Raw genomic sequence first — 115,343 nt, 5'->3', positions numbered from 1 at the left:
TTAATAGTTCAAAGCCAGATATTACACGTTGGAATCAGTTTTTAAAACGTCATAAAAATCCAACTTCCGAGGTAACTATTGGTTTGGTTGGTAAATATGTAGAGTTACAAGATTCTTATAAATCTATTTTAGAAGCCTTTATTCATGCTGGAGCAGAAAATGAAGTAAAAGTTAATATCGAATCAATTCACAGCGAATATTTAAGTAGCGATAATATTAAATTAAAATTATCGCATTTAGATGGTGTTTTGGTAGCACCAGGATTTGGCGAGCGTGGTATAGAAGGAAAAATTGATGCAGTAAAGTATGTGCGTGAAAATAATATACCGTTTTTAGGTATTTGTTTAGGAATGCAAATGGCTGTTATTGAGTTTTGTAGAAATATGCTTAATATAAAAGATGCAAATTCTACCGAAATGGCTCCTGATTGTAATAATCCAGTAATCAACATAATGGAAGACCAAAAAAATATCACCGAAATGGGTGGTACTATGCGTTTAGGCGCTTGGGATTGCGATCTTAAAATGGGAAGTTTAGCTCGAGATATTTACAAAGCCGAAAGTATAAAAGAGCGTCACCGTCACCGTTACGAATTTAACAGTGCTTATCGTGAACAAATGGAAGCTGCTGGTTTAGTTGCATCTGGTTTAAATCCAGATACTGGTTTGGTTGAAATTGTAGAATTACCAGATCACCCATGGTTTGTAGGTGTACAGTATCATCCAGAATATAAGAGTACAGTTGCAAATCCGCACCCATTATTTGTGGCATTTATTAAAGCCGCTTGCAATTACAAAAAGAAACATAAAAATGCCACTTTGGCACAAAAATAAAACTGGTTAGTTTTTTGATAACCTAAGTTTATTCCTGTGGAGATACAGGAATTTTTTAATATTTACGAATATAATTTAGATGGAAGAAAAGAAGTTAGATATTAATTCGATTATTGGTTTCGTACTAATTTTTGGTATTTTAATGTATATGTTGTGGCAAAACCAGCCAACACAAGAAGAACTTGAAGCTGAAGAAAAAGCGAAACAAGAACAAGTTGAAGCCGAAAAGAAAGCTAACGACACTAAAGTAGCTGAAGCCGAGACTTATAATGTAGGTAGTGAAGTTGATTCGCTTCAGTTGGTACAACTAAAGAATAAATTAGGTGCTTTTGCTTATTCTGCCACACAATCTTCAAAAAACGAAACTATCGTAGAAAGCGATTTATTAGCATTAAAATTTAGTAATAAAGGTGGTTATTTAAGCGAAGTACGATTAAAAAACTTTGTCGATTACGATTCTGTTCCCATTTATTTAATTAAAGATAACAACTCAGGTTTCAATATTAATTTCGGTACAACCGATAGCCGTGTATTAAACACTAAAGATTTACCATTTGTACCAACAGTTACCAAAAATGGTAATAATACTGTTGTTTCAATGAAACTAAAGGTTTCCGAAAGTAAATTTCTAGAATACCGTTACGAAATCAAGGATAACGATTATATGATGGATTTTACTATTCGTTCTCAAGGATTAAGTGATGTTATAAACGGTTCTCAAGCTATCAACTTGAATTGGGATTTAAAAGGTTACCGTCATGCAAAAAGTATTTCTTACGAAAATAGATATACCGATATTCATTACGAATACGAAGATGGAAAAGCCGATTATACAGGTGCTCGCGATGCCGATGATGATTTAGAAGATGTAACCTGGATTGGTTACAAACAACACTTCTTTACTTCGGTGTTATTAACAGATAAAGCCTTTAAAACAGCCAATATTAAAGCTGAAAATTTAGTAGATGACGAAACTATCGATACGGTTTATACCAAGTATTTTGCAGCAAAAATGCCTTTAGAATTGCAAGGAGGTGAAATTAACCAGCCAATGGATTTATATTTTGGTCCGAGTGAATTTAAAACCTTAAATGCTTACGATAGAAATCTTGACGAAATTGTACCATTTGGTTGGGGTATTTTCGGTTGGATAAATCGCTATATTTTTATGCCATTATTTGGTTTCTTAGGTGGGTGGATGCCTTATGGTATTGCTATTGTTGTCATGACTATTTTGGTTAAAATATGTTTGTCTTTTGTACAGTACAAGCAATTCTTATCTCAGGCAAAAATGAAAATTTTAAAGCCAGAGTTAGATGCTATTCGCGAGAAGCACAAAAACAATAAAATGAAAGCGCAGCAAGAAACTATGGCGTTGCAAACCAAAGCAGGAGCAAGCCCAATGGCAGGATGTTTACCTGCTTTAATACAATTGCCAGTGTTTTATGCATTATTCCAATTTTTCCCTTCGGCGTTCGATTTAAGACAAAAAAGTTTCCTTTGGGCAGACGATTTATCATCGTACGATGTAATAGCAGAATTACCGTTTAATATTCCGTTTTATGGTAACCACGTGAGTTTGTTCCCAATTTTAGCATCGGTTGCCATTTTCTTTTACATGCGTTTAACTACAGGGCAAAATGTACAAACTGCACCACAGCAGGAAGGTATGCCAGATATGGCTAAAATGATGAAGTATATGATGTATTTCTCGCCAATTATGATGCTGTTTTTCTTTAACAATTATGCTTCAGGTTTAAGTTTATACTATTTTATTTCAAACTTAATTAGTATTGGAATTATCTTGGTAATTAAAAACTTTATTCTTGATGAGGATAAAATTCACGCTCAAATTCAAGAGAAGAAAAAACAACCTCGAAAGCAAAATCGTTTTCAGCGTAAAATGGCTGAAATGATGGAGCAAGCAGAGCAACAACAAAAAATGCAACAAAATAAGCGTAAGTAAAACTTACGTTAACCTTAAAAGAAAAAGCTGCTGTAATTTTTATGACAGCTTTTTTTGTTTATGCAATTTGGTATTAAATTTGTCGTTTACATTTATGGCTATTAAGAATGAGCATTCATTAAATTTTAAAAGAAATAAACATGACTGTTTTTAAATCTATTTTAATTTCAATTTTATTTATAAGTTTTTCAAGTTTTTCCCAGGAGATAAATCAATTAGATAGCAACGGAAAACGTCATGGTATTTATAAAAAATATTATGATAATACTAAAGTATTACGCTATGAAGGTGAGTTTTTTCATGGTAAAGAAGCGGGGCTTTTTAAGTTTTATAAAAAGGTAAATGGTAAGGCCGTTTTATCGGCAACTAAACAATTTAATAAAGATAATAACATTGCCGAAGTTAAGTTTTTAGCATCAACAGGAAAAGTGATTAGTGAAGGCCAAATGGAAGGCAAAAACTACATTGGAACTTGGAAATATTATCAAAAAAATAATGATGCACTTTTAACTTTAGAGCATTATAACGACAATGGTAAACTAGATGGTGAGCGAATTGTATACTATCCAAATGGAGCCGTAGCAGAGAAAAAGCTATATGTAAATGGTAAACGCCATGGTTTATCAACTTGGTTTACTGATGCCAATGTATTATTAAAAGCTGTTAATTATAAAGATGATTTGTTTCACGGAGAGGCTAAATATTATAATAATTCTGGCGAGTTAACCTCTGAAGGGTTTTATAAAAATGATAGAAAAGACGGTATTTGGAAATTTTATGAAAATGGCAAACTCGTTGAAGAAAAAGACCTCACAATTAAAACGCAAATCATAAAAAAAACTCCTTAAACTAATAAGGAGTTTTCTCTTCTTCATAGCAATTTTATATTTTACATAGCAGGTAAAATAACTCTATCAATAACGTGAACCACGCCGTTTATTCCTTGAATATCAACTAAGCTTGTTTCAATATTACTTACACGTCCGTTAGCATCCGTTAATGTAAAAGCCGAAGCGTCTGCAGTAATATCTCCACCTAAAGTAGAAACCGTTCCAGAAGCTAAAGCACTAGACTGTACGTTAGCGTTTACAATATGAGTGAGTAGCACAGCATCAACAGTTTCCGTTGAAATATCTGTTAAAGCACTAACTTCAAGTTCTGTTAATAAATCCGCAAAAGCGGTGTTTGTAGGAGCAAATACAGCAAATGGACCTGCTTCAGCATTAGAAACTGTTGTAATGTAAGGTACTGTTGGACTTCCCGTATCAGCATAAGCTAAAGCATCTACTAAAATAGATAAGGCGTCGTTGCTCGTAGCAAATGTGGCGATAGTTGGTAAATCAATTACTTCGTCTACAATATGTACTACACCATTAGATGTACTGACATCAGGAGTACTAACAGTGGCTACACCATTAAACATCACACCAGATGTTCCGTTGTAATAAATACTTAATTTAGAATTGTTAGGTCCATCTGCCATAGTGTTGGTATATCCTGTTGCTCCAGCTAAATCTGTAGATAAGATGTTCGCATCAGGAATCACATGGTTTAATAGGATTTGTGTTAAAACGTCGTTCGGTACTTCAGCCAACGAGCTAAACCCTTTAGCTTGTAAAAACGTATTAAAAGCAGCGTTTGTAGGAGCTAAAACAGTTCTGTTTCCTTCTGCCGATAGAGCATCAACAAGTCCAGCCTGTACAACAGCATCAACTAAAATACTTAATTCAGGTACAGATTGCGCTGTTTCTACTACGTTTAGTGATTGTTCCGTAGGAGGTTGTGTGTTGTCGTCATCATTACTACAAGCCGTAAAAGACAGAGAAGCAACAACAAATAATAATTGGATTAATGTTAACTTTTTCATATTCTTAGATTTAATTTTGTTTAACAAAACTACTGAAATTTTAAACAAAAATTATTTTTTGTTTATAAAATTTTGTTAAAAGTTAAACAAAACTGTAAAAATATGAGGTTTAAAGCTTCGTTAAATCATTTATAGAAAACGCATTATTATGCGTATCTTTGCACCCTAATTTTTGGTTAATGAAACGCGTAATTATAGGACTTTCTGGAGGTGTAGATTCTAGTGTTGCAGCTTATTTATTAAAGCAACAAGGCTATGAGGTTATAGGGTTATTTATGAAAAACTGGCATGACGATTCGGTTACTATTTCTAACGAATGCCCATGGTTAGACGATAGTAACGATGCGATGTTAGTTGCTGATAAATTAGGTATTCCATTTCAAACGGTCGATTTAAGCGAGCAATACAAAGAGCGTATTGTTGATTATATGTTTAACGAATACGAAAAAGGCCGTACACCAAATCCGGATGTGCTTTGTAATAGAGAAATTAAGTTTGATGTTTTCATGAAAATAGCTCTAGATTTAGGAGCAGATTATGTTGCAACAGGGCATTACTGCAGAAAAGGCACGATTGAAAAAGACGGAAAAGAAGTTTATCAATTACTTGCCGGAGTCGATGGTAATAAAGATCAATCGTATTTTCTTTGTCAGTTATCGCAAGAGCAATTAGCAAAATCACTGTTTCCTATTGGCGAATTAACAAAGCCAGAAGTTCGTGCTATTGCAGCCGAACAAGATTTAGTAACTGCCGATAAAAAAGATTCACAAGGACTTTGTTTTATAGGGAAAGTAAAATTACCCGATTTTCTTCAGCAACAGCTAAAACCAAAAGAGGGTGAGATTGTTGAGATACCGAAAGATGTGGCAATTTTTAGTGAAACTGAGCCAAATTTTGATTCGGAAGAAGAAAAGCTGAAATATTTATCGCGTAAAATTCAGTATAGCAAATCACAGGGTAAAGTTGTTGGTAAGCATCAAGGCGCGCATTATTTTACGAAAGGGCAACGTAAAGGTTTAGCCGTTGGAGGTACTGTAGAGCCGTTGTTTGTTATTGACACCGATGTTGAAGAAAACATTATTTATACCGGTCAAGGAAAGTCGCATCCTGGTTTATTAAAAAAAGCATTATTTGTTAGTAATGATGAATTGCATTGGGTTCGTGAAGATTTAGTTTTAAAAACCGACGAAACCATGACTGTTAAGGCTCGTATAAGATACCGACAACCCTTGGAAAGCGCAACTTTACATAAGGTAGAAGGTGGGATGTATGTAGCTTTTGAGAATTATCAATCGGCTATCACCGAAGGACAGTTTGTAGCTTGGTACTTAAATGATGAGTTAGTAGGTTCGGGTGTAATTTCTTAAATTGCAGTAACCTAAACTACTGCAAAATGATTAGAACACTATTAATACTACTTGTTTTTACTAGCTTCAATTTAGTAGTAGCTCAAGAAGATGCATGGCTTTATTTTTCCGATAAGGAAAATGTAGAAACTTCAATTGCAAACCCAATTTCTATTTTAACGCAAAAAGCTATCGATAGAAAACAGAAGTTTAACGTCCCTATTGATGCTCGCGATGTTCCCGTAAACGAAACTTACATTAATCAAATAAAAGCACAGAGCGGAATAACCGTTTTGGCCAAGTCTAAATGGTTTAATGCCGTTCATGTTCGTGGCAGCGAATCGGATATTCAGAGTTTATCAGGTTTAAGTTTTGTGGAAAGTATCGATTTTGCTAACAATAATTTAAATACTTCAAAAGCGCACCAAGAAAAAAGCGTTAATAAATTTCAAGGTGAGCAGGTTTCTTTTAATTATGGTTCAGCAACAAATCAGATTGAAATGATTAATGGCGACGATTTGCATCTTGATGATTTTACAGGTAATGGCATAACCATTGCGGTTTTAGATGCAGGTTTTTCTAATGTAAACACGATGGGCGGTTTCGAGCGTTTACGAAATGCAGGCAACTTACAAGGCGCTTACGATTTTGTAAACCGTAATGCTGATGTTTACAACAGTTCACATCACAGTCATGGTACGTTAGTTTTGAGTACAATGGCAGGTTATATAGAGAATGAATTTGTTGGTACAGCGCCAGATGCTTCATATTATTTGTTTATAACAGAAGATGTAAGTAGCGAAACTCCAGCAGAAGAAAGTTATTGGGTAGAAGCTGCCGAACGTGCCGATAGCTTAGGTGTCGATATTATAAACACATCGCTAGGCTATAAAGAATTCGATAATCCTAGTTATACTTATACCGATGCTGAAATGGATGGTTATACCACCTTTATTTCCAGAGGTACTAATATAGCTTTCGAAAAAGGTTTGCTTTTAGTTACTTCGGCAGGAAATGAAGGAGCAGATGGTATTACAGCACCTGCAGATTCACCAAGTACTTTAGCCGTGGGTGCTGTTAACGCGAACGGGAATTATGCTAGTTTTAGTTCGGTAGGAAGTAGTTTTCAACCCACACAAAAGCCCGATGTAGCAGCACAAGGACAATCAAGTGCCTTAATTACTCAAAATAATGTTTTAGCAACAGCTAACGGCACTTCGTTTAGTTCGCCTATTTTAGCTGGTGGTATTGCCTGTTTGTGGCAAGCATTACCTAATAAAACCAATGCTGAAATTATGCAATTGGTTCGTGAATCGGCATCACAATATACTGCACCAGATAATTATTTAGGGCATGGTATTCCTAACCTGTATTCAGCTTATAGTTCTGGATTATCGGTAGAAAGCGTCAATGAATTAGAAATACAATTTTTTCCAAACCCGTCAAGCGGAAAGGTTTACTTTTCAGCTTCAAATGGCGGTTTTCAATTGTCTATTTTTAATATTCTAGGAAAATTAATCAGAAATTATACATTTTCATCTGAAGCTTCAGAAGTTGATATTTCAACATTAGCATCAGGAATTTATCTTTTTAAAGTGAATCAAAATCAAACGTCAAAAGTTTTCAAATTCGTAAAGGAATAATGGAAAATAAAGTTACAAAGCTTTTCAATATTAAATATCCCATTATTCAAGCAGGAATGGTTTGGAATAGTGGTTGGCGATTAGCTTCGGCAGCCAGTAATTCTGGAATTTTGGGCGTTTTAGGAGCAGGAAGTATGTATCCCGAAGTATTGCGAGAGCACATAATAAAATGTAAAAAAGCAACCAATAAACCTTTTGCTGTTAATGTACCTATGTTGTATCCAGACATTGATAAACTCATGGATATTATAGTGGAAGAAGGCGTTAAAATTATATTTACCTCGGCAGGAAACCCCAAAACATGGACCAAATGGTTACAAGATCAAGGTATTGTTGTAGTTCATGTTGTGAGTAGTGTAAAGTTTGCTTTAAAAGCCCAAGATGCAGGTGTTGATGCTATTGTAGTCGAAGGTTTTGAAGCTGGTGGCCATAACGGACGCGATGAAACTACAACGCTTGCTCTTATTCCTATGGTAAAAGAGAAAATAAACATTCCGCTAATAGCTGCAGGCGGCATTGCCACCGGAAAAGCGATGTTAGCGACTATGGTTCTTGGAGCCGATGGTGTGCAAATAGGAAGTCGTTTCGTGGCAAGCCAAGAAAGTTCGGCTCACCAAAAATTCAAGCAATTGGTAGTTGATGCTAAAGAAGGCGATACCCAACTTACTTTAAAAGAATTAGCTCCAGTTCGATTGATGAAAAATAAGTTTTATGATGAGGTGCAGGAGCTTTATAAAACTTCGCCATCTGTAGATGATTTGAGAACGCTATTGGGAAGAGGCAGAGCAAAAAAAGGCATGTTTGAGGGCGATTTAGATGAAGGCGAACTCGAAATAGGGCAAATTGCAGGTTTAATACATGAAATAAAACCAGTTTCCGAAATTGTTAAAGAAATTATTTCGGATTTTGAAGAAACTAAACGATTGGCAATGAGTTTATAAAAAAAAAGGAGAAAATTTATTTTTCTCCTTTTTTAATGAAAAACTTTACAGCTTAATTTTTAATCCCTTTAAAATACTTGCTTTTGGTTTTTCGTAATATCGTTGTAGGTAAATTAGTTGGCAATCAATGTGTTAACACAAATTTAGTGAAAAAAATATGAATAATATCATTTTTTCAAAAAAAAATCAACAAATGTTAAGAATATAATACTGCCCTGAATAGGTTTTAAATTGGCTTAGACTTACTTTTGCCGAATGAATTTAAGCGATTACACCAAAGAATTTAAGTACAACTGGCAACTGGCGTCTCCAGTAATGTTGGGGATGTTGGGGCATACTTTTGTTAGCTTTATCGATAATATTATGGTGGGCCAATTGGGGACAGCCGAACTCGCAGCAGTGTCGCTTGGTAATAGTTTTATGTTTATTGCCATGTCGTTAGGCATTGGGTTTTCTACCGCAATAACACCATTAATTGCCGAGGCCGATGCAGCAAAGGATTTTATTAATGGTAAAGCCTCTTTTAAAAATGGTTTGTTTTTGTGTACCGTTTTAGGTATTCTTTTATTCTTGCTCGTTTTCTTTGCTAAACCACTCATGTATTTAATGAAACAGCCTGTTGAGGTGGTAGAGTTGGCTATTCCGTATCTGGATTTAGTGGCTTTTTCGTTAATTCCTTTAGTTGTTTTTCAGGCGTTTAAACAATTTAGCGATGGTTTATCTTTAACGCGTTACCCAATGTACGCCACATTAGTGGGGAATGTGGTTAATGTAATTTTAAATTATTTACTCATTTTTGGAAAATTTGGTTTCCCAGAAATGGGTATTGTTGGTGCCGCTTATGGTACTTTGGCTTCGCGATTTATTATGGTATTTTATTTATGGTTTGTACTTTTTAAACGCGAAAAGTCGAAACCCTATGTTACAAAAATTAAGTTTTTTGTATTAGATAAGTTAATGATTAAAAAGATACTAAGTTTAGGTGCGCCAAGTGCCATGCAAATGTTTTTTGAAGTCGCTATTTTTACTGCTGCCATTTGGTTAAGCGGTTTATTAGGTAAAAATCCGCAAGCGGCAAATCAAATTGCTTTAAATTTGGCTTCTATGACATTTATGGTGGCTATGGGATTGAGTGTAGCATCAATGATTCGCGTTGGTAACCAAAAAGGATTAAAAAATTATGTGGATTTGCGCCGTATTGCATTTTCCATATTTTTATTAGGAGCACTTTTTGCCTGTTGTTTTGCGCTTTTGTTTTTTGCCTTTCACGAACATTTACCTAAACTATATGTGGATTTTGATGATGCTAAAAATCTTGCCGATAATACCGAGGTGGTTGGTATTGCCTCAAAATTATTAATTGCAGCAGCTATTTTTCAGTTAAGTGATAGTTTGCAAATACTTGTTTTAGGTGCTTTACGTGGCATGCAAGATGTTAAAATACCCACATTAATTACCTTTATATCGTATTGGGTGGTTGGGTTTCCTATTAGTTGGTATTTTGGGAAAGCCGATGCTTACGGTAGTTTTGGTATTTGGTTAGGATTACTTGCAGGCTTAAGTACCGCCGCAATTTTATTATTTATTAGGTTTAATTATTTAACGAAACGTTTAATTTTGTTACACAGTAAAAATTAAAAAATGACACTTCCAAAATTTATATTAGGCGACAATAGCGAATTTCCAAACGCGATTTACATTATACATACCGAATTTCCTAGATTTATAATTAATTTAGAAGATGATGAGGTAGAATGGTTTGAAGATTTTGATGCCGAAGACCAAAAGGAATTAGAAACCGAAACCCAAAATGCTATTAAAGAAGCGACTGCTTTTTATGATGCCGAAATAGCTAAATACGAAGACTAAACTGCGTTAGGGATTGTAGCGGTATCCCCAGAAATTTTTTCTGGGATTTAGCGAAAAGCCCGACCCTTGTGGTAACGCCCAAATTATTTGTAATGATAGAGCAACTTATTGAATACGACTGGGAGGTATTTTTATTTTTAAACAATTTAGGTTCGGAAACTTGGGATGGTTTGTGGTTGGTAATTACTAACAAGCTTACATTTATACCCTTATATGCGGTGCTTTTGTTTTTGCTTTATAAGAAATTTGGTTTAAAAAGTTTGCTAATTTTTGTTGTGGTTATTGCACTTATGATAACGTTTACCGACCAAATTACCAATGTTTTTAAGCGCGGGTTCGAGCGGTTAAGACCGTGCAGAACCGAAGGCGTTATGGAATATATGCGCATGGTTGCGGGCTATTGTGGAAAATATGGGTTTTTCTCGGGGCATTCATCAAACTCGATGGCTGTGGCTGTTTTTACAGGATTACTGCTTAAGCCTTATTTTAAGAATTTAATTTTCTATTTGCTATTTTGGTCGGCCATGGTGGCGTATAGCCGTATTTATGTTGGCGTACATTTTCCGCTAGATATTTTATGTGGTATGACTTTTGGCGCGATTTCTGGGTTTTTGTTTTATAAAATAGCGTTGTTTTTAGTGCAGAAATACGGTACAAAAACCGAGGCGGTTTAACTACTTTCTTTTATACGCTGATTAATTATAAATGCTTCGCCACAACTTAGCTTTTTTCCAATTTAGAGTTGGGGTTTACAATACGCCAAAACGGCGTTATTTGCTCGATGGGTGTGTTTTGTTCGAGTTCTTCGTAAGCGGCTTCTGCAACAATTCTTAAAAATATGCCAGCAGTTACTGGGCAGGTTTTATCGGCGTTATAAGTCGCTGCTAAATCGGTTCGCATGGTGATTAATTCACAGGTTTCGCCAAAGGGAATGTTGCTTACATAATCGTCAATAATTTGTGGTGTTGCAATAAGCATACGGTTACCTTCGGGAATATCAGCAAACTTTTTATCAATGGTTTTTACTACGTATTCTTTTTTTGCATCTCTTTTTTCTATCCAAGTTTTTTTTGCCATAGTTTACTAGAGGTTTAAAATATAGTTGGCTGCTGCAAAAGCAGTGGTACGATGTTGCGCCATTAAAGTGAGTTGTTCTTGTAAGGCTGCTTTTATTTTGGGTGAATTAAAAAAATTGGCTTTTAATTGATTTTCGATGGTTTGCATGAGCCAATATTTGTCTTGCTCGTTGCGTTTTTCGTTAAAATATTGATTAGCTTTTGTGATTTCAAAGTAGTTTAAAATGGCTTCCCAAATTTCTTCGATTCCTTCGTTTTGTAAGGCGCTACAAGTAAGTACTTGTGGTTGCCACTGCGATACTTTTTGGGGTAGGTAGTGCAGTGCACGGTTAAATTCTACCTTTGCTAGTTTTGCAGGTTTAATATTGTTTCCGTCGGCTTTATTTATGGCAATGACATCAGCCATTTCAATAATACCGCGTTTTATTCCTTGTAATTCATCGCCAGCACCTGCTAATTTTAAAAGTAAAAAGAAATCCACCATACAGGCAACAGTGGTTTCGCTTTGGCCAACGCCTACGGTTTCAATTATAATAACATCAAAACCTGCGGCCTCGCATAAAATAATGGTTTCACGTGTTTTTTTTGCAACGCCACCAAGCATGTTACCCGATGCTGAAGGCCGAATAAAGGCATTCGGGTTTTTTGCCAAACTTTCCATACGAGTTTTATCGCCTAAAATGCTGCCTTTTGTAACAGTGCTACTTGGATCGACCGCCAATACAGCCACCTTTTTACCTTGTTTAGTAAGGTTGTTACCCAAAGTTTCAATAAAGGTACTTTTACCAACTCCAGGAACACCAGTAATGCCAATTCTAACCGATTTATTGGCATGCGGCAAGCAGCCATTTATAATGTAATTGGATTTATTTTGATGTTTTGGGTTGCTGCTTTCAATAAGCGTTATAGCTCTGCTTAAAGCCGAAATACTTTTGTTTAATATCGATTTTAATAGGGCATCGGCATCTATTTCAACCTTTCTTTTTTGTTTAATAGATTGAATAGACATACTATTTATTATGTTGGACGTTGAAACGTGTTTTGTTTCGTTTAAAGCCGATTTATTTTCTTTTGATGCCACAAATACAGTATTGTTTGTAGAAAGTTACAAATTTTTACAAAGCTATTAGCTAAGAATCTAAGTTGTAGAATTGAAAATGTAGAATCAATAAAAAATTAAAGTGAAGTTTAAAATGTTTTTATTAAATGCAGGAAAATTGGATGTTTTTGAGTTGTTTAAATATGCTTTTGATTAATTGAGAAGAAACAACAACGTTTTTGTTTAATTGCTGGTTAAGGATTTTAATTTGCTAATTTGAGGTTAAGAAATGGTGTTAACAATTCCGAGTGGATATGTTTAAGCCTGTCCTAAGCGTAGTCGTGGGTAGTTGAATCCGCCGTAATTGCGGTTATATATTGTTGTTAGCAGTAGTTTTTCACCCATTAAATTTTGATTTTATTTTGTTCCAGAATGAGCTTTTTTTAACATAAAGTTTATTAATCGATTCAGCTATTTTCTCTACTTGTCTTGTTTCGTGATTCCAGAAATGTAGTTCGTCAGTTAAATTTCCATTTCCATTGTGAATGAGAATAAGTTGATTACCAAATCCATCCGTTCCAATTGCAATTCCATTGTCAGGAAATCCATTCCATTCACGGGCATTTTTTGTTTCAAGTCCAATATGGTTACAAGTTCGATTTATTCTTTTTCGGTCAGTCTTATCAAAAAATGGATACAGTTCAAATTCAAACTTGTCCGAAATCAATAATTCTCCGCCATTTGATTTTATCATTCGGTTTTTAAGTTCAGATGGGAATTTCACATTCAATTCCAATTCCGTTTCTGTTATATATTTTTCTTCTAAAGGGAATGGCATTTTTTTAATCAGATATTAAAAATGAAACTATTAACATTGAATAACCAGTCCAATAAAATGATCGAAATCCTTTTATGATTATACTTTGTTTATCGGCTAACCAATTATTGTTTGGGTTCTTACGAACCACCTCTTTCACTAATTTGGTAACAGCATATTTATTCTAAACAAAAATGATTACTCCTACAAATAAAATGAATGTAATTTTTTCTAAAACTCCCATTTTCTCAAATTACACACAACTACAGGGTACTACAACTTCAAACAGATACAACTCACCAAATCTACTTCAAAGGCACCGAAATTTTAACATCATCCCAAGCCATGGTTAAAAACAAGTTGTCGGTAGAGTTATCGAAAGCAATGGTAAATTGTTCTACATCGTTGTTAAGTTTTTGCACAGGCACATCAATATTTAACACGTCGTAATTAGGATCCCACATCGGTTGCATTTGCGCGTTTACACCCCAAGAATATTGCTTTGAGTTAAAAATAACGGTCCAAACCGAATCGCGTGGAACCGTCCAAAGTGTATATTTACCTTCAGCTAATGGCATGCCTTTAACTTCAAGATTTTTGTTCGTTTCAAAAGTAGTAGCTTCGTTGGCTCCCGTACGCCAAACCTGATCAAAAGGCACTAAAGCGCCAAAAATATCTCTGTTTTTTTTGTATGGTCGGTTGTAAAAAACTTTTAATTTTAAATCGTTTAACTCGAATTTTACAGTGTCTTTTGGGCTTAAGCGTTGCGCAAAAATATTTTCAACAAATACAGAATACAATAATAAACCAAGGGCAACAATAGATAAAAAAACTAAAATTCGTTTTAAGGCTGTGTTCATGCAGAGCAATTTTTTAAGCTGTAAATATACTTTAAAAAGTAGTAAATATTGAAATACAAACGTGTATTTAACGAGCTTTGTTATAAATTTTTAAAAAATATTTAATTTTTTTGCAACACTACATTTTTTATGTCGTCTTTAAGATGAACTAATACCAAACCAAAAGAAAAAAGCATGTTTCAAGTAGACATTATTGAACAATGCAAACAAAACAATCGTAAAGCGCAAATGCAGTTATACAACCAGTACTGCGATGGGATGTATATTGTTGCTAAACGATTTTTAAAAGATGCTGCCGATGCAGAAGATGTAGTGCAAGAAGCCTTTATTAAGGCCTTTACTAAACTGCATCAATACAAAGCGGAGGTTACTTTTGGAGCTTGGTTAAAACGTATTGTCGTTAATAAAAGTATCGACTTTTTAAAATCTAAAAAACAACAACTTGTTGAGTTAGATGAGGTGCACCTAAAAGTAGTTGATACACCAAAAGACGACAAATGGTTGGTAGAAGATACAATAACATTAAGCGATGTAAAAGAAGCTATAAACGAATTGCCAAGTAAATATCAATATGTTGTGATGCTGTATTTAATTGAAGGATACGATCATCAAGAAATATCTGAAATTTTAAGCATTAGCGAAGTCGCTTCACGCACACAATTATCGAGAGGCAAAGCCAAATTACAAGACCTTTTAACACTTAAAAACAATGGCACAAGATATTAGAGAGTTATTTAAAAATGAGAAAGCAAGCCATGAAAAAATGCCTAACAAGCATCAAGAACGTTTTCTTGAAAAGTTAGATGCAGCTTTACCACAACAGAAGAAACGTAGTTTTAGTTGGATGCAAATTGCAGCCAGTATTGTGGTAATTTTAGGTTTAAGTTTTGGCGCTTTTAAGTTTTTGCAACCCAATAGTGGTATTGAAACACCAAATATTGAAGTGGCAGAAACAAAACCAGAATCCATTAAAACTTTAGGCGATTTTTCGCCAGGTTTAAAAAAGGTAGAAGATTACTATATGGCGAGTATAAATTTGGAGTTGAGTAAAATTAAATACACACCCGAAACCAAAGAAATGTTCGACGATTATTTAGAGCAACTTGAAGCGCTCGATAAAGAATATAAAAGACTTTCTGCCGATTTAACCGAAACAGGCTTAAACGAGCTAACGGTTAATGCGTTAATCGATAATTTAAAATTACGATTAAACTTATTGTATCGTTTAAGAACTCAATTACAAGAATTAAATCCGTCTGCATCAACAGACGTAAAACAATCTATTTAAATCAATCAAAAAATGAACAAATCCATTATAAAAACGTTACTTTTTTCACTTTGCTTTACCATTACGGCTAGTATTGTGGGGCAACAAAAGTTAACAAAAGTTTCTCAATCAATCAAAGTCGATAACGATGTTGTGGTAGACTTAAATACAAGTAATACTAATATTGTTATAGACACTTGGAACAAACGAACAGTAGAGATAGAAGCCTTTATTGAAGGCGAAAAAGTAAGTAAAGACGAGCTAGAATCTGTTTTAGATGCTTGGGGTGTCGATGTAAATGCTTCTAGTAAAAAGGTTGCCATTACCACGCGTGGCGGTAAAGGATCGCACGTAGTTTATATGCCTAAAAATAATGATGAAGGCGATATGGTAAACGCTTTATTACATGAGTTACAATTTGAATTGGCCGATTTACCTGAAATGCTTTTAAGTATGCCAGTAATTCCTGAAATTCCTCCAGTGCCGCCAATGCCTGTAATGCCAGAGTTACCTGAACTACCAGAAAATAGTGATGCTTTTGTGTTCGATTATGAAACCTATAAAAAGGAAGGTGATAAATATTTAGAAAAGTATAATAAACGCTTCGAGAAAGTGTATGGAGATGATTATGCCAAAAAAATGGAAGCTTGGGGCGAAAAATTTGGTAAAGAATGGGGCGAAAAGTATGGTAAAGAGATGGAAGAATGGGGTAAAGCTCTTGAAGAAAAATTAAAAAGTTCAGACTTTGAAAAGAATATGGAAGAATGGGGCGAGAAATTTGGAGAACAATTTGGGAAGCAAATGGAAGCTTGGGGCGAGCGTTTTGCGGCAAGAATGGAAGCAGAGGCATCACGATTGGAAGCTAGTAAATCTAGAGCAGAAGCCGCTAAAGTCAGAGCTGAAGCTAACAAGGCTAGATTAGAAGCTCAAAGAATTCGTGCCAAAGAGCGCGCAAAATTGGCAGAAAAGCGTCGTTTATTAATTGAAGAAACGGTTGAGCATAAAACCAACTCGAAGGTTAAAAAAACAATTATTATTAAAATACCTAAAGACGCTAAATTAAAGGTGAATGTAAAACATGGCGAAATACAATTTGCTTCAAACATCGATAATTTAGAAGCCGATTTAGCCTACACAAAATTAACAGCAAATAGCATTAATGGAACTCATACTTCCATTAATGCTTCATATTCGCCTGTAATTGTAAATAATTGGAATTTAGGTGAGCTTAATTTAAATTATACCGAAGAAGTGCATTTAAAAAATGTAAATAATTTGGTTTTAAATGCGGTATCATCGAATGTGAATATTGAAAATTTAACGGGCGTCGCTATGGTTGATGGTAACATTGGAAATTTAAATATTTTAAATATAGCCGATACATTTACCAACTTAAACATTATTATTCAAAATACCGATGCTATAATTGCACTACCAAAAGCGGCTTGTAATTTTCAGTTTAAAGGGACACGCTCTAAATTTTCACATCCCGAAAAAGTTACTAAAGAAAATACGTCTAGTTTTTCTAAAGGAAGTTTAGCCAGTGGCAAAAATATTATGATTAATGCCAAATATTGTAATGTAATTATGGAGTAAAATTACTTGTTCTATTCGTATTTACACAAGTACGACGAATCTTCTAGCGCATACACCTTAAACGCAATACCCGACGGAATTTCGCAAGTTTCGTTAATAGCAAATACTTTCTTCTCGCTATTTGGTAATTCTATTTCCCATTTTCCTGCTGTTAAAGTCATCCATTCTTTGGTTGAGGTATTAAACTCGTAAGTGCCTTTAGTTAAAACGCCAATAGTAAAATTACCTTGTGTGTTTTTTAAACCTAAAGATTTTACTTTTCCATCAAAATATTCGTTTACAGGTATCATTTTTTTATGTTTTTGTTTACTGATTTTATAATAGTTTCAATTGGTGTTTGGTAATCGAACCAAAGCGTGTTTTCGTTGCGTTTAAACCAAGTAAGCTGGCGTTTTGCAAAGCGTCTGGAGTTCTTTTTTATTTCAGATATGGCGAAATCGAGTTCCCAAGTACCGTCAAAATAATTAAAGAGTTCTTTATAGCCAACCGTATTTAGGGCGTTTAGGTGTTTAAACGGGATGAGGTTTTTAACTTCATCAAGCAACCCTTCGTTAACCATAATATCAACACGCTGATTGATGCGATTGTAAATGATGTCTCTGTCGGCAGTTAAGCCAACGGTTATGGTTTTAAAATTTCGGTTGTTTTTTTCTTTATTTAGGAATGATGAATAAGGCTTACTTGTGCCAATACAAATTTCTAATGCGCGAATAACGCGATGTGGATTATCAATGGCAATGGTGTTATATGAAACCTCGTCGTGTTGTTTTAATTGGTTTTGAAGATGTGTTAAACCCAAGGTTTCTAATTCTTGGTTTAATTTTTCTCGAATGCTTTTATCTACATCGGGAAAATAATCTAAGCCTTTTGTAACGGCATCAACGTATAAGCCAGAGCCGCCAACCATAATAGCGATGTCGTATTTTTTATAAAGTTCATTTAATCGCTCGATGGCATCTCTCTCAAAACTACCAACACTATAATCGTCGTTAATGGATTTATGGTGAATAAAATGATGCGGTGCTGCGGCCAATTCATTTGGTGTAGGTGCAGCAGTACCAATTTGCATGTCTTTAAAAAATTGGCGCGAATCGGCCGAAATTATTTCGGTGTTGAAGTGATTTGCCAATTTTATGCTTAATGCGGTTTTTCCAATGGCTGTTGGGCCAACGACTGCGATTAAATATTTTGGGTTTGAATTGATAGTTTTAAGTTTTTGGCAAAGTTAATTTGAAATAATGATTTTACAAATTACAAAGTTTACGTCATTACGAGGAGGCACGACGAAGTAAATCTTATTAATTTGAAATTAGGATTAAACAGATAGCTTCGTAACTCGCCGTGACACTACAATTCAACCTATGTTGAAGTAATTATACCTAAAATATGATTTGTACCCAATCTTCGCATTAGGGATAGCAGTGAAAAGCCCACAGCGACGTAGGAGCGAGGACTTGTAACGAATAGCCCGACCCTTGTGGTAATGCCCCAATATTAATGTAACGGATGCCCGCATTTGTGGCAGAACTTTGCGCCATCTTGATGCTTATCGGCTAAACAATTTGCGCAAGATTGTGAGTTTAAATGTGGAGTTTGTGGTTTATTGGTATTGGTTTGGCTGGTGTATTCGGCCGATACAATTCCTGTTGGTACGGCAATTATACCGTAACCTAAAATCATAACTAAGGAGGCTAAAAATTGTCCCAGTGGTGTTTGAGGTGCTATATCGCCAAACCCAACGGTAGTAAGCGTTACGATACACCAGTATACGCTGCGCGGAATGTTGGTAAAGCCATTTTCTTCGCCTTCAACTAAATACATTATGGTTCCTAAAATTATGGCTACAATTAACACGGCAAATAGAAATACCGATATTTTGGCTCTACTGGCTTTTATGGCGCGTACCAAATTGTTTGATGCGCCTAAATAGCGTGCCAATTTTAATATACGAAATACGCGAAGCAGTCGTAATGCACGTAAAGCTGCCAAAGCATGAATGCCACCAAAAAATAATGAGATGTATTTTGGAATGGTTGATAGTAAATCGATAATTCCATAAAAACTGGTAACGTATTTAATAGGCTTGTTTACGGTAATTATTCTGGCAATATATTCGATGGTGAATAATATGGTAATTACCCATTCTGAAATGTTTAAAAAGTTGTGATATTTATTATCGATACTTTTTACACTTTCTAACATAACCAACAGAATACTTGCCAGAATAACTATTAATAATACAACATCAAATAGTTTTCCGGCAGGAGTATCTGCTTCATAAATAATTTCATGAAGTCTTTTTTTCCATTGTTTTTGGTTTTCTCTCATTAATTCAAAAATAAGAAAAAGTAAATCTATTTGCTAGTAAGTACAATGACTGAATTTTTTTGGATATCGACCGCTTTACTCATAAATTCTTTTAGATATGGGTAATAGTCTGGGGGATAAATATCGGTTTTTAAACTAAGTTTAAAGGTTAAATTTATAACATTTCCAATTTGATTGACATCAAAATAAAGCTCTCCAGCGTTATTGGGTATGGCTAGCCGAACAGATTCAGGAAGTTGCTTTACGGTATGATTTTCGTTTAAGTTTAAAACGGTTGTGTATAAATAATTGTATTTAAAGCCCAAATCGACAGGGTATGAACGTTCTTGTAGTTTAAACGGGTTTTCTTTAAAAAACTTAATTACAAACGGATTTATATATAAGTTTCCTTCTATTTCGTCTTGCGTATATTCTAGGTCATAAGATTCTGAAAAGGAATTACTGGTTTTTTCGGTATGAACGGTATGGTTGCTAACTTCTATGAATGGTGAATAGTTGGTAAGCTCATCGATATAAGCATCATTATCAGAGAAATAATCATGTTTTGCAAAATATGCATTGTAACCTGTTAACTTGTTTTTTACGGTACCACTTACATTCTGGTTTTTGTTGAAACTTAAATTTACGTTGTACAATTTAGACGATCTTGTTGATGGAAAAACATCTATCCATGAACTACCGTTTTCAAAATCTAAAAGTCTGGCGTATTGGTTTAAACATCTAAAAGGTAATTCTCCAAAAGTTAAATAACTGTCGGTAGCATCGAGTAAATAATCTTTTCCGTTTATTGTTGTTTTTACAATTAAATAATTAAAATCGGTTAAAACAGGGAATACTTTTGTGGCAAAACCATTTTCTCTTGTTGATAATAAAACAGGATATGATGTTAAACCCGATTGTTTAAGAAAAATATTGAGCAAAATATTTATGGCTGTGGCGTTACTCGATTTTTCTTTAATTAAATCTTTTACCGATACATCTTTAAACATTGCGTATTCTTCATTCCATGTATAGTTGTCTTGAACAAATTTGTAAATAGCTTGTGCTCTTTTTAAATCATCGGGTTCGTTTATGATGTTTTGAGGTAAAATTTTTTCAACTTGAATTGATTTTTTAAGCTGCTTCCCTATGTTTTTATCGGTTTTAAGTTCTTTGTCAACATCTTTCCAGGTTTTGGTATAATTTATTTTTCTGCCAAAAGCAGATAAAGATTCAAGCTCGTATTCAATTCTTGAAAGGTAATTGTATTTGGTTGTCATGAAGTCTTCTTCAATAAAAGCCGGCATATCCTTCATAACATATTTTGAAATCCAACAGTTAGCAGACAGTCCTTTGCTTGCTCTACGACAATCTGTTTTTAGTGTGTCTTCATAAACCGCTAATTTTTTGTCTCCCATTAACTTTGTGTGATAACAGTAATTTGTAGGAATATTTGTGTTGTATTCACTATAAACTTTTGGTATATCACTTTGAAAATACCAAGGATGATATTTAAATTTAAATGGACTTTCAATTTTATAGCTATAAGAAATTACCGAACCTTCTTTGACGTTGGGTAATGTGAATTTGGTAAAACTATGATTATCGTCGTATTGCTCGGTAAAAATTTGATCTTTTTCAAGTTTTGTGATTATTACTTCACCGTTTTCTAGGTTATAGGTGTTTGCTACTATATCATAAACATATTCTAGCATAGAATTATCCTTTTTGAACAGATGAATAATAACATTGGCATGTTCAAAACCATTATTGTTTAATAATTTAATTTTAAATTTTTTTTCAGTAATTAGTTTATAATCATGTGGTTCTATGTAGCTCTTGCCATATTCGTAAAGCACAACGGCATTAGCAGTAGTGTCTTTTTCAAAAGAGCTCATTTTTAAATCTTTAAGAGAAACTCTAAAGCTTGGTTCAGTTTTAATTGATTGGGAAAATGTAAATAACGAGAAGATAAAAAACAGAGCGAAGTAATAACTTTTTTTCATGTGTTGTTTAGTATGAGCATTTATAATTTTCTTAATATACTTTAAATAGCATGCTTGTTATTTATTTTTCTAAAAAATTGAAGCAGTTATACCGCTCCGTATACTTTTATAATACCGATTAAAGTCAAAAGAGCGGTTTATTATATTACTATTAATTAGTACTTATGAAATTTTATGTATTTTTTTCTAAGTTTTTCATTTCCTTCATTACAATTAAAAATAAGAAAAAGTAAATCTATTTGCTAGTAAGCACAATGATTGAATTTTTTTGAATATCCACCGCTTTACTCATAAATTCCTTAAGGTATGGGTAATAATAAGCAGGATAAATTTCGCTGTTTAAACTAAGTTTAAAGGTTAAACTTAAAACGTTACCTAATTGTGTTACATTAAAATTAATCTCGCCAGTATTATTTGGTAAACCTAATCGAACTGATTCGGGGAGTTCCTTTACGGTATGGTTATCGTTAATGTTTAAAGTGGTTGTGTATAAATAGTTGCGTTTAAATCCTAAATCGATAGGGTAGGAACGCTCTTGTAATTTAAAAGGGTTTTCTTTAAAAAACTTTATTACAAACGGATTAATATAAATGTTTTCTCCGGTTTCGTCTTGTATGTATTCTATATCGTACGACTCGGAAAACATTTTACTGTCTTGTTCTGTGCTAACACTATGGTTACTAATCTCTATAAAAGGGGAGTTGTTTGTAAGTTCTTCCACATAGGCTTCGTCGTTGGGGAAATAATCTTGTTTTGCAAAATACGCATTGTAACCCGTTAGCCTGTTTTTTACGGTGCCAGTTAGATTTTGGTTTTCATCGAAACTTAAAGACACAGTGTACATTTTAGAAGATCTTGATGCTGGTTGAATATCTATCCAAGAACTTTCGCTTTCAAAATCTAGAAGACGTGCGTATTGGTTTAAACATCTAAAAGGGAGTTCTCCAAAGGTTAAATAACCATCGGTAGCATCGAGAAGATAATCTTTTCCGTCAATAGAGATTTTTGCAATTAAATAATTAAAATCGGTTAATACAGGGAAAATTTTTGTTGCAAAACCATTTCCTCTAGTAGAAAGTAAAACAGGATATGAGGTTATACCCGATTCTTCAAGCAAGATATTAAGCAAAATATTTATGGCCGTGGCGTTACTCGATTTTTCTTTAATTAAATCTTTTACCGATACATCTTTAAACATTGCGAATTCTTCATTCCATGTATAATTGTCTTGAACAAATTTGTAAATAGCCTGTGCCCTTTTTAAAGCATCTGGCTCATTTATGATGTTTTGAGGTAAAATTTCTTCAATTTTAACAGATTTTCTAAGTTGTTTACCAATGTTTTTATCGGTTCTAAGTTCTTTGTCAACATCTTTCCAACTTTTGGTAAAGTCTTGTTTTGTGCCATCAAAACCCGAGAAGGTTTCAAGTTCGTATTCAATTCTTGAGAGGTAATTGTATTTTGTGGTCATGTAGCTTTCTTCAATAAAAGCGGGCATATCTTTCATAGCATATCGAGATACAAAACAACTAGCTACACCGCCGTTACCACCTCTAAGACAATCTTTTTCTAATTTATTTTCGTTGATAGCAAGTTTTTTACCTCCAATTAATTTAATATGGTAGCGGTAGTTTGCAGGAATACTTGTATTATATTCGCTATACACTTTTGGAATGTCGCTTTGAAAATACCAAGGATGATATTTAAATTTAAACGGACTTTCAATTTTGTAGCTATACGAAATAACGGAGCCTTCTTTTATATTAGGAAGTGTGAATTTTTTAATTGTATGATTATCATCGTATTTTTCAGTGAAAATCTGATTTTTTTTAAGTTTTGTAGTCACTACCTCTCCGTTTTCTAAATTATAGGTGGTGGCCACAATATCATCAACAAATTCTAGCATAAAATTATCTTTTTTATACAAATGAATATTTACGCTGGCATGTTTAAATCCGTCTTTATTTAATAGTTTAATTTTAAACTTTTTTTCGGTAATTAACTTATAATGATGAGGTTCTATGTAGCTTTTTCCGTATTCGTAAAGCACAACAGCATTAGCCGTGGTGTCTTTTTCGAAGGAATTCATTTTTAAGTCTTTAAGCGAAACTCTAAAGCTGGGTTCCACCTCAATAGCTTGAGAAAATGATAAAATAGAGTAGGTTAAAAACAGAGCGAAGATGTAACTTTTTTTCATGTAGTTTTTATTGTGATGATTTTTAGTCTTTTATTTTTTCTGAGATAACTTTGAATAATATGCTGTGTATCTCGGTTGTTTTGCATTGGAGTTATAATAGATTCTAAAACCTCAATAGTATTAATTTGATAGTTTAAATTGAAGAAGCCTAAACCTTTAAAAACGCCATTTTCTATTAAAATAGCACTGCGTTCATCCACATCGCGACCTTTATCGATAATAACCATGTTTTTGTTGGCATAACTGTTTTTATCAATTAATGCTAAAACACGTTTGTTATAATCTTCGGGTGTTTCTTTCTCAATACACGCGCCATTACAGGCCTTTATTTCGTAATTAAAACAGCTGGTTTTGGTATTGTACAATCCACTTAGTTTTTGGCAAAGGGTATAATCTTCAACTGCTTTAGTAATAAAACTTTTTCCACTTTGGCGATTGCTAAAGGTTGTAATTGGTTTTTTTCGGCCATCGGCAGCATCAATCTTTAAATTAATATAGCCTTTATCATCTTTAAAACTATATAAGGCATGCGTGAAAATATTACGTCTTAGCGCGCGATTGTAAATGGGTTTAACTCGCTTAATTTCTTCACTTTCTTTTAGAAGAGCTACTAATTCGCTACCCGTAGCTTCGTAAGTTACCGCATAAACTTTAGCTTGGATTTTTTTTGATTTCGGATTTGTGCCCGTAAAATGCTGATTTATGCGCTTTTTTATGTTGTTACTTTTTCCAATATAAATGATATCGCCATCACTATTATGAATATAGTAAACACCAGTAATCGAAGGTAGCTCGCTTAAAATATCTAAATGTCGAGGCTCCAATTGGTGCTTCGGATTTTGCCTGATGGATTCTTGTATTATCTTTTTTTCTGAATCTTTACTCAGCAATAATTTAAACAATTTTACCGTAGCTAGAGCATCGCCAGAAGCGCGATGTCTGTCGGTTACAGGAATACCAAGCGAACGTACCAATTTACCTAAACTATACGAAGGTTGATCGGGAATTAAATATTTCGACAGTTCTACCGTGCACAACGATTTGCGTTCGTAATCGAAGCCTAAGCGACGAAATTCGGTTTGTAAAATTCGGTAATCGAATTTGGCATTATGAGCCACAAGAATACAATCGTTTGTAATTTCAACAATGCGTTTAGCTACTTCGTAAAATTTAGGTGCGTTGCGAAGCATGTTACTGTTTATGCCCGTTAAATTAACCACAAAAGGTTGAATTTCGCGCTCTGGATTTACAAGACTAATAAATTGATCTACCACCTCATGACCATCATATTTATAAATGGCAATCTCGGTAATACCTTCTTCGTTGTATTTACCGCCCGTGGTTTCTATGTCGACTATTGCGTAGATTTGTTAAAAGTTAAAAGTTAATACTGGTTGTTGGCTATCGTCTATAAATAATTGCGATGACCAAATATACTACTTCCTACACGAATCATGGTACTCCCGCAATGTATTGCTAATTGGTAGTCGCCACTCATGCCCATGCTAACAATTTTGAATTCTGAATGCTGACTTTTTAATGTATCAAAAATTGATTTTAGACGCGTAAATTCGTTTTTAATTTGTTGTTCATCATCGGTAAATGTAGCCATTCCCATAACGCCAACAATATTTATATTTTTTAATTCTGAAAAGTCTTCCGATTGTAAAATCTCTGAAGCTTCAGCGGCTGTCATTCCAAATTTGCTATCTTCTTCAGCAATTTTTATTTGAAGTAAGCAGTCAATGATGCGGTTGTGTTTTAAGGCTTGTTTGTTAATTTCAGCGAGTAATTTAAAATTATCTACCCCATGAATCAGGCTCACAAATTGTGCCATATATTTTACCTTGTTGCGTTGCACGTGACCAATCATGTGCCATTCAATATCTTTAGGTAACTCCTCATATTTCTCTGCCATTTCTTGGATTTTATTTTCACCAAAAATGCGTTGTCCGGCATTGTAGGCTTCCATAATATCACTTACAGGTTTGGTTTTAGAAACGGCTACCAAAGTAACGTGTTCGGGTAAAGTTGATTTTATATTGTTTAAATTTTCTTTTACAGACATGTGTTGAGCTATTTTTTAGCTGAATTGTTTCGATACGGTTTCGGCTTTTTTACTTGTAGTATAATCGTAAAAACCTTCACCAGATTTTACACCAAGTTTTCCTGCGCGAACCATGTTTACTAATAACGGACAAGGCGCGTACTTAGGGTTTTTAAAGCCGTCGTACAGTACGTTTAAAATGGATAAGCAAACATCGAGACCTATAAAATCTGCCAATTGTAGTGGTCCCATGGGGTGTGCCATACCTAATTTCATAACCGTGTCAATTTCTTGCACACCGGCAACGCCATTATAAAGTGTTTCCATGGCTTCGTTAAGCATTGGCATTAAAATACGGTTGGCCACAAAACCTGGGTAATCGTTAACTTCTACAGGTGTTTTTCTTAAAGTTTTCGATAGTTGCATAATGGTTTCGCATACCAAATCACTGGTGTTATACCCGCGAATTACTTCAACCAATTGCATAATAGGAACCGGATTCATAAAATGCATACCAATAACTTTATCAGCTCTTTTTGTCGCTGCAGCTATCTGGGTAATGGAAATAGATGAAGTGTTTGTCGCTAAAATGATTTCAGGAGGGCAAACGGCGTCTAGTTGTTTAAAAATGCTAAGTTTTAAATCGAGGTTTTCTGTAGCAGCTTCAACCACTAAATCGGTTTGTTTAACACCAGCTTTTAAGTTTGTGAAACTAGAAATATTAGCTAAAGTATTTGTTTTATCTGCTTCCGAGATTTTTTCTTTAGCCAATAGCCTATCCAAATTTTTAGAAATTGTAGCTAAACCGTTTTGTAAAGCAGTTTCATTTACATCGATTAGGTTAACTTGAAATCCGCATTGCGCAAAAGTATGAGCAATACCATTGCCCATGGTGCCCGCGCCAATTACAGCAATGTTTTTCATGTTAGAAATTATTAATTATTTGGTTGGCAACACGTAAAGCCTCAGTACCATCGTGTAGTGTAACCACTGGCGTGGTATCGTTATTTATGGCATCAGCAAAGGTTTCAAGCTCGTCTAAAATGGCGTTGTTGTCTGCTATTTCAGGGTTATCGAAATAAATTTGTTTTTTAACGCCTTCAGCATTTTGTAAAATCATATCAAAATCACCTGGTTTTTCTGGTGCATCCTTCATTTTAACCACTTCACATTTTTTAGTTAAAAAATCGACAGAGATGTAAGCATCTTTTTGAAAAAATCGAGCTTTACGCATTTTCTTTAGTGAAATTCTGCTCGCCGTTAGGTTAGCAACACAGCCATTTTCGAATTCTAAACGCGCATTGGCAATATCTGGTGTGTCGCTAATTACTGCAACACCACTCGCCGAAACATGCTTCACTTTCGATTTTACTATGCTTAAAATAATATCGATATCGTGAATCATTAAATCTAAAACCACAGGTACATCGGTTCCTCTAGGATTAAATTCTGCAAGTCGATGCGTTTCAATAAACATAGGAGCTTTTATATCGTCTTTTACAGCTAAAAATGCAGGGTTAAAACGCTCTACGTGACCTACTTGTCCGCGTAATTTGTGTTCTGCAAGAAGTTCGCGAATATGTTCGGCTTCTTCAACCGTATTGGTAATAGGTTTTTCAATAAAAATATGTTTACCTTTTGCGATGGCTTGTTTAGCGCAGTCGTAATGCGAAAGGGTTGGGGTTACAATATCCACAACATCAACAGCATCAATTAGTGCGTCAATAGTTGGGAAAAATTTGTACCCAAATTCGGCTTCTACTTTTTTTCCGTTTTCCTCGTCGGCGTCATAAAAACCAACAAGATTGTATTTATTTGATTGATTTAATAGCCTTAAATGAATTTTTCCTAGGTGGCCAGCACCAAGTACTCCAGCGTTTAGCATAATTTTTTACGTTTTAAACAAAAATAACATAATTAAAGGTTGAATTTAGGGATTTAAATTGACTTTTTAGCTGAAGCTTTGCTAAAAATAAAATCTTTGTAAATAGTTTTTAGCTTTAAAATGTTTATTTAATTTTAGCCAACTAAACCCACCCAAAAATTGAAAGATACTTTTAAACACCAAGGCTTACGCCAACAGCTTGTTAATGTGTTAAAAAACAAAGGTATTACCAACGAAAAAGTGCTACAAGCTATTGGTAAAATACCACGCCATTTGTTCATGGATTCTAGTTTTTTAGACCACGCTTACCAAGATAAAGCGTTTCCTATTGCTGCCGACCAAACCATTTCGCAACCTTACACTGTAGCTTTTCAAAGTGAATTGTTGCAAATTGAACCTGGGCACAAAGTGTTAGAAATAGGTACGGGTAGTGGTTACCAAACTGCCGTATTGTGTTTGCTTGGGGCTCGTGTTTTTAGTATTGAACGCCAACAAGAATTGTTTAAAAAAACAAGCAGGTTTTTACCAAAATTAGGTTATCGTGCTAAAAAGCTCATTTTTGGCGATGGCTATAAAGGTTTACCGGAAGAAGCTCCATTTGATAGTATTATTGTTACTGCAGGAGCGCCGTTTGTACCAAAACCATTATTGGGGCAACTTAAAATAGGCGGCAGACTTGTAATTCCTGTAGGGGATGAGGTTCAAATAATGACGCTTTTTATTAGAAAAGGTCAAAAGGAATTCGAGCAACATGAGTTTGGTGAATTTAGGTTTGTCCCGCTGTTAGAGGATAAGAATTAGGTTTGATAGTTGATAGTTGATAGTTGTTAGTTGTGATGTCATGCTGAGCGCAGTCGAAGCATCTTTAGAGCTATAGATTCTTCAGTGTGCCTCCTTCTGAATGACAGTGTTGTTTTTTTTGACGGGAGACGGATGACAGCAGACGGAACTATTAAAAAAAATAGTGCTTAAACATAGCGCCTTTGCGCCTTCGCGAGAAACTTTTTTGTCATACATAGTGCAGTCGAAGCATCTTTTGTTATGGAAGATTCTTCAGTCGTACCTTCTTTTGAATGATAGTTGTGGTTTTTTGACGGTAGACAGATAACAGCAGACAGAACCATCAAAAAAAAGTGTTTAAACTTAGCGCCTTTGCTCCTTAGCGAGAAACTTTTTTGTCACGCTGAGCGCAGTCGAAGTATCTTTTATCCACTCCAAAATCCCAGTTTCAAAACCATCAATACTTTTGGTATTTTTTTCTTCCCAATAGGCTTCAATGCGTTCTTTTCCTTGTTTTTGAGACCAAGAATTTAGCTGTCCGCGTTCTTCCTTGAAATCCATAAACGGAATGGAATAGCCACACGAGGTTTGTACTAAATCAACATTTAAAACCACGATTTGTCGGGAACCTACATTCGCTTCAAATAGGCCAATGTGTTTTTTAAATTCATCATCGCGCTCGTGATATATTTTTGCATGACCATAAAGTCTTAAGATAAGCGGTTTGCCTTCAAAAGCACAAAACATAATGGTCATTCTATTATTTTGTAACAAATGGGCAGCCGTTTCGTTGCCACTTCCAGTAAGGTTAAGCCATACCACTTCATTTGGTGATAACACACGAAGTGTATCGTGACCTTTAGGTGAAACGTTTACACGGCCTTCGGCGGCAGCTGTACCAACAAAAAATATTTTTTGAGCTTCTATAAACTCCTTAATTTCTGGTGTTATTTCTTGAAACTGTTTGCCCATTTGTTATTAGTTTTTTAATTAAAATTCTGGATTTACGATAGGTAAAGTTAAGCTTGTGCCATCTAAATCTATGGTTAATTCCGTTCCAGGTTTTGGGTGCAAGGTGAAATCTTTATCGCTAGAGAAAATCATTAATCCTATTTGTTGTCCCGCTTCAATAATTTGATCATCCGGTTGTAAATCAAAAGTTACCTCGTAAAATTTACCCGGTTTAAGTGGTTTACTTTCTGTTAAAGATTTGTAGTTCTGCGGATCTGCCCAACCTCTTGTAATAATATTATCGGTTATTTTCGACCTACGGCCATCATTCCACGGAAGTGAAACTAACCACACCGATAAATTTGCAGCAGGTTTGCTACTGGCTACTTTTACTGTAAAAGATGGTACGCCCGAAATATGAACTGCCTTGGTTAATTTTGGAGTTACATAAATTAAACGATGCTCTGTAATCTCCGCTTTAGCTAAAGCCTCACCGTTAAATGAGTAATTGTCAATTAATGTTTCTGAGCCCTGTTTAGCAGGTGTTTTAGTTACTAGACCACCTGTATTTGGAGCACCTTTTGTTAAATGAAATGTAACAGGTTTAGCATCTGGGTTTGGATAATCTTTGTAAGCGGTTGGATCTTCCATTTTATCGCTTTCGCGGACTATAAATGCTTTGTTTGTTTCGTTTTCAATATCATTATCAACATCGAATAAATAATGTGTAAACCATTTGTTCATCATGCTTAATGGTGGCGGACCGCCATGACCAAACTGATGGTAATAAATAGCTGTTTCTAAGCCCATTTCTTTGGCTTTTTTATAAATACGATAGCTGTGTTCTGGCATGACATTCCAATCGTTAAAACCATGCGACATTAATAACGCCGCTTTCATATCATCCATCTGGTTTAAATAATCGCGACCTGCCCAGAAATCGTTGTAATCGCCAGTAATTCTGTCCATACCATTTTTCATTTCGGTATCTCTAACACGAGCGTTATTGCTGGCACGTTTTGATTCGTCGCCACTGTGGATAAAATCGTATAATACATCAATATCTTCACCTAAATAACCTCCAGGAGAACGTACTAATCCGTTAGAACGGTAATAGTGGTAATATGATGTGTTTGGAGCCACAGGAATAATTACTTCAAGACCTTTTACTCCCGTTGTAGCTGCAGCAAGTGGTAATGTACCATTATATGAAGTTCCCGTCATACCTACTTTTCCAGTAGTCCAGTACGCTTTTACTTCTTCGCCACCAACGGCTTCGGTGTAACCTTTGGCACGACCGTTTAGCCAATCGATAACTGCTTTTGGAGCTAACGATTCGTTTTTACCACCAACAGTTGGAGAACCTTGAGATAAACCAGTGCCTGGAGATGACGAGTGTACCACAATATAACCACGAGGTACCCAAGTTTTAATTTGCGAATTAGAAATTATTGGGCGTTCGCCAATTCTTGTTACAGGAGCGTGTACGCGCTCTTCGGCCATTTCACCTAATTCTATATTTACGTTCCAAAAGCCGCCTTCAACATCGGGAGCAACACCCGCATAATAAGGACTAGATTCATAAATAACAGGAAGTTTTAAACCATCGGTTTCGGTTTGGTAAGGGCGTGTTACATCAACATGAACACGGTCTAGATTGCCATCTTTGTCAGAATCGAAAGTGGTTTCAACAAATAAATCGTGACGAATCCATTTTGAAGGCTCGCTAAAAGCTTCAACCACTTGGGCTTCGCCATCAACGAAATAAGGTTGTGATTTTGTGGTTTGTTGTGCAAGCAATATGCTTGTACTTAGTAATAAAATAAAAAAAGTTAATTTTTGCATGTTTGGAAAATCGTATGTTTATCGTAAATATTTACTCGGAATTTGGTATTTAGCCGATTCTTGACTCCATTGTATATTGGTAATCCACCAGCGTTCATCATCATTAAATAATTGAATGCTATTAATCCCCCTCATAAACGGCTTTTCATCACTTAAACTTTCATAACATTCGTAGGTACTAAAAACTTGAGCAATATGTCCAAAAACATGAACTTCTCGGTGTATTTCACGTTCAATAAAACCGTTTCGAACCATCCAATCACCAGAAGATTTTATATAGTCTGAAGGCGACATATAGCGCACCGTTAATTTATCATCTTTATCTTTTAACGTAGGTATTAATTTAGCGTCCGGTTTAAACAAAAATTTAAAAAGTTTCCAATCGCGTTCTTGATCTTTTTCTCCTGAAATTACACGGTAAAGCGTTTGTATGGTAGATTCAACCGTGGTTACTTTTTCTGGATAAGTTAATGAGATGTCTTCGGGTTCTTCTTGTGCAAAACTAGTGGTGCTAAAAATGCCTAAAAAAAGTATAAATAGTAGCTTTTTCATAATTAAAAATGAAGATGATTTAAGTGTACAAAGTACAGTTTTGGCCTAAATTGAAGCGTTAAGGTTTTCTTAAAAAATTAACACTTTGTTGACTGTACTCACAGATTTTATGCCAAAAATGGAATTTACTTGTAAATCTTTTTAATTCGGTCGAGATTACGTTTGTTGTCGCGATCTTTTATAGTGTCGCGCTTATCGTAAAGCTTTTTACCTTTGGCAAGTGCAATTTCTATTTTGGCTAAGCCTTTTTCGTTAATAAATAAACGCAGCGGTACAATGGTTAAACCTGTATTTTGTACTTCTTTATTAAGCTTTTTTAGTTCACGTTTATTTAAAAGTAGTTTACGTTCGGCTTTGGGTTTGTGGTTGTAGTAGGTGCCGTATAAATATTCTTCAATAGTCATATTTATAACAAAAAGTTCCCCACGGTCGTTAAACTCGCAAAAACTTTCGGCAATGGAGGCTTTTCCGCTTCTAATTGATTTTATTTCGGTTCCAGTTAAAACAATTCCAGCGGTATATTTATCTAAAATCTCGTAGTTAAAACGAGCTTTACGATTTAGTATGTTAATTTTCTTTTGCATAAAGTACAAAACTACATAAATTTATGATTTGTATATACTTTTGGTATTGAGTTAATTTTATTTACATCTCAAGTTTTAAATTGTTATGAAATATTCGGTAGTTTTTATTGTTATTGGTTTAGTTTTTAGTTCATGCACAAGTGTTAAAAAATACAATGATCAAATAGCTCAATTTCATACTGTTGAAGCTTTAAAATTGGATGTAGATAAATTGTATAATCAACTAAAAAAGCATCATCCTAATTTATATCAATATACATCAAAAGAGGTTTTAGATTTTAAATTCGATAGTTTAAAAAGCACCATTACGAAACCATTAAATACCAATGCATTTTATAAAAAAATAGCTCCAGTTTTAGCTCAAGTAAAGCAAGGTCATGTTGGTTTGGGATATACGGTTAGGCGATTTACAAAAAAGGAACGCAAAGCTTTAAAAAAGCAAAAGTTAGATTTTTATGATTTAGAATTTGAGTTTTTAGATGATAGACTTTGGGTGAAAAATAACTTCGGAAAAGATTCTACTTTAATTGGAACAGAAGTAATTAAAATTGAAGACGATTCGGTTTTAAAACTTATAGAGAATTATAAAACTTTATTTGCGTCTGATGGTTTTAACACGACGCTCTATAATCGTTTTGTGGCAAAAGGGTTTCCTGTGTATTACACACGCGATAAAGGTTTTTTAGATAGTTTATCGGTAACCTTTAAGCAGCATGATTCTGTATTTGTAAAGCAATTTAAACGAATTAAAAAAGATAAAGATGAAGATGAAGAAATTGCGACAGCCGATAGCCTTTCGGCAAAAAATGAAAAACCTAAAAAATTAAGTAAAGCCGAGAAACAAAAACAGCGCTTAGCTAAAAAGCGAACTAAAAAGTACAATAAAAAGCACGGTTTTATAGCCAAACGTAAGCAATACACTCGAAATTTCAATTTTATTGGTAAAGACACTAGCGTTGCTTACATGAAAATAAGAAGTTTTACCAACGGCAATTATAAAAAGTTTTATAACGAGGTGTTTACTAAATTAGATTCTGCAAAAACAAAAAACTTAGTGATTGATTTACGCGATAATGGTGGTGGACGCATTGCTGAAATAGATTATTTATACGGATTTTTAACCAAAACCAATTATCAATTTTTAAACCCAAGTGAAGTAAATAGCAGAATACCGTTTTTAAAATCGTTTATGACGAATGCAACGCCCAACTCAGCAAAACTAATTGGTGGTATTTTATCGCCTTTTGTAGTGCTTCATAATGTGTTTAAAATTAAAAAAGAAAATGGAAAATTATACTACAACTTTAACAAGCAAACAAAAATAAAACCTCCAAAGCTATTGCACTTTAAGGGCGAAATTTATGTACTTATAAATGGCAATTCTTTTTCTGCGTCCTCATTACTTTCTACACATTTAAAGGCTACAAAGCGAGCGATGTTTGTTGGCGAAGAAACGGGAGGTGCTTATAATGGCTGTGTGGCAGGTATTTATAAAATTTATAGTTTGCCAACAAGTAAAGTAAGGGTGCGCATGGGGATGATGCAAATAGAGGCGCCACAAAAGCAAAATCCAGATGGTTATGGTGTAAAACCCGATGTTGAAGTTTTACCCACCGTTGAAGACTTTCAAGAAAATTGCGATCCGGAATTAGAATGGGTTTTAAATCATATAAATAGCTCGAAAAAACCTTAGTTTTAGCTTCATTTTTTCATTGTCTAAAAACAAAACATTTGTACTTTTGTATATAGTCCCACGACAGTGGGATTTTTTTAAATAGAAAATTAAATTATTTATGAATTCATATGATGTAGCCGTAATAGGCTCTGGACCTGGAGGGTATGTTGCAGCCATTCGTTGTGCACAATTGGGTATGAAAACTGCCTTAATAGAAAAATATTCAACGCTTGGTGGTACTTGTTTAAACGTTGGTTGTATACCAAGTAAAGCGCTTTTAGATTCGTCACACCATTACGAAGATGCGGTAAAGCATTTTGAGGAGCATGGTATTGAATTACCTGGCGATGTAAAAGTTAATTTAGAAAAAATGATAGCGCGCAAACAAGCTGTTGTAGATCAAACAACAGGTGGTATCTATTTTTTAATGAAGAAGAACAACATTGATGTTTACCAAGGTTTAGGAAGCTTTAAAGACGCTACACATATTACAATTGCAGGTGAAGAAACCACCGAAATTGAAGCTAAAAATACCATTATTGCTACAGGTAGTAAGCCATCAACTTTACCTTTTATTGAAATAGATAAAGAACGTGTAATTACATCAACCGAAGCTTTAAAATTAAAAGAAATACCAAAACATTTAATCGTTATTGGTGGTGGTGTTATTGGTTTAGAGCTTGGTCAGGTTTACAAACGTTTAGGAGCAGAGGTTTCTGTGGTTGAGTACGCCGATAGAATTGTACCAACAATGGATGCAGGTGTTTCAAAAGAATTAAATAAAGTTTTAAAGAAACAAAAATTCAAAATTAACGCTTCTCACAAAGTAAAATCTGTGGAGCGTGTAGGCAATGAGGTTATTGTGAAAGCCGATAATAAGAAAGGTGAAGAGGTTGAATTTAAAGGGGATTACTGTTTAGTATCTGTTGGTCGTCGTCCGTATACCGATGGTTTAAACGCTGAAGCTGCTGGTGTTAAAATTGATGAAAGAGGTAGAGTAGAAGTAAACGATCATTTACAAACTTCGGCAAGTAATATTTATGCGATTGGAGATGTTGTAAAAGGCGCCATGTTAGCTCATAAAGCTGAAGAAGAAGGTGTTTTTGTAGCTGAAACGTTAGCTGGACAAAAGCCACACATCGATTATAATTTAATTCCAGGTGTGGTTTACACATGGCCAGAAGTGGCTGCTGTTGGTAAAACAGAAGAACAATTAAAAGAAGCTGGAGTAGCTTACAAAGCAGGATCTTTCCCAATGCGTGCTTTAGGAAGAGCTAGAGCTAGTATGGATATTGATGGGTTTGTAAAAGTTTTAGCTGATAAAACTACCGATGAAATTTTAGGTGTACACATGGTTGGCGCACGTGCTGCCGATATGATTGCTGAAGCTGTTGTAGCGATGGAATACCGTGCTAGTGCCGAAGATATTTCGCGTATGAGTCATGCACACCCAACATTTACCGAAGCTATCAAAGAAGCGGCCTTAGCTGCGACTGATGATAGAGCGTTGCATGCGTAAGTCATATTAGTCATTGCGTTTGTCGCACTGAGCGCAGTCGGAGTGTCTTGTTGTGATTTCGAAAACCCATAAACATAAAAGCAAACCATATTGGTTTGCTTTTTTTGTTGTTAAAAACTCATAACAACTTTGTTGTAAAAGATTACTTTTTAGATTTATTTTTAGAAAAGATAAAGAAAGTAAATTTTATAAATTACATCTTAAACGGATGAGTAAAGCCTTAAAATTAAGTTGACAAAGATAACTAAAGGAGATATTAATAGATTAGGAGATAAAATCAGAAATGAATATGGTAATATCTCAGACGGTACAATCCAAGAATTAGAAAATTATAGGACTTCTCATAAAGACTCATTGGCCAAAATTTTCAGAGAATTATGCCGAATAAAATACAAGGTTGGAAGAAATACTATTGTAACTTATCGAATAAAAAGATTTGAATCCATTATTACTAAACTTCATAGATTTCCAAAAATGGAGTTAGCAAGAATGTGGGATATTGGAGGATGCAGATGTATAGTCAATAGTGATAGTGAAGTTTATAAGTTGAAAGATGAAATAAGTAAAATTTTAAACATAAAAAAAACAAATGATTGGATTGAAAAACCACAAAATGATGGTTATAAAAGTTTACATTTATATGTATCTCTCCCAAATGATGATAAGACTTTAGAAATTCAAATAAGAAATCAAAATGATCATAATTGGGCAACTTTAGTCGAAATTTCTGATTTGCTTTTTGATTCAGGGTTGAAGGAATATGGAAGAAATGAAGAATTATTTACATTTCATAAACTTTTGTCAAAGAGAAGAAATTTAAATTTAAAGGAGAAAAAAATTATTGCTAAGATTAGTAAAAAATATAAATATATTGATAAACTTTCTGAAGTTTTTGTTAGAAATCATTTGCGAGTAAGAGAGCAATGGCTATATATTGAAACAAAAGCGAGATACAAATATTTTTTAATTGAGGCTTCTAAAGTAGAAGTGCCTAAAATTGCTGCATATGATAATTTTGAAGATGCTGAAAGGGACTATTTTAATAGATTTAAGAATAATCAGAAAGCAAATATTGTTCTTACTCATCTCCCAAAGCCAAATTATAATCAAATAAGTATTGCATATTCTAATTATATCTTAACCTATCACAGTTTTGAAGATGAAAGTTCTTTGATATTTGAGTCATTAATTATAGAATCATTGAAGAATGGTAAATATTTAGATTTTTTCTCATTTTTTGATTACTATCAAAATATAGTCATTAGTAGAATCAATAACTCTGTTAAAGAATTAATTTATTCTAAAAGTTTAACAGAAAATAAATCTCGCCATTTAAAGAAGGAAATGACAAAGAAAGAAAGAGAATGGCAAGGAGATATTAGTAAAGAGTTACGATATCACAGTAATAAAATTAATTCCTTCCAAGAAATATTTCGAGAATATTTACCAAAGAAAGGGCTTAATAGATTTGTTGTTAAGAGAATGGTGAAGTATGTTTTTTGGAAACAAAAAAGGAGGATGAAAAAGCTAAATGCGATTTAAGATATACAAAAATGTTTTCTTTACTTTTTTATAATTGTCATGGCTTCAAAACTTCAATTTAAAATATTTCGCCTTCAAGGAAATGACTTTAATATTTTTCCAACTCTTGCAACACTTCTTTTTTATAACTTCGGCTAATAGGTAATGCCTGTTTTAAAATGGTAATTTGCTCGTTTGTAAACGAGGAAATATGTGCTAAAGCGATAATGTATGAGCGGTGAATTCTTATAAATTTGGTGTTGGGTAGTTTACCTTCAATAGCGCTAATGGTTTCACGAGTTACTATGATTTTCTCTGTGGTGTGAATTTTTAAATAATCGCTATAACTTTCCACATAAATAATACTATCAAAGTCTATTTTAATCATTTTTCTATCAGAGCGCACAAAAATAAAATCGTGAGTTTCTGTGGTAGAAATACTTTGTTTCTCTGTGTTTTGGTGAGTTTCAAAATAGCGATTTACAGCATCTAGCAATCGGTTAAAAGCGATAGGTTTTAAAAGATAGTCAACCGCTTTAAGCTCAAAACCCTCAACCGCATAATCGCGATATGCTGTGGTAAAAATTACTTTAATATTTTTGTTGATGGATTTAGCAAACGAAATTCCTGAAATTTCAGGCATGTTTATATCCAAAAAAACAAGGTCGATATTTTGGTTACTTATGTGTTTAAAAGCTTCAATAGCACTATTGCAACTCGCCACGATTGTAATATTTTCAATGTTCGATAAATGTGTTGCAATTACCTCACGAGCAATAGCTTCATCATCTACAATTAAACAATTTATGTTGGCGTTGTGCATTATTGATGTAATGTAAGTTCTACTTTAAAAATATGGTTTGTATTGCTAATATGCAATTGATGCTTGTTTGGATACACCAATTCTAAACGCTTCTTGATGTTATCTAATCCAATGCCATGTGGTTTTTTTACTTCGTTTTTAAAGGAATTTGTGATACTAAATACAATGTTGTTTGCGTAGCTTTCTAAATTCATAGCAATAGTTAAAGCGCCGTTTTGCAAAGCACCGTGTTTAAAACTATTTTCAACAAAAGGGAGCAGCAGCATGGGTGCAATAGTTTTGTTATCATCATTTAAAACAGATTTAAAACTCACATTTAAGGTGTCGTTAAAGCGCATTTTTTCAAGCGTAATGTAATCTTTAATATGTTCTATTTCTTCTGATAGTGCAACGAAAGGTTTATCGGCTTGATACAACAAGTAATCTAATAAATTAGATAGTTTTAGTATCATTTCTGGGGTTTCATCGGCTTTTTTTAATGCAAAACCATACAACGTATTTAAGGTGTTAAATAGAAAATGCGGATGAATTTGCATTTTTAAGTAGTGTAATTCTTGTTCTTTTAACTTTAGTTGGGTATCTAAAATTTTGGTTTTTAAAGCATTGTTTTGCTCGGTGTTTTTTAGGTTTAATTTTAGCAACTTAAAAGCACTCACAATAAATGTTACTAAATACACCGCGGTAACAATAAATAAGGTGTTTTTGGTAGCAGGAGCCATTTGCGAATACTCGAAATTCGATAAATAAATCAAACTAAAAAAAATGGAAACCATGATTAAATACAACGAAATAATAAATGCATAAACACTATAAAGCACAAATAGAGCGTAGCGTTTTTTTATTAAATAATCGGGGATTAATTTATAAATGGAAACATAAGTAACGGCAATAGTAACGGGCATTAAAAAGTAAGAGAACAGTAAGGTGTCGTTAAAATTTTTAATATCTGTCCCGAACAAATAGGTGTAAAAAAACAGCACACCAATCCAAAAAGCAATGTGTAAACCAGCCTGCGCTATTTTGTTTAGAATAAACTTTTTTGTGAGCATGTTTGCCTAATTTGTACAATTATACCATATTTTTAATCAGAAAATAACTTTTGTAGACGAATAACCGAATTAATTCCCGATTTTACATTTAAGTTAATTTAGGGGCTAAACAGGTTACTCGTCGCATTTTAATTTTTAAACCAAACTGGGATGCTAAGTTTGAGCATGTTTAATTAAAATCATCACATTATGAAATTACTTTTAGTAGCTCTGTTTTTAGAAAAATTAGTACTTCCGCTTCAAATTTTACAACGTTTTTACGAAGGAGGACCGTTGTTTATGTCCTTAATTTTAATCTGTTTATTATTGTCTATTTTATTTATTGTACTCGGATTTATAAACTTGAAGAAGAATAAAGACGCATCAAAAAAGTACTTGCGCCTTACGATCGATTCTAGTTTGTTAGGGTTGGTTTTAGGGTTTTTAGGTTCAGTAATAGGTTTAATAATGGCTTTCGATTCGGTTGAAGCTATGGGAAGCCCAAGTCCTGAAGTTTTTGCTGGCGGACTCAAAATATCCTTATTAACCGCAACATTTGGGTTATTCTCGTTTGTAGTCTCTCGATTTGGAATATTGATTTTGAGATGGTTTATAAAAGAAGAATAAGCAATCAAAAAAATAACGAACAGTTATTAAGGTGAATCTCGTTAGGTTCACTTTTTTTGTTGATTTTAAGATGAAAGCAGATAAAAAAATTAACTTAGCTATCCTAATTTGTAAATCAACAAAAACTCATGAAAAAAATATATGTACTTGCGCTAACGGCAATTCTTTTTGTATCCTGTAAAACCAAATCGGAGACTGAAATAGTAGTTAAAGATGTTTTAGCCGAGGCTTCACCAAAAAGTGCAGGTATGTCTAGTGAGCGCCTTGCGAGAATAGACACCTTGTTAACACACGCTATTGCGGATAATATGATTCCAGGAGCAGTAGCCTTAGTGGCCAGAAAAGGTAAAATCGTGTATTTTAAATCTTTTGGAATGGCCGATAATGCTGAAAATAAACCGTTAGAAAACGATGCTATTTTCCGAATTGCATCGCAAACAAAAGCTATAACTTCTACAGCGGTAATGATGCTTTGGGAAGAGGGCAAGTTCAATTTAAATGATCCTATTTCAAAATACATTCCCGAATTTGGTAAAGCGCAACTGTTGGATACTTTTAATGAAGCCGATTCGTCATACACCACAAAACCTGCCGAAAACCAAATCACTATAAAACATTTGTTAACCCATACTTCTGGTTTGGGCTACGGACAAATAGATGGCGACGCAAAATTCAAAAAAATATATGCTAAAGCAGGTGTAACCGATTTGTTTACTACCAAACCCGTAACCATTGAAGAAAGTGTGAAAATTTTAGCCAAATTACCCTTACATCATAACCCAGGTGAACGTTTTACTTACAGCGAAGGTCTAGATGTGTTAGGTTATTTTGTTGAAGTGATTTCTGGAATGCCTTTCGATGCATTTTTAAAATCACGAATTTTTGAGCCGTTAGGTATGGAAGACACCCAGTTTTATTTACCAGAAAGCAAGTACAGTCGTTTAGTAACGGTGCAAACCAAAAATGATGGTGCTTGGGAAAAATTTCCAGTAACGTTTTACGATACCGATTATCCTAAAAAAGGCGCAAAAACATTCTTTTCGGGAGGTGCAGGTTTAACGAGTACCGCAGAAGATTACGCTAAATTTTTGCAAATGTATTTAAATGGCGGTGTTTATAATGGCAAGCGTTTACTTAGCAGAACAACGGTAAACACTATTTTGACCAATCAAATTCCGTACATAAACAGAGAAATTGGTACGTCACATGGTTTAGCTTTTGGTTTAATTGATAAAAAAGCAGCAGATTTAGGAGGTCATGGGAGTGAAGGGACTTTCCAATGGGGTGGTTATTTTAACACCACTTATTTTGCCGACCCTAATGAAGAATTTTTAGGAATCTTATTAAAGCAAACCCAACGTATTGGCGATAATACATCAGATATTTTTAAACGCTTAGTTGTGCAATCTATTGAGGACTAAATTTATTACATCGTCATTTAAACACTGTTTTTTTAATTAAAAACACAAATAACATCGTCAGTTTAAAATAAAAAAGTAATACTTACGCAAAGTGGAAAAATCAATTAAAAATTCCTTAATTTTAGTTGAGTGAAGCGCAGTATTATTAATAGAAACAAACAAACTTTCTCGAAAACTAAACTATTCAAAAAATGATTCAAAACGGACCAGAAGTAGAGCGATTATCAGGTGAAGATACTTATAGACACTGGAAAATGTGGGGGCCATATTTGGCCGACAGACAATGGGGAACCGTACGCGAAGATTACAGCGAGCATGGGACTTCTTGGGAGTTTATAGATCATGATAAAGCCCGAAGTAATGCCTTTCGTTGGGGTGAAGAAGGTATTGCTGGATTTTGCGATTCTAGAGAAATTTTATGTTTAGCTACCGCGTTTTGGAATGGTAAAGATCGCATTTTAAAAGAACGTTTATTTGGGTTAACCAACAATCAAGGTAATCATGGGGAAGATGTAAAAGAACTCTATTTTCATTTAGCCTCAACACCCACACATTCTTATTGCAAATACTTATACAAGTACACCCAAAACGCCTATCCTTACAACGATTTAGTTTCAGGAAATCGCAGGAGTCGTGACGAATTTGAATACGAATTATTAGATACAGGAATTTTTAAAAACAACGAATATTTCGATTGTTATATTGAATATGCTAAGGCCGATGTAAATGATATTCTCATGAAGGTTACCGTGGTAAATCGTGGTGATAAAACGGCTGATATTCATGTGTTACCCCATTTATGGTTTCGTAATTTTTGGAAACATAACAAACGCCATACACGACCAAGTATTAAGTCTATAAATGATTCTAGCGTGTATTCGCGTAGTACCAGAAATGGCCGTTATTATTTTTATCACGAAGGGGGTGAGCAATTATTTTGCGAAAACGAAACCAATAATAAACGTATTTATAATATTCCAAACGATGTTAGCTATGTAAAAGATGGCATTAACGAGCATGTTGTAAACGGAAAAGATACCGTAAATCCAGAGAAAACTGGTTCGAAATTCGCAGCATGGTTTAAACTAAATTTACAACCTGGAGAAGCTAAAACGATTAGGGTAAGATTAAGTAAAAATAAACACGAAAACCCTTGGGCAGATTACGATCATATTTTTTATGAAAGAATAAACGAATATGAAGATTTTTATTGGCAAACCTTAAATGATGATCTGCCAGCAACTCATAAAGAAATTGCCAAAAGTGCTTTTGCTGGTTTATTCTGGACAAAGCAATTTTACTATTACGATGTACATAAATGGTTGTTTGGCGGTCCTGGTGAAATAAAGCCAAATAGGACGAATTTACGAAATTTAGGTTGGCAACACCTTACCAATAGGCATGTAATTTCTATGCCCGATAAATGGGAATATCCTTGGTATGCCGCTTGGGATTTAGCCTTCCATATGGCTTCGTTTGTTGAGGTCGATCCGTTTTTTGCTAAAGAGCAATTACTACTTGTTTTAAAGGAAAATTATATGCATCCAAATGGTCAAATTCCTGCTTACGAATGGAATTTTAGCGATGTAAATCCACCCGTACATTCATGGGCTGTTTGGCATGTTTACGAAAAAGATAAAGCTTATAATGGTAAAGGTGATATTGAGTTTTTAGAACGTGCCTTTCAAAAATTACTACTCAATTTTACCTGGTGGGTAAATCAAAAAGATAAAAATGGCACCGATTTATTTGAAGGTGGGTTTTTAGGGTTGGATAACATTGGCGTTTTCGATCGCAACCACATGCCTCCAGGTATCACGCGAATGCAACAAGCCGATGCTACCAGTTGGATGGCGATGTTTACATTAAATATGTTACGCATGTCCTTCGAGCTTGCCGACCAAAACCGATCGTACGAAGATGCAGCAGCTAAATTCTTTAGGCACTTTTTAAATATTGCTTGGGCAATGCATCACATTGGCGAACGCGATATTTCGCTTTGGGACGACGATGATAATTTTTATTACGATGTGGTCGAGATGAATAGCGGCGTTTCCGATCGTTTAAAAGTACGCTCTTTAGTGGGGGTAATTCCTATGTTTGCTGTTGAGGTGATGCACAAAGATTTATTTGAAGAATTGAAAGATTTTAGGTTTCGAGCTAACGAAATTATTAGAACACGCCCCGATTTAGCATCGTTAATTTCAAATATTGATGCGCCAAATGATGATGGCAACTATCTGTTCTCTATTATGAGAGGTTTTAGGTTAGAACACCTTTTGAAGCGTTTATTGGACGAAGATGAATTTTTATCAGATTTTGGTATTCGATCCTTATCTAAATACCATGAGAAACACCCTTTTGTATTCCAGTATCATGGGTATCATCAAATACAATACGAACCAGGTGAAAGTCGCTCGAATATGTTTGGCGGTAATTCCAATTGGCGCGGACCAATTTGGATGCCAATAAATTATATGATTATTCAATCGTTGCGAAAATACTACAAGTTTTATGGCGACGAATATCAATACGAATTCCCAACAGGCTCTGGTAATAAACTCAATTTAAAGCAAATTGCGAACCAACTTACAAAACGTTTAATAAAGCTTTTTGAGGTGAATTCTAACGGTAAATTTCAATATCATGCCAATGATGCCGAAAATAAATTTACCAACGACGAACATTTTAAAAACTTACACCTGTTTTACGAGTTTTTCGATGGTGATACAGGTAAAGGTTTAGGCGCTTCGCATCAAACCGGTTGGACAGCTTTAATTGCGAATTTAATTATGGAAATGGATGAGTAGGTGGTTGTTTTTTGAAATTTCGGTTTATGTAGGGAATTGAAGTTTGTTAGTAGTTTAAAATAATAAAAAAAAATGATTTGAATAAATACCAAGACATAAATAAAATATCGAAGTTACTTAGTGAGGTTAATACTTTATCCGCTCACCAAAGAGAAATAGAAAAAATTAAAGGCGAAACTTTTAATATCTTTTCAATTTTAGGAGTCGAAACTAAAGAGAACAAAACGCATTCAAATTTCATAGCCGAATTACTAAGCCCTAAAGGAAGTCATTTGCAGGGAAGTGTCTTCTTAGAGTTATTCTTAGAAACCATAGAATATAAAGAGCCTTTAAACTTTTTAAATACTAATGTTATAAAAGAGCATCATATAGGAGCAAAAACTAATTCGGATGGTGGACGAATTGATATTCTAATTACTGATAATAATAATTGTATATCAATAGAAAATAAAATCTATGCTGGTGACCAAGAAAATCAATTAATTAGATATTGTAATTTTAGTAAGGGACAAAATAAGGTGTATTATTTGACTTTATTTGGGGAAGATGCCTCAGAGATGTCAATAAAAGATAGTGACTTATTGGTAGAAAAAGATGAAAACAAGTTAAAAAATGGAGAGGATTACTATACTTTAAGTTATTCTTACGATATCTTAAATTGGTTAAAATTATGCTATGAAAAATCAGTAAATGTACCTCAACTTAGAGAGTCGATAAAACAATATATATTATTAATTCAAAAATTAACAAATCAAAATATGAATGACCGTCAAAAAATGATTGACTTGTTATTTGACAATCACGAAGCAGCAGATACGATTAGCACGGAATTCCAAAATTTACGAGATCACATTAGATATCAGTTCAGAGAGGATGTTGTAAAAATTTTAAAACAAAAATTTTCAGATAAAAAATTTGATATAAAGACTCCTAATGCCATACATAAAAAAGGTATTGCACAAATATTTGTTTTTAACAAGTCTCTCGGTATAAATGAATTTGAATTAGAAATTTCAATTGAAAGTTTTAATGATAGTGGTCATCACGCTGGCAATGTTTTTATTGGTATTTTAGATTTTAATTCTAAATACAAAAATTATCCTATTTATGAAATTTCACCTGATTTTGACAATAGATATTGGAAAACTGTCAAGTATTTAGACTACAACGGAAATCATATAAATTTTAGAGATAATTCATTTTTGGATAAGATTAAAAATCCAAATAGTGATATTTATCAAACAATATTGAACCACTTTGTTGATCAATGTATAGAATTTATTAATGAATTTAATCCGAAAATAGAAGAGTATTTTATATCCGTTAAAAATAAAGTTATCGAAGAAAATTAACTATTCCTATTAAAAAATTGGAGGAGAATTGTTGTTGTTTTCTTTTTGTAAAATACTTGGATGTTTTCAATTAGAATAGTAAATGTTACAAATTACATGATTGCTGATAGCTTAATCAAAAGCTTTTGATATGCGTTGACAAAACAATCCTAAAACAAATCATTTAGCACTTTAGCTAAACGAATTCCTCCTTTTTGTAATTGTTCGCGTACGGTACCAAAAAACAAATACGAATAACGATAACGTAAATTTTCATTAGGTTTTACGTTGTCGTAAATTTTGCGAGTAATCGTGTGTGTTTCGTTTACCCAATCAATGACAGAGCCTTCTTGAAGCGCTTTAATTTCTTGTTTTGTTAAGTATTCGGTGTTATTGGCAAGTTCGGTGTAGGTCATGCCGTAATTATCAATGAGTTTACTATCCCAAACACTATGTAAATTGGTGTCGTTGTAAAACCATTGCACATGAAAATCGTTTCCGCCACGGTCTTCAGCTAAACCAATATGCATAGGTTGATGTAAATCTCCAATTAAATGAATAAGAAGTTTTAGATAGAAAGCTTTATCGTCGTCGCTACTATTTTTGTTTGTAATTACAGCTTTACACTTTGCAATGCCAGTAACCAAATCACCTTCAGGGTTACTCTTAGCTGCATCATAATCGGCATCCATAGGGATGTTTACATAGTGCCAAGTAGAAAACGCTTTGTAACGGTCGTCCGATTTTATTTCATCAGCAAAAGTAGAAGCAAAAGCCAACGATTCTCTATTCAAAATCTTTTTAATAGCACGTTTGGCTTTACCAGATAAGTGCTTGTTCGCAATTTCACCAACAACGCGATGTCCTGTGGCACCCCATTTTGGTTCGTTTTTTGCCGAAATTACTAACGAAGACAGCATTACAGCTATTAAAATAAATTTAGTTTTCATGTTGTACGGTTGAATATTTAATTTTTGGCTAAATTAAATAAGTAAGACTTCTAAAAATTTAAAGAAGTGTTAATTTTTTAGATCAAAAACTTAAGTGAAATAAAAGCAATTTATTTCCGTTTATTTCGGCGGTTTGCATTTTTATCACCACGCGTTTTTGGCTTTTTATACTTTTTCGCCATGTCACGTCGGTACGATCCACCTAAATTAACCTTTTGGTTTTTAGCTTTTTTCTCATGAAAAGCAGGACCAGGAGCATCTTCTTCTTTTTGCCTATGCGGATTATTACGTTCCTTAATTTCAGGGCGTTCTTCGGGCGTTAACTCGTTTGAAATTTCAACAGTTTCAGGAAAATCTACTACTGGAATTTCCATTTGCATTAACGTTTCAATATTTTCTAAGGCCTCTTGTTCTTTTTCGGTGTAAAAAAGTACCGATTCACCTTTGCGTTCTGCACGACCTGTTCTACCAATACGGTGCATGTAATTTTCAGGATATTCTGGCGTGTCGAAATTAATAACGTGACTCACATTATCAATATCTAATCCGCGAGCCATAACATCGGTAGCAATTAAAATCCTGTTTACACCTTCGCGAAACTGCTCAATACTGCGCAAACGATAATTTTGGGTTTTGTTTGAGTGAATAACGCAAAGCTCTTCTTTAAAAAATTCATCTAACTTTTCAAAAAGACGATCTGCCATACGTTTATAGGCAACAAACACGATAACTTTATTAAAGTTTTCACGGTCTTTTAATAAATGCACCAGTAAATTGACTTTGGTGTAAAAGTTAAGGACTTGATATTTGGTTTGCGAAATATTTTCAAGCGGTGTCCCAGAAACGGCAATTGAAATTTGCTCCGGATTAATAAAAAAGTCATTAATTAAAAGCTCTACGTCATGTGTCATTGTTGCCGAAAACATAATGTTTTGGCGACGTTGAGGTAAAATATCAAAAATATTAATGAGCTGATGTCTAAACCCTAAATCGAGCATCACATCTACCTCGTCTATAACCAATTTCTGAATAGATTTTAATTGCAACGCTCTACTTAACGCTAAATCGTAAAGTCTACCTGGAGTAGCAACAATAATATCTAAACCTTGTGCTACGGCCTGTTTTTGAGTGTTAATATTGGTGCCACCATACACTCCCAATACACGGTTATTAATGTATTTAGAGAGTTTTTCTATTTCATCAACCACTTGCACCACCAGCTCTCGAGTAGGTACAAGCACTAAAATTCTTGGGTTATCTTGCTTAGAAAATTTTAAATTTTTTAAAATAGGTAACATGTAGGCAAAGGTTTTTCCTGTACCAGTTTGTGCAATACCAACCATGTCTTTTCCCGATGCCACCACATTAAAAGCTTCAGCTTGAATAGGTGTAGGTGTTGTAAAGCCTAAATCGTTTAAGGCGTTGTGTAAAGGCGTGTTTAAATTTAAATCTTCAAAAGTCAAAACCACAATATTTTGTAGCAAAGGTAAGGTTATTATTTTGGGATTTTTACAAAAGTTGGAGGTTTGTATTTTAATGTTAAGTGTGTTGTAATCCAACTTCAATAATGAACATTATCTAATTTTTAATGTTTTGGGGTTTCTACTGCGGTGTCTTAAGGTTAGTATATAAAGCGTGTTATCAATAAATTCAAAGTAGAGTAGATAGTTCTGAATAACTTTAACATATACATTTGGAATATCTGTTGGCCGCCCAATTTCAGGAAAGTCCAAAATTAACTGAAGCTGTTCTTCAATTAATTCATATAATTTTAAGCTAAAGAGGTTCGATTTGTTTCTGTTTTTCCAGTAGTTGAGAATATCAAATAGTTCTTCTTTAGCTTTTTTTGTCCAAATTATTTTTTTATCCATTTTAAAACTTCCTCTTGAACTTGAGAGTTAGTATAGGTGTCACCTTTTTCAATTTGTATTTTAGCTTCGGAAATCGCCTGTTTTTCATCATTGCTTGTAATGAATTCAGAAGCGTCTGACTGAAAGTTAATGAGCTGCAACAGTTCGGTTAACTTTTTTTTATCCGATATACTGGTGATTTTTGTAATGAGATTTAATTTCAATTCTGCGGCATTCATAATTCCAAAATGTTAATCCTTTTATAAATTTAAAAATTATTTAGCTAAAAGTGCCAATTAAAGCAGTTTTTCACTGATTGCTATACTATAACTCGCTTCAAATTCGCCACCAACTTCCAAACTTAAAATACCTTCTTTGTCTTTTAAATTCCCGTTTGTATCTACGCTATCGGCAATTCCAAGCCAAGGCTCTATACACACGTAGTCGCCGTTAGGTTTTGCCCAAATACCCATATAATTAAATTTAGGATAGCTAACCTTTAAAATTTCGCCATGATTTTTGCTGTTTAAACTAATCCATTTAGATTTTAAATCTTTAAAAACAAGGGCGTCAACCTCAAAAAGTTCGTGTTTTAAAGGTAGGGTGTTCGTGTTGTTAAAAACAGGTTCGGTTTCGTTTAAAATAAGTCCGCTACCCATTTCAATTAAATGGCGTTTTGAGTTTTCATTATGTTCAAATTCTAGAAAATAATCATCGTAAGCTTCATCTTCAAAAACAGGACATTTAAAAGCCGGATGCCCACCAAGTGAGAAATACATGGTTTTTGTATCGGTATTTTTCACGGTATGCGAAACTGTAACCATATTTTCGTTTAAAGTAAATGTGATAAAAAACTCAAACTTAAACGGGTAAATTTTTAGTAATTCGGCATTGCTTCCTAGTTTAAAAGTAAGGCTGTTATCGGTTTCGCTATGTAACGAAATATCTTTGTTGTGCCTAATAAAACCGTGTCTTGGCGTGTTATAAGTTTCACCTTCAAACGTTACAGAATTATCTTTTAAAGCACCAATTACAGGAAATAAATTAGGCGCGTAACTACCCCAAACATCAGGATTGGCGTCCCACATAAATTGGGTGTTATTTTTTACTGAAGAAATTTCGCAAAGTTCGGCGCCAATTTTTTTTATGGCAATTTTAAGTTTATCGTTTTTTAAAGTGTACATGCTTTTTTATAGTTTGAAACAGTACTACAAATTTGAAAAAAATTTAAGGATTCTAACTAACTTTGTGGCATAATTACAGATTATTGAGAACGACTTTAATAAAAAACATTGAAGATTTAGCAACCTTAAAAACGCAATTGTTGCAATGGGCACAACAGTTTGACGATGTTGTTTGGCTAGATTCTAACCCCGAAAAGAACAAAGCTACCCAAAAATATAGCAGTTACGATGCTATTTTGGCTGTAGATGCATTTACTAGTATTAAAACCGATTATTTCGAGGCGTTTGATAAGTTGAACGATTACCAAAAAACAACCAACGATTGGATTTTTGGCTATTTAACCTACGATTTAAAAAACGATGTAGAGCCTTTAAAATCTGAAAATCATGATGGCTTACACTTTCCTGATTTGTACTTTTTCCAGCCAAAAAAGCTATTTTTAATTAAAGAGAATACGCTTGAAATTCAATATTTAAAAGCGGTTGATGATGAGATAGATGTTGATTTTCAGGCTATTTGTTGTGGCGATAACGAAAGTTATAATGACTCGAGTAAAAGTATTTCCAACAATATCAAAATTCATTTACGCATACATAAAGACGCTTATTTTAGCAAGGTCAATAAAATGCTAGAGCACATCCATCATGGCAGTATTTATGAAGCTAATTTTTGTCAGGAGTTTTATGCCGAAGACACTGTAATAAACCCTTTAGAAACTTACAAAAAGCTCAACGCGATTTCCAATCCGCCTTTTGCCACTTTTTTTAACAGTTTCGATAATTATTTACTCTCGGCATCACCTGAGCGTTACATAAAAAAAGAGGGCGATAAAATCATTTCGCAACCCATAAAGGGAACTGCAAAACGTTCAGAAAATAAAATAGAAGACGAGAAATTAAAAAATGATCTGTCCAAAGACGAAAAGGAGCGTAGTGAAAACATCATGATTGTCGATTTAGTGCGTAACGATTTATCGAAGACAGCATTAAAAAACTCGGTAAAGGTGGAAGAATTGTGTAAAGTTTATACTTTCGATCAAGTGCATCAGATGATTTCGACGGTAACTTCAAAAGTTGATGAGTCCATAAATCCTGTTGAAGTTTTAAGAACCACTTTTCCTATGGGAAGCATGACGGGCGCGCCAAAATTTTCGGCAATGCAAATTATTGAAGATTTAGAAGAAACGAAACGCGGACTCTACTCTGGCGCGGTGGGCTATTTTACGCCAAATGGCGATTTCGATTTTAATGTGGTTATCCGAAGTATTTTGTACAACGAAACAAAAAAATATCTGTCCTATTCCGTTGGAAGTGCCATAACAGCAAAAAGCAACCCGTTAAACGAATACGAAGAATGCTTGGTTAAAGCAAAAGCGATGCGCGAAGTATTAGAAAATTAGATTTTTACGTAAAACACATAAATTAACTATTCAAGTTGGTATATTTGAATGCATCCTGTCATTCAGAAGGAGGCACGACTGAAGAATCTCAATAAAGTCACACTGAGCGCAGTCGAAGTGTAAATCTAACTATGTTAAATTAGTTGTATTTAGAATCAAAACGTAAACTAAACCCCTGAACCCATGGCAACATGACTCAAGAAGCCTTCAAAAAACATATCACCCAAAACCTTAATTTCTTAACAGAAAGCAAGCTAATTATAGCCATTTCTGGCGGCATTGATAGTGTTGTGTTAACATATTTATGCCACAAAATAGGTTTAAATATTGCACTTGCGCATTGTAATTTTAATTTACGTGCAGATGAAAGTGATGGCGACGAAGCCTTTGTAGAACAGCTAGCCGAAAGTTTGGGTTTAGAGGTGTTTGTTCAAAATTTTGACACCGAATTGTATTCCAAAGAACATAAACGTTCTGTACAAATGGCGGCTCGGGAGTTGCGCTACAATTGGTTTGAAGAATTGTCATCACAATTACAATTCGATTATATTTTAACGGCACATCATGCCGACGATAACTTAGAAACTTTTCTAATCAATTTTACACGAGGTACAGGGCTAGAAGGCTTAACCGGAATTCCAGAAGTTAACGGCAAATTTGTACGTCCGTTATTACCGTTTTCAAGTGAAGACATTGTAAATTATGCCAGCTCAAACCGTGTTAAGTGGCGTGACGATAGCAGTAACAAATCGGTGAAATATTTGCGCAATAAACTGCGCCACGAAGTGATTCCTATTTTAAAGGATATCAACCCGAGCTTGCTGCAAAGTTTTCAATCCACTTTAAATAATTTGCAAGATTCATCGCAAATCGTTAATGATAAAATGGATGAATTTCTGAATAAAACCATCGAAAATATAAGCGACAACGAGGTGCGTTTTAAAATTTCGGAGTTTAAAAAAATGAGCAACCCGAAAGCTTATTTGTTTGAAGCCTTAAAGGAATTCGGATTTACAGAATGGCATGATGTTGAAAACTTACTCGATGCACAACCGGGAAAGCAAGTGTTTTCAAATGAATTTAGATTAATCAAAGACCGTGATTATTTATTGTTGACTAAAAATGAAGTTGAAACCTTTTCAGAGGTAGTTATTTCAGATATTCAAGATCCAGTTGAAACACCCTTTGGAGTTTTAAATTTTGAAGAAGTTCAATCGAATCCATCAGATTTAAAATCGGAAAACCATTTCATTTTCGTTGATAAAGATCAACTTGAATTTCCGCTAAGTATCAGAAAAAAAGCAGAAGGTGATGTGTTTTATCCAATCGGCATGCAAGGTAAAAAGAAGTTAAGCAAGTATTTTAAAGACGAAAAATTTTCACTTCTAGAAAAAGAAAATACTTGGTTATTATGTTCTGGTGAAGCTATCGTTTGGATAATCAATCGAAGAGCAGATAACAGGTTTAAAGTCACTGAAAACACTAAAAACATCCTAAAAATAGAACTAATGTCACGCTGAGCGTAGTCAAAGCGTCCCACAATTATATGAAAGTAAAAGGCCAAATAGTAGACATACTAAACAAACGCATTTTTAAAGGAGAAGTAACCATTGATAATGGAAAAATAAAATCCATTCAACCTAAAGAACATCATGTAGAACAATACATTCTTCCTGGGTTTATCGATGCGCACATTCACATAGAAAGTTCGATGTTGGTACCAAGCGAATTTGCAAAATTAGCGGTTAAACATGGTACGGTGGCCACAGTTTCCGATCCGCATGAAATTGCTAATGTTTTAGGTGTAAAAGGCGTAGAATTTATGATTGAAAACGGTAAGCAAGTACCGTTTAAATTCAATTTTGGTGCACCATCTTGCGTTCCGGCAACATCTTTTGAATCGGCGGGAGCAGTTATAAATTCCAATGACATAAAAAAGCTGTTAGAAAATCCCGACATAAAATATCTCGCTGAAATGATGAATTACCCAGGCGTTATTTTTGAAGACGACGAAGTTTTAAAAAAAATAGCTTGGGCAAAATACTATAATAAACCTGTTGATGGTCATGCACCTGGAGTTGTTGGCGACGATATTTCAAAATACATAGCAGCGGGAATTTATACCGATCATGAATGTTTTACCTACGATGAAGCTCTAGAAAAACTTCAAAAGGGCATGAGAATTTTAATTCGTGAGGGTAGTGCTGCTAAAAATTTTGAAGCTTTAATCGATTTGTTACCAGATCATTTCGAGAATATGATGTTTTGTAGCGACGATAAGCATCCAGACGATTTGTTGTTACATCATATTAACAATCTTTGTGCGCGTGCAGTAGCTAAAGGGACTGATGTTTTTAAAGTATTGCAAGTGGCTTGTATAAATCCTGTAAAACATTACAATTTAGATGTCGGATTACTTAGAGAAGGCGATTTTGCAGATTTTATTGTAGTTGAAGATTTAAAAGATTTTAAAACGCTTCAAACCTATGTAAATGGTGAATTGGTGTTTAATCAAGGAGAATCTTTAATAGCTTCAGTTGATTTTGAAAATTTGAATAATTTCAATTGTAGTGAAAAAGACGTTTCAGCATTTAAAATTAAATCCGAAGCGAAACAAATCCGTGTTATCGAAGCTCTTGAAGGGCAACTCGTAACTAATGAAATTATTGAAGACGCTACTGTAAATAATGGTTATTTAGAATCAAATACCGAAAAAGATATTTTAAAAATGGCGGTGGTTAATCGTTATAACGATACGGAACCTGCTTTGGCATTTATTAAAAATTTCGGTCTAAAAAAAGGTGCTATAGCCAGTTCTGTAGGTCACGATTCACACAATATTATTGCCGTTGGAACTACCGATGAAGCCTTATGTAAAGCCGTAAATTTAATAATTGAAAATAAAGGTGGTATTTGTGCAGTAACTGCTTCCGAAGAAAAAATTGTACCGCTACCTGTTGCAGGAATTATTAGCGATCAAAATGGTGAAACTATTGGTAAACAATACGCCGAACTTGATGCTATGGCAAAACAATTAGGTTCTCCTTTAAATGCACCATATATGACTTTGTCGTTTATGGCATTACTTGTTATTCCAGCTTTAAAATTAAGCGATAAAGGCTTGTTTAATGGTAAAGATTTTAAGTTTACTTCGTTGCAGGCATAAACCTAGCTTTTAAAATTTAAAGTTTTATAATGTCGTGCTGTTTTCGCTTTTTTATTGAATTATTACGTTTATAACTTAAAACCTAACGGATATTTATTAGCTGTGTTTAAGAAAGATTTAGTCATGTAAATTAGATTTTATAAACCTTTAAATCTATTTAACATGAAAAAATCATTACTTTTTTTAGTTGCAATTTTGTACGCCTTTTTAGGGCAATCGCAAACCTTTACAGACAATTTTATTACTTATGAAGTGACCTCTTCTAACACAGTACGAACAACGACTTATAATACGGCAGGAGGGGCAGATGTAATTATTCCAGAATCGGTAACTTATCTTGGGGCGGTTTATGTCGTTACAAATATTGGTCCGAGTTGTTTTTCGTCAAAACAATTAAATAGTGTAGAAATTCCTAGCACCGTTACAGAAATTAGAAGTTCTGCATTTCAGCATAATAATTTAACATCGGTTGTAATTCCAGAACATGTTAGTAATGTGCAAAGTTGGTCTTTTATGAACAATCCATTAACTAGCGTAACCTGTTTAAATACTACACCTCCTTTTATTCCTAATGCGGGAACTGGAGATGCGTTTGACAATCGATCAACAATTAACTTAACCATTCCATTTGGTACATCGGGCGTTTATGTTACGGATGCTAATGCAAAATGGACAGGTTTTAATTCGGTTTCGGATACGCCAACTTTTGTCATCGATTTTATAACTTACGAAGTAACGTCGGTTTCAACGGTAAGAACTATTGGCTATAATACAGCAGGAGGTGCCAATGTTGTTATACCAAGCAGTGTTACTTATGGAGGTGTTACTTATAGTGTAACTAATATTGGCCCAAGTTCTTTTTCGGCAAAACAATTAAATAGTGTAGAAATTCCTAGTACCGTTACAGAAATTAGAAGTTCTGCATTTCAGCATAATAATTTAACATCGGTTGTAATTCCAGAACATGTTAGCAATGTGCAAAGTTGGTCTTTTATGAATAATCCGTTAACAAGTGTTACTAGTTTAAATACTACACCACCCTTTATTCCTAATGCGGGAACTGGAGATGTGTTTGATGATCGATCGACAATTAACTTAATCATTCCATTTGGTACATCGGGCGTTTATGTTACCGATGCTAATGCAAAATGGACAGGTTTTAATTCGGTTTCAGATGCGGCAATTTTCGAATTAGATTATATATCATACGAAGTCACATCGGCTTCAACCGTAAGAACAATTGGGTATAATACAGCAGGAGGCGCCGATGTTGTTATACCAAGCAATGTTGCTTATGGAGGCGTTACTTATAGTGTTACCAATATTGGTCCTAGTAGTTTTTCTGCAAAGCAATTAAATAGTGTAGAAATTCCTAATACCGTTACCGAAATTAGAAGTTCTGCATTTCAGCATAATAATTTAACTTCGGTTAGTATACCAGCAAGTGTTAGCAATGTACAAAGTTGGTCTTTTATGAACAATCCTTTAACTAGTGTAACAAGTTTAAATACAACACCTCCTAATATTCCTAATGCGGGAACTGGTGATGCTTTTGATGATCGATCTGTTATAGATTTAGTAATTCCCAATGGCACTACTGGAGTTTATGTTACGGATACCAATGCAAAATGGACAGGATTTAATTCGGTTTCTGAATCTTTACTACTTAATGAAACCTTTATATCAAATGATGCCACCTTTATGGTGATTTCAACGACTACTAATTCCATCGAATTAATTGATTATGATATTGCAGGAGGAACCAATTTAAACATACCTACAACCGTTGAAGAAAATGGCGTAACTTATAGGGTTAAATCTATTGGGAATTCGGCATTTGAAAATAAGGGTATTACTTCTGTTACAATTCCAGAGGGTGTAACAAGTATAGGTATTAAGGCTTTTAACACCAATAATTTAACAAACCTTACCATACCAGAAAGTGTTGTTACTATAAGTTCGCAGGCCTTTGCCAACAATAATTTAAGTAGTTTAACTTTAGGAGAGAACATAAACACTATAGCTTTGGCAGCATTTGCAGGCAATAACTTAACACAAATTACTTTACCAAAAAATGTTGCAAATATTGAAGCTTTAGCTTTTGCAGCTAACCCTTTGGTATCGGTTAAATCTCTTGCAACAACCCCGCCAACAGTTGTAACTGGAAATAACGATTCTTTTGACGTTAATGGAGATCGAAGTGGTATAGATTTAATGGTACCAAAGCACACAAAAAATAGTTATTTAGCCAATAGTTGGACTGGGTTTAATACAATTACAGAAATAAATACCTTAAGTAAAGTTAATTTTGAAATTGCAAATTATGTTAAGGTAATTTCAACTTATAATGGGTTAACTGTTGTTACCTCAAATAATGTTACATTACAAAACTATACCATTTATAATTTATCTGGAGTTAAAGTAAAATCGGGGCAAGAAAATAAGATAAACACCAATTACTTAGCAAGCGGTGTATATATTTTAAGGCTTAAATTTAATAAAGGCCAAATGGTAAAAAAGTTTGCGAAATAAAAAATGCTATTAATTATCCTTTTGGAGTTTAACCAAACCGCAAGCAGTTTTAACTAATGGCTTGCGGTTTATTGTTAAATAAATTGTTTCTTAGTATTTATACCTTATTTTATTTATGAGATTTAATAGAAGATTAATAATTTTATGCTTATTTGGTTTATTCCTTGTTTTTAAAGTATCGGCGCAAAATGCTAGAATAGATAGTTTAAAAACAGAATTATTGCAACACAAAAAACAAGATTCTATAAAAGTAAATCTTTTAAATGCCCTTGCATTTTCTTTTTTTAGTAGAGATGTTAAAACCTCTTTAAACTACTTAGAAGCGGCAAATACTTTAGCTAAATCCATTAACTTTAAAAAGGGAATAGCAAGAAGTGTGTATATAAAAGGTATTACCGAAGCCACACAATCTAACTTCAGTCAAGCTCTTAATTATTACAGCGAAGCTTTAAATTTGTATGTAACTATTCAATATAAAAAAGGAATAGCTAATTGCTACAACGCCATGGGTATTACTTTAAGGAATAAAGGCGAACTGCGAAAATCTATTGAGCATTTTAAAGAAGCGATAACCATAGAAGAGGAAATAGGAAGCAACAATCTTTCGGCGAGTTTATTAAATTTAGGTACTGCTTACGAACAATTAGGCGATTTAGGCGAAGCTATTTTTTATTTAAAGAAAGCTATTTCAATTGCCGAATCTGAAAACAATCAAGAACGTATTGCGTACAGTTTAAATAATTTAGGTATTGTTTATAATATTATGGGCAATTACCCGCTTGCACTCAATCATCAAAGCAAATCCTTATACATTAACGAAAAATTAGGCGATAGTATAAGTATGGCTCATAACCTTGTTTCCATAGGTGCGATTTATAAAATTCAAAAATATTACGATAAAGCAATGGTTGCTTACAAAAGGTCTTTGGGCATTTATGAGCGTATTAATAGCAAATTAGGTGTTGCTATAACCCTAAATGTTATGGGAGCAATTTATAATGAAAGTGGCAATTATAGCGAGGCGTTAAACCATTATTTAAAAGCTTTAAAATTAGCTAAAGATATTGGCGCTAACAGTGAGACGCCATATATACTCAATAATATTGGAAAGGCATATTTAACGCTTAAAGATTATAAAAAAGCTCATATTTACTTTACAGAATCAATGGAAATAAGTTTAGATACAGAAAGTAGAGAAAATTTATGTGGGGCATATTTAGGTTTGGCCGAAACCTATTTTAAACAAAAAGCATTTAATTTGGCTAAAACGTATGCCACAAAAGCTAAAAATATTGCCGAAAATGTAAATTTATTGGAATTTCATAAACAAGCTTATAGTATTCTTGCCGATGTTTATAAGGCAAAAGGTGCATACAAACAGGCTTTAGCTAGTCACGAAAATTTTAAAATTTTAAATGATAGCATTTTCAATAAAGAAAATATTCAAAAAATAACACAATTAGAATACGAATATAAGTATCAAAAGCAGTTAGATTCTGCAAGTATAAGAGAATTAGAATTAACCAAAACAGTAAACGAAACCAATAAAGATTTAGCAAAAACACAACGTAATTATCTATGGGCTGTTATTGGAGTGCTTTTAATTTCTATGATATTGGGCTCCGTAATATTTTTTCAAAAGTTGAAAAACGCCGAAGCAGAAACCAAGAATGCCATGATAGAACAAAAGTTGTTGCGTTCGCAAATGACACCACATTTTATTTTCAATTCCTTATCCGTATTACAAGGCATGATTTTAAATAAGGAAAATAAAAAATCGGTTAAATATTTATCGAAATTTTCAAAATTAATGCGATTAACACTCGAAAATTCAAGAGATAAAACAGTATTATTATCAAACGAACTTAGTGCGGTTGAAAACTATTTGGCACTTCAAAATTTAGAAAATCAAGCCTACCAATATACTATTAAGGTTAACGACTCTGTAAATAGTGAGGCTTTACTTGTGCCTCCAATGCTTATTCAGCCATTTGTTGAAAATGCCGTAGAACATGCATTTGTAGATACTATTAGTCCTAAGAAAATAGATGTTATATTAAATTTTTCAAACCATAAATTAATTTGTACCATTACCGATAATGGTGTAGGGATAAACGCCAACCAAAACCTTAAAAATTCGAAAAAAACATCATTATCAACAAAAATAACATCCGAACGTTTAAAAATGTTATCAACCGATTTTAATATGAAAGGTTGGGTAACCATTGAAGATTTACAAAACTATAATAAACAAGGTACTATGGTTACTCTATTGTTGCCTTATAAATTAGTAAAAGTAGTATGAAAGCTTTAATTGTTGAAGATAAGGACTATATACGCAAAGGCCTGCTAAATTTATTACAACTTATTGAAACCAATGTTGAGGTATTAGGCGAATGCGAATCGGTTAAAAATGCTGTGGTTGTTGCCAATGCATGTAAACCCGAACTTATTTTTTTAGATATTAATTTAATTGATGGCAATGCGTTCGATTTTTTAGAGCAAACCGAACATTTAAATTTTAAAGTTATTTTTATTACGGCTTACGAAGAATACGCGCTAAAAGCATTAAAAATTGGCGCCGTTGATTATATTTTGAAACCTGTTGATATTGAAGAACTCGAACAAGCCATAAACAAGGTAAAAACGCTTGCTGTAACACAACAAAAAGAGCAAATAAAAACCGTAAAAGCCGTTTGGAGTAACGATACTTCTAAAATTATTTTATCGCTTCATGATAGTTTTCAGGTTATCGATTTAAAGGAATTAATGTATTGCGAATCCGATAAAGGTTATACCACCTTTTATACCAATTTGGGTAAAAAATATTTAGTATCTAAAACTCTCAAAGAGTTTGAAAAGCAGTTAACCTTAAATGGGTTTGTGCGTCCGCATCAGTCGTATATTGTTAATTTACAGTTTATTGACAAATATGAAAAAGTCGGCGTTATTTATCTTAAAAATGGTAAAAAAATACCTGTTTCGTCGCGCAAAAAAGATCATTTTGTAAAAGCCTTTTTAAGCTCAAATAGCTAGTAGCAGTATGTTTTATTTCTTATTTAATTTTCTATCTTAGAGTTTAAATTCTATTTCGATTGAAAATTTAAACGATGCCTCTAATTCAGCATACTTATAAACCACCATTTTATTTTAAAAACGGATTTGTTGCTACGGTGTATTCCGGACTCGTGCGCAGCGTAAATTTAATCCAGGAACGCGAACGTTTAGTATTAAGCGATAACGATTTTTTAGATTTAGATTGGAGTTTTTCAAGCCAAAAAACAAATAAACTTATTATTTTACTTCATGGCTTAGAAGGGCATGCTAAAAGGCCGTATATTACAGGAACTGCCAAATTATTTAATGAGCATGGTTTTGATGCTTTAGCAGTTAATTTTAGAGGTTGTAGCGGGGAACCAAATTTAAATTACTACACCTATCATTCTGGTTTTACGCCCGATTTAAAAGAAGTTGTACAATATGCTATTCGCCTAAATAAATACAGTGAAATTTATATTAAAGGTATAAGTCTTGGCGCAAATATTTTGTTGAAATATTTGGGCGAAGAAACCGTTCTTCCCAAAGAATTAAAAAAAGCTGTGGCTGTTTCGGTGCCTTGTCATTTGCACGGGTCGTGCCAGGAGCTAAGCAAAATAAAAAACAAGCCATATCATGATATGTTTTTAAAAGATTTGCTTAAAGCTTTAAAAGCAAAACAAGAGCGCTACCCCAATTATATCTCGATGGATACCTTAAATAGCATAAAAACCTTATTCGATTTCGATACCGTTTATACTGCTAAAGCTCATGGTTACAAAGATGCCGTCGATTATTACACGCAAAATAGTTCTTTACAATTTTTGCCAAATATCAATATCCCAACCTTAATTATAAATGCACTTAACGACTCGTTTTTATCTCCTGAGTGTTTTCCTGTAAAGGAGGCTAAAGGCAATAAAAATCTATTTTTAGAAATGCCAGAATATGGTGGACATGTTGGTTTTATTGATAAAAATAATGTGTATTATAACGAAAAACGAGCTTTGGAGTTTATCACAGAATGATTTAAAACTTTAGCGTAATATTAAAACTTATTTTTTGGCTCGTTTTTGTTTAAGCTATAATTTTACATAAAAAGAAGAAAAATGAGCGATTCCCATAGTAACAAAGCTTTAACACCCGAAAAGTTTACCAAAATAAAACTTAAAACCCCACCAACAAATAGTGTTGGTTTTGGCGCTTTAAAATCTTCTATAAGTCAGGTTACAAAATACATGAATGTAAAGGATGGTGTAAAATTATCGCTTAAAATTAACCAAAAGGGCGAATTTGACTGTCCGGGTTGCGCATGGCCCGACCCAGATGATGAACGTTCAAGCATTGGTGAATACTGTGAGAATGGTATAAAAGCCATTGCTGAAGAAGCTCAAAAAAATACCATCGATTATCGTTTTTTCGAAAATCATTCGGTAGAAGAATTAGCCGGTTGGTCGGATTTTGAAATTGGTAAGTCGGGACGTTTAGCAGAACCTCTTTTTTTAGCCGAAGGCGCAACACATTATCAACCCATTTCTTGGGAAGAAGCCTTTAACAAAGTGGGTGCGCATTTAAATGCTTTGGAAAGTCCAGATGAAGCTATTTTTTATACTTCAGGAAGAACCACAAACGAAGCTGCTTTTTTGTATCAATTATTTGTGCGCGAATACGGTACTACCAATTTGCCAGATTGCTCAAATATGTGTCATGAAGCTAGTGGTAGCGCACTTTCTGAAACTTTAGGAATTGGTAAAGGCTCGGTAACATTAGACGATTTATACAAAGCCGAGGTGGTTATGGTTATTGGACAAAACCCCGCAACCAACCACCCAAGAATGTTATCGGCATTAGAAAAATGTAAACAAAATGGCGGTAAAATAATAGCTGTGAATCCGTTGCCCGAAGCAGGATTATTAAAATTCACCAATCCGCAAGATCCTATAAAATTATTAACAGGCGGCACACAAATAGCCGATGTGTTTGCTCAGGTCACTATAAACGGTGATGTGGCTTTGTTTAAGGCGATTCTTTTAAAATTATTAGAAAAGGAAGAAGCCACAGGAACAGTTTTCGATAAGGCATTTATAAATGAATTTACTGCTGGTTACGATGCGTTTATAGCAGATTTGAAAACTTACAATTTCGATGCTTGTTTAGAAGCATCAGGTATCGATATAGATACGTTTGAAGCTATTTTCGAACTGATTTTAAACAACGACAAAATCATTATTTGTTGGGCTATGGGCTTAACGCAACACCAAAATGCGGTGGATAATATTCGTGAGGTGGTTAACTTATTATTGTTAAAAGGTAGTATTGGTAAAGAAGGCGCAGGTACTTGTCCTGTGCGCGGACATTCCAATGTTCAAGGCGATAGAACGGTTGGTATTTGGGAAGCAGCACCACAAGCGTTTCTCGATAAAATTGAAGCGAAATATGGTTTTAAACCCAAAGCTAAACATGGTTATGCCGTTATAGATGCCATAAAAGCCATGTATGAAAACAAAGCTAAAGTGTTTTTTGGTTTGGGTGGTAATTTTATTTCGGCAGTGCCAGATACCAGTTACGCATCACAAGCATTAGCAAACTGTAATTTAACGGTTCATGTGAGTACAAAATTAAACCGTTCGCATTTGGTTACAGGTAAAGAAGCTTTGATTTTACCATGCTTAGGCAGAACGGAAAAAGATATTCAAAAATCAGGTTTACAAATACAAAGTGTAGAAAATTCTATGGGTGTTGTATCTTCAACAAAAGGTGTTTTAGAACCTTGTTCTAAGGATTTAATGAGTGAAGTTGCAGTGGTTTGTGGTATTGCTAATGCTACTTTAAAGCATAGAAGTAATATTGATTGGTTGGCTTATAAAGATGATTATACTTTGGTAAGAAACGATATTGCTGAGGTTGTTTCTGGGTTTGAAAACTTCAATACCAAGCTTCAAAAACCAGCAGGTTTCTATTTGCCAAATGGTGCTCGTGAAAGACAATTTAATACCAAAACAGGTAAGGCAAATTTCACTAAAAATAAGATGCCTAATTGGAAGTTGAAAAATGATGAATTGATAATGATGACGATAAGAAGTCACGATCAATTCAATACAACAATTTATGGTTTAGATGATAGATATCGCGGTGTTTACAACGAAAGGCGCATCATTTTTATGAATAAAGCAGATATGGAAGCGCGTGGATTAAAAGAGCTTCAAGTTGTTAATTTAAAATCAGAATTTAATGGTGTTACGCGTCGTGCCAACAAATTTAAGGTTGTAGCTTACAATATTCCAAAGCATTGTTGTGCTACGTATTTTCCTGAGACTAACGTGTTAGTACCAATCGATAATTTTGCGCATACAGCTAAAACACCTGCATCAAAGAGCGTTGTAATTACTATCGAAGCTTAATTGTTTTAAATGTTCGGGGAAACCTTCAATGGCGATTACCCAAGCTTCAGGGAGAATAAAATAGATAAAAATGGTAATGATGATAATGGAAATGACGTTCAAAATAAATCCTTTTTTTACCATATCTGGAATTTTTAAATAACCCGAACCAAAAACCACGGCATTCGGAGGTGTAGCAACGGGAAGCATAAAAGCACATGAAGCTGCAACCGTTGCACTTACCATTAAGATAAACGGATGTAGATCTATACTTAAAGCCATTGGAGCTAGCACAGGAAGTAACATGGCCGTAGTGGCCAAATTTGAAGTTATTTCGGTTAAAAAATTTACGGCAGCAACTATTACTAAAATTAAAATAAAGGTATTTAAACCAATAAAACCAGTTATGGTGTTACCAAGCCATTGTGCCAAACCCGAAGTTTCAAAACCTTTAGCCAAAGCCATTCCACCGCCAAAAAGTAAAATAATGCCCCAAGGTAAATTTTTAGCGTCTTTCCAACTTAGCAGCTTTTGGTTTTTTGATTTTGTAGGCATTAAAAATAATATTAAAGCAAAGGATATGGCAATAATGGTATCGTCTAGCTTTGGTAATATTTGTTGAAGTAAGAACGAGCGGGTTATCCAACAAAAAGCAGTTGCTGCAAAAACTAAGCTAACTAATTTCTCTTCAAAAGTCATTTTCCCTAACTTTTTTAATTGACTTTTTATTTCGGTTTTACCTCCAGGAAATTCATTTTGTGTAAACTTAAAGGCAACCGTTGTTAAATATTTAAAGCAGATAAAAAGCAGTACCATAGCAATTGGAAACCCAAAAATAAACCATTGGCTAAACGTAATTTCGTAATTGTAGGTTTCGGCAACAACTCCTGCTAACACTAAGTTTGGTGGTGTGCCAATTAGTGTAGCAATACCGCCTATAGAAGCACTATAAGCAATAGCAAGCATAAGAGCTTTACCAAAATTGGTATGTTCGTTTTTAATGGTTTTTGGGTTGTCTTTTAACTGATTAACAATAGCCATACCAATAGGAAGCATCATTACGGAAGTAGCTGTGTTAGAAATCCACATCGATAAAAACGCTGTAGCAATCATAAACCCAAGAATAATTTTTTTAATGTTCGATCCAATAAGGTTTATAATGTTTAAGGCAATGCGTTTATGAAGCTGCCATTTTTCAATTGCAATTGCAATAATAAAACCACCCAAATAAAGAAACACAAATTTATGGCCAAAAGCACTTGTGGTTTCGGCAATAGTTAAACTTCCAGAAAGCGGAAACAAAATAATAGGCAATAAAGCTGTTGCAGCAATTGGGATGGCTTCGGTAATCCACCAAATGGCAATCCAGACGGTTGATGCTAAAATTCCATTAGCAGCAGGCGATAAACCTTCCGGATAAAAAAAGGATCTAATAAAAAAGTAGAGTAGAGGCCCTAAAAATAGACCGATTCGTTTAGCTTGCATATGGTGGTTTAAACCTTAAAAATACCATTTTTTATGGCATAAAGTACTAGACCTATGCGGTTTTTAATTTGTAGTTTGGTAAATAAGTTATCGCGATAACCATCAATAGTTTTAGGGCTTAAAAACATTTTTTCGGCAATTTCTTTATAAGTCATTTCCGAGCAAGTGTATTTTATAAATTCAATTTCGCGTTCTTTTAGTTTTATACCTCCCGAAGTATCTTCAGTTAGGGAATTAATTAAAATATTCGATACATCTTTGGTGTGATAATAACCGTGTATCATCGTTTCAATTAAGGCTGTTTCTAACACATCTTTTTCAACATCTTTTAGCAAATAGCCTTTTGCGCCAGCTTTAAGCATTTTTATAATTGTGGTTTCGTTTTCTTCAACCGAAAGGGCTAATACTTTTATATTTGGGTGTTCAATTTTTAGTATTTCGGTGGTTTCAATACCGTTTAAAATGGGCATATTAACATCCATTAAAATAATATCAGGAACGTTGCTAGGTGTTTTTAGTTTTGTTAAAAGGTCTTTTCCATTTTTACACGTGTATAACACATTAAAATTTTCGAATGAGTTTACTAATCCAGCGATAGCTTGAGACAGTAAATTGTGGTCTTCTACAATGACAACGTTATGAGTTTCCATTTTGGTAAGGGTATGTTATAGTTAGTTGCGTACCTTCGTTAATTTTCGAGCATATTTCGGCTTCGGCCTTAACCAATTTAGCTCTTGTTTTTATGTTTATAAGTCCAATACCTGCATTTTCAGTATTGGTAATATCGAATCCTAAGCCATTATCTTTTGCTATAACCATTAACATATTAGGTAAATATTTTAGTGTTACACATAAATTTGATGCTTTGGCGTGTTTTATGGTATTAGAAAAAAACTCTTGCAGCATTCTAAAAAAAACAATTTCGGTTTTATGATCCAATGCTTTGGTTTCGCCTTCAATAACCAGGTTTGCTTTAATAAAATTTAAACGGTTAAATCTATCAATTTCATCTTGTATAGCCTGTTTTAATTCAATGTTTTTTAAGGCTTCTGGGTTTATTAATTTTGATAAGGTTCTAAGTTCCTTAATACTTTTACTTATGGTGTCTTTTACCTCGTCCGTCGATAAATTATTAACCAATTGTATTTTGGCTAGAGTGAGTAGTTGTCCAATATTATCGTGTAATTCCCAGCTTATATTTCTAAAAATTTCTTCCCGAATTTCAATTTGTGTTTTGGCAATTTCTTGTTCAAATTTTTGTTCGGCTAATTTTTTTTCAAGCAATAAGTCGTTCTTCTTTTTTCGAAATAATAAAAAAAGTGAAATCATGGTAAAAATGATAACCAATAATACTACCGACGATATTACTAAAAATGATTGTATTTCTTTTTCGTCCATATAAACCCAATTATATAGCAGGTGTACAACACCAAGTTAAGTAAAAATAAAATATTGGTAAACACGAGGTTATCCATACGTACTTTAAAATAATCGGACATGAGAATTAACGGAAACATGCCAATATTAAAAAGTACTAAAGCTGTACTTATCCAAAAACTAAGTTTGTGCTTAATTTTTAAGGTATAGCTTGAGTTTGAAAGTTGTAAAAGGTGAAACCCGGTTAAAATAAGTACAAAAAAAGCGCCAATTATAAATATAAATTTTTGCGATCCATTTGTTTGAAATCCTAATAAAAAAACACATAAAAATATTGCCCCTAGTACTATACTTATGCTTTTGTGCCATTTCTTTTGTAAAACTCGATAATACCACCAAAAGTAAAAACAAAAGCTAAAACCCGTGTAAATGTAATACACTAAGGTTCGGTTAATTTCGTAAAAAGATAAAATAAATAGCCCAATAAAGGTATCAACAAAAACGGTAAACCATAAAAAATGCAAAAAGTAGCGCTCGGTAGATTGAGCGTACTTTTTGTAGTTAACCAATGCAACAATTGCGGCAATTAGTTCAAGTAGATTAACGGCATAAGATAAAATTTCGGGAAGCGCCATGTATTCTTAAATTATTCTAATTCTTCTGGTGGACGTCCTGCTTGACCATAATTGTACGAAGGAATATCACTAATATTTTCGCTAGCAAGAACCATTGGAAATACAGTAGGTGCAACCGAACCTTGAGATCTTATTTTGTTTCCAGTTGGCACAAAAAATACAGTTGCTCGCCCTGGATCTGGAAATTTTTTACTTTCAGGATATGCGCCTAAATAAACTCGAAGCCCCAAATTATTATAGCCTTTTTTTTGTGCTTCGCGTTCAAAATAGGCGATATAACGTTTTAATGAATCTAACGAAAATAAAAACTCGCGGGAATCTTCAAACCCTAAATTTTTATTAAGTATTTCTGCTCGGGTTGTTTTAAATTCTTCCTCAAGCTCGTTGGCGTATTCATAACTAATAGATTGCGACGGCGCTTTATTGTTGTCTTTTTGGTCCGATGTTTTTGTGCCACAGGAAAAGAACAAAAGCGATATACCAAACGCTGCTGTTAAGGTTAAAAAATTACATTTAGTTTTCATAATAATGATTGTTTAGAGGTTTTTATAAAAATACAGATTAATATTAAAAATCTCACATCCTCGTTTTTTTGTTTTTAGTAAGATTTGTTTAAAGTTCTGAAAATTAATTGTGTATCAAGGCTCGTTTTTTAATAAACGGCCTTTTTCCTTTAAAAAAGGGGAAAAACACCCTAAGAAACCATGGTAAAATGAAGCGATTATATGGTTTTAAAATGACGAATTAATCCAAATATTAAAAATACTTTTCTTACATTTAAAATTGAATAAACCAATTATATGCTAAAAAAAGTTTTTGGAAGTGCCGTTTTTGGCGTTGAAGCCACCACCATAACTGTTGAAGTAAATGTAGACAAAGGTATTGGCTATCACTTAGTAGGATTACCCGATAATGCCATAAAAGAAAGCAACTACCGTATTGCAGCGGCACTACAAAATAACGGTTATAGAATACCAGGAAAAAAAATAATAATTAATATGTCGCCTGCCGATTTACGAAAAGAAGGTAGCGCCTACGATTTAACTTTAGCCATTGGTATTTTGGCTTCAACAAGCCAAATTAAAGCCGATAATTTAGAACGCTATTTAATTATGGGAGAGCTCTCGCTCGATGGCACATTGCAACCCATAAAAGGCGCATTACCAATTGCAGTAAAAGCTAGAGAAGAAGGGTTTAAAGGTTTTATTTTACCTAAACAAAACGCTAAAGAAGCTGCCATTGTAAATGATTTAGAGGTTTATGGTGTTGAAAACATTAAACAAGTTATAAACTATTTCGATAAAGGTGAAGCCTTAGAGCAAACCATTATTGATACCAGAAAAGAATTTGAAAAAAGTCTCGATTTTCCAGAGTTCGATTTTGCTGATGTAAAAGGACAAGAAGGCATAAAACGTTGTATGGAAATTGCTGCAGCTGGCGGACATAATATTATTTTAATAGGGCCACCAGGTGCAGGAAAAACTATGTTAGCCAAACGTTTACCAAGCATTTTACCTCCTATGACGCTTCACGAAGCACTCGAAACCACCAAAATACACTCGGTTGTTGGGCGTGTAAAAGATAGCGGACTTATGGCACAACGCCCGTTTAGGAGTCCGCATCATACCATATCAAATGTGGCTTTGGTTGGCGGTGGTAGTTATCCGCAACCGGGAGAAATCTCCTTATCGCACAATGGCGTGTTGTTTTTAGACGAGTTACCAGAATTTAAACGGGAAGTTTTAGAAGTTATGCGTCAGCCTCTCGAAGATCGAGAAGTGACCATTTCACGTGCTAAGTTTACGGTAACTTATCCGTCGTCGTTTATGTTGGTTGCCAGTATGAACCCGAGTCCTGGAGGTTATTTTAACGATCCGGATGCTCCTGTAACATCAAGTCCTGCCGAAATGCAGCGCTATTTGAGTAAAATTTCAGGTCCGTTGTTAGATAGAATCGATATTCACATTGAAGTAACACCCGTGCCTTTCGATAAATTAAGCGATGATAGAAAAGGCGAAACTTCAGTTGAAATTCGTAAACGTGTTACCAAAGCCAGAGAAGTGCAAACCAAACGCTTTGCCGAAAGCGATACCGTGCATTACAACGCCCAAATGAATACCAAGCAAATACGTAAATATTGTGTGTTAGATGATGCTTCAAAAGAACTTTTAAAAACGGCTATGGAACGTTTAAATTTATCAGCTAGAGCTTACGATCGTATTCTAAAAGTATCTCGAACCATTGCCGATTTAGAAGGTTCCGAAAAAGTTAACGGTAGCCATATCAGTGAAGCTATTCAATACAGAAGTTTAGATAGAGATGGGTGGTTGGGGTAAATTTCTGCGCGAACCGGATTTTTTTTATTGATGGAACTCGTTAAAAACGAGCGTTAGAGTGGTTACGTGCTTTTAAAGTTTTTGTGTTTTTCAAATACATCTTTATTATGATTTGACTTTTGATACTGTATTTAACTTTGTAATACTAAAAAATATTGCGAAAAGATAAAAATTGATAATACAAAGCAAATCGATTGAAGTTAATAGTTATGATAAAGTTTAATTTAGAAATATCGCTTCCTAAAGTACAGCCCTTAAAGTGGTGTCAATTAATGACCATAATTCTAGTCTTATTTGGTTTTATATTTAGATATATAAGTTTTGATGATATAATGATACTTTAAAATCAAAATTTAATAACTCACCATAAACTATATGTTTAGTTAATCTTTTCATATTCATTTGCTTATGTGAAAATAATGTTAACTTTTACCTACATGTAATTTCGGTATTTACAAAAGATTTATCAATTTATTTCAATAATCATAAAAAACATATTTTGTAAGTGATTTATTGTTAAAATTTATTATATTTAGATTCCCTTAGATAATTAATAGTGATTTGATAGCCTTGGAAAATCCAATGCGTTAATAATTTCTACTAACCAAAAACTATTAATTATGAAAAAATCAATCACATTATTTTTTTTACTCATTTGTGTAAATCTCATTATCGGTCAAAATAAATCAAAAAATGAAGAAGGAAATACTCAAAAACAAACAGATCTAACTAAACAAAATGTTATAGATACAACAAAGGTGGGTGGCGTTATTAAGGGTGACCAAAAAATATCATTTATTGCGGGAATAGGAGGTAGTTATATTCTAAAAGATTTATACCAAAATCCAGTTGTTGATTTAGCTACAAAAAATGTTTTAATAGAAAAGGCTCAAAACTTCAAAAGTAATTTTAGTTTAGGTATAGCTTATACAGGAAAGACATTAAAAATAAATGATAGCATTCGAGTACCTTATGGTTTAACATTCATAACTTTTGTAAACCCTATATCTATTAATCAATCAAGTGACAATCAAGATTTTTTTAATATGCTTGATTTTGGTTTTGGTATTGGTCATAAATTTGCTGGAAGTATGATGATTGTAGCAACCATTGAGTTTTTCAATGTACGTCAACCAAGAGATTGGTTTGTACAAGAATATGGTTCAAATAATAAGCAATTTTTAGTAGATGAATCCCCACAAGTAGCATTCGATGTTAGTGATAATAATATTTTTAAAAATAAAATGGCTACCACCTTTGGTATAAAAGCTTGTTATACTTTTGACATAATAAAAAGTTATAAAGACAAAACAACTAAGGAATAATAAGGTTAATTTAAATTTTTCTGTCGTTCTATTCTGTTAGTTGTTTTAGAGTCGATTTTAAGACAAATATTGGCAATCTTTTAATAGATTTACACTATGAAAAAACGAATAATAGCCATTATTTTTTTCGCTATTTTCAGTTGTAACAACTCAAAACAGCAAACTTCAACTGAACAAAGCACAAATCAAAAGGTAGAAATAGCCGAAAAGCCAACTCTAAATTTAGAGCAAGCCCATAAGCTTGCAGGTTTACCATTACATTGTATAAACAACGAGTACCCAAATAAGTTGTCTCAAACCTTAGGTAGTGATTCCGATTTAAAAGCACCAAGCACATTGCATCCTGCATTTTATGGTTGTTTCGATTGGCATTCTTCGGTGCACGGACATTGGAGTTTAGTGAGTTTGTTAAAACAGTTTCCTAATATTGATGATGCTGAAGGCATAAAAGCGAGACTTCTAAATAATATTTCAAAAGAAAATATAGCCAAAGAAATTGAATATTTTCAAGGGGAACATAACAAATCATTCGAGCGCACTTATGGATGGGCGTGGTTGTTAAAATTAGCCGAAGAGCTACATACTTGGGATAGCGAAACCGCAAGAACTTTGGAAAGTAACTTACAACCACTAACCGATTTAATTGCAGAAAAATACATTGCCTTTTTACCTAAATTAAATTATCCACAACGTGTAGGAACGCATACAAATACTGCTTTCGGACTCAATTTCGCTTACGATTATGCCGAAACGGTAAATCATGAAGCCTTAAAAATGACCATTACAGAGCGCGCCAAATATTTCTTTTTAAATGATATTAATTGTCCGATGAGTTGGGAACCAAGTGGGAGCGACTTTTTATCACCGTGTTTGGAAGAAGCCGCTTTAATGAAACGCTTATTACCAAAAAATGAATTTAAAACATGGTTAAATGCGTTTTTACCAGAACTTAAAAACAAAAACTACAAGCTAGAAGTTGGTTTAGTTTCCGATAGATCCGATGGTCATTTAGTGCATTTAGATGGTGTAAACTTTTCACGCGCATGGAATTTCTACAAAATATCAAAAGGCTTACCAGAATACCAACATTTACAAAATGTAGCAAATTATCACATCAATCATTCCTTACCAAGTATTTTTGGCGATAACTACGAAGGCGGACATTGGTTGGGTAGTTTTGCTATTTATGCGTTAAACGGAATGCCACAATAATGAAAAACTGGTTTAAAAATATAGGTCCGGGGCCATTAATTGCAGCAGCATTTATTGGCCCCGGTACAGTTACGGTTTGTACGCTTGCAGGTGTAAATTTTGGTTTTGCACTGCTGTGGGCCATGGTGCTATCTATTATTGCAACTGTTGTGTTACAGGAAATGTCGGCTAGAATAGGTATTGTAACTCAAAAAGGCTTATCGGAAATTATTAGAACCGAAATTAAACATCCTATATTCAAAATCTTAGTGGTGTTACTCATGTTTTCTGCTATTGTAATAGGGAATGCAGCTTACGAAGCAGGAAATATTACGGGTGGCGTTTTGGGGCTAGAAACCCTTTTTGGTACTGCAAATACACAAGTTAGTGGCGTTACATTCAATTGGTTTAGTTTGGTTTTGGGCGTTTTAGCTTTTGTATTGCTTTATTTTGGTAATTATAAAGTTTTAGAGCGGGTGTTGTTGGGTTTAGTTATAGTGATGAGTTTAGCTTTTCTATTTTCGGCAATTTTAACGAAACCAGATTTGTCATTAATCTTAAAAAGTGCATTTATACCCAGTTTTCCAGATGACAGTCTACTTTTAATAATTGCATTAATTGGTACTACCGTGGTACCTTACAATTTGTTTTTGCACGCATCATTGGTAAAGGAAAAATGGCAAACCACTGAAGATTTAAAACTAGCCAGAAAAGATACTATGATTTCGGTTATTTTAGGCGGATTGGTGTCCATGGCTGTTATTATTTCAGCGGCGTCTATTCAAGGTGATACGATAACTAGCGCTACCGATTTAGCAAAAGGCTTAGAGCCATTATTCGGTAGGTTCGCAAAATATTTTTTGTCGGTTGGGTTGTTTGCAGCAGGTTTAACCAGTGCTATTACCGCGCCATTAGCTGCAGCTTACGTAGCCAGTGGATGTTTTGGGTGGACTTCCAATCTTAAAAATTCAAAATTCAGAGCCGTTTGGATGCTTGTTTTAGGGTTAGGCGTTGTGCTGTATTCGGTAGGGTTAAAACCTATCGATATTATTAAATTTGCCCAAGTGTCCAATGGTATTTTGTTACCTTTTATTGCAGCCTTTTTATTGTGGATAGTCAATAAATCTTCCGTTTTAGGAAGACATAAAAACGCAATCAAACAAAATATTTTTGGGTTTTTAATCTTATTAATTAGTATCTTACTTTCACTAGCAACACTTAATAAAGTATTCAGTTTAAATCTGTTTTAGTGGAAAAACAATATATCGATATCAATGTAGATGTAGGCGAGGGCACAGGTAATGAAGCGCAGTTGTTACCTTTAGTGTCGTCTTGTAACATTGCTTGTGGTGGTCACGCAGGAGACGAAGCTACTATGCGAACTGTTGTAAAATTAGCGCAACAACATCATGTTAAAATAGGTGCACATCCTTCGTTTCCAGATAAAGTTAATTTTGGGCGGAAGGTGTTGAATATCTCTTACGAGGATTTAATTAGGTCGTTATTGAATCAAATTCGAGATTTACTTCGAGTTTTAAATGAAGCGAATGCGACACTTCACCACATAAAGCCTCATGGTGCTTTATATAATCTCGCAGCAATTGATGCGGAAGCTGCAAGAGCCGTAATTGAAACTATAAACCAACTACCATTTAAGGTGAAATTATATGCGCCTTATAAATCGGTATTAGCATATTTAGCCCTTAAAAATAATATCGAAGTTGTTTTTGAAGGATTTGCCGATAGAAATTATAATGAGGATTTAACATTAGTTTCAAGAATACATGAAAATGCTGTGATAAAAGATCCCGAAGAAGTCTTTAAGCATGTTTACACCATGGTAACTGAACAGAAAGTTTTAACTGTAAATAATGCCAAAATAGATATTAAAGCAGAAACCTTTTGCGTTCATGGAGATAATCCGAATGCCGAAACATTATTATACTATTTGACGGAGCAGTTAAAGTTGAAAAACCTCTTTGTAAGTTAGTTTATGAATCATAAATTAACATACAAACCCTATAACGAAAAATCTATTTTAGTAGAATGGCCTAAAGTAATTGATGAAGCTATTTTAAATGACATCCTTCAGTTTAAAGCTAAAATAGAAGCTTCTGAAGGTTTTAAAATTATGAGTTTAACGCATGCTTATCAATCGCTTTTAATTCATTTTAAAAAAGAAATTGATGATTTTGACGCAATCATTAATCAATTAAAAGATATCTATTCGAGCAAAGCCGAAGTTATTCAGCTAAGGCAAAAATTGTGGAAAATACCAGTGTGCTACGACAGTAGTTTTGGAATTGATTTAGAGTTTATTTCAAAAGAAAAAAATATATCTATTGAAGAAATAATCGAACGACATTCAAAAGCCATTTACAAAGTTTATTTTATTGGTTTTTTACCCGGATTTCTATATTTAGGCGGATTAGACGATATGCTTGCAACAGCTCGAAAAGCCACACCAAGACAGCAAATAGATAAAGGTTCGGTGGCCATTGGTGGTAATCAAACAGGTGTTTATCCTAGTGATAGCCCGGGTGGGTGGAATATAATTGGTAAAACGCCAATCAATTTTTTTAATGTAAATAAAAGTGAGCCTTGTTTTGCTAAAGCTGGTGATTGTATTCAGTTTTATCAAATTTCAAAAGAGGAATTTAACGACATCAACACCTTAGTGGCACATGATGTATATTTAATAGAAAGCGAGGTGATTAATGCTTAAAGTTTTACATGCCGGATTTTATACGAGCGTTCAAGATTTTGGGCGAAACAATCACCAATACATCGGAGTGCCTTTTTCTGGTGCAATGGATAAAAAGGCAGCGACTTTTGCTAATGCGATTTTAGGAAATAATCCCAATGAAGCTGTTTTAGAAATGACCATGTTAGGTGCTAAAGTTCAGTTTAATCAACCTACGGTTGTTGCTATTTCTGGAGCCGATATGGATACTAAAATCAACAATACAAAAATATTAAGATATAAGGCTATTGTTGTCAATTCTGGAGATGTATTATCCTTTGGGAAATTAAAACAAGGTTTTAGAGCTTATTTGGCGGTTTTGGGTGGATTTAAAACACCAACCGTTTTAGGAAGTAAATCGATGTATGCAACAATAACTGAAAACCAAATCATTAAAAAAGGCGATGCGTTAAGTTATAATACCATACCATCGAATTATAGGCCTTCATTTGCTTCAATTAAATTTAATGATGATTATTTAAAATCCTCAACTATTGAAGTTTTTAAAGGTGCGGAATTCGATTTACTTTCTAAAGAACAACAAGAACAGTTGTTGTCTCAACCGTTTACCATTTCAAAAGACAATAATAGAATGGCGTATCAGTTAGCTGAGACCTTAGAAAATACTTTAGAGCCCATTATAACTTCGGCTGTTTTACCCGGTACAGTGCAATTAACACCTTCTGGAAAATTAATTGTGTTAATGCGCGATTGCCAAACCACGGGAGGTTATCCACGTGTACTTCAATTAACCGAGGAAGCCTTAAATATTTTGGCTCAAAAGTTTACAGGAGCGAGTGTGAGTTTTAAATTGAAGGCAAAAAAAAAGAAATGAATTAATCCATTTCTTTTAATATTTTGGCGTGGTTTTCGGTATTCTGCTTATGCTCCAAGTTATCAATATATTGTTTGAAAATCTTCGAGTTTCTTGCTTGTTGCGTTTTATTTACTTGCATCACGTTTGTTGAAGTTCCAACTAAATCGGCACCACTTTCAATATATTTTAAAATAGATTCGTAATCGTCTATACCGCTAGAAGCAATAATTTTTATTTTATTTTTTACCGTTTTCTTAATGATTTTAACGGCGGTTAAAGTCGCACCACTTTTCGAGAATCCAGTTGAAGTTTTTATGTAATCTACTCGTGCATCTAAACAAATTTCACAGGCTTTAATAATTTCGTTTTTAGTTAATTCCGAAATTTCTATGGTAACTTTAAGCGGTATGTTACCAATAGCTTGTTTTACCTCAAAAATATCTTTTAAAACCGAAACGTAATTTCTGCTTTTTAAGTAGCCTAAATTAATAACCATTTCAATTTCGTCGGCTCCAACATTTATGGCTTGGGTAGCCTCGAAAACTTTAGCTTTTGTGTCAGCAAAACCAAATGGATATCCAATAGTGGCACAGGTTTTAATAACACTATCGGCCAATAATTGTTTGGCTAACGGCACATAACAACTGTTTATTGTTACCGCGTAGTTCCCGTTTTTTCTGGCACTATAACAATGATCTATAATTTCATGTTCGGTAGTTGAGGGCGCTACAAGTGTATAATCAATAAAGTGTGATATGTTCATTAGTTGTTGTATAGGGTGTTAATTTTTAACGAAAAAAAGCAACGCATTAGTATAGAATTACTAATAAGTGTTTTGCAATTGTGATGCTAAATTAAAGATAAAAAGCAACCGTTTATCGAAGATTTGCTCATTTTTATTAACACCAAATTGTTGATTTTTTTTAGAACCAACTTAAAATTAAGCTTACAGCTAGTAATTTATTGAAAATCAATATGAGATTTATAAGAATTGAAAAAGTAACCGAATTCTTATGAGTTAAAAATCCGATTACTTTTAGGTGCGTTTTATCGAAAAGTTTAAGCTTTATTCATCTCTTATATGGGTTTTAAGCGTTTTGAGCTACTAAATCGCCTTGATTTCTAAAAACTAGTTTATCATCAAAAGCATCGAGTAAAATGATACTATCTGTTGTTACTTTACCTGCTAAAATTTCTTTACTTAAAGCATTTAATACTTCCTTTTGAATAACACGTTTTACAGGACGTGCGCCATACTCGGGATTGTAGCCTTTTATTGCTAGGTAATTAACAGCTTCTTCGGTAGCGTCAAACGTAATGCCTTGATTTGCAATCATTTTTGTAAGGCTTTTTAATTGTAAGCCAACAATATCTTTAATGTTTTTTGCACTTAGCGGCGTGAACATTATGGTATCGTCTATACGGTTTAAAAACTCAGGGCGTACGCTTTGTTTTAGTAAACCTAAAACATCAACTTTTGCAGCTTCAATGGCCGAATCGATATCTTTTGTTGCTTCAAAACGCTCTTGTATAATATGGCTTCCTATGTTTGAAGTCATGATGATAATGGTGTTTTTAAAATCGGCTACACGACCTTTGTTATCGGTTAAATGGCCTTCGTCAAGCACTTGTAACAGGATATTAAACGTATCTGGATGTGCTTTTTCAATTTCATCTAGCAACACTACAGAATATGGTTTTCTACGAACAGCTTCCGTTAATTGTCCGCCTTCATCATAACCAACGTATCCCGGAGGTGCACCCACTAATCGGCTTACCGCATGACGTTCTTGATATTCGCTCATATCAATTCTGGTCATGGCATTTTCATCATCAAATAAGTATTCAGCTAAAGCTTTTGCTAACTCCGTTTTACCAACACCAGTGGTTCCTAAAAATAAGAAGGTTCCAATTGGTTTTTGCGGATTTTGTAAACCAGCACGACTACGGCGCACCGCATCGCTTACGGCTTCAATAGCTTCCTCTTGCCCCACAACGCGCTTGTGTAATTCCTTTTCAAGATTTAATAGCTTTTCGCGTTCACTTTGCAGCATTTTAGTAACAGGAATACCGGTCCATTTTGCAACCACTTCGGCGATATCATCATAAGTCACTTCTTCCTTAATTAACGAATTTTCGGCCTGTGCTTGCAATTGTTTTTGGTAGACTTCAAGTTGTTCTTGAGCTTCTTTTATTTTTCCGTAGCGTAATTCAGCTACTTTACCATAATCACCATCGCGTTCTGCTTTTTCGGCTTCCAGTTTGTAGTTTTCAATATCTTGTTTTGTGTTTTGTATGTTGTCAACGACTTCTTTTTCACTTTTCCATTTGGCATTAATTTCATTGCGTTGCTCTTTTAAATTAGCTAAATCACTTCGTAACGATTTTAATTTCGCTTCATCTTTTTCACGCTTTATAGCTTCAATTTCAATTTCAAGCTGCATTATTTTGCGGTCTAGAACATCTAATTCTTCAGGTTTCGAATTGATTTCCATGCGTAATTTAGAGGCAGCTTCATCCATTAAATCGATGGCCTTATCTGGTAAATAACGGTTGGTAATATATCGGGTTGATAACTCTACCGCACCAATAATGGCTTCATCTTTAATGCGTACTTTATGGTGTGTTTCGTATTTTTCTTTAATACCACGAAGTATCGAAATGGCGCTTTCGGTATCGGGTTCGTCAACCGTTACTTTTTGAAAACGACGCTCTAGAGCTTTGTCTTTTTCAAAATACTTTTGGTATTCATCTAAAGTAGTTGCACCAATGGCTCTAAGTTCGCCACGCGCTAAAGGAGGTTTTAAAATGTTGGCCGCATCCATAGCGCCTTGTCCGCCACCAGCGCCAACAAGCGTGTGTATTTCATCAATAAACAACACGATGTCGCCGTTGCTTGTGGTCACTTCTTTTATAACCGATTTTAAACGCTCCTCAAACTCACCTTTATATTTAGCGCCCGCAATAAGTGCACCCATATCTAAGGCAAAAATTTGTTTTTCCTTAAGGTTTTCAGGGACGTCGCCATCAATAATTCGGTGTGCTAAACCTTCGGCAATAGCGGTTTTACCAGTACCAGGTTCGCCAACTAAAATGGGGTTATTTTTGGTTCTACGAGATAAAATTTGAAGTATGCGTCGAATTTCTTCATCGCGACCAATTACCGGATCTAATTTGCCGTCTTTGGCTAACTGATTTAAATTTTTTGCGTATTTAGCTAACGAATTATAAGTGTTTTCTTGACTTTGCGACGTTACGTTTTCACCTTTACGAAGTTCTTCAATAGCTAATTTTAAATGATTTTCGGTTACACCTTGATCCTTTAGCATTTGCGAAATTTTACTTTTCGATTTAAAAATGGCTAGAATGAGGTGCTCGATAGATACGAAATCATCTTTCATCTTTTTAGCGATTACCGATGCTTCAGTTAAGCTTTTTCCAGCTTCTCGCGATAACATAAGCTCTCCACCTGCAACTTTAGAATAACTTTCCAATTGTTTATCTAAAGCTTGCTGTAAAATGGAAATATTTACGTTCAGTTTTTTCAATATAAATGGTAGGACATTTTCGTCCACCTCTAAAACACCTTTAAACAGGTGTTCGTTTTCTATTTGCTGATGCCCAAAACCCTGCGCAATTTGCTGCCCCTGCTGTATGGCTTCTTGCGATTTTATGGTATAATTATTAAAGTTCATAGGTTTTAAATTTTTAATGTCGCTTTACGCGGATTATAATTTTCTTTTTCATAGCTATAAGTCAATTATCTTACCAATATATTTAGGAAGACAAAATGACGGTTTTTTCTTTGTTTTTAATGTCAATTTGTCTGATTGGTTTTGAGAAATTAAATTATGTTAATAATAAAATATTGATTAATTTTAAGGGAAACAACTACAAACCACACTAATTATGAAGACAAAACTTAACAAATTCTTATTTATTATTACGTTTCTAAGTACAATAGTTTCATTTTCTCAAGATGGATTTATTGGAGAAGTACGCCTGTTTGCAGGTAATTTTGCTCCAAGAAACTGGGCATTTTGTAACGGACAAGCATTGCCAATAAATGGTAACGAAGCGTTGTTCTCTATTTTAGGAACCATTTATGGTGGTAATGGAACAACAAATTTTATGTTACCCGATTTGCGTGGAAGAGTGCCTGTAGGTGTAGGTCAAGGTGCTGGTTTATCTTCAAGGGCTCAGGGGCAAACTTTTGGCACCGAAACAGCATCGCTTACTGTAAGTAATCTACCTGCTCATAGCCATACTGTAAATGCATCAACAAGTGCAGGTACAAGCCCAGATCCTACAGGTAATGTTTTGGGGCATACTAATAGTTTTGATAACGAATATTCTACTTCGGCAAACACTACTATGAATAATTCCATGATTGGAACTACAGGAAATAGTGAAGCCTTTAATGTTACTCAACCTTCATTAGGGATGCACTATATAATTTGTACGGCTGGTACTTTTCCTACCCGACCTTAATTGTAAAAACATAATATTATGAAAAAAAAATACCTCATTTTTTTTATGGCATTGTTGGGTTTTACTTGCGGAGCGTTTGCCCAAATTACCTTTTTTGGTTGTTCAGACTCCTTTACAACCAGTGCGCCAAACGAGTATAATTTAACATTAGAAGGTACCGATGCTTCGGGCAGAAATTTTTATCAATCCAATCCTATTTCTGGCGATCAATCTTGTGCTGCTGGTGTTTGTGAATTTAGAATGGCTTGGAATGATACACAAACACGCTGGGAAATTTTATTATTTCAAAATAATATTGATTTTTCTGATGCCGTGGTGGTTTATTATAATAACACGGCTGCTTCACCAAATCCGCCCAGTTTAAATTTAGGAAATTGGGTTGATGCTACGGGTAATTGCGGTGGGCAACTAGCAGAAGGTAATGGCATATTAACTGGCAGTGTACAAGATGATGTTACATTAAGCAACGAAGATGTAAATGATTTAAATACTGCTATTCAAATTTACCCTAATCCGGCTCAAAAAATAGTTTATGTGAGGTCCAATAGTGTTAGTATTAAACAAATTGCATTGTATTCTGTACTTGGTAAATTGGTAAAAGTCGATATAAAAAATCAAGATATTAATGTCTCGAATTTAGCAAAAGGAATTTATTTACTTAAAGTAGAAACTACTAATAACAAAGCATTTATAAGAAAAGTAGTGGTGAATTAATAAAAAGTTACTTCGTATATTATTTAAGGTAGAAATTTCGGTTTCTACCTTATTTTTTTGATTTTTGTAAGGAATTTTAGTTTTTATGACTGATATAATTAAAAGCATACGATGGGATTATTTAATAAAATATTTGGCGGAAATAATGAAGAAAAAGAGGAAAGCGTATTACCATGGATTCCTTTAAGTGACTTGCAACAACTGGATTTAATTGCAGAAAAATCGAAAACTAAAACGCAAATCATTTTTAAGCATTCTACCCGATGTGGTATTAGTAGAATGGTATTAAAAGGATTTACAAATACTTACAGTTTCACCGAAACCGAAGCCGACCTGTATTATTTAGATTTACTGAAGTTTAGAGAGGTTTCAAACGAAGTAGGGTACAAGTTCCAGGTTATGCACGAATCGCCACAATTACTGGTCATTAAAAATGGTATCGCTGTTGCTCATGAAAGTCATGGCGCTATAAACGATTTAAACTTATCTCAATTTATTTAAAGGAAACAAATTGGATTCTAATTTTTTGTTTGTTTATGGCACGTTATTACAAAATGCTAATAATACCATGTCTAAATTTTTAATTGCAAATTCAACACCTCTTGGTAAAGCGTATTGCAATGGAAAACTTTACAAAATTTCATGGTTTCCTGGAGCTGTTTTAAGTGATAAAGCATCAGATAAAATTTACGGAACGTTAGTGAAACTTGAAGACGCAGAACGTGTTTTTAAGCAGTTAGATGATTATGAAGGCTATGATAGTAATAACGTAGCAGATAGTTTGTTTATTAGGTAAAAAACGAGAATATTATTAGAAAACGGTAGCCATTATACTGCTTGGGTGTATCTTTACAACCAAAAAATAGACGAAGCCACACGCACTTTGTCTGGCGACTTTTTAAACCATGCAGCATTTTAATTTTACCGACTCCTATTTTCATTCGTTACCACAAGGAAATTTAACCGAACTACCAGAAAAATTCACTTTTCCGTTTTATTATACGCCACACGAATTAAGTGTTTTAGCTGCTGAAAATTTACAGCGCTATTTAGAACATGCGGGTTTAAATCATAATTTCGGACTTAACCCAAATGTTGAAGGTTTAGTTATTGGTAAAATGTTTGGGGTTATGGTGGTGAAAAATGAAGCTGGAGAACTAGGCTATTTAGCTGCTTTTTCAGGGAAACTTGCCGAAACAAATAATTTACAAGGATTTGTGCCTACGGTTTTCGATACGCTCGATCCTAACGGATTTTATAAAATAGGGGAGCAGGAGCTAAATGAAATAAACCGCGAGATAGAACATATTGAAACTTCGCAAGAATTTACAGCGTTAAAAGAACAGCTAAAGCAGTTTATAGAAGCTTATGAAGCTGAAAAAGAGCAGCTAAAACATACCATAAAAGAGAAGAAAGCAGAACGTAAACTATTAAGAATTTCTGAAGCCAAAAAATTATCAGCAGAAGAGTATGAAGCGTTTTTGGAACAACTTAAAAATGAAAGTATTCAATACAACATACAGTTAAAAAAATTACGCGTAAGTTGCGAAAAAAAATTAGCTTGGTTTAAATCAGCTCTATTAAAATACAATACAAGTTTAGAGGCTCTTAAAGAACGCCGAAAATCGAAATCTGCAGCACTTCAAAAAAAAATTCATCAGCAATACAAATTCTTAAATGCGCTTGGTGAAACCAAGGATTTGCTCGATATTTTTGAGAATACCACATTGCGAGTACCACCAGCAGGAGCAGGTGAATGCGCGGCACCAAAGCTATTTCAGTTTGCTTATGAAAGTAACTTGAAACCTATCGCTATGGCGGAATTTTGGTGGGGTGCTTCGCCAAAATCGGAAGTGCGAAAACACAAGCAGTTTTACCCGTCTTGCCGTAGTAAATGTGAACCTATTTTGGGGCACATGATGCAAGGTTTAATAGTTGAAGAAAACCCCATACTTGAAGAGAAAAAACACGAGAAACCGCTTGAAATTTTATTTGAAGACGATTATTTATTGCTTGTAAACAAACCGCCCGAATTTTTGTCGGTGCCAGGAAAAACTAGTTTAGCTTCGGTGCAAACTAAAATGCAAGCTTATTTACCAAACCACAAAATATTGTTGGTACATCGTTTAGATATGTCAACTTCAGGTATTTTACTCATTGCTAAAAACGAACGCACTCATAAAAAGCTTCAAAAGCAGTTTATAACACGTACTGTTAAAAAGCATTATGTGGCCGTTTTAAATGGCGAAATCGCGCAAACAGAAGGTGAAATAAATTTACCACTTCGTGTAGATTTAGATAATCGTCCGCAACAATTGGTCTGTTATACACATGGTAAACCAGCGAAAACAAAGTATAAAGTTGTGAATGTTAGTAACGGACGAACTCGCATTCATTTTTACCCCATTTCTGGGCGAACACATCAATTGCGAGTGCATGCGGCGCACAGCGACGGACTAAATACTCCTATTGTTGGCGACGATTTATACGGAACACGAGACGAACGCCTTATGCTACATGCCGAATATTTAGAGTTTGAACATCCGGTAAGTAAAACAAGAATGACCATTACTTGCAAGGCTTCTTTTTAAAACTCCTGATTTATTATAATATTTTTTAGTTTCAATTTTAAATCTTCACCAGTATCAAAAATCATTTGTTCGCTGCTAGGGAACGGGATACGTTGGTTATTTGTAAGTTGTAGCTCTTCTTTATCGAGGGCGCGTTTATCGCCACGGTAACGTGCAAAAATGTTTTCGAAAATATAGCCGCTATCTAAAGGAAAATTATCAATTGTTTGATGTGTTTTTAAATCGGTATAAATAACTTCGGCTAAAATTTCAGATTCTTTTGTTTGAATAAACTCGTTGTACCTAGCCTTAACCGTTATTATTTTATCTATTTTAATGTCGTTTCCAAGACTATCTTTTTCAACATTGCCTTTTTCATCTTTTTTATAGCGGTACCCGTCAATGACTTCTTTTTCTTTAATGAGTTCGCGTTCTTTAATACGTTCAGGAAAAATATTAATTTGCTTTAATTGAAGCTGCATGGCAAAGTCATAGGTTATGTTTTCTAGCTTATTGGCATGATAAACGGTCCAGAATTGATTTAAACCATAGGTGTTAAAGTTTAATAAATCGGCTTCTAGCTGCTGCGGTATAATTTGCTGTGTTAAATTATTTATGTTAACTAAAACAAAGTGGGTTCCTTTGTCGTGAGCCGTAGCAAGTAATTCTTGTGTGTTTCCATTATAATTAGGATTGATGTCGTTTAAATAGTTGAAGGTATTGTAAGCTTCACGAACAACATATTTATCTTCCGAATTTAATAAGCGTAACCCTTTTTCGTATAAAAACGCCGAAAGTTTGGCTTTTGCTTTTATAATATCGTTACTGTAATCGTTAAATTTAAAAGGAATGTTTTTTCCGTCTATAGTTAATGGTAAAATGGGTTTTATGGCTTCCTGTCTGTTGTTTAACTTGTTATATAAGTCGAAAATGTTTTGAGATAGTTCTGGGTTATTGTCTTTTTTTAAGTGCTTAATACTGCTTAAATCGCGTTCAACGACTTTGTTATAAGCATCTTGAAGCATTAAAACATAATCGTATTTACGTTTCTTATCTTTATTGGTTCGTAATTTATCGAGTGCTGTGGTTATGGCATGGTCATAATCGCCAGAATTTACGGCTTGTTCTACTTGACGTTTGGCGCTACACGACACCAGTAAAATTATAGATATTGAAAAAAGTAATTGTTTTTTCATAGGTTAATAGTTTTTAATTTGGGTAAGGATATTCAATTGTGGTGCCAAAGTTAAATAAAATTCACGCAAAATAAATAAACCCTTGAAAAACAAGGGTTTTGTTGTGTGTATTTTTATTTATGTAGGAATACAGGTTTATTTTTTCTTAAAAACAGGCAGTAATTTTGTTGAAACTTCGCCAAAACCAATTCTAGTGCCATCCTTTTCACAAAAACCTCGCATAATAACGGTATCGTTATCATTTATAAACTTACGTTCGCTGCCGTCGGCCATTTTTATTGGGTTTTCACCTTTCCAAGTGAGTTCTAACATCGAGCCGTAAGAATCTGGCGTAGGGCCAGAAATGGTCCCGCTTCCCATCATATCGCCCGAATTTACTGGGCAACCATTTATTGTGTGGTGCGCGAGTTGTTGTACCATATTCCAGTACATATATTTAAAGTTAGAGTTGCTCACTACTGTTTCTTTAGCACCTTGCGGTTGTATAGCAACTTCTAAATTAATATCGTAGCTTTTTTTGCCTTTGTATTTTAAATATTTTAATTGCGTTGTTTTTGGTTTAGGACTTTCAACTCTATAAGGCTCTAAAGCATCAAGTGTAACAATCCATGGTGAAATAGAAGACGCAAAGCTTTTAGCTAAAAATGGCCCCAAAGGCACGTATTCCCATTTTTGAATATCACGAGCGCTCCAATCGTTAAGTAAAACTAATCCAAAGATGTATTCTTCAGCTTCATCAATGGGGATAGGTTCGCCTAAATCGTTTGCTGCCGTAGTAATAAATGCCATTTCAAGCTCAAAATCAACTAATTTACTTGGACCAAAAATAGGTTCGGTAGCATCGCCTGGTAACGTTTGTCCTTGAGGACGATGGATGGGAATACCACTAGGAACAACAGATGAACTTCTACCATGATACCCCACAGGAATATGCAACCAGTTAGGTAATAATGCATTTTCGGGGTCTCTAAACATCGTACCTACATTGGTAGCGTGCTCTATGCTTGAGTAAAAATCGGTGTAATCGCCAATTTGCACAGGTAGTTGCATTTCAATTTCATCGAGCCTAAATAATACAATTTCTTTATGCTTTTTGTTTTGTTTTAAGCTTTCGTTATTGTCATCGAAAATATCTGCAATTCGGTTTCTAACGGCACGCCATGTTTTTCTGCCATCTGCAATAAAATCGTTTAAAGTATCTTGAAGAAAAATATCATCGGTTAGTGCGATGCCATCAAAATAACCTAATTGGTGTAAAGCCCCTAAATCTATAGCCGTATCACCAATTCGCGTGCCAATAGTAATAATGTCATCACGGGTTAAAAATACTCCAAAAGGAATATTTTGAATTGGAAAATCTGAATTTTTATCGACGTGTAACCACGACTTTCTATCTGGATTGTTGGCTGAAAGTGGCATAGCTTAAAAATAATAATAAATTGTAAATATGTATTCAAACCTACATAAAATTTTCATTTTAATTGTTAAAATCTACCAAAAATTAAAATATATCAAAAAGTTAATAAATTGGTTAAAAACTTAGGGTGAAATATGAGTTTTTTAGCTTTTATAAGTAATGTATTTTCTATTTTTGCACTTCAATAAAAAAGAAACTAAACATTATGCAACGCGACGAACAAATTTTTGAACTTATACAGGCCGAAAAAGAGCGCCAACTTCATGGTATAGAACTTATCGCATCAGAGAATTTTGTAAGTGAACAAGTTATGGAAGCTGCTGGTTCGGTATTAACTAATAAATATGCCGAGGGTTACCCAGGCAAACGCTATTATGGTGGTTGTGAAGTGGTAGATGAAGTGGAGCAAATAGCTATTGATAGAGCCAAAACTTTGTTCGGTGCCGAATATGTAAATGTACAACCACACTCTGGAAGTCAAGCAAACACTGCGGTTTACCATGCATGTTTAAAGCCAGGAGATAAAATTTTAGGTTTCGATTTATCTCATGGTGGGCATTTAACTCACGGATCGCCGGTTAACTTTTCTGGGAAATTATACAATCCGGTTTTTTATGGAGTCGAAGAAGAAACAGGTGTTTTAAACTACGATAAAATTCAAGAGATTGCTACTAAAGAACAACCAAAATTAATTATTGCTGGTGCTTCGGCGTATTCTCGTGATATCGATTTTGAGCGATTTAGAGTTATTGCGGATAGCGTTGGTGCTATTTTAATGGCCGATATTTCGCATCCAGCAGGTTTGATTGCTAAAGGTATTTTAAACGATCCGTTACCACATTGTCACATCGTAACTACAACAACTCATAAAACCTTACGCGGACCACGAGGTGGTATGATTATGATGGGGAAAGATTTTGATAACCCATTTGGTATCACTTTAAAAAACGGAAGCTTACGTAAGATGTCGTCACTTTTAGATTCTGCGGTATTCCCAGGAAATCAAGGTGGCCCGTTAGAGCACATTATTGCTGCTAAAGCTATTGCTTTTGGTGAAGCTTTAACCGAGGATTTTTTACATTACCAGTTACAAGTTAAGAAAAATGCAAGTGCTATGGCTGATGCTCTAGTTGCTAAAGATTACAAGATAATTTCAGGAGGAACAGACAACCATTGTATGTTGATTGATTTACGTAATAAAGATGTATCTGGTAAAGATGCCGAACAAGCTTTAGTAAAAGCAGATATTACTGTAAACAAAAACATGGTGCCATTTGATGATAAATCACCATTTGTAACTTCTGGTATTCGTTTGGGTGCAGCAGCGATAACAACTAGAGGTTTAAAAGAAACTGATATGGTTGCTATTGTTGATTTAATTGACGAAGTAATTACAAACTTTGAAGATGAAGCGACTTTAGAAGCTGTAAAAGCTAAAGTTAATGCTATGATGAAAGACAAACCTTTGTTTGTTTAAATTGAAGTAAAATATAGACTAAAAAAAATCCTGCTTTACGGCAGGATTTTTTATTTAGAAGTCTAAAAAGTGTGAAATCTGTCATTCTGAATTTATTTCAGAATCTCAAATGATTGGTTTTCTGATGCATTAGAATCTGAAACAAGTTCAGATTGACAACAATATAACTTTTTAGACCTTTTTAAGGTTGTTGTCTCTGTGTGTAGAGATAGATTTTCTATTTATTCTTTTTATACAAAGGAATTCGATAAGATAAAAAATAGCTATATCCTGCGCCAATAATACCGCTATCGTAGGTTTTACCGTAACCAGGTATGTAAAGCACTTCAAAATTGTTAATACTCGATTCGCTAGCTAAAAACTTGAGTTGCACGTTAGCTCCTAAATATAGGTTAGTTAAAAGCTCCACTTTAAAACCAAGCATAATTTCGGCCCAAAACGCGGTTAACCCACTAATTTCAACGGCGTCGGTTGAAGTGTACTGAGGCGCCCAATATTGATTTGTAGTGTAAACCGTAAAACTATTGGTTGTTTGGCTAAAAGTGCTGCCGCCAACTCGAAATCCAAAATAAACCATGTTGTCCATATCGAGCCAGTTTTGGTAAACGTTTAGGTCTATTCCTGCTTTTATATAAGATCCTTTACTTGTAACATCGAGGTAATCTGTAATGGTATTTTTATCATCAAAACCAAGTTCTCCAGCGATATATAAATCTTCTTTAATACGGTAATCGGCCATAATTTCGAAACCACTAAAATCCTCATCTAAAAAAGATTGAGCTAGTTTACCAATATTTGCACCAACACGTAAGCCATATTTTAATTGAACAGCCGTAGAATCAGATTCAATTTTTGAAGGAATGCTGTCTTGTTTTGCTTCAATTTTTGGTTTCTTGTTTCGTTTCGGTTTGGCAATCGTGTCGTTTTGGGCAGTTGCAGAAAAACCAAAACACAATAACCAAAAAATACTAATGCGTAATATTAAAGTGTGTTTCATCTTCGTTCTCTACAGATTGGTTATCGGTTAATGGTTGTCTGGAAAGCAGCCAGTTATCGTCGTCATCTTCAATAGTTAATGTAACTTCGGTATAAATAGTTTTATAACCACATGCACGTGATACATAAACTTCAACAGGCACATAATTAACGGTAATAGTGTCGATGTTGCCTTCGTAATAGTCGTCGGTAGCATCATCTGGAGTGTCATTATCGTTTAGTGTTGCATCTAACATTAATTCGTATTGCGTTATGTTGGTGTCGGTGCGAAGTGGTAAAACCAGTTGGTTTACATCGTTTACAAAATAACCAGAAAGTGCAAAATCATTATCAATACCACTAACAATTAAATCGTTAGCATTTTTTTTGTTTTCGGGGCTTTCTGCATTGTATAAATCTATTATTAATCGCGGCGTGGTAGCATCGGCACTACCACAAATATCATCTTTTTCACAACTAATTGAGGAAATGACTAGAAAGAGTAATAAAATTACAGTTTTTCTCATATTATTTCTCGAATAAAACTACAGTTTCTATATGCGCTGTATGCGGAAACTGGTCTACTAAGCTTATTTTTTTTAATTGATAACCTGCTTGCATGAGTTGTTCGGTATCTCGTGCTTGCGTCGCAGGATTACAAGATACATAAACCAAACGTTCTGCATTTAGGTTTATTATTTTATTTAAGGTTTTAGGTGCAATACCAGCACGGGCAGGATCTAAAACTATGGTTTGAATTTTGTTTTTATACTCTGGATGTTCGGTAAGGAATTTACCAACATCGGCAGCATAAAATTTTAGACCTTCAATGTTATTGCGTTTGGCGTTTTCTTTAGCGTCTTCAATGGCTGAAGCTACAATATCTACACCAACTATTTTAGTGTTATTCGCTTTGTTGGCAATAATTTGCCCAATGGTACCTGTACCGCAAAATAAATCTAACACCACCGAGTTATCAACGGCTTCTTGTTTTTCAAGAGCATATTCCACGACTTTGGCGTATAGTTTTTCGGCACTTTTAGGGTTGGTTTGAAAAAAGCTTTTCATGCTAATTTCGAAGTTAAGCCCTAACAATTCTTCAACTATTTTATCTTCACCGTAAATAAGCTCGATGCTTCCCGTAGTAGCAATGGTGCGGTCTCCAATTTCGTCGTTTATGGTATGTAGAAACCCTGCAACACGGTCGCCAAATAATTCGGTTAGGTATTCGGCAAATTTATTAAGGTTGAATTTTGGTAAATCGTAAGATGTGGTAACCAAATTAAAAAGTAGCTTATTGGTTTTGTAAGATTTACGAACCACAAAATACCTAAAGAAACCTTCTTTACGTGGTGCATGCCAAGGCGCTAAACCTGTATTTTCACAATAGGAACGAATATTTTTAAGGTTGTTTTCTACATCGGCATCAAATAAACCTGAATCGTTATTTAGGTTATCGCCACACCACCAAGTACCTCGTTTTTTAAAGCCCAAAGTAAACTCATCGACATCGGTTTTTAACTCGTGGTTGTAACCAATGGCAGAAAAGCCATATTCCATTTTATTACGGTAATGAAATGTATTTGGTGAGTTTACAAAGGCATCGAATTTATCTTCAATATCTCTAACTTTTCCAATGCGTTTAAACAACTCTAAGGTACTTTGTTTTTTGTACTCGTGTTGTTTTTCGATGGGTAATTTTATGTAAGGCGCACCAGGAATTTCTTGGTACGGACTATCAATTTCGTCTTCTGAAGGTTTTAAAACCTCAAACAGTTTACATTCGGCGTATTTTTTACTCGATTTTTTTACCTGCGCTTTTACCAATTGTCCTGGTAGCGTGTTAGGCACAAATACTACAAATTCGCCATGTTCGTTTTTAATACGGCCAATACCTTTACCTCCAAAGGCGTAATCTTCGATTAGAATTTCGATGACTTGTCCGCGTTTTACAAATTTATTTCGTTCTCTTTTCGGCATGCTGCAAAAGTAATGAAAGCAACGTCTATTTTTAATTTTTAATTTATGAATTTTGAAGGATAAACGAGATTATGATGCTTTTACGTTTACACCCGTGCAAAGGATTGAAACGGCATCCTTTTTTGTGAACCTTAATTTTGATTGAAGCATTGTTTTTAGTGTCACTATGAAGTTGATTTTGAGAGCGAAACCCCAACACAAAAAAGATATAGTGTAAAGCCTGACGCTATTATTTGCTGAAAAAATAATAGGGTTGCACCCAAAAAAATATGAATATTTATTAAATTGCGTGTCTATCCAGGGATGATTTCTCTCCCACGCTGCTTTTTCGTCCCGAAACTTGTCGGGAATCCGGAAGAATAAAGGTACAGTAGGAATTGATAATATCAATTTAAATTCAATTAAGATGGCTGTTTTAGAGCAATTAACGTCGCAACAAGCGATAGATTTAGAGAACGCGTATGGCGCGCATAATTACCACCCGTTGCCAGTGGTTTTAACAAAGGGCGAAGGTGTGTATGTTTGGGATGTAGAAGGGAAGCGGTATTACGATTTTTTATCGGCGTATTCGGCAGTAAACCAAGGGCATTGTCACCCAAAAATTGTGGGTGCTATGGTAGCGCAAGCGCAAAAGTTGACTTTAACCTCGCGTGCGTTTTATAACGATATGTTAGGGAAGTACGAGAAATTTGCTTGTGAGTTTTTTGGTTTTGATAAGTTGTTACCTATGAATACGGGTGCCGAAGCGGTTGAGACGGCGTTGAAAATTTGTAGAAAATGGGCTTACGAAGTAAAAGGGATTGATGAAAATGAGGCTGAAATTGTAGTGTGTAAAAACAATTTTCATGGGCGTACCACAACCATTATTTCGTTTAGTAACGATCCTGTGGCACGTAAGAATTTTGGACCTTACACCAACGGTTTTATAAAGATAGATTACGACGATTTAGAAGCGCTTGAAGAAGCATTAAAAAATAACCCAAATGTGGCTGGATTTTTAGTAGAACCAATACAGGGTGAAGCAGGCGTTTATGTGCCAACCAAAGGTTATTTGGCTAAAGCAAAAGCCATTTGTGAAAAATATAATGTGCTTTTTATTGCAGATGAAGTGCAAACGGGTATTGCCAGAACTGGTAAACTGTTGGCGGTTAACCATGAAGATGTTACGCCAGATGTTTTAATTTTAGGAAAGGCGATAAGTGGCGGTGTGTATCCTGTGTCGGCCGTATTGGCAAACAATGCGGTGATGAATGTAATTAAACCTGGGAATCATGGTAGTACGTTTGGTGGAAATCCTGTAGCTGCTGCCGTTGCTGTTGCGGCTCTTGAAGTGGTTAAAGAAGAAAACTTAGCCAAAAATGCTGAAGTTTTAGGTAATTTGTTTCGTAGTGAATTAAACAAATACATTGAAACCACTACTATCGTTAACTTAGTGCGCGGTAAAGGTTTGCTTAACGCGATTGTAATAAATGATGATGAAGATAGCGATACCGCTTGGAATATTTGTTTAGCGTTACGAGATAATGGTTTACTAGCGAAACCTACGCATGGTAATATTATTAGGTTTGCGCCACCATTAATTATGAACGAAACGCAACTGCGCGAGTGTGTGGCTATAATTGTGAAAACATTGAAGAGTTTTGAGTAAGTAGCGGTAGGTTTTTATAAACAAAAGACTGTTTTGAAGGTTGAGTTTTGTCAATCTGAATTTATTTAAGATTTTAAGAACTACGCATAAATCTTGTTAATAGATCCTGAAACAAGTTCAGGATGACAGATTTGAAAAACCTTTAAAACAGTCTTTTTGTTTTATGTATAATTTAAATTATCTACATCCAGCTTTTTCGGCGGCTTCGTAAATTTGTTCTAAAGATTCGGCAGGAATACTTGGGTTACCTTCAATTAAACCTAAATACCAATCGAAAAATGCACAAGGGTTAATTGCAATCCAAATAATGAAAGCCAGACCAATAAGTGATAAACACAACGATATTATGGCGAATGTTTTTGCGCTTTTCATAGCAGAACCGTTACTGTAATCTTCAGGGTTTGCATTAAACTTTTTAAGCTCTTTATTTGCCACGATAATCGCTATAATTGCTGCAATGGTACCAAGGCCATAAACGCAACAACAAACTATGCCGACAATGGATAAAATTATTACGAGTGTTGTGTTTAGTTTTTGCATAAGTTGATTTTATTAAATTAGAAACATTTTAAATATATAGTTAGTAATAGCTGTTATAAGCGTAACAGCCGCTAAAAATAGTTTTATTTTTTCGCTATAGTTTATAATTGTAAAACTATTTAAAATAAGAAAACCTATAAAAAATATTAAAGGGTAAATAGCGGGATACATAAAAAAAGCCTCAACAAACTCACCCTTAAAAATTAAAAGGGTAGCACGTTGAATACCGCAACCAAGACAATCTATCCCGAAAAGCTTTTTGGTTAAACACGGAATCATATATTTTTCCATAAATATGATTTTTTAAACGATAAAGATAAAAAACCTATTTAAAGAAAATACCTAGACGTCTTTAATTGTTTTGCTTTACAATTATTTTTTTGGTGATATTTTGCTGGTTTTCAGTTTCTACTTGGGCAATATAAACGCCATCACTTAAGTGTTTTGTAGATTGACTTACTTCGGAATTATTTGAGTTTAAATTGTTTATAATAATTTGTTTTCCAGTTACATCGTAAACAGTTAAACTTTTTATAGTTAGGTTGTTTGGGTTTACTAATTTTAATTCTGCAGTAATGTTGTTTTGGAAAATTTTAAAATCATTAAAAATAACATCTACATCTAAAGCTAAAGTATTGTTGTTTATGAAAGTAATTTCGAAGCGGTCGTTGTAAGTTCCTTTTTCTAGGTTTGTTTCAAAACTTTGCGTTCTTAAGTTATAATAAGTGTTATTGGTTTTATCGTGTAAATAAATAGGTTGCGATTCGTTAAAATGTTGTATGTCTGATATTCTAACACGAATAGGCATATTGTTTTGTACTTTAATAACTAAAGGAATACGCATTGTTTCATCATAAGGTAGCGCTTCGGCAAGAAAAGGTTTAGCCTCAGGAAACCAATAGGCATCGGAGTTAAGAATATCACTTTGATTAATTGCTGACTCTAAACCATAATCAAACCCAAAAGTAGCTGTTGGATGCATTGTTTCAACAATTTGTCTTGTGTAGTTATCGTTAAAATCAATATTTAATCTAAAACGTTTAAAATCTTCAGGGATAGTATGATATTCATCTTGAGACGTTTTAGCGTCTTTACCGCTCGTTGTTTTAAAAAATTCACTATCAGATGATGATTCTTTTTCAAAAACACGATGACTGTTTTTAGCAATTACATCACCTGTAGCGGTACCTTCAACCATAAATCCTTGTCCAACAGGTATGTATCTTCTTGGAGTTTTTCCGGTTGGTGCGGTGCCACTAGTGCCATTAATATTACCTTCGCCATCATAAGTTCTAAAAGTAGCAGGGGTATAAGTTTCAACAGTTCCTGTAGCATCAATAGTGTAAGATGCGTAACCGCCGTCGTATTGGTTAATATTATGTGAGTTTACTGCAGGGTTTTGCTCCCAATAGTAAAGTGTTCCTGTTATTGTTGCTTGGTTGTTTGCATCATGAATGTATTCAAAAGCATCCATTGCAGAAGGGTAAGGGTTGCCTACTAAGGTAAATTGGTTAGCAAGCACGCTTACGGCAATATCACCAGTATTTGGTTTTCCTCTAAAATCATAATTTTGATTGTCTCCAGAGTTATTTGTACTAGTTCCAGCTGTTCCTTTCATGGTAAAGCCTTCACCTGGGTTTATAGATGTGCCATCAGTTACATGAACCCAATCTGAATATTCGTCAGAAGCAACGAATTTCCAAATCCAGTATAACTCTATTTGTAAGGGATTTGCAGTACCATTATAACCAGGTAAATGCACTACCGAAGCAGGATTAGAGTTGGTTACATCTACTATATCATTTAGAAAAGTAACACCAAAAGGATTGTTGGTGTTGTTGCTGGTTTTGCTTCCTACGGGAGAACACCAATAGTTATATTCGTACGCCCCCACATTTCCATCTTGATAAACACTTAGTTCGCCTACACCAGAATTTCCAGTGGTTCCAGTACCTTGAATAACTTGTCCTTCATCACGAAGGTAAATGGTACTCGCGGCTTCATTTAGGTTAATGTCGTCTTCAACAAAAACAATTTCGTCGCTTACATAAACATAAGCATTGTTCCTTACGGACAGCTGAGAAAAACCCAAACTGCACATAAATAGTAATAAAAGAGGGGCTTTATAATACATAGTTTAGTGTATAAAACGTTGAATATCAGCAAATGTAAGAAAAATTTATTTCAAAACGGTTTTTAATCGGTAAAATTTGTATTTAATAGATGTTTTTGGATTTCGTTTAAATAATTTAAAACGCGAATAAGCACACGTAATATCTCTTTTTAAAGTACTTTTGTTATTTGAAACACCTAATTTATGAAATATTTAAACTATATATTAATTGTAGTTGGAGCTATTGTTGCTATGTACGCCAAGGCAGGAGCAAATCAAAATCAGTACCTACTTATTGGTGGTATTGTTTTACTTATGGTTGGTGCTTACCGCATTTCTAAAACTATTTCGAGTAAAAAAGATGCGGATAATGATGATACTAGTAATCTTGATAACAATTAATTATGCCTTTTAAAGTTGGTGATTTTGTTTTGGTTTTAGATGAAGATTTGCAAGGCGAGATAAAGCACATTGCAGGGCAAAAGATTACTATTGAAACTGAAGATGGGTTTTTAATAAATTTTGAAGCCACCGATTTAATAAAGCAAGATAATACCATAAGCAAACAATCGTTAACATCAAATTTTAATTTAGCCGAAAAAGAACCTGTAAATCGTAAAAAAGCGCCTAAAAAGAAAGCTAAAGCTCGATACGAACCCACAATGGAAGTCGATTTACATATTCATCAACTGGTGCCTTCTACTCGTGGTATGACTAATCACGATATGCTTACATTACAACTTGATACAGCAAGACGAAAATTAGATTTTGCCATAGCCAAACGCATTCAAAAAGTGGTTTTTATTCATGGCGTAGGCGAGGGCGTGCTAAAATTAGAATTAGAGTATCTTTTTGGCAGATATAATAATGTAAAGTTTTACGATGCTAACTACCAAAAATATGGTTTAGGCGCCACCGAAGTTTATATTTACCAAAACACTTCTAGTTAAATTGAGGCGTAATATTGGTGGTATTTGGGCCAATATTCATATAACCAAAATCTAAGGTGTCTTGCGAAATTACGTTTATACCAATTTCTTTAACAATAACAGATACACGAAATGTTCTAGTATAAGAGTGTCTTCTGTAGGCTGTTGCATCAACTTTGGTTTTTATAACATCGTTTAAAAAATCGGCTGTTGTGCCATCGGTGATATCGTTTGCTGGATTTTGATCCTGCGAATCGTTTTCTTCGTCACGGGTTAAAACGCCATCACCATCATCATCATCATCTAAATAATCGGGAGTGCCATCGCCATCTGTATCTTGGGCATCACTTAAATCACCATCTTCATTGGGATCTGGATTTTCATTTATGGTTAAAATATTATCGCCATCATCATCGGCATCAATGTAATCTGGTAAACCATCGCCATCGGTATCATCATCAGTTAAATCGCCATTTCCATTTCTATCTTCTAAAATGGCAGGAATTCCATCGTTATCATCTTCTGTTAAAACCGTTAAAATATCTATAATTACAGGGTCGGTTTCATCAACATTAATAGAAACATTAGCAGGTACATCACTACAAAAAATATTTGATATCGTTGAATTATTGTAAGTTCGGTATGTAAAAGAAGCTGCTTGATTGGTAATAATTAAAGTATCATTTTCTTCAACTGCTATTAAATCGTCTAAAGTAAAATTAGAAATTAATAAAGACATCGATTCGGCAGGTTCACTTTTAGTTTTATACAGCACCAAATCGTCAACGCCTTCGCAATAATCAAATTCTTCTTCAAAATCGAATTCGAATTCAATAATATCGCCATCATCGCAGGTCCAAAAACATAATAAACTTAACGAAAATAAATATATAAACAGCTTACGCATACACTCAAATTTTAAGGCAAAAATAATAGAATTGTTATTTATAACGCCACTTAAAGAAAATAATTTTATTTAAAGTATTTTTGTTCACTATTTCTTTAGTTAATAAAGTTTTTACCATGATTAAAAAGATTTATTTTGATAATGCCGCAACTACAAAAGTGCATAATGCTGTTGTTGATGCTATGAGTACGGTTTTAAAAAGTAATTTTGGTAATGCCTCATCAACACATGGTTTTGGGCGCTCGTCGAAGGTGTTGTTGGAAAAATCAAGAAAAACTATAGCGAAGTATTTAAATGTTGAGTCGGGTGAAATTATATTTACTTCGGGCGGCACAGAAGCTAATAATTTAATTCTGCAAAGTGCTGTTAAAGATTTACAGGTAAAACATATTATTACTTCAAAAATTGAACATCATGCTGTGTTAAATACGGTTGCTTTTTTACATAAAAATGAAGGTATTAGAGTTAGTTATGTTGATGTTGATAATGAAGGAAAAATAGATACAACTCACTTAGAAACTTTGCTACAAACCGAAACAAAAACCTTAGTAAGTTTAATGCATGTTAATAATGAAATTGGTAATATTTTAAATTTAAAAGCTATTGCTAGTATATGTAAAACAAATGATGCTTTGTTTCATACCGACGCTGTACAATCTGTTGGTCATTATACTTTAGATTTAAAAGATATTCCAGTTGATTTTCTAGTGGCTTCGGCACATAAATTTCATGGACCAAAGGGTGTCGGTTTTGCTTTTATTAGAAGAAATTCTGAGTTACAACCTATAATTTTTGGCGGTGAGCAAGAGCGTGGTTTACGAGCAGGAACCGAGAGTTTACATAATATTGTAGGTATGGAAACGGCCTTAACATTGGCCTACCATAATTTGAAAAGTGATTCGGAATATATTTCGCATTTAAAACAATATTTTATTGAAACTTTAAAGGCTGAAATTCCCGATATTACCTTTAACGGTTTAAGCGACGATTTTAACCATAGTACATACGCTATGGTTAATGTACAATTTCCTTTCGCAACCGAAAAAGCATCAATGATTCTATTTCAACTCGATTTAAAAGGAGTTGCTTGTTCGCGAGGAAGTGCTTGCCAAAGCGGTAGCGAAAAAAAATCGCATGTTTTAACCGAAATTCTGTCGCCAGAAGCCTTACAAAAACCATCGTTGCGCTTTTCTTTTAGTATTTATAACACTAAAAATGAGGTCGATTATGTTGTTGAAACATTAAAACAATTCATGTAACCTATTTTTGTTTATCTAAACAAACTCGCATTTCGGCGAAGGTAAAATTCATTCTACCGTTTATAAAAGGTTCCGCTTTTATATTCATACTATTTTTATTTAAAAAAAATGTTTAAACCAATGCTTAAAAATGGGTTTTGGCAGTCTATGCATTTTAATTTAATCACAATTAAACCTCTAAATAAGTTGCTTTAGTTTTTGAAATTAAAATTCAATACAAAACAATTAATGCATTTAAAAACAATATAATATGGAATATATGTAAAAGACTTTTTTTGCTCCTAAATACCAACATTATGAAACTTACAGCGCTAATTATTATCACCCTTTTGTCATTTAAAATGGTAAATGCACAAGTAGGTATTGGTACTACAAACCCAGATGCTTCATCCATTCTTGAGATGGAATCGACAACTCAAGGTTTGTTAGTTCCAAGAATGACAACTACTCAAAGAAATGCCATAGCTTCTCCTGCCGAAGGTCTAATGGTTTACGATATCGATGAGGACGCCTTTTTTTATTATAATTCTACATCAACATCTTGGAGTAAAGTTGAAGCTGCTGTAACGCGAGATAACTATAAATTAGTTAAAAGCGCAGCCGATTTGGCCGATGAATTAGTTGCGGGTGGAGGTGCAGAATACCTTTTAAATACTGACACTCTTTATGAAATTAACGGAACTATAATTCTAACAGCTCCTATAAATATAAATAACGCCTACATCTCTGGTGAAGATACAAACGAAGATGTTTTGTTAAGAGTTGGAGGAAATATTTTTACAGGAAGCAATGGAGGTTCGCTTAGAAATTTAACTCTAACAGCTCCTGGTTCATCTATATTTAACTTAACAGGTACTGGTGCAGAATCTTTAGTATTTAGAGATTGTGTAATTGCAAATTGTAATGCTGTTGGTAGTGTTTCAAATTTTAACTTAGTGTTTTCTAGTATTATTCAATATGTAAGTAATAATGATGGTATTACCTATACCGATATTAATCAATTATTGTTGAATACACAGGGTTGGGATGGTACTAACGGTGGAACTTATGAAACTTTTGTTGGAGATTTTGAAATTATATCAAAACAGGGCGGTTTTAGCGAAGTTATAGCTGCAACTGCTGGGGTAAATGTTACAGGAATAACCTCTATTACAAATGGAGCAACTATTAGAGCTGTTGATTTTTATGGAGGCGGAAATTATATTAATGGAACATCTCCTTACACAGGTTATAATTTTACAAATTCATGGGATGTTGATTGTCCAGGTATTAATGTTGAAACAGATGGTGTTGCTGCTGGAAACTTTTATTATGATGGTCCTGTTACAACTGGTTTTACGCAATCAATATCAAATGGTACAGATCAATTAGTAGAAGGAAACGGGTCTTTTTCTGCAAATAACCTATTTCGATTTACTAGTAATGTTACAGAAAACAGATTAATATATGATGGTGTAAAAGATCGTCAATTTCAAATTAATGCATCTTTATCAATTCGAGTTGATGGGGCTGCTTCAAATTTTTACGCATTTTTTATTGCAAAAAACGGCACTGTAGTTACAGAATCTAGAGCATTAATTTATATTGATAACGATTCGCAAATTCAAAATGTATCTATGAATGCTAACTTAGAGTTGTCAAATTCAGATTACATAGAAGTTTATACGCGTCGTTTAACGGGTTCTGGCACAGACACATTAGTCGTTTTTTCAGAAAATTTAAGTATAAATTAGATTATAATTTTATTCGAGTTCTAACATTAAAAACACGAGGTGTTAAATAATTAGGAATCGCGTATTGTGTTTTCGAGTATACATCGCGAACCCATGTATTGGTAATAGAGTTTTGTACATCGAACATATTAAATATCTCGAAACCAAACGATAATTCTTTAAACGGCTTTTTCCAGCCTTTGTTAAATTGCTTTTTAGCATCAACTAAAACATATTGTAACCCTAAATCGGCGCGTTTATAGTCGGGTAATCTGTTTTGGTAAACGTAAGGGTCGGCGTAACTAGGTGATCCACCAGGTAACCCAGTGTTATATACTAAGTTTAAATATACTTTAAGGCTTGGTAAGTTTGGAACGTAATCTTGAAATAAAGCGGCAAATTTTAAGCGTTGATCGGTTGGTCGCGCAATATAGCCACGGTTATTCAAGTTTTCTGCTGTTTTTAAATAGCCAAAACTAAACCAGGATTCGGTGCCAGGAACAAATTCACCATTTAAGCGCATATCTAAACCATAAGCGTAGGCTTTTGCATCGTTATTTGCTCTATATCTAATACGCACATTTTCTAAAGTATAAGTATTCACTTGGCTTAGTCCTTTATAATACATTTCGGTGGTTAGTTTAAATGGTCTGTCCCACATTTTAAAACTATAATCGTTACCTAAAACCACATGAAACGATTTTTGAGCTTTCACATTAGGTTGAACGACACCAGCAGAATCTCGTAACTCGCGATAAAATGGCGGTTGGTAATATAAGCCACCAGCCACTCTAAAAAGCATATCTTTTTCCCAATCGGGCTTAATTGCAAATTGTGCTCTTGGGCTATAAACGGTTTGCGTATTTGTTGCTATGCCTTCGCCACTTACAGTCCAATTATGTGCTCTAATTCCAGCATTATACCAAACATCGCTATTGCCAATGGAGCTACGTTTGCTCCATTGTGCATAGGCTTGAAAGCGGTTTATTGTTGTATTATTTGTGGTACGAACGTTTTGATATGGCACTAATGGCCCCGTGTAAGGTGCGTAAGGTTGCTCGTTAATTGGGGTGGTTTTTGGCGGACGAATAGAAAAACCTGCCGAATCGATAACTTCCCATTCAACCAAGCGATCACGAATATCTTCATTGGTATATTTAAAAGCCCATTCTATTCTGTGGCCTTTTATTGATAGATCACCTTTATGTTCAATGTTAGTAATTAAGGCATCTAAATCGTTTCTTCCATGATTTAATTGGCTACCAACACCTTCGCTAAATTCAACTTCACCTAAATCTTCATCACCAATATTCGAATTAACTTCACCAAGTCGGTATTGTGCTAAAATATCGAAATATTCTTCTTCTGTGGTATGATAGGTTGATGCGGTTAACTGTAAATTTAAATTATCATTTACAAAATACGAACCTTTAAAAGCACCAAAAAGTGTTTGGTATTGATCTTTTTCTTGTCCGCTATAATAAACAAGTAATGCTATGGGATCGGTTAAGGTACCAAAATTGGTTTGTCTGGTTTGTGGCTGGTAATTGTATTTGTTTAACGAAGCATTTCCTAAAAAACTCAAGTGAAATTTACTTGAAAATTTATAAGTGAAAAAGCCTTGAGCATCGGCAAAAACAGGATTAAAGTTGGTTTCGGTTTCTTTAGCATCTACTAATAAACTATTATCGCGGTAACGTAGGCCAACAATGCCAGAGAATTTATTGTTCTTGCTAGTGTTTTCTACAGATATGCTAGCGCCTAATAAGCTTAAATCGGCATTAGCTTCAAATTCGTAGGGTGTTTTGTAAGTGATATCTAAAACCGAAGATAGTTTGTCGCCGTACTTGGCTTGAAATCCGCCTGCCGAAAAATCAACATTTTGTACCAAATTCGTATTTACAAAACTTAAACCTTCTTGCTGGCCAGAACGTATTAAAAACGGGCGATACACTTGAATACCGTTTACATAAACTAAATTTTCATCGTAATTTCCACCGCGCACCGAGTATTGTGTACTTAATTCGTTATTGTTGCTTACACCTGGTAAAGTCATTAACAAGTTTTCTACACCTGCGTTAGCACCAGGAATTTTACGAATAGTTTCTGGTTTTAAGGTTACAATACCTTCAACTTCTTTTCGGCTTGTATTGGTTACTATAACTGTGGCTATTTGCTCAATTGTAGCGCTCATTACTGGGTTAAATTCTACTTCCTCTCCATTTTTTAAATTAAATGTACTCGTAATTTTTTTATGAGAAAGATGCGTAAAAGTTACTGTTACGTTTTTGTTAGCAGGAATATTTAGTAAATAAAAACCGTTAGCGTTGGTTTGTGTACCTGTATTTTCAAATGTAATATTTACGTTTTCAATAGGTAAGTTGTTTTCATTTAAAATAATGCCTTTTAAAGTTGCAGTTTGTGCAAAAAAGCTTCCTGTAAAAAGTAAAAATACTATGGTAAAAAATAAATGTTTAGGTTTCAAAAGTTGGTAAATTTATTTTCTGTAAAATATAGCTTCAAAAGTAGAACTATTTCCAACATTATCGGTAACAATTACTTTTAAATTATTTTTGGTTTCGGTGTTTACAAAATCGAAAGTAAGTAACTTGGTTTTATAATCGTACTCCATTAAAATCCACTTGTTATTAATGGTGGCGCGATAGCTTTTTATTCCAGAGGCATCGTCATCAATTTTAATTTTTAAAAATCGATAATCACTAATCCATTGATTATTTTTAAAGTTACTAGCCCGTATGGTTGGCGCTACTGTATCGGTAGCCAAGGTGTATGTGCCTAAAACTTTAGAAATACCTGTTAACTTGTTCGTTTCACGCTTTGTAGAGGTGTAAACAGGAATGTTTTTTTTGTCTCCAATTAATCGAGCGATATATAGTTTTTCTTGATCTGTAGCATTGTAATGACTCACATCATAATTAATAGAGAAATTCTTTTTAGTTGGGATAATATTTTCATGTAAGGTTAACGTATCGTTTTTTACATCGAAATTTAAATAAAAGTCGTTATAAAATGTATTAGGTTTAAAATTAACCGAAACAGGGGACTTTTTTAAACTAGTATTTTGCGCAGCTTTTATAAAGTAAGGCGTTGTTTTAACCGAGTCTTTATTTAAAAGGGCTTGTTTAGTGCCTTTAATGTTAATAGTTACCCAAGCTTCGTTACTTTTATAATCGGAAACTCTAATTTTATATACCGAGTAGGTACTGTCTTTTATGGTTAAAAAACCATTATTCTCGGCATCTTTGTATAAGCTTAAGGCGTTGTTTTGTATAAATAGTTTTTGAATGCGGTCGCGGTTTGATATATAATGTTCGTAATCTATTAATTGGTTTAGGTTCCTGGTTTCATCAAAAGAAAAAGTACTAAAATCAATTTCAAAATTTCTATTTCCATTAAAAACGGTTTGAATGTTGTAAACCCCATTGGAGTTTGTCGAAAAATCTTGCCTGTCAATTGTTTCAATACCAAACCCAATGTCTCCAATAGCTTCAATGTTCTCCACTGCATAATCGCCGTTTTTTAGCGGAATAAGTTTTAATTCTTGTTTTTTGTTCGATTTGTTAATTATGGCGTCATTACTTAATGGATAGGCAAAAATTGAACGAATAAGAGGGTACGACGAGTCTTTTATATCAATACCAAAAAGCATAGGATTAATAGGGTGTTCGGCTTTGTTTCTAATTTCAAAATGTAAATGCGGACCACCTGAACCGCCAGTATTTCCACTGTATGCTACTAAATCACCTTTGTTAACAAGTAACTCTTCAGCTTTAGGAAATAATTCAATTTCGTACGATTCTGCTTCGTATTGATGTTTTTTTACATAAGCTTCAATCTCTGGTGCAAATTTTTGTAAATGCGCATAAACCGTAACATAGCCATTTGGATGTGTGATGTATAAAGCTTTGCCATAGCCAAAATGAGAAAGCTTAATACGGCTTACAAATCCACTAGCCGAAGCAACAACATGTAAACCAGTACGACCTTGCGTTTTTATATCTAAGCCAGAATGAAAATGGTTTGAACGTAACTCGGCAAAGGTACCAGATAAAATTATAGGAACTTCTAGCGGATCACCAAAATAGTCCTGCGGATAAGGGTTTTGCGCAAAAAAAACAAATGGAAAAATTAAGAAAAGGGACTGGATTAACTTCATAAAACTGTATTATGCTAAAGTAAAAATTTGGGCTGAAAACACAAAGCACGGTTAAAAATTAAATAAACACAACTTTGCTCGATAGTAAAACGATGCTTTTAAAATTTTATTAAAAAACAATTGTAAAATTTACTTAGGTATGTTAACTTTGTGAGATAAGTATTGATTTTTGTAAATGAGTAATATTGAAGATATTGTAATTTCGTTAGAAAATAAAATAACTAAAGTATTACAGCAATTAGAGCTTTTAAAGCAAGAAAATTTGAAATTATGTGACAATTTAGAAGTTTCAAAGCAAGAAATTTCGAACCAAAAAAGGCAATTAGCCCAATGGGAAGAAAAATATGAAGCTCTAAAATTAACAAATGCAATACTTGGTAGTGACGAGAATAAAAGAGAGACTAAGCTTAAAATAAACGCATTAATACGAGATATAGACCATTGTATTGGTCAACTTTCAGATTAAGCATAACAATCAATGTCAACAAAGCTTAAAATAAAACTATCTATTGCAGATAGAGTATATCCTTTAACCATTGACCCAAGTCAAGAAGAAGGTTTACGTAAAGCAGCAAAAAGCATTGATGTACTAATAAAACAATTTGAGCAAAGTTATTCTGTTCGCGATAAGCAAGATGTTTTGGCTATGTGCGCCTTACAATTTGCGTCGCAAGTAGAACAGAAATCTATAGATAATACGACTGTAAATGAGCATGTAGAAGATAAACTAAATGCTTTAAACCAACTTTTAAGTAAACATTTACAATCTTAAACGTTCTTTAAAATAAACAAAAGTTACTGCCTGTATTAGTTATTTTTTTTGATAAACTCAACGTTAATTCTTTAAAAAGGATGAGTTAAAGTTGTAAAAGCAAGCCACTAATATTGATTTATTCGGTATTTGGGTGGATCCTTGATCAGCTTGTTAGTCCTAAACTTGTTTTTAAGGAGTTTATACAAAACTTTATACTGATGCAGGCTTTTTTTATATATAAATTTCAAAATTAACCGATGGATAACTTAATCATATTTGTGATAGGAGGTGTGGTATTAGGGCTTATATTAGGCTTTGTAATATCAAAAGTATTAGAAAAAAAGAAGGCTTCTCAGATAATTTCAGAAGCTAAAAAATCGGCATCCTTAATATTAAAAGATGCTAAAAACGATGGCGAGAATATTAAAAAAGATAAAATATTACAAGCCAAAGAAAAGTTTATAGAACTTAAAAGCGAGCACGAAAAAGTAATTTTAACTCGCGATAAAAAAATGGCCGAGGCCGAAAAACGTACACGCGATAAAGAGTCGCAGGTCTCTAGCGAATTATCTAAAAACAAAAAGTTAAGTCAGAGTTTAGAAGATAAAATTAAAGATTATAATCATCGTTTAGATGTACTTGATAAGCGTCAGGAAGAAATAGACAAATTGCATAAAAATCAAGTACAACAACTTGAAGTAATTTCTAGCCTTTCAGCAGAAGAAGCTAAAGAACAATTGGTAGAATCGTTAAAAGGTGAGGCTAAAAATGATGCTATGGCATTTATACAAAGCTCTCTTGAAGAAGCCAAACTTACCGCTGAGCAAGAAGCAAAGAAAATTATAATTAATACGATACAACGCATTGGTACAGAGGAAGCCGTTGATAATTGCGTGTCGGTTTTTAACATAGAATCGGATGACGTAAAAGGTAGAATTATTGGTCGTGAAGGTCGAAATATTCGTGCTATTGAAGCAGCCACAGGTGTTGAAATTATAGTTGATGATACACCAGAAGCTATCATTTTATCATGTTTCGATTCGGTACGTCGTGAAGTAGCACGTTTATCGTTACATCGTTTAGTAACCGATGGAAGAATTCACCCAGCGCGAATTGAAGAAGTTGTTAAAAAGACCAGAAAGCAAATTGAGCAAGAAATTATAGAAGTAGGTAAGCGCACGGTTATAGATTTAGGTATTCATAATTTAAATCCAGAACTTATAAAGATGGTTGGTAGAATGAAATACCGTTCGTCTTACGGGCAAAACTTATTACAGCACTCGCGCGAAGTTGCTAAACTTTGTGGTGTTATGGCTGCCGAATTAGGTATTAATCCAAAATTAGCTAAACGAGCTGGTTTATTACACGATATAGGTAAAGTGCCAGATGCCGAAGCCGATATGGAAACACCACACGCTATTTTAGGTATGCAATGGGCAGAAAAGTTTGGCGAGAAAGAAGATGTTTGTAATGCCATTGGAGCTCACCACGACGAAATTGAAATGAAATCGTTATTAGCACCAATTATTCAGGTTTGTGATGCTATTTCGGGAGCACGTCCAGGAGCAAGACGACAAGTATTAGATAGTTATATTCAGCGTTTAAAAGACTTAGAAGATATTGCTTTTGGATTTAATGGTGTTAAAAAAGCTTATGCTATTCAGGCAGGTCGAGAATTACGTGTAATTGTTGAAAGCGAAAAGGTAGACGACCAAAAAGCAGCTGATTTATCCTTTAGTATTTCTCAAAAAGTACAAACCGATATGACTTATCCTGGTCAGGTTAAAGTAACAGTTATTCGCGAAACAAGGGCGGTAAACATTGCAAAATAGAGTTCTTGATATCTTATAAAAGTAAAATGGAAGCATCCTAAATAAGGATGCTTTTTTATTTTCTAGGATGAAATTCCTCAATAACCTTAGTTAAGTGGCTTTTATCTAAATGCACATAAATTTCGGTGGTAGTAATACTTTCGTGTCCTAACATAAGTTGTATTGAGCGTAAATCGGCATCGTTTTCAAGTAAATGTGTTGCAAACGAATGTCGAAATGTGTGCGGAGATACATTCTTTTTTAAATCAATGGCTTTTGCTAAGTTTTTTATAATGGTAAAAACCATGGCGCGAGTGAGCTGTTTTCCGCGACGATTTAAAAACAACGTATCTTCAAATCCTGCTTGTATGGTTTGGTGATTACGAATGTGTTGTACATATAAATTAATATACTTTTGTGTGGCATTAACAATGGGTACAAAGCGTTGTTTATCACCTTTACCAGTTACTTTAATAAAACCTTCAGCAAAAAATAAATCCGATAATTTTAAACCTATTAGTTCGCTTACACGCAATCCGCAACCGTATAAAGTTTCTAACATAGCACGGTTTCGCTCGCCTTCCGGTTTGCTTAAATCTATGGCTTTTATAAGGTTATCTATTTCTTCTTCCGAAAGGGTATCGGGTAATTTTCTTCCTATTTTAGGCGATTCAATTAAATCTAACGGATTAGTTTCTCGGTAGTCTTCAAAAACCAAATAACTAAAAAAGCTGCGTAAACCAGAAATTAAACGCGATTGCGAACGTGCATTTAATTGTTTTGCAGCATCGTAAATAAATTGTTGTATGGTTTCAGAAGATATTTTTATTGGCGAAACTTCAAAGTTATTGGTTTCAAGATATTGAATTAATTTATAGATATCCAGGGCGTAACTGCTAATAGAATTTTCAGATAAACCCCGCTCTATTTTTAAATAAGTTTTATAATCTTTAAGTGCTGTTTGCCATTTCATTGTGGTAAAATTACTAAAATATCTGTTTATAATATAGTGTGCATAAAAATCAAATTTTATACATTTACTTTATGAAAAAACTAATCATAGTAAACGGACCAAATTTAAATTTATTAGGAAAGCGCGAACCAGAAATTTATGGTAGCTTAACTTTTGAGGATTATTTAAAAGAACTAAAAGCTAAGTTTACTAATGTTGAGATTAGTTACTACCAATCGAATGTTGAGGGCGAAATAATAAATAAGCTCCATGAGGTTGGTTTTAGTTACGATGGCGTTATTTTAAATGCAGGCGCTTACACTCACACGTCAATTGGTATTGGTGATGCCATAAAAGGTATTGAAACTCCAGTTGTAGAAGTGCATATATCGAACACCTTTGGGCGCGAATCGTTTAGGCATCAATCGTATATTTCACCCAATGCTAAAGGCGTTATTTTAGGGTTTGGAATGCTTAGTTACGAATTGGCAATAAAAAGTTTTGTAAATTAATTCCATATTTTTTTGTGACTCAGCGCACTAAGTTGTGTCTAAAATAATTGAACTGAATTTTTGTATTGGAAGACTTAAAGATAGATAAATCGTTAGAAGATGAAAAGCTAGTAGCTTTAATCATTCAATCAAAAAGTGCCGAATTGTTTTCTGTTATCTATGATAGGTATTCAGAAATTGTATATCATAAATGCTTGAGTTTTGTTAAAAACAAAGAAGAAGCTCAAGATTTAGCCCACGACATTTTTGTAAAACTTTTTGTGAAGTTAAAAATGTTTAATTTCAAATCTAAATTTTCTACTTGGTTATATTCCTTTACCTACAACCACTGTGTAAATTATGTGCAGCGTGAATTAAACAAACGCCGCGATAAGTTTTTAATAGCAGACGATTTAGGAAACTACTCCAAAGAAGTAGAAGAAGTAAAAGAAGAAGTTATTTACAGTATGAAGTCTGATAAGCTTCAAAAAAGTTTAGAACTTATGAACCCAAACGACAAAATGATTTTGTTTATGAAATATCAAGACGATTTATCGATTGAAGATATTCAAAACGCATTAGGAATTGGAAAAAGTGCTGTAAAAATGAGGCTAAGTAGAGCCAAAGAGCGATTAGTAAAAATTTATAACGACTTTTGATTATGGAAAATCCGTTTAAAAAAGTAATACATAATGAAAAGCTGCCAGACATCATTAAGGAAAGAGTGATGAGTGACATTGATATTGTAAAATTAGCCCTAGATTTTACAGATTTAATGGTAATAAAATACCCCGATGCTGCCGCCGATTTTTTGAAGAAAGAAGAAGATAACGACCTAGATGATTAATGAAAACTAACCAAAACCATACAAAATGAATAAAATTAAATTAGACTTTACCCTTTTAGAAACCATTATGGCAAATATCTATTTGGCGTTACCAAAAATATTATTAGGAGTTTTATTTGTAGTTGTAGCCTGGGTTGTTTTAAAATTAGTGTTGTTTCTGGTAAAAAAGTCGTTAAAATTTACCAAACTTGATAAGCTATCGGATAAGCTAAACGAAATACCGTTTTTAAGCTCAAACTTAAATTTAAAGCTCGATAAGGTTATTTTAATATTTGTAAAATGGTTTTTAATACTAATCTTTTTAATTATAGGATCAGACTTTTTAGGTTTAAGCTTTATCTCCAACGAAGTAAGTAAGCTTATTAATTTTTTACCTAAAATATTTACTGCTTTAGCTATTTTTGTTTTTGGTATTTATGGTGCTAATTATTTAAAAGAATCTGTACGATCGTTAATTAAGGCTATCGATGTTGGTGGTTCTAAAGCCATAAGCAATGTGGTATTTATTTTGCTAGCAATAATGGTGTCTATTTTAGCCCTTAACCAAGCAGGATTAGATACCGAAATTATAACCAAAAATATATTCTTAATTTTAGGAGCAGCCCTTGCTGCATTTACTATTGCATTTGGCTTAGGCTCACGAGATATTATTTTACGTTTACTGCTTGGTTTTTATTCTAAAAAGAGCTTTAAAGTAGGACAAAAAATTTCAATCGATGGGGAAGAAGGCGTAATCATTGCTATTGAGAGTATTAGTGTTATAGTACGTTTTGCTGATAAAAAAGTGGTTTACCCAATAAAATACATCTCAAATAAAAAAATTGAAATTATTGATTAAAACCCTGTGACTTTGTAAAAAAAGGTGTGTCTTAAATGTAAGATTCAATTGAATAACGTTTAAGATGGTAAAGAAAATCACAATAATTTTTATTGCGATACAGGTAGTTTTTATATTTATAATTATAGCTCGTTTCTACAAATCGAGAAAGGTATTCAAGAAATCTAACAAGCAAACATTAAAAAGCAAGAAAAAAAATAATAGGCTTTAGGGCTTATTAGGCCTCAAATTTTAAGCTAGCTTAATGGTTGCAATTAAAATGTTATGGTTTTGGTTAGTAGGTTATGGTTAATTTCTTAATTGCAACAAAAAAGGGCTCGATTGTAAAAATCGAGCCCTTTGCTTTTATATTATATACGTATTAAATGTGAATACATTCATCGTAAGCATCGGCAACAGCTTCCATAACGGCTTCACTCATGGTTGGATGCGGGTGTACGGCTTTTAAAATTTCGTGGCCGGTAGTTTCTAGTTTTCTCGCAACAACAGCTTCAGCGATCATGTCGGTTACGCTAGCACCAATCATGTGGCAACCTAACCATTCGCCATATTTAGCATCAAAAATAACTTTTACAAAACCATCTTTGTTACCTCCAGCACTAGCTTTACCAGATGCCGAGAATGGGAATTTACCAACTTTAATATCTAAACCTTTTTCTTTGGCTGCTTTTTCGGTTAAACCAACCGATGCAATTTCAGGTGTACAATAGGTACAACCAGGAATATTACCGTAATCTAAAGCTTCAACGTGCATACCTGCTAATTTTTCAACACAAATAATACCTTCGGCAGAAGCAACGTGCGCTAAGGCTGCGCCAGGAGTAACATCGCCAATGGCGTAATAACCAGGAATGTTAGTTTGGTAAAAATCGTTAACTAAAATTTTATCTCTATCTACAACAATACCAACATCTTCTAAACCAATGTTTTCAATGTTTGTTTTAATTCCTACGGCGCTTAAAATAATATCGGCTTCAAGAACTTCTTCACCTTTTTTAGTTTTAACCGTTGCTTTTACGCCATCTCCAGAGGTATCAACACTTGTTACTTCGGCCGATGTCATAACTTTTACACCATTCTTTTTAAACGAACGCTCTAATTGTTTCGATACGTCTTCGTCTTCAACAGGAACAATATTTGGTAAATACTCAACAATAGTTACTTCGGTTCCCATAGAGTTGTAAAAGTAAGCAAACTCAACACCAATGGCTCCAGAACCAACCACTATCATTTTTTTAGGTTGTTTTGGTAAGCTCATAGCTTCACGGTAACCTATTACTTTTTTACCATCTTGAGGTAAACTTGGTAGCTCACGAGAACGTGCACCAGTAGCAATAATGATGTTATCGGCACTGTATTCGGTACCATCAACATCTACTTTTTTGCCTGGTTTAATCTTTCCGTAACCATTAATAACGTCTATTTTGTTCTTCTTCATTAAAAACTGTACGCCTTTGCTCATACCATCGGCAACACCGCGACTACGTTTTACAACAGCATCAAAATCGTGCGAAGCATCTTTAACATTTAAACCATAATCTTCAGCATGTTTTAGGTATTCAAAAACTTGAGCCGATTTTAATAAGGCTTTCGTAGGGATACAACCCCAATTTAAACAAACGCCACCAAGATTTTCTTTTTCAATAATAGCGGTTTTAAAACCTAGTTGAGATGCTCTAATAGCAGTAACATAACCTCCTGGGCCACTTCCAAGAACAATAATATCGTATTTATTCATTTGTTAAATTTTAGAGTACGAATTTACGAAATCGATTTTTAATAATGAATTTAGATGCCTTTATTTTTATATCTTTAATCTTACCTTTGTATTGAAAGTTTTTTACATATGAATATACCAAAAACGAGTTTCCCTCGTGTTGTAATTATTGGAGGTGGTTTTGCAGGTGTTGCTTTGGCAAAAAAGTTAGCAAAACAAGAAGTACAGGTTGTGTTGATTGATAAACATAACTATCATACCTTTCAGCCTTTATTATATCAAGTGTCTACTGGAGGTTTAGAGCCAGATTCTATTGCGTATCCAATTAGAAAAGTACTTCAAAATTTTCCTAATTTTTATTTTCGATTAGCAAATGTGGATGAAATTGATGTTGAAAACGAACGTGTAAAAACTAATATTGGCGATTTAGATTTCGATTATTTAGTGGTAGCTTCGGGTTCGGCAACCAATTATTTTGGAAATACCGAAATTGAGAAAAACAGTATGGCCATGAAAACCATACCACAATCGTTAAACCTTCGAAGTTTGATTCTCGAAAATTTTGAAGATGCTTTGTTGACTTCCGATTTACATGAGCGCAATGCTTTAATGAACTTTGTTATTGTTGGTGGAGGACCAACAGGAGTGGAACTAGCAGGAGCATTAGCCGAAATAAAGAAGGGTATTTTGCCAAAGGATTATCCAGATTTGGATACCCGAATGGCGCAAATTCATATTATACAATCGGGCGACCGAATTTTAAAAGGTATGAGTGATAAAGCCTCGCAAAAAGCCGAAGATTTTCTGGAAAAATTGGGTGTAAATATTTGGAAGAATGTGCGTGTTAAAGGTTACGATGGCAAAACAGTTACCACTAATACCGATTTAACTTTTAATGCAGAAACCGTTGTTTGGGCAGCTGGTGTAAAAGGGGAAACCATAAAAGGTTTAGATGCTGAAGATTTTATTACAAGAGGAAACCGAATTGAAGTAAACCAATTTAGCCAAGTAAAAGGCTTTAATAATATTTTTGCGGTAGGCGATGTGGCTTGTATGAAAACAGAAGATTTCCCAAACGGATTACCAATGATGGCGCAACCTGCTATTCAACAGGGCGAGCAATTAGGGGATAATTTATTGGAACTTATTGAAGAAAAACCCATGAAGCCTTTTGAATATAAAGATAAAGGTGCCATGGCAACCATAGGACGTAACAAAGCGGTAGTAGATTTAAAAAGGTTTAAGTTTCAAGGTGTTTTTGCTTGGTATGTATGGATGTTTGTGCATTTATTCTTTTTAATTGGTTTTAGAAATCGAATGGTCGTTTTCGTTAATTGGGTGTATAATTATATTCGTTTTGATAGAGAAGCACGTTTGATTATTCGTCCGTTTAAAAAGAATTTTAAGTCTTAAAACTATAAATCGTCTGTGAAGTGACGTTTTTCTTTATCTTGGCTAAATTTTGAAGCATTGTAAGCTTTAGAATTTCCTTTAGGAATAGATAGCGATTGCCAATCGTCTCCCTTTAAAAGTTTTCCTAGAAAAACAATCTGTCCAACATGGTAACTATAATGTGCTAATTGTCTGTTTATAGCTTCGGTTACGGTGTGTCCGCCATTTCTAATATAAATAATTTGCTCTAAGTCATTTGTGTTTAATGGTTTTATCGCACTAAACAAGCAAGTCCAAGCACTTTCCCAAGCAGCTATTAAAGCTTCAAAAGAGGTAAACGTATCTATAAACTCATCATCCCGATTGCGCCATGGTTTTTCGCCATCTTCAGTTAAAAAATTAGTCCATCTACTAAGCATATTGCCAACCATATGCTTTACTATAATTGCGATACTATTGGCATCGTTGCTACTTTGCCATTTTATCTCATCAAAAGTTAATTGCTTAAAGGTGTTATCGACTAAACTTTTGTAGTATTCAAATTGCTTTAAAGCACTGTTTAGGTATGAGTCCATAATATTAAACTTATAAACCTTAAAGTTAGCCTTTTCTCATCTAAAACAAGAATTGATTTTATCTAATTTTATTATTGTTTAGGTACAAATTTTAAAGCCACACCGTTTATACAATGGCGTTTTCCAGTGGTATTTCTTGGGCCATCACTAAATACATGTCCTAAATGACCGCCACAAGTTGCGCAGTGTTCTTCGGTTCTAATATAACCCAAATCTCTATCGGTAGAGAATGCTACATTACCCTTTATTTCTCTATCAAAACTTGGCCACCCAGATCCAGAGTTGTACTTGTGTTTACTTTTAAATAAAGGTGTGTCGCAACCTTTACAAACGTAAGTGCCTTCTTTTTTGTTAGAATTAAAAGGACTGGAAAAAGCACGTTCTGTTCCAGCTTGTCGTAAAACGTAAAACTCCATATCAGTTAATTGAGCTTTCCACTGGGCCTCCGTTTTTGTAATTTCAAAAGATTTTTCTTTTTCTTTATTTTGGGTTTCGCCTTTGCAATTAAATAAAAGGATAGTAATTATTGAAGCAAGTATATTTTTCATGTTTTTCACTTTAGTCGAAATAAAATTAAAATAATAACATAAGCTTGTTTAGTTGTGACTATTTAATTTGATTTGTGTCTTAAAATTATAGAACGATTTACTATTTTTATAAACTAAAACCTATAAAAAATGAAAGCTAAAAAAATAATATTATCTCTTGCAGTTGTATTGGTTATAATTTCTTGTGCAACTAATCCGTTTACTGGTAAACAAACTTTAGCATTTGTATCTAACGATCAGCTATTTCCATCGGCTTTTGCACAGTATAACCAAGTTTTAGGAGAGAATAAAGTTGTAAAAGGAACTGCAAATGCAGAAATGATAACTAGAGTAGGGCAGCGTATTGCCGTAGCAGCGGAGCGCTATTTAAACGCAAACGGATACGAGGGTTACCTTAACGATTACAAATGGGAATATTCCTTAATAGAATCAGATCAAGTTAATGCGTGGTGTATGCCAGGTGGAAAAATTGCGTTTTATACGGGTATTTTACCAATTGCCGATAATGAAACAGGAATTGCAGCTATTATGGGGCACGAGGTTGCTCATGCTTTAGCAAATCATGGTCAACAACGTATGAGTGCTGCGTATATTCAGCAAGGTTTAGCGGTTGCTGGAAATGTTGCTTTAGCCAATAACGATCAGGCTTTAGGTATTTTTAATCAATCGTTTGGTGTAGTATCTAACGTAGCGGGTATGTTGCCTTTTAGCAGAAGCCATGAAACCGAAGCCGATAAAATTGGTATTTATTTAATGGCTATTGCAGGATATAATCCTGATGAAGCTTCTATTTTATGGGAACGTATGAAGGCTAATAGCGGCGGACAATCGCAACCTGAATTTTTAAGCACACACCCTAGTAACGATTCGCGTATAGCAAACTTAAAAAGTTTAGCACCTCATGCTAAAAAGGAAGCCGAAAAATATGGTGTTTCAACATTTAGACCACTAGGAGATTTCTAGTTTAAAATATTTAATTACTTTAGAAGCTGTCAATAAATAACATTGACAGCTTTTTTTATTTCAATATGGCAACACTACAAAAAGGCAGTAAAAAATTGCTAAACGCTTGGGCGTTTTACGATTGGGCGAATTCGGTTTATACCTTAACTATTGCGTCTTCCATTTTTCCAATATTTTATTCGGCGTTATTTGTTTCAGAAATTAAAACAGTTAGCGCTTTTGGACTAGAATTTAAAAGTACAGCACTTATTACATTTGTTACTGCGTTTACTTTTTTGGTAGTTGCTTTTACCTCACCAATTTTATCTGGAATTGCCGATTACGTGGGGAACAAGAAGAATTTTATGAAGTTTTTTTGCTATTTAGGTGGTGCCGGTTGTATTGGATTATATTGGTTTGATATTACACCAGAAAAAATTCATTTAAGTTTACTATTCTACTTTATGGGATTAATAGGATATTGGGGTAGTTTGGTGTTTTATAATTCGTATTTACCCGATATAGCTTTTGAAGACCAACAAGATAGCATTAGTGCGAAAGGGTTTTCGTTGGGTTATTTTGGCAGCGTTATTTTACTTATTGTTAATTTGGCTATGGTGATGAGTCAAGATGAAGGTGCTGCAAAAATGCAAATGATGCGTTATGCATTTATTACGGTTGGTATTTGGTGGGTTGGTTTTAGTCAATATAGTTTTTATTGGTTACCAAAAGGGGCTTCAAACGGCGATAAAGTGACTAAAGATGTTATTTTTAACGGATTAAAAGAACTGAAGCAAGTTTGGCAACAGTTGAAACAGAATTTAAGATTAAAGCGTTATTTGTACGCCTTTTTTGTTTTTAGTATGGCTGTACAAACTATTATGCTAGTAGCCGTGTATTTTGGAGAAGAAGAAATTGCATGGGGTAGTGACGATGAAAAAACTACGGGGTTAATAGTAAGTATTTTGGTGATTCAATTGGTTGCCATTTTGGGCGCTTTTTTAACATCGAAAGCTTCTGCAAAGTTTGGAAATATTAAAGCACTAATTGGTGTGAATTTTATTTGGATGGCACTTTGTTTTTATGCCTATTTTATGGAAACTCCAGTGCAATTTTATATTGCTGCGGCAGTAGTAGGTATGATAATGGGCGGTATACAATCGTTAGCGCGTAGTACTTACTCAAAATTTTTACCTGAAACTGAAGATAGCACCTCGTATTTTAGTTTTTTTGATGTCGCCGAAAAAATAGGCATTGTTATTGGAATGGTAATTTTTGCATTTATAGATCAAATTACCGGAAGTATGCGTAATGGTATTTTGTTTTTATTTGTATTCTTTTTGTTTGGAATTGTTTTACTTTTTAGGGTTCCTAAATCTGAAGAAGAACAAAACAAGCAACACTAAAAATATGTTGCTTGTTATTAAGTTGATTGATGAAAGATGAATTAGTTTTCGAATAAGGTTAAGTTTCCGTAATCCGATTTTACTGTTATTTTGTTTGCAGTGGCTTTATCACCTCTATAACCAATATAATGTTTGTCGCCGTAATCAATTATTTTCTTTGTATAGTTTAAGTCGTTATTGGCTTTTAAATTGGCATACTCCAAGTCTAAATTAAAGTTGAAACTATAATTAGGTGCATATCCAATTTTAAGGTTTACATAATCACTTTCAATATGTAAATCTTTGGCGTTTTGAGTCATTCTATCAATTTTAATCGATCCAAAATCGGCTTTAATAGTAACATTTTTATATACATCGCCAATGTGAGTAGTTAGGTAATCGCCATTACCATTAACAGTGTTTACTTTAATAATAGTCATGTTTCCATAGTCGCAATTATAGGTTACACTTTCGGCAGTTTCAATAGTCGATTTTGTATAATCGGCATTTACAGCAATATGTTTTACTTTCGATATAACGAAATCGCTAT

General features: G+C 34.0%; 104 protein-coding genes and 1 other RNA gene (2 of these 105 only partly in view). 57 read left to right on the top strand and 48 right to left on the bottom strand.

Going from position 1 to position 115,343, the window contains the following annotated elements; translation table 11 throughout:
• The 3 genes from PK35_RS09265 to PK35_RS09255 all read left to right on the top strand — a co-directional run.
• Nucleotides 1-833, top strand: the 3' portion of a protein-coding gene (locus PK35_RS09265) for a CTP synthase (protein WP_044626415.1). It extends 808 nt beyond the left edge of the window; only the last 833 of its 1,641 coding nucleotides appear in the window; its start codon lies beyond the left edge, outside the window; it ends in the stop codon at nt 831-833.
• Between the two features lie 79 nt (nt 834-912).
• Nucleotides 913-2,799 (top strand): membrane protein insertase YidC, encoded by a 1,887-nt coding sequence (yidC, locus tag PK35_RS09260; protein WP_044626414.1) that lies wholly within the window; start codon nt 913-915, stop codon nt 2,797-2,799.
• 140 nt (nt 2,800-2,939) lie between these two features.
• Nucleotides 2,940-3,647: a toxin-antitoxin system YwqK family antitoxin gene (locus tag PK35_RS09255; RefSeq protein WP_044626413.1), complete on the top strand. Its 708-nt coding sequence runs from the start codon at nt 2,940-2,942 to the stop codon at nt 3,645-3,647.
• A 41-nt stretch (nt 3,648-3,688) separates the two neighbouring features.
• Here the strand turns inward: PK35_RS09255 and PK35_RS09250 are convergent, their stop codons facing one another.
• Nucleotides 3,689-4,666, bottom strand: a complete 978-nt coding sequence (locus tag PK35_RS09250) for a fasciclin domain-containing protein (protein ID WP_044626412.1) — start codon at nt 4,664-4,666, stop codon at nt 3,689-3,691.
• Between the two features lie 179 nt (nt 4,667-4,845).
• Here PK35_RS09250 and mnmA point away from each other — a divergent pair, with 179 nt between their 5' ends.
• The 6 genes from mnmA to PK35_RS09220 all read left to right on the top strand — a co-directional run bounded on the left by mnmA (nt 4,846) and on the right by PK35_RS09220 (nt 11,139).
• Nucleotides 4,846-6,033: a tRNA 2-thiouridine(34) synthase MnmA gene (gene mnmA, locus PK35_RS09245; RefSeq protein WP_044626411.1), complete on the top strand. Its 1,188-nt coding sequence runs from the start codon at nt 4,846-4,848 to the stop codon at nt 6,031-6,033.
• Nucleotides 6,034-6,059: 26 nt separating this feature from the next.
• The gene (locus PK35_RS09240) at nt 6,060-7,655 is read left to right on the top strand and encodes a S8 family serine peptidase (RefSeq protein WP_044626410.1); all 1,596 of its coding nucleotides are present in this window, start codon (nt 6,060-6,062) and stop codon (nt 7,653-7,655) included.
• Nucleotides 7,655-8,596: an NAD(P)H-dependent flavin oxidoreductase gene (locus PK35_RS09235; protein ID WP_044626409.1), complete on the top strand. Its 942-nt coding sequence runs from the start codon at nt 7,655-7,657 to the stop codon at nt 8,594-8,596. The genes PK35_RS09240 and PK35_RS09235 overlap by 1 nt, the downstream gene beginning before the upstream one ends.
• A gap of 255 nt (nt 8,597-8,851) precedes the next feature.
• A complete protein-coding gene (locus tag PK35_RS09230) occupies nt 8,852-10,234 on the top strand; it encodes an MATE family efflux transporter (protein ID WP_044626408.1) in 1,383 nt (460 codons plus the stop codon).
• Between the two features lie 3 nt (nt 10,235-10,237).
• Complete coding sequence (locus tag PK35_RS09225; RefSeq protein ID WP_044626407.1) at nt 10,238-10,465, top strand: hypothetical protein; 228 nt, start codon at nt 10,238-10,240, stop codon at nt 10,463-10,465.
• A 92-nt stretch (nt 10,466-10,557) separates the two neighbouring features.
• On the top strand, nt 10,558-11,139 hold the full coding sequence (locus PK35_RS09220) for a phosphatase PAP2 family protein (RefSeq protein WP_044626406.1): 582 nt from the start codon (nt 10,558-10,560) through the stop codon (nt 11,137-11,139).
• Between the two features lie 46 nt (nt 11,140-11,185).
• On the opposite strand, the gene PK35_RS09215 is transcribed toward PK35_RS09220, so the two are convergent.
• The 4 genes from PK35_RS09215 to PK35_RS09200 form a co-directional block, all read right to left on the bottom strand.
• Nucleotides 11,186-11,542 (bottom strand): hypothetical protein, encoded by a 357-nt coding sequence (locus tag PK35_RS09215; protein WP_202903829.1) that lies wholly within the window; start codon nt 11,540-11,542, stop codon nt 11,186-11,188.
• Nucleotides 11,543-11,548: 6 nt separating this feature from the next.
• Complete coding sequence (meaB, locus tag PK35_RS09210) at nt 11,549-12,622, bottom strand: methylmalonyl Co-A mutase-associated GTPase MeaB (RefSeq protein ID WP_044626405.1); 1,074 nt, start codon at nt 12,620-12,622, stop codon at nt 11,549-11,551.
• 355 nt (nt 12,623-12,977) lie between these two features.
• The gene (locus tag PK35_RS09205; RefSeq protein WP_044626404.1) at nt 12,978-13,418 is read right to left on the bottom strand and encodes an SMI1/KNR4 family protein; all 441 of its coding nucleotides are present in this window, start codon (nt 13,416-13,418) and stop codon (nt 12,978-12,980) included.
• Between the two features lie 284 nt (nt 13,419-13,702).
• Nucleotides 13,703-14,257, bottom strand: coding sequence for a DUF2911 domain-containing protein (locus PK35_RS09200; protein WP_044626403.1), 555 nt, complete (start codon nt 14,255-14,257; stop codon nt 13,703-13,705).
• Between the two features lie 174 nt (nt 14,258-14,431).
• Between PK35_RS09200 and PK35_RS09195 the strand changes: the two genes are divergently transcribed.
• The 3 genes from PK35_RS09195 to PK35_RS09185 are packed head-to-tail and all read left to right on the top strand — an operon-like array spanning nt 14,432 to nt 17,120.
• Nucleotides 14,432-14,983, top strand: a complete 552-nt coding sequence (locus PK35_RS09195; RefSeq protein ID WP_044626402.1) for an RNA polymerase sigma factor — start codon at nt 14,432-14,434, stop codon at nt 14,981-14,983.
• Nucleotides 14,967-15,545 (top strand): hypothetical protein, encoded by a 579-nt coding sequence (locus PK35_RS09190; RefSeq protein ID WP_044626401.1) that lies wholly within the window; start codon nt 14,967-14,969, stop codon nt 15,543-15,545. The genes PK35_RS09195 and PK35_RS09190 overlap by 17 nt, the downstream gene beginning before the upstream one ends.
• A gap of 12 nt (nt 15,546-15,557) precedes the next feature.
• Nucleotides 15,558-17,120 (top strand): DUF4097 family beta strand repeat-containing protein, encoded by a 1,563-nt coding sequence (locus PK35_RS09185; protein ID WP_044626400.1) that lies wholly within the window; start codon nt 15,558-15,560, stop codon nt 17,118-17,120.
• 11 nt (nt 17,121-17,131) lie between these two features.
• On the opposite strand, the gene PK35_RS09180 is transcribed toward PK35_RS09185, so the two are convergent.
• The 9 genes from PK35_RS09180 to PK35_RS09140 form a co-directional block, all read right to left on the bottom strand.
• A complete protein-coding gene (locus tag PK35_RS09180) occupies nt 17,132-17,410 on the bottom strand; it encodes a pyrimidine/purine nucleoside phosphorylase (protein WP_044626399.1) in 279 nt (92 codons plus the stop codon).
• Nucleotides 17,407-18,324 carry a tRNA (adenosine(37)-N6)-dimethylallyltransferase MiaA gene (gene miaA / locus PK35_RS09175; RefSeq protein WP_044626398.1) on the bottom strand — a complete coding sequence of 306 codons (918 nt, stop codon included), beginning with the start codon at nt 18,322-18,324 and terminating at the stop codon, nt 17,407-17,409. Before miaA ends, PK35_RS09180 begins: the two co-directional genes overlap by 4 nt.
• Before the next feature lie 290 nt (nt 18,325-18,614).
• Nucleotides 18,615-19,448 (bottom strand): ion transporter, encoded by an 834-nt coding sequence (locus tag PK35_RS09170; RefSeq protein WP_044626397.1) that lies wholly within the window; start codon nt 19,446-19,448, stop codon nt 18,615-18,617.
• A 26-nt stretch (nt 19,449-19,474) separates the two neighbouring features.
• Complete coding sequence (locus PK35_RS09165) at nt 19,475-21,325, bottom strand: DUF3857 domain-containing protein (protein ID WP_044626396.1); 1,851 nt, start codon at nt 21,323-21,325, stop codon at nt 19,475-19,477.
• A gap of 343 nt (nt 21,326-21,668) precedes the next feature.
• Nucleotides 21,669-23,630 carry a DUF3857 domain-containing protein gene (locus PK35_RS09160; RefSeq protein WP_082048560.1) on the bottom strand — a complete coding sequence of 654 codons (1,962 nt, stop codon included), beginning with the start codon at nt 23,628-23,630 and terminating at the stop codon, nt 21,669-21,671.
• Nucleotides 23,627-24,997, bottom strand: coding sequence for an exonuclease domain-containing protein (locus tag PK35_RS09155; protein WP_044626394.1), 1,371 nt, complete (start codon nt 24,995-24,997; stop codon nt 23,627-23,629). Before PK35_RS09155 ends, PK35_RS09160 begins: the two co-directional genes overlap by 4 nt.
• 41 nt (nt 24,998-25,038) lie before the next feature.
• A complete protein-coding gene (locus PK35_RS09150) occupies nt 25,039-25,698 on the bottom strand; it encodes a YggS family pyridoxal phosphate-dependent enzyme (protein ID WP_044626393.1) in 660 nt (219 codons plus the stop codon).
• Nucleotides 25,699-25,713: 15 nt separating this feature from the next.
• Nucleotides 25,714-26,601 (bottom strand): 3-hydroxybutyryl-CoA dehydrogenase, encoded by an 888-nt coding sequence (locus PK35_RS09145; protein ID WP_044626392.1) that lies wholly within the window; start codon nt 26,599-26,601, stop codon nt 25,714-25,716.
• A 1-nt stretch (nt 26,602) separates the two neighbouring features.
• Nucleotides 26,603-27,562 (bottom strand): Gfo/Idh/MocA family protein, encoded by a 960-nt coding sequence (locus PK35_RS09140; RefSeq protein WP_044626391.1) that lies wholly within the window; start codon nt 27,560-27,562, stop codon nt 26,603-26,605.
• 159 nt (nt 27,563-27,721) lie between these two features.
• Between PK35_RS09140 and PK35_RS09135 the strand changes: the two genes are divergently transcribed.
• Nucleotides 27,722-28,363, top strand: coding sequence for a protein-L-isoaspartate(D-aspartate) O-methyltransferase (locus PK35_RS09135; RefSeq protein WP_044626390.1), 642 nt, complete (start codon nt 27,722-27,724; stop codon nt 28,361-28,363).
• A gap of 342 nt (nt 28,364-28,705) precedes the next feature.
• Here the strand turns inward: PK35_RS09135 and PK35_RS09130 are convergent, their stop codons facing one another.
• The 4 genes from PK35_RS09130 to smpB form a co-directional block, all read right to left on the bottom strand.
• Nucleotides 28,706-29,314, bottom strand: coding sequence for a pyridoxamine 5'-phosphate oxidase family protein (locus PK35_RS09130; RefSeq protein WP_044626389.1), 609 nt, complete (start codon nt 29,312-29,314; stop codon nt 28,706-28,708).
• An 18-nt stretch (nt 29,315-29,332) separates the two neighbouring features.
• Complete coding sequence (locus PK35_RS09125) at nt 29,333-31,138, bottom strand: Xaa-Pro dipeptidyl-peptidase (RefSeq protein ID WP_044626388.1); 1,806 nt, start codon at nt 31,136-31,138, stop codon at nt 29,333-29,335.
• Nucleotides 31,139-31,156: 18 nt separating this feature from the next.
• The gene (locus tag PK35_RS09120; RefSeq protein WP_044626387.1) at nt 31,157-31,690 is read right to left on the bottom strand and encodes a hypothetical protein; all 534 of its coding nucleotides are present in this window, start codon (nt 31,688-31,690) and stop codon (nt 31,157-31,159) included.
• A gap of 125 nt (nt 31,691-31,815) precedes the next feature.
• The gene (gene smpB / locus PK35_RS09115) at nt 31,816-32,274 is read right to left on the bottom strand and encodes an SsrA-binding protein SmpB (protein WP_044626386.1); all 459 of its coding nucleotides are present in this window, start codon (nt 32,272-32,274) and stop codon (nt 31,816-31,818) included.
• An 85-nt stretch (nt 32,275-32,359) separates the two neighbouring features.
• Between smpB and PK35_RS09110 the strand changes: the two genes are divergently transcribed.
• The 3 genes from PK35_RS09110 to PK35_RS17165 all read left to right on the top strand — a co-directional run bounded on the left by PK35_RS09110 (nt 32,360) and on the right by PK35_RS17165 (nt 37,010).
• Entirely contained in the window at nt 32,360-33,967 is a 1,608-nt protein-coding gene (locus tag PK35_RS09110) for a S41 family peptidase (protein ID WP_044626385.1), read from the top strand.
• A gap of 100 nt (nt 33,968-34,067) precedes the next feature.
• Nucleotides 34,068-35,468, top strand: a complete 1,401-nt coding sequence (lpdA, locus tag PK35_RS09105; protein ID WP_044626384.1) for a dihydrolipoyl dehydrogenase — start codon at nt 34,068-34,070, stop codon at nt 35,466-35,468.
• 231 nt (nt 35,469-35,699) lie between these two features.
• Nucleotides 35,700-37,010, top strand: coding sequence for a RelA/SpoT domain-containing protein (locus PK35_RS17165; protein ID WP_052825950.1), 1,311 nt, complete (start codon nt 35,700-35,702; stop codon nt 37,008-37,010).
• Between the two features lie 88 nt (nt 37,011-37,098).
• Here the strand turns inward: PK35_RS17165 and PK35_RS09095 are convergent, their stop codons facing one another.
• Nucleotides 37,099-37,812, bottom strand: a complete 714-nt coding sequence (locus PK35_RS09095) for a LytR/AlgR family response regulator transcription factor (RefSeq protein ID WP_044626383.1) — start codon at nt 37,810-37,812, stop codon at nt 37,099-37,101.
• Nucleotides 37,812-38,861, bottom strand: a complete 1,050-nt coding sequence (locus PK35_RS09090; RefSeq protein ID WP_044626382.1) for a sensor histidine kinase — start codon at nt 38,859-38,861, stop codon at nt 37,812-37,814. The genes PK35_RS09095 and PK35_RS09090 overlap by 1 nt, the downstream gene beginning before the upstream one ends.
• Before the next feature lie 189 nt (nt 38,862-39,050).
• Here PK35_RS09090 and PK35_RS09085 point away from each other — a divergent pair, with 189 nt between their 5' ends.
• The 4 genes from PK35_RS09085 to PK35_RS17160 all read left to right on the top strand — a co-directional run bounded on the left by PK35_RS09085 (nt 39,051) and on the right by PK35_RS17160 (nt 45,050).
• Nucleotides 39,051-39,467 carry a MotA/TolQ/ExbB proton channel family protein gene (locus PK35_RS09085; protein ID WP_044626381.1) on the top strand — a complete coding sequence of 139 codons (417 nt, stop codon included), beginning with the start codon at nt 39,051-39,053 and terminating at the stop codon, nt 39,465-39,467.
• A 128-nt stretch (nt 39,468-39,595) separates the two neighbouring features.
• A complete protein-coding gene (locus PK35_RS09080; protein WP_052825948.1) occupies nt 39,596-40,888 on the top strand; it encodes a serine hydrolase domain-containing protein in 1,293 nt (430 codons plus the stop codon).
• Between the two features lie 191 nt (nt 40,889-41,079).
• Entirely contained in the window at nt 41,080-43,698 is a 2,619-nt protein-coding gene (locus PK35_RS09075; protein ID WP_044626380.1) for an MGH1-like glycoside hydrolase domain-containing protein, read from the top strand.
• A gap of 77 nt (nt 43,699-43,775) precedes the next feature.
• On the top strand, nt 43,776-45,050 hold the full coding sequence (locus tag PK35_RS17160) for a PDDEXK-like family protein (RefSeq protein ID WP_052825945.1): 1,275 nt from the start codon (nt 43,776-43,778) through the stop codon (nt 45,048-45,050).
• Between the two features lie 149 nt (nt 45,051-45,199).
• On the opposite strand, the gene PK35_RS09065 is transcribed toward PK35_RS17160, so the two are convergent.
• The 5 genes from PK35_RS09065 to PK35_RS09045 all read right to left on the bottom strand — a co-directional run bounded on the left by PK35_RS09065 (nt 45,200) and on the right by PK35_RS09045 (nt 49,013).
• Nucleotides 45,200-45,979, bottom strand: a complete 780-nt coding sequence (locus PK35_RS09065; RefSeq protein ID WP_044626379.1) for a S1/P1 nuclease — start codon at nt 45,977-45,979, stop codon at nt 45,200-45,202.
• Nucleotides 45,980-46,089: 110 nt separating this feature from the next.
• Nucleotides 46,090-47,442 (bottom strand): DEAD/DEAH box helicase, encoded by a 1,353-nt coding sequence (locus tag PK35_RS09060; RefSeq protein ID WP_044626454.1) that lies wholly within the window; start codon nt 47,440-47,442, stop codon nt 46,090-46,092.
• A gap of 111 nt (nt 47,443-47,553) precedes the next feature.
• Nucleotides 47,554-47,850, bottom strand: a complete 297-nt coding sequence (locus PK35_RS09055) for a type II toxin-antitoxin system RelE/ParE family toxin (protein ID WP_044626378.1) — start codon at nt 47,848-47,850, stop codon at nt 47,554-47,556.
• Nucleotides 47,835-48,068, bottom strand: a complete 234-nt coding sequence (locus tag PK35_RS09050) for a hypothetical protein (RefSeq protein ID WP_044626377.1) — start codon at nt 48,066-48,068, stop codon at nt 47,835-47,837. The genes PK35_RS09055 and PK35_RS09050 overlap by 16 nt, the downstream gene beginning before the upstream one ends.
• A gap of 57 nt (nt 48,069-48,125) precedes the next feature.
• A complete protein-coding gene (locus PK35_RS09045; RefSeq protein ID WP_044626376.1) occupies nt 48,126-49,013 on the bottom strand; it encodes an aldose 1-epimerase family protein in 888 nt (295 codons plus the stop codon).
• 83 nt (nt 49,014-49,096) lie between these two features.
• Between PK35_RS09045 and PK35_RS09040 the strand changes: the two genes are divergently transcribed.
• From PK35_RS09040 to PK35_RS09005, 8 genes are all read left to right on the top strand, one after another.
• Nucleotides 49,097-50,413, top strand: coding sequence for an anthranilate synthase component I family protein (locus PK35_RS09040; protein ID WP_044626375.1), 1,317 nt, complete (start codon nt 49,097-49,099; stop codon nt 50,411-50,413).
• 191 nt (nt 50,414-50,604) lie between these two features.
• Nucleotides 50,605-51,933, top strand: coding sequence for a tRNA lysidine(34) synthetase TilS (tilS, locus tag PK35_RS09035; RefSeq protein ID WP_044626374.1), 1,329 nt, complete (start codon nt 50,605-50,607; stop codon nt 51,931-51,933).
• Between the two features lie 26 nt (nt 51,934-51,959).
• Complete coding sequence (gene ade, locus PK35_RS09030; protein ID WP_044626373.1) at nt 51,960-53,579, top strand: adenine deaminase; 1,620 nt, start codon at nt 51,960-51,962, stop codon at nt 53,577-53,579.
• Nucleotides 53,580-53,741: 162 nt separating this feature from the next.
• Entirely contained in the window at nt 53,742-56,111 is a 2,370-nt protein-coding gene (locus PK35_RS09025; protein ID WP_044626372.1) for a leucine-rich repeat domain-containing protein, read from the top strand.
• A gap of 115 nt (nt 56,112-56,226) precedes the next feature.
• A complete protein-coding gene (locus PK35_RS09020; RefSeq protein ID WP_044626371.1) occupies nt 56,227-58,416 on the top strand; it encodes a tetratricopeptide repeat protein in 2,190 nt (729 codons plus the stop codon).
• Nucleotides 58,413-59,147, top strand: coding sequence for a LytR/AlgR family response regulator transcription factor (locus PK35_RS09015; RefSeq protein WP_044626370.1), 735 nt, complete (start codon nt 58,413-58,415; stop codon nt 59,145-59,147). The genes PK35_RS09020 and PK35_RS09015 overlap by 4 nt, the downstream gene beginning before the upstream one ends.
• Nucleotides 59,148-59,221: 74 nt before the next feature.
• The gene (locus tag PK35_RS09010; protein WP_044626369.1) at nt 59,222-60,175 is read left to right on the top strand and encodes a YheT family hydrolase; all 954 of its coding nucleotides are present in this window, start codon (nt 59,222-59,224) and stop codon (nt 60,173-60,175) included.
• A gap of 81 nt (nt 60,176-60,256) precedes the next feature.
• On the top strand, nt 60,257-62,548 hold the full coding sequence (locus PK35_RS09005) for an FdhF/YdeP family oxidoreductase (protein ID WP_044626368.1): 2,292 nt from the start codon (nt 60,257-60,259) through the stop codon (nt 62,546-62,548).
• Here PK35_RS09005 and PK35_RS09000 read toward each other — a convergent pair.
• The 5 genes from PK35_RS09000 to PK35_RS08980 are packed head-to-tail and all read right to left on the bottom strand — an operon-like array spanning nt 62,516 to nt 66,548.
• Entirely contained in the window at nt 62,516-64,012 is a 1,497-nt protein-coding gene (locus PK35_RS09000) for an SLC13 family permease (protein WP_044626367.1), read from the bottom strand. The two genes, PK35_RS09005 and PK35_RS09000, sit on opposite strands and share 33 nt — an antisense overlap.
• An 8-nt stretch (nt 64,013-64,020) precedes the next feature.
• Nucleotides 64,021-64,662, bottom strand: a complete 642-nt coding sequence (locus PK35_RS08995) for a response regulator transcription factor (protein ID WP_044626366.1) — start codon at nt 64,660-64,662, stop codon at nt 64,021-64,023.
• Entirely contained in the window at nt 64,649-65,410 is a 762-nt protein-coding gene (locus PK35_RS08990; RefSeq protein ID WP_044626365.1) for a sensor histidine kinase, read from the bottom strand. The genes PK35_RS08995 and PK35_RS08990 overlap by 14 nt, the downstream gene beginning before the upstream one ends.
• On the bottom strand, nt 65,380-66,024 hold the full coding sequence (locus tag PK35_RS17155) for a hypothetical protein (RefSeq protein ID WP_052825944.1): 645 nt from the start codon (nt 66,022-66,024) through the stop codon (nt 65,380-65,382). Before PK35_RS17155 ends, PK35_RS08990 begins: the two co-directional genes overlap by 31 nt.
• 11 nt (nt 66,025-66,035) lie before the next feature.
• Nucleotides 66,036-66,548: a hypothetical protein gene (locus PK35_RS08980; RefSeq protein ID WP_044626364.1), complete on the bottom strand. Its 513-nt coding sequence runs from the start codon at nt 66,546-66,548 to the stop codon at nt 66,036-66,038.
• A gap of 276 nt (nt 66,549-66,824) precedes the next feature.
• Here PK35_RS08980 and PK35_RS08975 point away from each other — a divergent pair, with 276 nt between their 5' ends.
• From PK35_RS08975 to PK35_RS08945, 7 genes are all read left to right on the top strand, one after another.
• Nucleotides 66,825-68,360: a YifB family Mg chelatase-like AAA ATPase gene (locus PK35_RS08975; RefSeq protein ID WP_044626363.1), complete on the top strand. Its 1,536-nt coding sequence runs from the start codon at nt 66,825-66,827 to the stop codon at nt 68,358-68,360.
• A gap of 620 nt (nt 68,361-68,980) precedes the next feature.
• A complete protein-coding gene (locus PK35_RS08970) occupies nt 68,981-69,685 on the top strand; it encodes a hypothetical protein (protein WP_044626362.1) in 705 nt (234 codons plus the stop codon).
• 96 nt (nt 69,686-69,781) lie between these two features.
• Nucleotides 69,782-70,897, top strand: a complete 1,116-nt coding sequence (locus PK35_RS08965; RefSeq protein ID WP_044626361.1) for a DUF2891 domain-containing protein — start codon at nt 69,782-69,784, stop codon at nt 70,895-70,897.
• Nucleotides 70,894-72,126 (top strand): Nramp family divalent metal transporter, encoded by a 1,233-nt coding sequence (locus PK35_RS08960; RefSeq protein ID WP_044626360.1) that lies wholly within the window; start codon nt 70,894-70,896, stop codon nt 72,124-72,126. Before PK35_RS08965 ends, PK35_RS08960 begins: the two co-directional genes overlap by 4 nt.
• On the top strand, nt 72,126-72,866 hold the full coding sequence (pxpA, locus tag PK35_RS08955) for a 5-oxoprolinase subunit PxpA (RefSeq protein WP_044626359.1): 741 nt from the start codon (nt 72,126-72,128) through the stop codon (nt 72,864-72,866). Before PK35_RS08960 ends, pxpA begins: the two co-directional genes overlap by 1 nt.
• Nucleotides 72,867-72,869: 3 nt before the next feature.
• Nucleotides 72,870-73,601 (top strand): 5-oxoprolinase subunit PxpB, encoded by a 732-nt coding sequence (pxpB, locus tag PK35_RS08950; protein WP_044626358.1) that lies wholly within the window; start codon nt 72,870-72,872, stop codon nt 73,599-73,601.
• Entirely contained in the window at nt 73,594-74,454 is an 861-nt protein-coding gene (locus PK35_RS08945) for a 5-oxoprolinase subunit C family protein (protein ID WP_044626357.1), read from the top strand. Before pxpB ends, PK35_RS08945 begins: the two co-directional genes overlap by 8 nt.
• Before the next feature lies 1 nt (nt 74,455).
• Here PK35_RS08945 and deoC read toward each other — a convergent pair whose 3' ends face one another.
• Nucleotides 74,456-75,199 carry a deoxyribose-phosphate aldolase gene (deoC, locus tag PK35_RS08940; protein ID WP_044626356.1) on the bottom strand — a complete coding sequence of 248 codons (744 nt, stop codon included), beginning with the start codon at nt 75,197-75,199 and terminating at the stop codon, nt 74,456-74,458.
• Nucleotides 75,200-75,524: 325 nt separating this feature from the next.
• The gene (gene clpB, locus PK35_RS08935; RefSeq protein WP_044626355.1) at nt 75,525-78,131 is read right to left on the bottom strand and encodes an ATP-dependent chaperone ClpB; all 2,607 of its coding nucleotides are present in this window, start codon (nt 78,129-78,131) and stop codon (nt 75,525-75,527) included.
• 214 nt (nt 78,132-78,345) lie between these two features.
• On the opposite strand from clpB, the gene PK35_RS08930 reads away from it, so the two are divergent.
• The 5 genes from PK35_RS08930 to PK35_RS08910 all read left to right on the top strand — a co-directional run bounded on the left by PK35_RS08930 (nt 78,346) and on the right by PK35_RS08910 (nt 82,232).
• On the top strand, nt 78,346-78,927 hold the full coding sequence (locus tag PK35_RS08930) for a phage tail protein (protein ID WP_082048557.1): 582 nt from the start codon (nt 78,346-78,348) through the stop codon (nt 78,925-78,927).
• Between the two features lie 18 nt (nt 78,928-78,945).
• Nucleotides 78,946-79,641: a T9SS type A sorting domain-containing protein gene (locus tag PK35_RS08925; protein WP_044626354.1), complete on the top strand. Its 696-nt coding sequence runs from the start codon at nt 78,946-78,948 to the stop codon at nt 79,639-79,641.
• Nucleotides 79,642-79,752: 111 nt separating this feature from the next.
• Nucleotides 79,753-80,142 carry a bacillithiol system redox-active protein YtxJ gene (gene ytxJ / locus PK35_RS08920; RefSeq protein WP_044626353.1) on the top strand — a complete coding sequence of 130 codons (390 nt, stop codon included), beginning with the start codon at nt 79,753-79,755 and terminating at the stop codon, nt 80,140-80,142.
• A gap of 10 nt (nt 80,143-80,152) precedes the next feature.
• The gene (locus tag PK35_RS08915) at nt 80,153-80,437 is read left to right on the top strand and encodes a gamma-glutamylcyclotransferase family protein (protein WP_052825942.1); all 285 of its coding nucleotides are present in this window, start codon (nt 80,153-80,155) and stop codon (nt 80,435-80,437) included.
• Between the two features lie 109 nt (nt 80,438-80,546).
• Nucleotides 80,547-82,232, top strand: coding sequence for an RluA family pseudouridine synthase (locus tag PK35_RS08910; protein WP_044626352.1), 1,686 nt, complete (start codon nt 80,547-80,549; stop codon nt 82,230-82,232).
• On the opposite strand, the gene PK35_RS08905 is transcribed toward PK35_RS08910, so the two are convergent.
• Both PK35_RS08905 and fahA read right to left on the bottom strand, forming a co-directional pair.
• On the bottom strand, nt 82,229-83,407 hold the full coding sequence (locus PK35_RS08905; RefSeq protein WP_044626351.1) for a hypothetical protein: 1,179 nt from the start codon (nt 83,405-83,407) through the stop codon (nt 82,229-82,231). The genes PK35_RS08910 and PK35_RS08905 overlap by 4 nt on opposite strands.
• A gap of 135 nt (nt 83,408-83,542) precedes the next feature.
• Nucleotides 83,543-84,826 carry a fumarylacetoacetase gene (gene fahA / locus PK35_RS08900; RefSeq protein WP_044626350.1) on the bottom strand — a complete coding sequence of 428 codons (1,284 nt, stop codon included), beginning with the start codon at nt 84,824-84,826 and terminating at the stop codon, nt 83,543-83,545.
• Nucleotides 84,827-85,029: 203 nt separating this feature from the next.
• On the opposite strand from fahA, the gene glyA reads away from it, so the two are divergent.
• Entirely contained in the window at nt 85,030-86,301 is a 1,272-nt protein-coding gene (gene glyA, locus PK35_RS08895; protein WP_044626349.1) for a serine hydroxymethyltransferase, read from the top strand.
• Between the two features lie 217 nt (nt 86,302-86,518).
• Here the strand turns inward: glyA and PK35_RS08890 are convergent, their stop codons facing one another.
• From PK35_RS08890 to rlmD, 3 genes are read right to left on the bottom strand one after another with little or no spacing between them, the layout of a single operon-like run.
• Nucleotides 86,519-87,298, bottom strand: a complete 780-nt coding sequence (locus tag PK35_RS08890; RefSeq protein ID WP_044626348.1) for a DUF6048 family protein — start codon at nt 87,296-87,298, stop codon at nt 86,519-86,521.
• Nucleotides 87,270-87,803: a DUF6452 family protein gene (locus tag PK35_RS08885; protein WP_044626347.1), complete on the bottom strand. Its 534-nt coding sequence runs from the start codon at nt 87,801-87,803 to the stop codon at nt 87,270-87,272. The genes PK35_RS08890 and PK35_RS08885 overlap by 29 nt, the downstream gene beginning before the upstream one ends.
• A 1-nt stretch (nt 87,804) precedes the next feature.
• Nucleotides 87,805-89,256 (bottom strand): 23S rRNA (uracil(1939)-C(5))-methyltransferase RlmD, encoded by a 1,452-nt coding sequence (rlmD, locus tag PK35_RS08880; protein ID WP_044626346.1) that lies wholly within the window; start codon nt 89,254-89,256, stop codon nt 87,805-87,807.
• Nucleotides 89,257-89,662: 406 nt separating this feature from the next.
• Between rlmD and rocD the strand changes: the two genes are divergently transcribed.
• Nucleotides 89,663-90,904 (top strand): ornithine--oxo-acid transaminase, encoded by a 1,242-nt coding sequence (gene rocD / locus PK35_RS08875; protein ID WP_044626345.1) that lies wholly within the window; start codon nt 89,663-89,665, stop codon nt 90,902-90,904.
• A gap of 177 nt (nt 90,905-91,081) precedes the next feature.
• Here the strand turns inward: rocD and PK35_RS08870 are convergent, their stop codons facing one another.
• The 3 genes from PK35_RS08870 to PK35_RS08860 form a co-directional block, all read right to left on the bottom strand.
• Nucleotides 91,082-91,444 (bottom strand): CCC motif membrane protein, encoded by a 363-nt coding sequence (locus tag PK35_RS08870; protein ID WP_044626344.1) that lies wholly within the window; start codon nt 91,442-91,444, stop codon nt 91,082-91,084.
• 12 nt (nt 91,445-91,456) lie between these two features.
• Nucleotides 91,457-91,723, bottom strand: coding sequence for a DUF2752 domain-containing protein (locus tag PK35_RS08865; protein WP_316930176.1), 267 nt, complete (start codon nt 91,721-91,723; stop codon nt 91,457-91,459).
• Nucleotides 91,724-91,796: 73 nt separating this feature from the next.
• On the bottom strand, nt 91,797-93,578 hold the full coding sequence (locus PK35_RS08860; RefSeq protein ID WP_052825940.1) for a T9SS type A sorting domain-containing protein: 1,782 nt from the start codon (nt 93,576-93,578) through the stop codon (nt 91,797-91,799).
• Between the two features lie 183 nt (nt 93,579-93,761).
• Between PK35_RS08860 and PK35_RS08855 the strand changes: the two genes are divergently transcribed.
• Nucleotides 93,762-93,959: a hypothetical protein gene (locus PK35_RS08855; RefSeq protein ID WP_044626342.1), complete on the top strand. Its 198-nt coding sequence runs from the start codon at nt 93,762-93,764 to the stop codon at nt 93,957-93,959.
• A gap of 2 nt (nt 93,960-93,961) precedes the next feature.
• Nucleotides 93,962-94,507: a Smr/MutS family protein gene (locus tag PK35_RS08850; RefSeq protein ID WP_044626341.1), complete on the top strand. Its 546-nt coding sequence runs from the start codon at nt 93,962-93,964 to the stop codon at nt 94,505-94,507.
• Here PK35_RS08850 and PK35_RS08845 read toward each other — a convergent pair.
• The gene (locus PK35_RS08845) at nt 94,500-95,393 is read right to left on the bottom strand and encodes a hypothetical protein (protein ID WP_044626340.1); all 894 of its coding nucleotides are present in this window, start codon (nt 95,391-95,393) and stop codon (nt 94,500-94,502) included. The genes PK35_RS08850 and PK35_RS08845 overlap by 8 nt on opposite strands.
• A 119-nt stretch (nt 95,394-95,512) precedes the next feature.
• Here PK35_RS08845 and PK35_RS08840 point away from each other — a divergent pair, with 119 nt between their 5' ends.
• Both PK35_RS08840 and PK35_RS08835 read left to right on the top strand, forming a co-directional pair.
• Nucleotides 95,513-96,652: a cysteine desulfurase family protein gene (locus PK35_RS08840; protein ID WP_044626449.1), complete on the top strand. Its 1,140-nt coding sequence runs from the start codon at nt 95,513-95,515 to the stop codon at nt 96,650-96,652.
• 296 nt (nt 96,653-96,948) lie between these two features.
• The gene (locus tag PK35_RS08835; RefSeq protein ID WP_044626339.1) at nt 96,949-98,385 is read left to right on the top strand and encodes a hypothetical protein; all 1,437 of its coding nucleotides are present in this window, start codon (nt 96,949-96,951) and stop codon (nt 98,383-98,385) included.
• A gap of 1 nt (nt 98,386) precedes the next feature.
• On the opposite strand, the gene PK35_RS08830 is transcribed toward PK35_RS08835, so the two are convergent.
• Together PK35_RS08830 and PK35_RS08825 are read right to left on the bottom strand one after the other, a co-directional pair.
• Nucleotides 98,387-100,849 (bottom strand): TonB-dependent receptor plug domain-containing protein, encoded by a 2,463-nt coding sequence (locus PK35_RS08830; RefSeq protein ID WP_044626338.1) that lies wholly within the window; start codon nt 100,847-100,849, stop codon nt 98,387-98,389.
• A gap of 12 nt (nt 100,850-100,861) precedes the next feature.
• Entirely contained in the window at nt 100,862-102,541 is a 1,680-nt protein-coding gene (locus tag PK35_RS08825) for a M23 family metallopeptidase (RefSeq protein WP_044626337.1), read from the bottom strand.
• Nucleotides 102,542-102,716: 175 nt separating this feature from the next.
• Here PK35_RS08825 and PK35_RS08820 point away from each other — a divergent pair, with 175 nt between their 5' ends.
• The 4 genes from PK35_RS08820 (at nt 102,717) to rny (ending at nt 105,127) form a co-directional block, all read left to right on the top strand.
• Nucleotides 102,717-103,007, top strand: a complete 291-nt coding sequence (locus PK35_RS08820; protein WP_044626336.1) for a hypothetical protein — start codon at nt 102,717-102,719, stop codon at nt 103,005-103,007.
• A gap of 12 nt (nt 103,008-103,019) precedes the next feature.
• A complete protein-coding gene (locus PK35_RS08815) occupies nt 103,020-103,313 on the top strand; it encodes a cell division protein ZapA (RefSeq protein ID WP_044626335.1) in 294 nt (97 codons plus the stop codon).
• Between the two features lie 55 nt (nt 103,314-103,368).
• Nucleotides 103,369-103,495: non-coding RNA, 6S RNA (ssrS, locus tag PK35_RS17395), on the top strand.
• A gap of 57 nt (nt 103,496-103,552) precedes the next feature.
• Nucleotides 103,553-105,127 (top strand): ribonuclease Y, encoded by a 1,575-nt coding sequence (rny, locus tag PK35_RS08810; RefSeq protein ID WP_044626334.1) that lies wholly within the window; start codon nt 103,553-103,555, stop codon nt 105,125-105,127.
• Nucleotides 105,128-105,182: 55 nt separating this feature from the next.
• Here rny and xerD read toward each other — a convergent pair whose 3' ends face one another.
• Complete coding sequence (xerD, locus tag PK35_RS08805) at nt 105,183-106,079, bottom strand: site-specific tyrosine recombinase XerD (RefSeq protein WP_044626333.1); 897 nt, start codon at nt 106,077-106,079, stop codon at nt 105,183-105,185.
• A gap of 71 nt (nt 106,080-106,150) precedes the next feature.
• Here xerD and aroQ point away from each other — a divergent pair, with 71 nt between their 5' ends.
• The 4 genes from aroQ (at nt 106,151) to PK35_RS08785 (ending at nt 108,234) form a co-directional block, all read left to right on the top strand.
• Entirely contained in the window at nt 106,151-106,570 is a 420-nt protein-coding gene (gene aroQ / locus PK35_RS08800) for a type II 3-dehydroquinate dehydratase (RefSeq protein WP_044626332.1), read from the top strand.
• A gap of 65 nt (nt 106,571-106,635) precedes the next feature.
• On the top strand, nt 106,636-107,208 hold the full coding sequence (locus tag PK35_RS08795; RefSeq protein WP_082048556.1) for an RNA polymerase sigma factor: 573 nt from the start codon (nt 106,636-106,638) through the stop codon (nt 107,206-107,208).
• Between the two features lie 2 nt (nt 107,209-107,210).
• Nucleotides 107,211-107,396 (top strand): hypothetical protein, encoded by a 186-nt coding sequence (locus tag PK35_RS08790; protein ID WP_044626330.1) that lies wholly within the window; start codon nt 107,211-107,213, stop codon nt 107,394-107,396.
• A gap of 25 nt (nt 107,397-107,421) precedes the next feature.
• Complete coding sequence (locus PK35_RS08785) at nt 107,422-108,234, top strand: mechanosensitive ion channel family protein (protein WP_044626329.1); 813 nt, start codon at nt 107,422-107,424, stop codon at nt 108,232-108,234.
• Between the two features lie 361 nt (nt 108,235-108,595).
• Here PK35_RS08785 and lpdA (PK35_RS08780) read toward each other — a convergent pair whose 3' ends face one another.
• The gene (lpdA, locus tag PK35_RS08780; RefSeq protein WP_044626328.1) at nt 108,596-109,972 is read right to left on the bottom strand and encodes a dihydrolipoyl dehydrogenase; all 1,377 of its coding nucleotides are present in this window, start codon (nt 109,970-109,972) and stop codon (nt 108,596-108,598) included.
• Nucleotides 109,973-110,080: 108 nt separating this feature from the next.
• Here lpdA (PK35_RS08780) and PK35_RS08775 point away from each other — a divergent pair, with 108 nt between their 5' ends.
• Nucleotides 110,081-111,364 (top strand): NAD(P)/FAD-dependent oxidoreductase, encoded by a 1,284-nt coding sequence (locus tag PK35_RS08775; RefSeq protein WP_044626327.1) that lies wholly within the window; start codon nt 110,081-110,083, stop codon nt 111,362-111,364.
• 2 nt (nt 111,365-111,366) lie between these two features.
• Here the strand turns inward: PK35_RS08775 and PK35_RS08770 are convergent, their stop codons facing one another.
• Nucleotides 111,367-111,918, bottom strand: a complete 552-nt coding sequence (locus PK35_RS08770; protein ID WP_044626326.1) for a DUF1572 family protein — start codon at nt 111,916-111,918, stop codon at nt 111,367-111,369.
• A 71-nt stretch (nt 111,919-111,989) separates the two neighbouring features.
• Nucleotides 111,990-112,466: a peptide-methionine (R)-S-oxide reductase MsrB gene (msrB, locus tag PK35_RS08765; protein ID WP_044626325.1), complete on the bottom strand. Its 477-nt coding sequence runs from the start codon at nt 112,464-112,466 to the stop codon at nt 111,990-111,992.
• 129 nt (nt 112,467-112,595) lie between these two features.
• On the opposite strand from msrB, the gene PK35_RS08760 reads away from it, so the two are divergent.
• Nucleotides 112,596-113,429 (top strand): M48 family metallopeptidase, encoded by an 834-nt coding sequence (locus tag PK35_RS08760; protein WP_044626324.1) that lies wholly within the window; start codon nt 112,596-112,598, stop codon nt 113,427-113,429.
• A 65-nt stretch (nt 113,430-113,494) separates the two neighbouring features.
• Entirely contained in the window at nt 113,495-114,814 is a 1,320-nt protein-coding gene (locus PK35_RS08755; protein WP_044626323.1) for an MFS transporter, read from the top strand.
• Nucleotides 114,815-114,855: 41 nt separating this feature from the next.
• Here PK35_RS08755 and PK35_RS08750 read toward each other — a convergent pair whose 3' ends face one another.
• A protein-coding gene (locus PK35_RS08750) for a hypothetical protein (RefSeq protein ID WP_044626322.1) crosses the window boundary here: on the bottom strand, nt 114,856-115,343 show its end. The gene runs 595 nt beyond the window's last position; the window shows 488 of its 1,083 coding nt (coding positions 596-1,083); its start codon lies off the right edge, out of view; its stop codon occupies nt 114,856-114,858.

The organism is Neotamlana nanhaiensis (assembly GCF_000943555.1).
In the GTDB taxonomy this organism is placed as follows: Bacteria; Bacteroidota; Bacteroidia; order Flavobacteriales; family Flavobacteriaceae; genus Neotamlana; species Neotamlana nanhaiensis.
Note: the sequence above shows the minus strand (reverse complement) of the source record. Positions and strands in the feature narration are given on the sequence as shown.

Coding starts and splice junctions, on each gene's coding strand:
- lpdA (WP_044626328.1), bottom strand. CDS start 109,972: ATGAATAAATACGATATTATTGTTCTTGGAAGTGGCCCAGGAGGTTAT.
- PK35_RS09255 (WP_044626413.1), top strand. CDS start 2,940: ATGACTGTTTTTAAATCTATTTTAATTTCAATTTTATTTATAAGTTTT.
- PK35_RS09240 (WP_044626410.1), top strand. CDS start 6,060: ATGATTAGAACACTATTAATACTACTTGTTTTTACTAGCTTCAATTTA.
- PK35_RS08850 (WP_044626341.1), top strand. CDS start 93,962: ATGCCTTTTAAAGTTGGTGATTTTGTTTTGGTTTTAGATGAAGATTTG.
- PK35_RS09200 (WP_044626403.1), bottom strand. CDS start 14,257: ATGAACACAGCCTTAAAACGAATTTTAGTTTTTTTATCTATTGTTGCC.
- PK35_RS09090 (WP_044626382.1), bottom strand. CDS start 38,861: ATGCTCACAAAAAAGTTTATTCTAAACAAAATAGCGCAGGCTGGTTTA.
- PK35_RS09160 (WP_082048560.1), bottom strand. CDS start 23,630: ATGAAAAAAAGTTACATCTTCGCTCTGTTTTTAACCTACTCTATTTTA.
- PK35_RS08885 (WP_044626347.1), bottom strand. CDS start 87,803: ATGAGAAAAACTGTAATTTTATTACTCTTTCTAGTCATTTCCTCAATT.
- PK35_RS09220 (WP_044626406.1), top strand. CDS start 10,558: ATGATAGAGCAACTTATTGAATACGACTGGGAGGTATTTTTATTTTTA.
- PK35_RS17155 (WP_052825944.1), bottom strand. CDS start 66,024: ATGGCGCTTCCCGAAATTTTATCTTATGCCGTTAATCTACTTGAACTA.
- PK35_RS09130 (WP_044626389.1), bottom strand. CDS start 29,314: ATGGGCAAACAGTTTCAAGAAATAACACCAGAAATTAAGGAGTTTATA.
- PK35_RS08755 (WP_044626323.1), top strand. CDS start 113,495: ATGGCAACACTACAAAAAGGCAGTAAAAAATTGCTAAACGCTTGGGCG.
- PK35_RS09235 (WP_044626409.1), top strand. CDS start 7,655: ATGGAAAATAAAGTTACAAAGCTTTTCAATATTAAATATCCCATTATT.
- PK35_RS09050 (WP_044626377.1), bottom strand. CDS start 48,068: ATGAATGCCGCAGAATTGAAATTAAATCTCATTACAAAAATCACCAGT.
- PK35_RS08770 (WP_044626326.1), bottom strand. CDS start 111,918: ATGGACTCATACCTAAACAGTGCTTTAAAGCAATTTGAATACTACAAA.
- yidC (WP_044626414.1), top strand. CDS start 913: ATGGAAGAAAAGAAGTTAGATATTAATTCGATTATTGGTTTCGTACTA.
- PK35_RS09165 (WP_044626396.1), bottom strand. CDS start 21,325: ATGAGCTCTTTTGAAAAAGACACTACTGCTAATGCCGTTGTGCTTTAC.
- PK35_RS09080 (WP_052825948.1), top strand. CDS start 39,596: ATGAAAAAAATATATGTACTTGCGCTAACGGCAATTCTTTTTGTATCC.
- PK35_RS08790 (WP_044626330.1), top strand. CDS start 107,211: ATGGAAAATCCGTTTAAAAAAGTAATACATAATGAAAAGCTGCCAGAC.
- PK35_RS09110 (WP_044626385.1), top strand. CDS start 32,360: ATGAAATATTCGGTAGTTTTTATTGTTATTGGTTTAGTTTTTAGTTCA.
- PK35_RS09025 (WP_044626372.1), top strand. CDS start 53,742: ATGAAAAAATCATTACTTTTTTTAGTTGCAATTTTGTACGCCTTTTTA.
- lpdA (WP_044626384.1), top strand. CDS start 34,068: ATGAATTCATATGATGTAGCCGTAATAGGCTCTGGACCTGGAGGGTAT.
- PK35_RS09065 (WP_044626379.1), bottom strand. CDS start 45,979: ATGAAAACTAAATTTATTTTAATAGCTGTAATGCTGTCTTCGTTAGTA.
- PK35_RS08890 (WP_044626348.1), bottom strand. CDS start 87,298: ATGAAACACACTTTAATATTACGCATTAGTATTTTTTGGTTATTGTGT.
- PK35_RS09195 (WP_044626402.1), top strand. CDS start 14,432: ATGTTTCAAGTAGACATTATTGAACAATGCAAACAAAACAATCGTAAA.
- PK35_RS09075 (WP_044626380.1), top strand. CDS start 41,080: ATGATTCAAAACGGACCAGAAGTAGAGCGATTATCAGGTGAAGATACT.
- PK35_RS09000 (WP_044626367.1), bottom strand. CDS start 64,012: ATGCAAGCTAAACGAATCGGTCTATTTTTAGGGCCTCTACTCTACTTT.
- smpB (WP_044626386.1), bottom strand. CDS start 32,274: ATGCAAAAGAAAATTAACATACTAAATCGTAAAGCTCGTTTTAACTAC.
- xerD (WP_044626333.1), bottom strand. CDS start 106,079: ATGAAATGGCAAACAGCACTTAAAGATTATAAAACTTATTTAAAAATA.
- clpB (WP_044626355.1), bottom strand. CDS start 78,131: ATGAACTTTAATAATTATACCATAAAATCGCAAGAAGCCATACAGCAG.
- PK35_RS09055 (WP_044626378.1), bottom strand. CDS start 47,850: ATGGATAAAAAAATAATTTGGACAAAAAAAGCTAAAGAAGAACTATTT.
- PK35_RS08995 (WP_044626366.1), bottom strand. CDS start 64,662: ATGGAAACTCATAACGTTGTCATTGTAGAAGACCACAATTTACTGTCT.
- rocD (WP_044626345.1), top strand. CDS start 89,663: ATGGCTGTTTTAGAGCAATTAACGTCGCAACAAGCGATAGATTTAGAG.
- PK35_RS08990 (WP_044626365.1), bottom strand. CDS start 65,410: ATGGACGAAAAAGAAATACAATCATTTTTAGTAATATCGTCGGTAGTA.
- PK35_RS09015 (WP_044626370.1), top strand. CDS start 58,413: ATGAAAGCTTTAATTGTTGAAGATAAGGACTATATACGCAAAGGCCTG.
- PK35_RS08870 (WP_044626344.1), bottom strand. CDS start 91,444: ATGCAAAAACTAAACACAACACTCGTAATAATTTTATCCATTGTCGGC.
- rlmD (WP_044626346.1), bottom strand. CDS start 89,256: ATGCCGAAAAGAGAACGAAATAAATTTGTAAAACGCGGACAAGTCATC.
- rny (WP_044626334.1), top strand. CDS start 103,553: ATGGATAACTTAATCATATTTGTGATAGGAGGTGTGGTATTAGGGCTT.
- PK35_RS09150 (WP_044626393.1), bottom strand. CDS start 25,698: ATGTCTGTAAAAGAAAATTTAAACAATATAAAATCAACTTTACCCGAA.
- PK35_RS08905 (WP_044626351.1), bottom strand. CDS start 83,407: ATGAAAAAACAATTACTTTTTTCAATATCTATAATTTTACTGGTGTCG.
- PK35_RS09140 (WP_044626391.1), bottom strand. CDS start 27,562: ATGCTAAACGCTGGAGTACTTGGTGCTGGCCACCTAGGAAAAATTCAT.
- aroQ (WP_044626332.1), top strand. CDS start 106,151: ATGAAAAAACTAATCATAGTAAACGGACCAAATTTAAATTTATTAGGA.
- PK35_RS08970 (WP_044626362.1), top strand. CDS start 68,981: ATGAAAAAATCAATCACATTATTTTTTTTACTCATTTGTGTAAATCTC.
- PK35_RS08930 (WP_082048557.1), top strand. CDS start 78,346: ATGAAGACAAAACTTAACAAATTCTTATTTATTATTACGTTTCTAAGT.
- PK35_RS09085 (WP_044626381.1), top strand. CDS start 39,051: ATGAAATTACTTTTAGTAGCTCTGTTTTTAGAAAAATTAGTACTTCCG.
- PK35_RS09185 (WP_044626400.1), top strand. CDS start 15,558: ATGAACAAATCCATTATAAAAACGTTACTTTTTTCACTTTGCTTTACC.
- PK35_RS08975 (WP_044626363.1), top strand. CDS start 66,825: ATGCTAAAAAAAGTTTTTGGAAGTGCCGTTTTTGGCGTTGAAGCCACC.
- PK35_RS08775 (WP_044626327.1), top strand. CDS start 110,081: ATGAATATACCAAAAACGAGTTTCCCTCGTGTTGTAATTATTGGAGGT.
- glyA (WP_044626349.1), top strand. CDS start 85,030: ATGCAACGCGACGAACAAATTTTTGAACTTATACAGGCCGAAAAAGAG.
- PK35_RS08815 (WP_044626335.1), top strand. CDS start 103,020: ATGTCAACAAAGCTTAAAATAAAACTATCTATTGCAGATAGAGTATAT.
- PK35_RS09005 (WP_044626368.1), top strand. CDS start 60,257: ATGAGCGATTCCCATAGTAACAAAGCTTTAACACCCGAAAAGTTTACC.
- PK35_RS08785 (WP_044626329.1), top strand. CDS start 107,422: ATGAATAAAATTAAATTAGACTTTACCCTTTTAGAAACCATTATGGCA.
- PK35_RS09180 (WP_044626399.1), bottom strand. CDS start 17,410: ATGATACCTGTAAACGAATATTTTGATGGAAAAGTAAAATCTTTAGGT.
- mnmA (WP_044626411.1), top strand. CDS start 4,846: ATGAAACGCGTAATTATAGGACTTTCTGGAGGTGTAGATTCTAGTGTT.
- PK35_RS08820 (WP_044626336.1), top strand. CDS start 102,717: ATGAGTAATATTGAAGATATTGTAATTTCGTTAGAAAATAAAATAACT.
- ade (WP_044626373.1), top strand. CDS start 51,960: ATGAAAGTAAAAGGCCAAATAGTAGACATACTAAACAAACGCATTTTT.
- tilS (WP_044626374.1), top strand. CDS start 50,605: ATGACTCAAGAAGCCTTCAAAAAACATATCACCCAAAACCTTAATTTC.
- PK35_RS08860 (WP_052825940.1), bottom strand. CDS start 93,578: ATGTATTATAAAGCCCCTCTTTTATTACTATTTATGTGCAGTTTGGGT.
- PK35_RS08925 (WP_044626354.1), top strand. CDS start 78,946: ATGAAAAAAAAATACCTCATTTTTTTTATGGCATTGTTGGGTTTTACT.
- PK35_RS09020 (WP_044626371.1), top strand. CDS start 56,227: ATGAGATTTAATAGAAGATTAATAATTTTATGCTTATTTGGTTTATTC.
- PK35_RS09145 (WP_044626392.1), bottom strand. CDS start 26,601: ATGAAAAACATTGCTGTAATTGGCGCGGGCACCATGGGCAATGGTATT.
- PK35_RS09170 (WP_044626397.1), bottom strand. CDS start 19,448: ATGAGAGAAAACCAAAAACAATGGAAAAAAAGACTTCATGAAATTATT.
- PK35_RS09250 (WP_044626412.1), bottom strand. CDS start 4,666: ATGAAAAAGTTAACATTAATCCAATTATTATTTGTTGTTGCTTCTCTG.
- deoC (WP_044626356.1), bottom strand. CDS start 75,199: ATGAACATATCACACTTTATTGATTATACACTTGTAGCGCCCTCAACT.
- ytxJ (WP_044626353.1), top strand. CDS start 79,753: ATGGGATTATTTAATAAAATATTTGGCGGAAATAATGAAGAAAAAGAG.
- PK35_RS09205 (WP_044626404.1), bottom strand. CDS start 13,418: ATGCCATTCCCTTTAGAAGAAAAATATATAACAGAAACGGAATTGGAA.
- PK35_RS08910 (WP_044626352.1), top strand. CDS start 80,547: ATGCAGCATTTTAATTTTACCGACTCCTATTTTCATTCGTTACCACAA.
- PK35_RS09045 (WP_044626376.1), bottom strand. CDS start 49,013: ATGTACACTTTAAAAAACGATAAACTTAAAATTGCCATAAAAAAAATT.
- PK35_RS08855 (WP_044626342.1), top strand. CDS start 93,762: ATGAAATATTTAAACTATATATTAATTGTAGTTGGAGCTATTGTTGCT.
- PK35_RS08760 (WP_044626324.1), top strand. CDS start 112,596: ATGAAAGCTAAAAAAATAATATTATCTCTTGCAGTTGTATTGGTTATA.
- PK35_RS09190 (WP_044626401.1), top strand. CDS start 14,967: ATGGCACAAGATATTAGAGAGTTATTTAAAAATGAGAAAGCAAGCCAT.
- PK35_RS09225 (WP_044626407.1), top strand. CDS start 10,238: ATGACACTTCCAAAATTTATATTAGGCGACAATAGCGAATTTCCAAAC.
- PK35_RS09215 (WP_202903829.1), bottom strand. CDS start 11,542: ATGGCAAAAAAAACTTGGATAGAAAAAAGAGATGCAAAAAAAGAATAC.
- PK35_RS08965 (WP_044626361.1), top strand. CDS start 69,782: ATGAAAAAACGAATAATAGCCATTATTTTTTTCGCTATTTTCAGTTGT.
- fahA (WP_044626350.1), bottom strand. CDS start 84,826: ATGCCACTTTCAGCCAACAATCCAGATAGAAAGTCGTGGTTACACGTC.
- PK35_RS08845 (WP_044626340.1), bottom strand. CDS start 95,393: ATGCGTAAGCTGTTTATATATTTATTTTCGTTAAGTTTATTATGTTTT.
- PK35_RS09120 (WP_044626387.1), bottom strand. CDS start 31,690: ATGAAAAAGCTACTATTTATACTTTTTTTAGGCATTTTTAGCACCACT.
- msrB (WP_044626325.1), bottom strand. CDS start 112,466: ATGAAAAATATACTTGCTTCAATAATTACTATCCTTTTATTTAATTGC.
- PK35_RS08945 (WP_044626357.1), top strand. CDS start 73,594: ATGCTTAAAGTTTTACATGCCGGATTTTATACGAGCGTTCAAGATTTT.
- PK35_RS09095 (WP_044626383.1), bottom strand. CDS start 37,812: ATGCACAACGCCAACATAAATTGTTTAATTGTAGATGATGAAGCTATT.
- PK35_RS08980 (WP_044626364.1), bottom strand. CDS start 66,548: ATGAAAACTAAATGTAATTTTTTAACCTTAACAGCAGCGTTTGGTATA.
- PK35_RS08865 (WP_316930176.1), bottom strand. CDS start 91,723: ATGATTCCGTGTTTAACCAAAAAGCTTTTCGGGATAGATTGTCTTGGT.
- PK35_RS08825 (WP_044626337.1), bottom strand. CDS start 102,541: ATGAAGTTAATCCAGTCCCTTTTCTTAATTTTTCCATTTGTTTTTTTT.
- PK35_RS09230 (WP_044626408.1), top strand. CDS start 8,852: ATGAATTTAAGCGATTACACCAAAGAATTTAAGTACAACTGGCAACTG.
- PK35_RS09125 (WP_044626388.1), bottom strand. CDS start 31,138: ATGCAAAAATTAACTTTTTTTATTTTATTACTAAGTACAAGCATATTG.
- pxpB (WP_044626358.1), top strand. CDS start 72,870: ATGAATCATAAATTAACATACAAACCCTATAACGAAAAATCTATTTTA.
- PK35_RS09010 (WP_044626369.1), top strand. CDS start 59,222: ATGCCTCTAATTCAGCATACTTATAAACCACCATTTTATTTTAAAAAC.
- PK35_RS08835 (WP_044626339.1), top strand. CDS start 96,949: ATGAAACTTACAGCGCTAATTATTATCACCCTTTTGTCATTTAAAATG.